The sequence below is a fragment of the Conexibacter arvalis genome (genome assembly GCF_014199525.1).
Classification (GTDB): Bacteria; Actinomycetota; Thermoleophilia; order Solirubrobacterales; family Solirubrobacteraceae; genus Conexibacter; species Conexibacter arvalis.
Map to the genome: position 1 here is coordinate 1742092 of NZ_JACHNU010000001.1, position 95756 is coordinate 1837847.

Sequence of the window (95756 nt, forward strand, 5' to 3'; positions counted from 1 at the left end):
GCGCTGACGATCAGGTCGCCGCCGGGCGTCTCGTCGATCGAGTTGATGTGGAAGTAGTCGTGCGGCTTGTTCTCCTTGGGACCGGTCATCCCCTCGGTGACCGGCAGGTGGTCGGCGCTTCTCCACTCCCACAGCAGCCTCCCGGTCGCGACGTCGACCTCCTGGATCCGCGACTCGACGATCGTGCCGTCGCGGCCCTGGCCGACGCCGCGCAGGTCGGCTCTTCTCTCGACGTAGACCGGCATCAGCGCGGTGCCGCGCGGCGTCAGCTGGAACTCGTGGTGGTCGGGCAGCTTCGTGCCGACCGAGCGCACGCGCGCGATCTCGCGGTAGCGCGCGTCCATCACGACGTACTCGCCGTGGCCGTGGCCGAGGTGGGTGTTGCCCTCCCACCAGATCAGCACCGGTCTGCCTCTGTAGCGCTGGACCTGCACGGCCGTCGCGGTCTTGTCGCCGCCGACCGGGTGGAACCAGACCGGCTGCCCGCGGTCGTCGACGATCATCGGCCCGTCCTGGCCGGGACCGCGCTTGACGGCGAGGAAGACGTAGCCGGGGGCGACGCCGCGCGCCGGCGTCATCACCGTCAGCGCGTCGGGATCGAGGTCCTGCCGCGAGTGGAACGACTTCACCTGCGGCGGCTCGGGATCGTGCGGCGGCGTCAGCAGCTCCCACGCGGCGAGCCCGCCGGCGACGAGCGCGACGGCGATCCCGAGCGCGGGCGCCGCCGCGCGGCGGCGCGGTCGCCGGGGCGCCGGCGGGCGCGGCGGCTGCGGCTGCAGGGTCGGAGGTCCGCTCGTGCTCATCGGCGGGGAGGAGTCTCCACCACGCACTTAAGGCGCGGATGAGAGTGGCGGCGCCGCCGGCGCCGGGCGCGAGGCCACGGCGCGGACGCTGCTAATGTCATCAGCCGATGTCTTCGGTTGATGACAAAGCGCGGCGGAGGATGGTCGCCGCGCTCGTCTTCGCCGGGCTGACCGTCTCGGTGATGTCGACGCTCGGCACGCCGCTGATCCCGACGATCGCCGAGGAGCAGGGCGTCTCGCTCGACACGGCGCAGTGGATGCTGACCGTCACGCTGCTCGTCGGCGCGGTCGCGACGCCGGTCCTCGGCCGGCTCGGCGACGGGCCGCAGCGGCGCACCGTGCTGCTGGTCACGCTCGCCTCGACGCTGGTCGGCTCGGTCGTCGCCGCGACCTCGCAGACGTTCCCGCAGCTGCTGCTCGGCCGCGCGCTGCAGGGCGTCGGCTACGGCACGGTGCCGCTCGCGATCGCGCTCGTGCGCGAGCACGCGACCGGCGAGCGGCAGCGCTCGGGGATCGCGACGCTGTCGATCACCGTCGCCGTCGGCGCCGGTCTCGGCTTCCCCGTCACCGGCCTGATCGCGCAGACGCTCGACTTCCACGCCGCCTTCTGGTTCGGCGCGCTGTTCGCGGCCGGCTCGACGCTCTCTGTCTGGCTCGCGGTCCCGCGCACGACCGGGCGCGCGAAGCCGGTCTCGCTCGACGTCCCCGGCGCGCTGCTGCTCGCCGGCGGCCTCACCGCGCTGCTGCTCGGGATCAGCCAGGGGGAGTCGCTCGGCTGGGGCTCGCCGGCCGTGCTGCTGCTGTTCGCCGCCGCCGCGGCGCTGCTCGGCGGCTGGGTGCGGGTCGAGCTGCGCAGCGGCGAGCCGCTCGTCGACCTGCGGCTCGTCTCGCAGCGCTCGATCGTCGGCGCCAACATCGCCGCGCTGCTGCTCGCGCTCGGCATGTACATCGCGCTGTCGCTCGTCAACCGCCTGATGCAGACGCCCGAGTCGGTCGGCTACGGCTTCGGCGCGACGCTCGTCACGACCGGCCTGATGCTGCTGCCGCTGTCGCTCGGCAGCCTGATCTCGCAGCCGATCACGCGCCGCGTGATCGCCCGCTACGGGATCCGCGTCGTCCTGCCGGTCGGGGCGCTGGTCGTCGGCGCGACGCTGGCGTGGCTGGCGGTCGCCCACGACAGGCTCTTCGACGTCGCGATCGCGACGGCGCTGCTCGGCGTCGGCGTCGGCTGCTCGTTCGCCGCGATGCCGGCGCTGATCGTCGCCAGCGTGCCGCAGGAGCGGACCGGCTCGGCGACCAGCCTCAACCAGGTGCTGCGCTCGGTCGGCGGCTCGCTCGGCAGCGCCGTCGGCATCGCCTTCCTCACCGCTCACCATCCCGCGGGGCTGCCGTTCCCGGAGGAGAGCGGCTACACGATCGCGTTCCTCGTCGGCGCGCTCGTCTGCTTCGCGACCGCCGGCCTTGCGATCCTGTTGGCGCCGCGCGCCGCCGCGCGCCCCGCGGTCGCGCCGCTGCCGCCGCGGGAGGTCGAGCTGCTGGAGGAGGAGGCCGCGATGGGAGCCGGGGTCGGGCCGAGCGTCTTCGGCGGGGAGCGGACGCGGTGAGCGCCGAATCCGCCCCGCGACCGGGCGCGCGCGGGCACGGCGCCGAGCCGGCGTCCGGCGCGGCCCCGCGCCGCGGGCGCAGACGGGACGCCGAGGCGACCCGGCGGGCGCTGCTGGAGGCGGCCGGCGCGCTCTTCGACGAGCGCGGCTTCGACCGCGCGACGATCCGCGACATCGGCGAGCGGGCCGGCGTCGACCCGGCGCTGATCGCGCGCTACTTCGGCGGCAAGGAGCAGCTCTACATCGCTGCGCTCGCCGACGAGGGGCGGATCGCGAGACGGCAGCCGCAGGTCGCCGACCTGCACGCGATCGCCGAGCGCCTGCTGGCGCGCTGGGATCGCGGCGGCACCTCGCCGGTGCGGCGGGCGCTGTCGGACCCGGCGCCGGCCGATCCCGACCAGCGGGCGCTGCTGCGGCGGATCATGAGACCGGGCGTGATCGACCCGGCGAAGGAGGCCGTCGGGGGCGAGGAGGCGGCCTTGCGCGCCGAGCTCTTCCTCGCGCTGCTGCTGGGCGTCTCCGCCGCCCGCTCCAACGGGACGCTCAGCGCCGTCGCCAACGCCTCGCGCGCCGAGCTGCTGCGCCAGCTGGGGCCGCTGCTCGACGCGCTGGCCGACGCGCCGCCGCGCGCCGACGCGCCCGACGCGCCGCCCGCCGACGCGCCTGACGTCCCGCCGCCCGCGGACGCGGGCGGCTGACGCTCACCCGTCCCGCTCGCCCGGCCGCGCGCGCAGGCCGTCGAGCACGATCGCGACGTAACGGCGCCAGTTGACGACGCCGGCCTGCACGATCGACGCGAGCGCGGCGTAGAACGGCGGCATGTCGGTCGCCTTCAGGTCGGCGCGCACGACGCCGGCGGCGTGGGCTCTGGCGAGCAGCTGCTCGGTCAGGTCGAGCATCTCCTCGACCTGGTCGCCGGCCGGGCCGACCGGGCCGCCGCCGACCAGCGGCCCGCTGCCCGCGACCGAGGCGACGAGCTCGGCGTAGCCGCGGTCGCGCTCCTGCATCGAGCCGCAGAACTCGAACGAGCGCTCGAGCGCGCGCCACGGGTCGGGGTCGACCAGCAGCTCGTCGCGGATGAACGCGAGGATCTGCTCGAAGCGCTGCTGGACCATCGCCTGCGCCAGCGACTCCTTCGTCGGGAAGTGGCGGTAGACGGTCCCGACGCCGACCCCGGCGCGCCTGGCGATGTCGTCCATCTGCGCGTCGCGGCCGTCCTGGGCGAAGGCGGCGCGCGCGGCGTCGAGCACCTTCAAGCGGTTGCGGGCGGCGTCGGCGCGCAGCGGCCTCGCCGCCGGGCAGGGGCCGGGCGGCGCCGTCGCGTCGGCTTGGGGGTCGTGCAGCGCGTCGGGCGTGGTCGCGTCGGGCGCCGTCGCGCCGGCTTCCGGTTCGGGGATCGCGGGTGGGGTTGACAAGCGGAACCGTGCCTCCGTATCGTGCCTGAAAGGAACCGGAGTTCCGGTTCCATATGCACATCTTACCCTTGGAGAAGCCCTGATGTCCGACACCGTCCCGGCCCAGGACGGGCTCGATCCCAAGCGCTGGGCCGCGCTCGTCGTGCTCGCGATAGCGCAGTTCATGGTCGTGCTCGACGCCTCGATCGTGAACGTCGCGCTCCCGTCGATCCAGTCCGATCTCGACTTCACCGACTCCTCGCTGCAGTGGGTCGTCAACGCCTACACGCTCGCGTTCGGCGGCTTCCTGCTGCTCGGCGGCCGCGCCGCCGACCTGTTCGGCCGCCGGCGCGTCTTCATCGCGGGCCTCGGCCTCTTCTCCGTCGCCTCGCTCGCGGGCGGCTTCTCGACCACCTCCGAGCAGCTGATCGTCGCCCGCGGCGTGCAGGGGCTCGGTGCGGCGATCGTCTCGCCGGCGGCGCTGTCGATCGTCACCACGACCTTCACCGAGGGCGCCGAACGCAACAAGGCGCTCGGGATCTGGGGCGCGCTCGCCGGCGCCGGCGGCGCGGTCGGCGTGCTGCTCGGCGGGATGCTGACCGAGTGGGCCGGCTGGGAGTGGGTCCTGTTCGTCAACGTCCCGATCGGCCTCGCCGCCGCGATCGCCGCGCCGCGCTGGGTGCGCGAGAGCCACGGCCACGAGAGAACGAGCATGGACATCGCGGGCGCCGCGCTCGTGACCGGCGGCTTGATCGTGCTTGTCTACGCGCTCGTCGACGCCGAGAGCGCCGGCTGGGCGTCGTTCCAGACGATCGGCCTGCTGGCGCTGTCGCTGGCGATGCTCGCCGCCTTCGCGTTCGTCGAGCTGAAGGTCGTCAGGTACCCGGTGATGCCGTTGAAGATCTTCCGCAATCGCAACGTCGCGAGCGCCGACGCGGTCGCGCTGCTGGTCGGCGCGTCGCTCTTCTCGATGTTCTTCTTCATCTCGCTCTACCTGCAGCAGGTGCTCGGCTACTCGGCGCTGAAGGCCGGCCTCTCCTACCTGCCGCTGGCGCTGACGATCATCGTCTCGGCCGGCATGGCCTCGCAGCTGGTGACGAGAGTTGGGACGAAGCCGATCCTCGTGCTCGGGCTGGCGCTGACGGCCGTCGGGCTGCTGCTGTTCTCGTTCGTCTCGGTCGACGGCACCTACCTCGGCGACGTGCTCGTCCCGTCGCTGATCGTCGCGGCCGGGCTCGGCTTCTCGTTCGTGCCGCTGACGATCACGGCGGTCGCCGGCGTGACCCACCACGAGGCGGGCCTCGCCTCCGGCCTCATCAACACCGCGCAGCAGGTCGGCGGCGCGCTCGGGCTCGCGATCCTCTCGTCGATCGCCAACTCGCGGCTGAACGACGTCGCCGGCGTGCCGCCGAATCCGGAGCTGCTGCCGAAGGGGCTGACGGAGGGATTCCAGCTCGCCTTCCTCGTCGGCGCCGGCTTCGCCGCCGTCGGCATCCTGATCGCCCTGATCGCCGTGCCGCGCGTCGGCCGCGAGGAGCTGCCGCAGGAGGGGGCCGCCGCGGCGGCGTGAGTCCCATCTGTGCGCTGTAGACGGGCGATTCGCGGTGGGAGTACAGTCGCGTCGTACCGCGTGTCGGTGCCCCGGGCGGGCGTCGGGGCCGACTCCCGCCCGAGGCTGTGTTGGGTTGTGTGGGCGCTACCTGCGGCTCATCCGGTCGATGACCAGGATGGCATGCAGGAGCGCCCACGCCAGGACAAGCACTGCTATGTCCATTCCACCTCCTCTCTCCGCGTGGGGAGCCGCCGGTCGGCCCCGTGCGGGCGGTCCCGAGAGGGGAGGTCCAACACCAACGCCCGCCATTCTCCGAAAGGTCGTGTGGCGTCTCCACAACCTGTTTGCCGCAGCACTGCGGAGGAGCGGCGGAGACGAACGCAACGCACGTGGAACGCCTGCCCGGTGGGCAGCGCCGCGATGCGAGACGGGGGCGGCGCGGTACGCTCGGAGGCGTGGAGCAGCCGCCGCTTCGTGCCAGTGACGCCGACCGCGACCGCGTGATCGCGCTGTTGCGCGAGGCGTCGGTCGACGGGCGGCTGACCGTCGAGGAGCTGGCCGAGCGGGCGGAGCAGGCCGAGGACGCGAGAACGGTCGCGCAGCTGCAGTCGATCGTCGCCGACCTGCTGCCGGCCGGCGCGTCGATCCCGGTCGCGCCGCTCGGCGGCGGGCTCGCCGAGGTGACGACCGTCGAGCGCCACCGGGCCGTGCTCGCCAGCCTTCAGCGCCGCGGCCGCTGGCAGCTCGCGCCGCGCAGCCGCTTCGTCGCGACGCTCGGCTCGATCGAGCTCGACCTGCGGCAGGCGATCATGCCCGGGCCCGAGGTCGAGATCGAGCTGAAGGCCGTGCTCGGCTCCTGCCACCTGCTCGTCCCCGAGGGGACCGACGTGCGCGTCAGCGGCGGCAACGCGCTCGGCTCCTGCGAGCTGCACCTCGGCAGCGAGGCGCCGCCGCCCGGCGCGCCGATCGTCCACGTGATCGTCGCCGGCGCGCTCGGCTCGGTCGAGGTGCGCAGCCAGAACCGCTTCGCCGACCGCATCAAGCAGGAGGCGAAGCGCTTCGCGCAGCGGCTGATGGAGTCGCCGCGCGTGCCGCGGCCGCCGACGCCGCGCGCCCCGCGAGCGCCCCGCCCGCCGCGCTGAGCCGCCGCGCGCCCGCCAGGTCGCTGGCCGTCACGGCGCGAACCATGACAAAACGCATGGCGGGGCGGTGGGGCAGCCGCATCGTGCGAGCGGGCTGGCGCCGATACGTTCGGCGGCATGCTGGCCGAGGACCCACCGCAGCCGCAGCCGCAGCCGCAGCCGGCTGCCGCGCTCCGGCGCGAGCGCGGTGCGCTGGCGGCGGCGGGGCTCACCGGCGGGCCGGCCGAGCTGATCGACTTCCTGCTGCCGCTGTGGGCCGGGATCGCGCTCGGCGCCAGCGCGACGGAGGTCGGGCTGCTGGTCGCGCTCGAGATGGCCGTCTCGCTCGTCGCCCGGCCGATCGCGGGCGTCCTCGCCGACACGCGCGAGCGGCGCACCGTCGCGAGCGCCGGCGCGCTCCTCTACGCGCTCTCGTGCGCCGGCTACGCAACCGCCGGCTCGATCGGTCACGCGTACGCGGCGGCGGCGCTCGGCGGCGTCGGCGGCGCGTTCCTGTGGGTGGCGCTGCGGGCGATCGTGAGCGAGCGGCTGCAGGAGGACACGGCCGTCTACCCGCGCCTCATGTCGGCGACCGAGACCGGCACGTGGGTCGCCTTCGTCTGCGGCTTCACGCTGCTCGACCTGATCGACTTCGAGGGCCTCTTCGCCGGCTGCGCGCTCGCCTGCCTCGTCGCCGCCGTCTGGCTGCTGGCGAGCCCGCCGCGCGAGCTCGCGCTCGCCGGCGCGGGCGCCGGCGCGGCCGGCGTGGGCGTGGCCGGCGTGGGCGTGGCCGGCGCCGGCGCGGCCGGCGTGGGCGCGGCGGATCGGGGCGCGGCTGGCGCCGACGCGGCCGGCGCCGATGCCGCCGGCGTCGCGACGGCGGGCGGGCACGGGGGCGCGCTCGGCGCGGTCGGGCGGCGGCTGCGTCCGATGCTGCTCGCCGTCGCGTTCACGATGGCCGCCGAGGCCGCGGTCGGGCTGCTGCTCCTGCTCCACCTCCAACGCGGCTTCGAGCTGGAGGTCGTCGAGATCGCGTTCGTCTTCCTCCCGGGTGCGATCGCGATGTCGCTGCTGCCCGAGCGGATCCACCGGCTGGTCCTGCGCTTCGGCCGGGCGCGCGTGCTGGCGGCCGGGTCGATCGCCAGCGGCTGCTTCGCGCTGACGCTCGCGTGGGCGCCGAACCCGGTTGCGATCGCCGGGCTGTGGGTCCTGAGCGGCCTCGCGTGGGCGGCGGTGATGCCGATCCAGCAGGCCGTGATCGCCGAGGCCTCCGGCGAGCGGGTTGGCCGCGGCATGGGCCTCTACGAGTCGGCGGCGCTGGCCGGCGGCTTCGTCGGCTCGCTCGGCGCCGGCCTGCTCTACGACGCCGCCTCGTGGCAGGCCGCATGCGTCGTCGCGGCCGCGGTGATCGCCTCCGGGGCGGTGATCGTCCCCCGCTCGGTCCGGATGCTCGGGGTCGCCGACGTCCCGGTCGAGCGTGGCGCCGACGTCGGGGAGGAATGCCGTTCTGGGGGTGATATCCACCCCCAGAACGCCACTCCTCCCGCCGACGCGCGGGACGGGCAGGCGCCGGGGGGATCGCCTGCGGCCGAGCCGGCGCCGCCGCGTCCGCCCGCGACGACCGGCTCGCGGCTGCGCGACCTCCGCTCGCACGCGCTGCTGTACCTCGTCGCCCAGGTCTCGCTCGTGCTGGTCGGCTCCTCGTGGCTGTTCGATCTCGCAAGCGGCGACGGGTCGCTGCTGAACGGCGGCGGCGGGGAGGGGCTCGACGGGGTGCTGACCGGCGTCGGGCGCGTCTGGACGGTCGTGCTGGCCTGCGACGCCCTCTGGACGCTTGCGGTGGTCGCGCGCGCTCGCGCTCGCGCCCGCGCCCGCGCCCGGCGCGAACGCTAGGAGCCGGGCTCCTCTCCCGCGCCACGCGACGCGGCGGCGCCGGCCCCGCTCAGCGGCTCTGCCGCTCGCCGCGGCGCGCCAGCCGCCGCGCGCGCAGCGGCTCGCCGGCCTCGTCGCGGTTCGGCGCGCCGCCGATCAGGTCGAGCAGGCGGTCGCGGTGGACGGCGAACGGGCGCTCCGGGGAGAAGCGCTTGCGGGCGCGCTCGAGCTTCGCCCCGCGGTAGCGCCAGCGCGCCCACGGCGAGTCGGGCGTCGCCAGCCGGCAGGCGGTGTAGAGCCCGATGAACGGCAGGTGCAGGGCGACGATTCCGAGCACGAAGCGACCCTTCATGAAGGTGATCCCGGAGAGCAGGACGAGCAGCAGAACGGCGCCGATCGAGGCGAAGACGCCGCCCGCGTCGCCGAGGCCGACCGGGCGCACGCCCATCGCGACGATCGTCGCGAAGACGGTCGCGAGCACGACGGCGTCGAGCGAGCTGCGTCCCTCCTTCGCCCAGTAGACGTCCTCGAGGTGGAGCCACAGCGCGAACTCGTCGAGCGTCAGCCCGGCGCCGATCCCGAAGCCGATCGCCGTGATCTGCATCCACGGCTCCTTGAACTCGGTCGCGAAGCCGACGAAGCCGGAGATCAGCAGCAGCGAGATCCCCCACACCAGGTGGTGGATGTGGAGGCCGGCGCCGGTTCTGACGCTGCCGGGCCACCAGCTGACCCGCTCGCTGCGCATCAGGCGCGCGCTCGTGCGGATGAAGCCGAACGACAGCAGGAACGAGATCAGCACGAGCAGTGCCGGCCCGCGCGGCGAGTCGGGCGAGAGGTCGAGGTCGAACGTGATGCCGGCGAAGAGCGGGAACATCTGCGCCGAGAAGGGTAGGGCGTCGGGCGACGGGCGCCCGACGCCCCGACGCTACGGCTTCGGCGCCTGGCGCGGCTCGAGCTGCAGCTCGCGTGCCGCCTCGGGCTGGCCCGACTCCAGCTCCCGCTGCCGCTCCAGCTCGGCGTCGAGCTCGACGCCGAACAGCAGCGCGAGGTTGGCGATCCACAGCCACACGAGGAAGACGATCACGCCGCCGAGCGCTCCGTACGTCGCGTTGTAGCTGCCGAAGTTGGCGACGTAGAAGGCGAAGCCGGCGGAGGCGAGGATCAGCGCGAGCAGGCCGAGCGCCGAGCCCGGCGTGATCCAGCGGAACGTCGGGTGCTTGACGTTCGGCCCGACGTAGGTCAGCAGCGCGATCATGACCGTCGCGATCAGCAGCATCACCGGCCACTTCGCGATGCTCCAGACGTCGACGGCGGTGCCGCCGAGGCCGATCGTGTCGCCGAGCGAGCGCGCGATCGAGCCGCTCACGACGAAGCCGATCGCCAGCGCGGCTATCAGCACGACCATCACGGCGGTGACGGCGAGCTGGAGCGGGCGCAGCTTCCAGAACGGACGTCCCTCCTCGACGTCGTAGACGGCGTTGGAGGCGCGCATGAACGCGCCGATGTAGCCGGAGGCCGTCCACAGCGCCGTCAGGAGGCCGACGCCGAGCAGCGCTCCCGCGCCGCCCTTGTTTCTGACGACGCCGGTGATCGATCTCTCGAGCGTGTCGGCGCTCGAGCCCGGCGCGACGTCGCGGATGATGTCGAGCATCGCGTTGACGGTGCGCGGATACTCGCCGAACAGGCCGATCAGCGCGACGAAGACGAGCAGCAGCGGGAACAGCGACAGCACGCTGTAGTAGGTCAGCGCCGCGGCCCAATCCTGCAGGCCGTCGTCCTTGAACTCCTTGCCGGTCCGCTTCAGCGTCGCCAGCCAGCCGCGCGGCTCGATGTCGGTCGGCGACTCCGGCGGCGTCTCGCCGCGCTCGGCGGCGGCGCGCGCCCGCTCGCGGTCGCTGTCGAGCACGTCGGCCGATTCGCCGGGCCGGCGCTCGACCTCGGGCGCGGTGCCGGGCGCGGTCCCGCCGCGCAGGCGGCCGACGAGACCGCCGGTGCGGTGTCGGGTGCGTGCCATCCGTCCGTCCTCCTAGCGTCCCGTCATGCGGCCGAGCAGGAAGCCCGCGGCGGCCGCGCCGAGCGCGATCAGCGGCAGCGGGTGTGCTCTCGCCTGCTCCGCGGCGGCGTGGGATGCCTGCGTAGCGCGGTCGCTCGCGGCGGGGCCGGCGGCTTCGGCGCGGTGCATCAGCGCCGCCCTCCGCTCCATGGCCCGCCGCCTGGCCACCGCGATCCGCTCGCGTGCCTGCTGCTTGACGTCGGTCTTCGCCGCCAGCGCGGCGACGGTGTCGCCCAGCTCGACGCGCGTCGCCTCGATCTGCTGGCGGATGCGGACAGGATCGCCTTCGGCGATGATCAGTGTTGGCGTGCCGTCCGTGCGCGGGTCGTCGCCCATTGCACGTCCTCCTTCACGGTCTCGACGGTCTGCTCGGGAAGCGGCGGCGTCGCTCTCCTCACCTGGCGCCTGCCGGCCAGCGCCGCGACGCCCGCGACGAGGAACAGCACGGCGGCGACGATCAGCGCCGCGAGCCAGCTCGCGACGGCGAGGCTGAGCGCGAGGATCGCCGCCGCGACGAGCGCGCCGACGCCGTACAGCGCGCACACGGCGGCGCCGCCGAACATCCCGGCACCCCTGCTCGCGCGTCTGCCCTTCTCGGCCAGCTCGGCCTTGGCGAGCGCGACCTCCTCCCGCATCAGCAGCGAGGTCTGGTCCGAGAGGCGCCGCAGCAGCTGCGCCATCGGAAGCTGCGAGAGCTCCGCCTCTGTCGTGCGCGGCCCTGCTCCGTTCGTGCCGATGCCGCTCATCTACGGTCACCTCCGGGGGTTTGCCGACGGCCCTCGTGTACCCGCCCTGCGGCCGGCGACACGCACGTCCGGGCGCACTGACACGCGACGCTCGACGGCGCCTCCGCTGTCGCCGGAGGCCGCGCTACGCTGGAGGACGTCCGCGCGGAAACGCCGCCCCGCGCCGCCGTCCCGTCTTTCGATGCCGGAGCGCCCCCTGCGCGGACGATCGTCATGCGCAGGTCGCCAACCGTCATCACGCTGCTCGTCGCGCTCGCGCTGATCGCCCTGCCGGTCGCCGCCCACGCCTTCGCGCGGACCTCCGCGCCGGCGGCCGAGCGGGGGCCGGGGGAGCCGGGCCGCGCGTCCGCACCGACCGCCGCTGCCGTCGGCGGCGCGCCGGCCGCCTCCCGCGCACGGGCGGCGGCGAGCGAATCGAGCCCCCTGGCCGGCCCGCCGGCGCCCGAGCACGGCGCCGAGATCCTGCTCGCGCCGCAGGTCGCGCCGCCGTTCGCGAACGCCCGCGCGGTGCGCAGAGCGGCGCGCGCGGCGGCGCTCGCCGCGGCCGCCGCCGAGGAGGCCGACGTGCTCGTCGACAAACGGCGGGGCCTCGGCGCCCGCTACCGCCCCCGCGACCTCGTCGTCCCGCGGGTCGCCTTCCTCGCCGGCACCTCGCGGGAGGGCCGCCACCTGCGCCGTCCCGCCGCCCGCGCGCTGGAGCGGATGTTCGCCGCCGCCCGCCGCGACGGCGTGCGGCTGGCGGGCGTCTCGGGCTTCCGCAGCTTCGCCTCGCAGCGCGACCTGTTCGCCGGCTACGCGCGCGAGCGCGGCGTCGAGAACGCCGCGCACGTCAGCGCCCGCGCCGGCCACAGCGAGCACCAGACCGGGCTCGCGGTCGACATATCTGGCGCGAGCGGCCGCTGCGCCGCGACCGCCTGCTTCGCCGGCACGCGGCCCGCGCGCTGGCTCGCCGGCCATGCCCACGAGCACGGCTTCGTCGTCCGCTACCCGCGCGGGCGCGAGCACGTCACCGGGTACGACTACGAGCCGTGGCACCTCCGCTACGTCGGCGCCGCGCTCGCCCGCGAGGTCCGCGACAGCGGCCGCACGCTCGACGAGCTGCTGCCCCGCTGAGCGCAGCCGCCTCGTCCGGGTGACCCCGGAATCGCCGCCACGGCGGTCGATCCCGCGGTCATCGCTCACCCTCGACCTGAGGGTGAGGTCCGTCGCTATCTGACGTGCACGCCCGAGATCGCGCGCGCGATCACGAGCCGCTGGATCTCCGAGGTGCCCTCGAAGATCGTGTAGATCTTCGCGTCGCGGTGCCAGCGCTCGACCGGGTACTCGCGCGTGTAGCCGTTGCCGCCAAGGATGTGGATCGCGCGCTCGGTCGCCCACACCGCGACCTCGCCGGCCTTCAGCTTCGACATCGACCCCTCGGCGTTTCTGAACGGGATCTGGTTGCGGCCCATCCAGGAGGCGCGCCAGACGAGCAGGCGGGCGGCGTCGATCTCGAGCTTCATGTCGGCGAGCGCGAACGCGATCGCCTGGTTCTCGATGATCGGCCGGCCGAACTGGACGCGCTCTCTCGCGTAGTCGAGCGCGTACTCGTAGGCGGCGCGCGCGATCCCGAGCGCCTGCGCCCCGACCGTCGGGCGCGACGCCTCGAAGGTCGCCATCGCCGCCTGGCCGCGTGACTTTCTCCCCTCGCGGGCGCGCGCGAGCCGCTCGTCGAGCTTCTCCTTGCCGCCGAGCAGGCAGGAGCCGGGGATGCGGCAGTCGTCGAGGAAGACGTCGGAGGTGTGCGAGGCGCGCAGGCCGTGCTTTCTCAGCTTCGTGCCCATCACGAGGCCGGGGGTGTTCGGCGGGATCACGAACGACGCCTGTCCGCGCGCGCCGAGCTCGGGCTCGACCGAGGCGACGACGACGTGGACGTTGGCGATGCCGCCGTTGGTCGCCCACGCCTTCTGGCCGTTGAGCACCCATGTGTCGGTCGCCGCGTCGTACTTCGCGCGCGTGCGCAGCGCCGAGACGTCGGAGCCGGCGTCGGGCTCGGAGACGCAGAAGCAGGCGACCTGCGGGTCCTCGGGCGTGCCGAAGCACTGCGGGATCCACTCGCCGATCTGCTCTCCGGTGCCGTTGGCGAGGATGCCGGCGGCGGCGAGTCCGGAGCCCATGATCGCCATGCCGATGCCGGCATCGCCCCAGAACAGCTCCTCGTTGACGATCGGCAGCGTCAGGCCGCTCGGGTCGGCGAAGAACTGCGCGAGGCCCTCGAAGCCGTAGAGGCCGATCTTGGCGGCCTCCTGGATGATCGGCCACGGCGTCTCCTCGCGCTCGTCCCACTCCGAGGCGGCGGGGCGGACGACGTTCGCGGCGAAGCCGTGCACCCAGTCGCGCACGTCCTTCTGGTCCTGCGTCAGCTCCAGCGAGAACGGGACGCCGTCGGCGTCGGGGGTCTCGGGCAGCTGCGTGATCGCTTCCATGGCGGCGAATCCTCTTCCGAACGGGGGCGTTTCGACGTCGTGTCAGGCGGCAGGGTAGCGCCGCCGGCTGGCCGGCGAGCCAGTCTGCGGTCGGGGCGCGAGGGCGTGATCGGGCGCGGCGCTGTCGGTCGCGGCCGATGTCGTGACGATGACCTTGGCTGGCTCGGGCACCGCGTGCCCGGTAGGTTGGCGCCCGGCTCTTCAATCCAGAAGAAGGGGTAACGACATGCCGGGGACCGGGGCGGTAGGCCGGCGTGGGAGCGAGCGGCTCCTGCGCCTGTGGTGGGCTGCGCTCGCGCTCGCGCTGTGCGCGCTGACGTGGGCCGGCGCGGAGTCCGCGCGGGCGGCGACGCTGAGCGGCACGGTGTCGGCCGGCAGAAACGCCGACCGCACACCGCTGGAGGGGGCGACGGTGACGTCACCGACTGGATCACCAGATCGCCGGTCGCGACCGTCAGAACCGACGCCGACGGCGACTACGGCATCTTCGTCCCCGACGGCGTCTACGACCTCGACGTCGTGCCGGCCGATCCGGCGATGCGGACGCAGCGCGTCACCGGGATGGTCCTGAGCGGCGCGGTCAGACACGACGTGACGCTGACGTGGGAGGGCTGGGTCCACATCGCCTTGCAGCTCGAGGCGCCGACCGTCTCGGTGGCGGGAGCGGCCGTCGAGGTCGGCGGGCAGACGACGACGACCGGCCCGGACGGCCGCTTCGACCTGTGGCTGCCGCAGGGGACCTACCCCTTCTCGATCGTCGCGAGCGACGGCCGGTGGCAGTACGGCGGCCGGGGGCTGGTCGCCACAGCGGACATCGACGCGTCGGCGACGTTGCCGCCGGAGACGACGCTGACCGTCGGCGTCACCGACGCGCGGGACGGGAGAGCGATCGAGGGCGCCGCCGTGTCGCTGCCGCGCGTGTCGCTCTCGCTGACGGCCGGCGAATTCACCGGCGGCCTCGGCACGCCGCCGCAGAGCGGTGAGACCGACGCCGACGGCGAGGTCGTCTTCACCGCCTTCCTCCGCTCCCACGGGAATGGGTTCGACGAATACGGGGAGGCGAGCGCCGGCCCGCGCTTCGTCACCCAGTTGTTCGACCCCGGCTTCCCCGTCGCGGACGGGCGCGTCGATATCGCGCTCGCCTGGCGGCCGCTCGTGACCGGGACGGTCACCGACGCGAGCGGACAGCCGGTCGAAGGGCTCGAGATCGGCGACGGCGGCGCCGTCACGACCGGCCCCGACGGCACCTTCAGCACCTACGTCGACCCGCGCACCACCCAGGGCATGCTCGTCAGCAAGGTCCGGCCCGACGGGAGAGGCGTCTGGTACATGCGCGTCCCGGTCGACCTGACGAGAGACTCGGTCCGCGACGTCAGACTGCCGCCGGAGGAGACCGACGTGATGGTGCGCGTCGTCGACCCCGACGGCAGACCGATCGAGGGGGCGGTCGTCGCCCCGACGAGCGCGGGCGAGGTGACGCTCGGCGACGGGACGGTCGTCAGAGCGGGCTACGAGCGCACGGGGCTGGTCCCGACCGGCGCCGACGGCCTCGCCTCGTTCCGGCTGTTCGACGAGCTGTCGGCGGACGGCCGCTTCGCCGCGGCTCCACGTCCTGACCTGTCGCCGCGCGGCTTCCTCCAGCGCGGCCCGATCACGACGATCACGCTGCTCGACGACCAGACGTGGGTGACGCTCGCCGGCGTGCTCGCGCCCGAGGGCGAGCCGCTCGCGGGCGCGACGGTGACGCTCGGCGGCGAGACGGTCACGACCGACGCCGACGGCTGGTTCATGTTCACCGTGCAGCCGGGCGAGCACGCCTTCGGCGGCGAGTGGAGAGCGGCCGACGGTGCGGTCTTCCGCTTCGCCGATCCGACGCTCGACGTCGGCGCCGACCAGCTGCGGACGCTCAGCTGGAGCCCGCGCACGCCGCGCACGGTCGCCGTCGTCGACCAGGCCGGCAGACCGGCGGCCGGCGCCGTCGTGACGCTCCCCGACTACGCCGACGCGAGCGCGCCGGGCGAGGTCCCCGCCGGCACGGTGCTGACCACGAGACTGCCGTCGGTCGTGACCGACGCCGACGGGGAGGCCGTCTTCCAGATCCCCGCCGACGCCGAACCGAGCGCGCCGAACGGCACCGTCGACCCGCCGTCCGGCTCGCCGGTCCCGCCGGTCTCCTTCCCGGCGTTCACGCCGGAGGGCGCCGACCACGTGCTGGTGAGACTGCTCGACCCGGGCCCGTCGATCGCCCTCGACGTGGTGCCGCCGCCGTCGGCCGGCGACTGGTGGACGGTCGCGAGCGTCGCCGTGCAGGTGACGGCGACCGATGCCGCCGGCGTCAGATCGCTGTCGTGCGCCGTCGACGGCAGCGTCCGCAGATTCGCGCAGACCGGCGATGCGACGACGCGCAGCGGCAGCTTCGACGTCAGAGGCGAAGGCCGCCACGTCGTGACGTGCGCCGCGACCGACGCGCTCGGCAACGAGAGCGACGGCTCGCGGCCGATCGGGATCGACCGCGGGAACCCGTTCGCGCCGACGCTGTCCGCCGACCGCCCGGCCGACTCGGCCAACGGCTGGTTCCGCGACACCGTCACCGTCTCGACCGCCGACGACGGCGATCGGATGCTGGCCGACGGGACCGCGGGCAGCGGCGTCGATCCGGACAGCGTCCCGGCGCCGCAGACGTTCGCCACCAGCGGCAGGCACATCGCGTCGGGCGCGGTCAGGGACCGTGCCGGGCGCGTCTCCCCGACGCGGTGGCTGACGGTGAAGGTCGACGCCGACGCCCCGTCGAACACGCTGCACTGCCCGGCCGGGGCGGTCACCGTCGGCACGAGAGCGAAGGCGACGTGGGCGGCCGCCGACGCCCAGTCGGGCCTGCAGGGCCCGAGAACCGGCAGCGTCGCGCTCGACACCTCCTCAGCCGGCTCGTTCGAGGTCGCGCACACGGCCGTCGACCGGGTCGGCCACAGAACGACCTCCTCGTGCACCTACGAGGTCGTCTGACGCGACGGGTGAGGCGGCGGCGTCGCGCCGCCGCCCCGCCGGTCGGCCCTACAGCCAGCCGCGCTCCTCGGCGACGCGGATCGCCTCGATCCGGCTGCCCGCGCCGAGCTTGCCCATGATCGTCGACAGGTGATTGCGGACAGTGCCGTGGGAGAGGTGCAGGGTGCCGGCCAGCTCGGCGATCGTGCCCTTGGTGCGGGCGGCCGCGAGCACCTCGCGCTCGCGCGCCGTCAGCGGGTTCTCGCCGGCGCTGAGCGCGGCGGCGGCGAGGCCGGGGTCGACGATCCGCTCGCCGGCGACGGCGCGGCGGATCGCGGCGGCCAGCTCGCTCGCCGGCGCGTCCTTGAGCATGAAGCCGGCGGCGCCGTCCTCCATCGCCCGCCGCAGGTAGCCGGGACGGCCGAAGGTGGTGAGGATCACGACCTTGCAGGCGGGCATCGCCGCGTGCAGCGCGGCGGCGGCGTCGAGCCCCGTCATCCCCGGCATCTCGATGTCGAGCAGCGCGACGTCGGGCCGGGTGGTCGCGGCGGCGGCGACGACCTCGTCGCCGCGGCCGACCTCGGCGACGACGACGATGTCGCGCTCGAGCCCGAGCAGGCTCGCGAGCGCGCCGCGGACCATCGCCTGGTCCTCGGCCAGCAGGACGCGGATCACGGCCCGCTCCTCGCCGGCGATCACGCCGCCGCTCCGGCCGCGAGCGGCACCGTCACGCGCAGGCGGAAGCCGCCGTCGGGCGCGGCGCCGGCCTCGACCGTCCCGGCCAGCAGCGACGCCCGCTCCCGCAGCCCGTCGAGCCCGTTGCCGGCGCTGCCGCGGCTGGGTGCGCCGCCGTCGGAGCCGCGGCCGTCGTCGTGGATCTCGGCGCTGGCGGCGCCGGCCGCCGGATCGGGGACGATCGCGATCTCGCAGCGGCGGGCGCCGCTGTGGCGGATCACGTTCGTCGTCCCCTCGCGCACCGTCCACGCGAGCAGCGCCTCGACCTCGGCCGGCAGCTCGCCGTCGCGCTCGCGCTCGCGCACGCGCATCTCGATCCCGGCGGCGTCGAGCGCGACGCGCGCGCCGGCCAGCTCGCCGGCGAGCGTCGGGCGGCGGTAGCCGCTGACAGTCTCGCGCACCTCGCCGAGCGCGTCGCGCGCGACGCGCTCCAGCTCGCCGACGTGGCGCCGCGCCTCCTTGGGGCGATCGGGCAGCAGGCGGCCGCTCAGCTCGGCCTTCAACGTGATGACCGAGAGGCTGTGCCCCAGCAGGTCGTGGAGATCGCGCGCGAACCGCTCCCGCTCGGCCTCGACGGCGAGCTGCTCGATCCGCTCGTGCGCCGCCTGCAGCTGCATGTTGGCGTGGATCAGCCGCCCGAGCGCGAGCATCAGCGCCCCGACGCCGAGCGCGGTGACGCCCCACGAGACGGCGTTCGCGACGCCCTCGTGCAGGTTGAGCACGGTCGCGAGCGCGACGAAGGCGAACAGCAGCGGCGCGCCCTGCCGCGGCTCCAGGTGGATGCCGGAGATCACCGAGCCGTAGGTGAAGAGGATCGCCCACGAGGGCGAGACGACGAGCGTCAGCACGATCCCGGCGAGCGTGATCGTCGCGAGCGCGGCGTGGACGCGCCGGTCGGCGTGGGGAGGTCGTCTGCCGCCGATCCCGTCCAGGTAGGCGAGCAGCGCGGCGCCGAACAGGACGACGCAGAGGGCCACTCTCCACGCCGTCTGCGACGAGGTCGCCGTGTTGATGATCGGGATCGCCAGCCAGCCCATCCCGAGCACGACGCCGAGCACCTGGCTCGCGCGGCTCCCCTCGTCGAACGGGAAGGGGTCCCGGGGCTCGAACGGGTGACAACGCTGCTCCATCGCGTCTGCCAGCGTACGACGGCGCCCAGCGACACGGAAGTGGCGCCCGTCCCGATCTCCCCATGACATCCGTCAGGGGCGGCGACCTCCAGGGGCCCCGCGGCCCGATGCGATACTCAGGGCATGTCGATCGAAACGCCAGAGGACCTCGCCGGGCTGAAGGCGGCCGGCGCCGTCGTCGCCGCCACCATCAGAGCCTGCCGGCAGGCCGTCCGGCCCGGCGTCACCACCGCCGACCTCGACGCCGTCGCCGCGAAGACCTTCGCCCGCCACGGCGCCCGCTCCGGCCCGTGGCTGACCTACCGCTTCCCCGGCACGATCTGCATCTCGGTCAACGACGAGGTCGTCCACGGGATCCCCGGCTCGCGCCGCCTGCGCGACGGCGACCTCGTCAAGCTCGACGTCACCGCCGAGCTGAACGGCTACTACGCCGACGCCTGCGTCTCGGTCCCGGTCGGCAAGCCGAAGCCGGCGAGCGCCCGCCTCGCCGCCGCCTCGCAGGCGGCGCTGCGGAGAGGGATCGACGTCGCCCGCGCCGGCGCCCCGCGCAGCGCGATCGGCGCCGCGGTCGAGGCGGAGGTCGAGAAGCGCGGCTTCCGCGTCATCCGCGAGCTGACCGGCCACGGCATCGGCAAGAGACTGCACGAGCGCCCCGACGTGAAGAACTGGCCCGACCCGGCCGACGACGACCCGCTGACCGAGGGGCTCGTGATCACGATCGAGCCGATGATCGCGGCCGGCTCGCCGGAGATCGCCGAGCTCGACGACGGCTGGACGATCGTCACGCTCGACGGCGCCCGCTCGGCCCATTTCGAGCACACGATCGCGATCCGCAGGGACCAGCCGGCGCTCGTGCTGACCGCCTGACGCTGCGGCGTGCGCGCGGGATTCCGGGCTGCCCGCGCGGCGCTCGACCCGGCGTCGCTCCGGCTCCGCCGCGCCCGTAGGATGTGATGCATGGGCGAGCAGCAGCAGGCCGACGGCGAGCTGACGATCGACGAGCTCGCGCGCGTCACCGGGATGACCGTGCGCAACATCCGCGCCCACCAGTCGCGCGGGCTGCTGCCGCCGCCCGAGGTGCGCGCCCGCACCGGCTACTACGGCCCCGAGCACGTCGCGCGCCTCGCGCTGATCCAGGACATGCAGGCCGAGGGCTTCAACCTGAAGGCGATCGAGCGGCTGATCACCGCCTCGGGCGGGGGCGACCAGCTGCTCGACTTCGGCCGCGCCGTGCTGACCGCCTTCGCCGACGAGGAGCCGGAGCTGATCACGCGCGAGGAGCTGGAGGCGCGGATAGGCGGACCCGACCCGAAGGCCCAGAAGAAGGCCGAGCGGCTCGGCGTGATCCGCCAGATCGCCGGCGACACCTACGAGGTCCCCAGCCCGACGCTGCTGCGGGCCGGCGCCGAGCTGATCAGGATGGGCGTGCCGGCGATGCACGCGCTGGCGGTCGCCGACCAGATCCAGCGCAACACGAAGGCGATCGCCGAGGCGTTCGCGAGACTGTTCATCGTCGATCTCGCCGGCGGCAACATCGACCCGGAGAGACGGACGCCGGAGGAGTGGGAGCAGCTCGGCGAGGCGCTCGCCAAGCTGCGCCCGCTGGCGACCGAGGCGGTCGCCGCGGGCTTCCAGCAGGAGATGACCGGCGTGATCGAGAAGCAGCTGCAGAAGGTGCTCAAGCACCCGGAGGTGCTCAAGCGCCCCGAGGTGCTGAAGCGGCTGGCCGGCTGACGCCGCCGCCGTTCCCGCCGCCTCCGCCCTCGCCGCGCCCGAGCGCCGCGAACCCCTCGCGCCACGAGCGCCACCGCGGCGTCCAGCCGAGCTCCTGCCGCGCCTTCGCGTTCGAGGAGCCGCGGATCTCGCAGGTCAGCGCGACGAGGTGGGCGCCGAGCAACCGCCCGACCCAGCGCGGCACGTGCCGCGGCGGCGGCGCGCCGATCGTGCGCGCGAGGTACGGCAGCCAGTCGCGCAGCGGCGCCGGGTCGTCGTCGCAGATGTTGTAGACCTCGCCCGGCGTCCAGCGGGCGAGCGCCGCGACGGTCGCCGCGGCGGCGTCGTCGATCTGCGCGAACGACCAGATCCCGCCGCCGTCGCCGACGAGCGGGAACTTCCGCCTCATCACCAGCTCCCACTGGTCGCCGCCGGGCGCCATGCCGGTGCCGGGGCCGTAGAAGCCGCCGTAGCGCAGCGCGACGCCGCCGGCGGCGGTCACGTCGGTTTCGAGCCGGCGGATCGCGTCGAGCGTCGTGCGCATCTGCGCCGGCGGGTCGGGGTCGAGCGGGTCGTCCTCGTGCTTGACCGGGCCGCCGCTGCGGGCGTACGGCCAGCCGGTGTAGCTCTGCGCGACGACCTTCTCGACGCCGTTGCGCCGGGCGGCCTCGAGCAGATGGGCGAGCCCTTCGGTGCGCAGGCGGTTGGTCTGCTCGAAGGCGCGCGCGAAGCGGCGCAGGTCGGTCAGGCCCGAGAGCGCCGTCATCTCGTGGACGATCGCGTCGGGGCGGGCGGCGGCGACGGCGGCGAGGACGGCGTCGCGGTCGAGGCCGTCGACCACGACCGGCTCGGCGCCGAGATCGCGCAGCAGCGACGCCTTCGCCGGGCTGCGGGTGGTGCCGACGACCCCGTGGCCGGCGGCGGTCAGCTGGGGGACGAGCGACCGGCCGAGCGCGCCGGTGGCTCCTGCGAGAAAGATCTTCATGCCCCTTCGACGAGACGAGCTGGCAGGCTGTGACGGGTGGAGACGAACGAGCGACTGCGGCGCCTGGCCTTCGACGTCGGCTACCGGATGCTGGGCAGCGTCGCCGAGGCCGAGGACGTCGCACAGGAGACGCTGCTGCGGCTGCACGGCGCCGAGGGCGTCGCCAACGCGGAGGGCTTCGCGACGACGGTCGCGACGCGCCTGTCGATCGACGTGCTGCGCTCGGCGCGGGTCCGCCGCGAGACCTACGTCGGCTCGTGGCTGCCGGAGCCGCTGCTGGCGGCGGGCGCCGACGCGCCGGCGCGGGTCGAGCAGGAGGAGACGGTCTCGCTCGCCTTCCTGGCGCTGCTGGAGCGGCTGACGCCGGAGGAGCGGGCGGTGCTCGTGCTGCGCGAGGCGTTCGACTACGGCTACGGCGAGATCGCCGCCGTGCTCGACCGCAGCGAGGCGAGCTGCCGCCAGCTGCTGAGCCGCGGCCGCCGCCGGATCGACGCCGACCGGCCGCGCTTCGACGCCGACCCCGAGCGCCGCGACGAGCTCGCCGCCCGCTTCCTCGACGCCGCGCGCGACGGCGACCTCGAAGGCCTCGTCGCGCTGCTGGCGGACGACGCGGTGCTGGTCGGCGACGGCGGCGGCAAGGCGCGCGCGATCGCCGCGCCGCTGGTCGGCGGCCGCGCCGTCGCCCGCGCGCTGGCCGCCTTCACGCGCCTGGGCGCCGGGTGGGGCGTCGCGCTCGAGCCGGCCGTCGTCAACGGACAGCCGGGCCTGCGCGCGCTCGACCGCGACGGCCGGATCGTCAGCGTCGTCGGCCTCGACATCGCCGACGGCCGCGTCGTCCGCCTCAACTCGATCGTCAACCCCGACAAGCTCGCCCACCTTGGCCCCGTCTCCGACGTCGCCCTGCGCCCGTCGGGGAGGCACGCGCGGTAGCGCGACGCCCGAACGTACGCCGTGCTCCGCGAAAAACTGCACATATGAGTGTAATAATGCGCTTATGTGCGATACGGTGCACACATCGACCTCTCCCGTCCTTACAGCGCTGTGTCACCGGGGCTGGCCGGCGACGTGCTCGCCGTGCTCGCCGGCACGACCCGCCCGCTGACCGGGCGCGAGGTGGCGCGGCTCGCCCGCCGCGGTTCGCCGCGCGGGGTGCTCACGGCGCTCGACCGCCTGGTCGAGCAAGGACTCGTCGCCCGGGCGGAGGCGGGGCGCGCGATGCTCTACACGCTGAACCGCGACCACGTCGCCGCGCCGGCGGCCGTCGCGCTCGCGCAGCTGCGGTCGGAGGTGGTCGAGCGGGCGCGCCGCGAAGTCGCCGCGTGGCAGATCGCCGCGCAGCACGCCTCGGTCTTCGGCTCGTTCGCGCGCGGCGACGGCGACGTCGGCAGCGACATCGACCTCTTCGTCGTCCGGCCGGCCGGCGTCTCGGCCGACGACGCCGACTGGCGCGAGCAGCTCGATCGCCTCGCCGAGCGCGTCCGTGCCTGGACCGGTAACCACGCGAGCATCGCCGAGGTGGCGAGCGACGACCTCGCGCGCCTGCGGGAGGATCGCCCTCTGATCGTCGACGAGCTGTCCGCCGACGCGATCGCGCTCGCAGGTCCCGAGGCGCTCCAGCTCTTTGAGAGGGATGCGCGATGAGCCGCCGCGGCGGGCGCACCCAGGTCTGCTCCGCGGCCGACGCGCGCTCGTCTCACGCACGCGAGCAAGTTCCTCGAAGTTGCGGAGCTCGTCGCGATGGAGGAGCCCGACAACCCCGAGTCCGCGAACGTCGCCGCGTCGCTCGCGGTCCTCGCCGGGATCGCCGCATCCGACGCGGCATGCTGTGCGGCGCTCGGCCGGCGCTCGCGCGGGCAGGATCACCGCGACGCGGAGGCGCTGCTCGGCGAGGTGGTGCCGGGCGGTGATGTGGCAGCGAAGCGGCTGCGGCGCCTGCTCAACCTCAAGGACGCCGCGCAGTATGGGTTCATCCACGTCTCGGGAGCCGAGCTGCGCGCCGTGCTTCGTCAGGCCGAAGCGCTGGTCGACTTCGCGCGGCGCGTGCTGCTGCGGTGACGACGGCGGCGCGCGGAGATGGCGCCGCGCCGGAGCGGCGCGCTACTTGAACTTCGGCAGCGGCCCTCTCGCGTCTCTGACGAGCATGCCGCGGTACATCTTGCGCACCTGGGCGGGGTTGCTGGCGGCGAGGTTGCGGACCTCGCGCCGGTCGCGGCGGAGGTTGTAGAGCTCCGGTCTGCCGCCCTGGGAGTCGGCGACGTACGACCAGTTGCGGTCGCGCGCGAAGACGATCGAGCTGTAGGAGCCGGTGACGTAGTCGCGTCTCTTCTTCGGCTTCTTGCCCTCCAGCAGCGGCATCAGGTTGATGCCGTCCATCCACCGCGGCCGCTTGACGCCGGCGGCGGCCAGCAGGGTCGTCGCGACGTCCTCGGTCTGCGAGTAGAAGTCGGTCTTCTTGCGCGCGCCCCTGCCGCCCGGGTGGCGCAGCATCATCGGCACCTGGATCAGCTCCGGGTGCAGCTCCCAGGCGAACTTCGCGACGTAGCCGCGCTCGCCGAGCAGGAAGCCGTGGTCGCTGAGGAACATGATGACCGTGTCTCTCTCGAGGTCGAGCTCGTGGAGACGCTGCATGAAGTTGCCGAACCAGCGGTCGGCCATCGTCAGCTCGGCGTAGTAGAGCGCCTTCATCGCCTTGATGTCGGCGGAGCTGAGGCCGTTGGCCTTCGCGGTGCCGTTGAGGACCGTGCCCGGCTGCCAGGCGCGGCTGTAGCTGCCGCCGTGCAGCTCGAGGTATCTCTTCGGCGGGTCCCACGGCTCGTGCGGGTCGAAGCAGTCGATCGCGATCGCGAACGGCTTTCTCGACTTCGCGCCCTCCTCCAGCAGCCGCATGCCGGCGGTGAAGACGCGCGCCGGGAGGTAGTCGTCCTCTCTTCTGACCGGCAGCTGGTTGGCCAGGTACTGGCGCATCTTCTGGCCCGAGGAGGAGGTGAGGATCTTCGGCGCGACCCACTTCGCCAGCTCGGCGTCGCTGATCTGCGAGGCGTCGGCGGTGACGGTGCCGGTCTGGCCCTTGATCGGGACGTATCTGTCCCAGTCGCGCTGGAACGGCTTCTGCGAGTCGACCATCACCCACGGCGTGTCGACGGCGTAGCCGGTCCAGTAGCCGGCCCGTCTCAGCGTCGAGATCAGGTTCTCGTCGGGCACCGGCTGCCAGCCCGGCGTGCCCGGCATGTCGGCCGGCTTCTTCCAGTTGCGGAACGGGAAGAGGCGGGTGCCGCCGAAGATCGTCGCGCGCGCCGGACCGGTCGGGAACGACTCGGGGTAGCACTGCGTGAAGCGCAGCGACTCGCGCGCGAGCGCGTCGAGGTTCGGCGTGTGGGCGTTGCGGCGGCCGTAGGAGCCGAGCGCGTCGGCGCGGACCGAGTCGATGATGACGAGCAGCAGGTTCGGGACGTCGCCCTTCTTGACCTTTCTCGCGAACCGCTGCGGCGTGCGCGGCTTCGCCGCGACGGTCGCGGCGACGTTCGACGCGCTGACGGTCGCGGAGCCGCCGCCGCCGTCGCCGCTGCCGCAGCCGGCGATCCCGAGGACGCCGACGCCGGCGGCGCCGACGCCCGCGCGGCGCAGCAGTTCTCGTCGATCGATCTCGTTGGGCATCAGGCCTCCGGCGGCTCGGGTGCGTCGTGGGGGCGATCCGGGCCGGGTCGGCCGGTCCTGGATTTCAACCCATCGGGGCCGCGAAGGATGCGGCGACGCCCCATGTTAGGAAACGCGCCCGCCGGACCCCGCCGCACGGAGCGGCGAGGTCCGTCGCCGGACGAGGGCGGCGGCCGACCTCCTCCGCCGCCCGGGGGCGGGGCCGCGCGTCGCGGTCAGCTCGCGGACCGGGCGGCGCGCGGGTTCGGGAGCGGGGTCAGCGCCGGCTCGATCTGCGCCCGCAGCGGCTCCAGCCGCGGCGGCAGCACGAGCGACTCGCCGAGGCGCTCCAGCGGCTCGTCGCTGGTGAAGCCCGGCCCCAGCGTCGCCAGCTCGAACAGCACGCCGCTCGGCTCGCGGAAGTAGACGCTTCTGAACCAGAAGCGGTCGACGAGGCCGGAGGTGTGGCGGCCGGCCTTCGTCACCCGCTCCTCCCACGCCTCGATGTCGTCGTCGTAGCTGGCGAAGGCGACGTGGTGGACGGTGCCGGCCCCCTGCAGCCCGCGCTCGGCCGGCGCCGGATCGTAGGCGTAGAAGCCGCCGCGCCGCTCGCCGCGCGCCTCCCAGTGGAGCTGGTCGTCGTGGTCGGAGATGAAGCCGAGCACGTCGCGCAGCAGCGGGGCCGAGCGCTCGGGCGCGGCGCTGTAGGCCCGCACGCCGGCGAAGCCGCGGATCGCGTGCTCGGCCGGGATGTCGGGGCTGACCGCGGTCAGCGGCTCGTCGCCGCTCTCGTCGACGACCAGCTCGTAGCCGAGTCCTTCCGGGTCGGCGAAGCGCAGCGACCCCGGTCCCTCGCCGACCCGCTCGCTGTCGATCTGCTCGTCGGCGAGCCGCAGCCGCCAGAAGTCGAGCGACGCCTCCGAGCCGACGCGCAGCACGATCGTGTGGATCATCCCCGCGCCGGCGCGCCCGCGGCGGGCGCCGGGGTACTCGAAGAAGGTCAGGTCGGCGCCGGGGCTGCCCTGCTCGTCGGCGTAGAAGAGGTGGTAGACGGTCGGATCGTCCTGGTTGACGGTCTTCTTGACCATCCGCAGCCCGAGCACGCGCACGTAGAAGTCGACGTTGCGCGGGGCGTCCCCGGTGATCGAGCTGATGTGGTGAATGCCTTCCAGCTGCACGTCGCCCTCCATTGAGTTGATTGCGCAAGCAACTATAGCGCTGCGAGGGGACCACTGTCGTCCTGGGCACGGCATGCGTGCCCAGATCAGCAGCGATCCGGGCGGACACCGGGTACGTACCCGATGCATGCGCGTCCTGTTGACCGGAGCGAGCGGGTACGTCGGCGGGCGGCTGGCACCGCGGCTCGCCGCCGCCGACGACGCCGGCCCCGCCGGCGAGCTGCGGCTGCTGGCGCGCAGACCCGGGCGGGTCGAGCCGCCGGCCGGCGCGCGCGTGCTCCAGGGCGACGTCGTCTCGGGCGAGGGCTTGGAGGCGGCGCTCGACGGGGTCGAGGTCGCCTACTACCTGGTCCACTCGATGGGTCGAGGCGGCGACGACGACTTCGCCGCGCGCGACCGCGGCGCGGCGGAGACCTTCGCCCGCGCCGCTCGCACGGCCGGGGTGCGCCGGGTGATCTACCTCGGCGGCCTCTCCGGCGGCGCGGCGGACGCCTCCTCGGCGCACCTGCGCAGCCGCGAGGAGGTCGCCGAGCTGCTCGGCGAGCACGGGCCGCCGCTCGTCCACGCGCGCGCGGCGATGGTGATCGGGGCCGGCAGCGCCTCCTTCCAGATGCTCGTCGCGCTCGTGCGGCGGCTGCCGGCGATGGTCTGCCCGCGCTGGGTGGAGACGCGCACCCAGCCGATCGCGATCGACGACGTCACGGGCGCGCTCGCGGCGCTGCGCGACCTCCCCGACGCGCCCGGCGAGGTCCAGCTCGGCGGCCCCGACGCCCTCAGCTACCGCGAGATGATGGAGCGGACGGCCGACGCGATCGGCCGGCGGCGGCCGCTGATCGTGCAGGTGCCGGTGCTGACGCCGCGGCTGTCGTCGCTGTGGGTGCAGCTCGTCACGCCCGTCGAGGGCGGGCTCGTGCGGCCGCTCGTCGACGGGCTGCGGGAGGAGATGCTCGTGCGCGTGCCGCCGCCGGCCGGCGTCAACGACGACCCGCGCGACCTCGGCGCGGCAGTCCGCGCCGCGCTCGACGGCCGCTGATAGGCTCGCCCGATCGGCCCGCGAGGGGCGGCGAGAGGGGGCTCCAGGATGGGAATCAAGGCCGCGGTGCTCGGCCCCGGGAACATCGGCACCGACCTGCTGGTGAAGCTGCGGCGCAGCGATCTGGTCGACGTGGCGCTGATGGCCGGCATCTACGACGACTCGCCCGGGCTCGCCCGCGCGCGCGAGCTGGGCGTCGAGGCGAGCGCGCGCGGACTCGACGCGGTGCTGGAGCGCGACGACGTCGCGCTCGTCTTCGACGCGACCGGGGCGCGCGCCCACCGCGAGAGCGCGCCGCGGTTCGAGGCGGCCGGCAAGGTCTGCGTCGACCTGACCCCCGCGGCGCTCGGCCCCTACGTCGTGCCGCCGGTCAACCTCGACGAGCACCTCGACGCGCCCGACCTCAACATGGTCACGTGCGGCGGGCAGGCGACGATCCCGATGGTCCACGCGATCGACCGCGTCGCCGACGTCGCCTACGCCGAGATCGTCGCGACGATCTCCTCGCGCAGCGCCGGGCCGGGGACGCGCCAGAACATCGACGAGTTCACCGAGACGACGGCGCGCGGGCTGGAGCTGGTCGGCGGCGCCGACGTCGGCAAGGCGATCATCATCCTCAACCCGGCCGAGCCGCCGATCCTGATGCGCGACACCGTCTTCGCCCAGGTGCGCGAGCCCGACGCGCCGGCGATCGAGCAGTCGGTGCTGGAGATGCTGGAGCGGATGAGGTCCTACGTCCCGGGCGTCAGGCTGCGCCTCTGCGATGTCGACGGCGGCCTCGTCACCGTGCTGCTGGAGATCGAGGGCGCCGGCGACTTCCTGCCGCCGTACGCCGGCAACCTCGACGTGATGACGGCGGCCGCCGCGGAGGTCGGCGAGCGGCTCGCCGAGCGGATGCTGGCCCGCGAGGCGGCGGCATGATCACGCTCGTCGACTCCTCGCTGCGGGACGGGATGCACTCCGTCCGCCACCAGTTCTCGCCCGAGCACGTCGCGGCCGTCGCCGCCGGCCTCGACCGCGCCGGCGTCGACGTGATCGAGGTCTCGCACGGCGACGGCGTCGGCGGCTCCTCGATCCAGTACGGCCGCGCCGCCTTCTCCGACGCCGAGCTGATCGAGGCGGCGGCCGGGGGTGTCGCGCGGGCGCGGATCGCCGCGCTGCTGCTGCCGGGCATCGGCACGCTGAGACGGCTGACCGAGGCGCAGCGGCTCGGCGCGACCGTCGCGCGCGTCGCGACCCACTGCACCGAGGCCGACATCGCCGAGCAGCACATCGCCTGGGCGGCCGAACACGGCATGACCGCCGTCGGCTTCCTGATGATGAGCCACATGATCGACGCCTCCCAGCTCGCCGACCAGGCGCGGCTGATGGAGTCCTACGGCGCGTCGGTCGTCTACATCGTCGACTCGGCCGGCGCGCTCGTCCCGCGGACGGCCGCCGAGCGGGTCGCGGCGCTGCGCGACGCGCTGCTGGCCGAGACCGCGGTCGGCTTCCACGCCCACAACAACCTTGGCTGCGGCGTCGGCAACGCGCTCGCCGCCGCCGACGCCGGCGCGACCTGGCTCGACGGCTCGCTGCGCGGCCTCGGCGCCGGCGCCGGCAACGCCCAGCTGGAGGTGCTGGCGGCGGCGCTGGAGCGCTCCGGCCACGCGACCGGCGCCGAGCTGTTCCCGCTGATGGACGTCGCCGAGGAGGTCGTCGCGCCGCTCATGCCGCGGCCGCAGATCGTCGACCGCACGGCGCTGTCGCTCGGCTACGCCGGCGTCTACAGCTCCTTCCTGCTGCACGCCGAGCGCGCGGCCGCCAAGTTCGACGTCGAGCCGCGCGCGGTGCTGATGGAGCTGGGGCGCCGCCGGATCGTCGGCGGCCAGGAGGACATGATCATCGACGCCGCGGCCGAGCTGGCCGACCGGACGGCGCCCGCTCAGACCGGATCCTCACCCGGCGCTTAGGTTCGCGCGGGAGACTGCCGCGCATGCCGATCACGCGCGATTTCTTCCTGTGGGTGGCGACGACGCTGCGCTGGGTCCTCGGACCGGGCGCCCCGCCGCCGCCCGCGCCGGTCTCCGTCGCCGGCGCGTCGGCTTAGGGCCCTTCGCTCGGCCGGCCGCCGACCGAGCGCCACAGCGTGACGTGGACCGCCGGGCGGGCGCGTGCCGACGCCGTCCCGACGCGCCCGGCCGACATCGCCTGCATCGCCTCCGCGGTCGTGGCGAAGCGCTGGAGCGCGAGCGCGGCCGGCGGCGCGCGGTCGAGCCCGAGCGTGCTCGCGTGCCACAGCTCGACGAGCGGCGTCCCGCGCACGTCGAGCGCGACCAGCGAGCGGCGGCGCAGCTCGTCGTGGACCGAGTGGCTGAGCGTCAGCGCGATCCCCTCGCCGGCGCCGGCCGCGGCGAGCGCCGCCGCGTGGCTGGAGTAGGCGCCGACGTCGCGCGGCGCGACGCCGGTGCGCGCGAACCAGAGGCCGGCGCCGGTGGTCGGGTCGATCGGCGGCGGGCCGACCAGCCAGCGCTCGCGCTCCAGCGCGGCCGGCGGGATCGACCGCCGCCGCGCCAGCGGATGGGCCGGGGAGGCGACGATCACGCGCCGGCAGCGCAGGAACGGGACCGTCGCGATCGTCGCGAGGCGGTCGAGCGCCGGGCGCGGCCCGAAGGTGATGTCGGCGCGGCGCTGGTCGAGCAGGTCGGCGAAGGCCGCCCCGGGCGCAGGCTCGACCGCCAGCTCGACGGCCGCCTCGCGCGTCGTGAAGGCGTCGAGCAGCGGGCCGAGGTGCTCGGCGACGACGCCGGTCGCGGCGATCTCGATCCGCGCCTGGCCGCCGGCGGCGGCGACCGAGCGGCGCGCCTGCTCGGCGAGGCCGAGGATCTCGGCGCCGAGCGCGGCGAGGCGGCGGCCGCCGGGCGTCAGCGCGATCCCTCGGCCCGCGCGGACGAACAGCTCGTCGCCGAGCTCCCTGCGCAGCGCCCCGACGGCGACCGAGACCGCCGGCTCGGTCACCTCCAGCTCCGCCGCGGCCGCCTTCACCGAGCCCAACCGCGCCACCAGGACGAACGACTGCAACTGCGCGAGCGTCATCCGGAACCGCCGCCTCATAAGGGATCGCTTAACCCGGCTTGACGAGACAACCATAACCGGAGCAACGTGCTCTGGAGGAGACCGGTCCGGCTCTCGGGCGCGGCTCCGCGCCAGGAGGAGAGCAGCCCGTGCAGGTACCGCCGCAGTTCGAGTACGAACGCGCCACCAGCATCGAGCAGGCGCTGGAGCTGCTGGCGCGCCTGGGCCCCGAGGCCCGCCTGCTGGCCGGCGGCCACTCGCTGCTGCCGATGATGAAGCTGCGGCTGGCGGCGCCCGAGCACCTGATCGACATCGACCCGCTCGCCGACGAGCTCGGCTACGTGCGCGAGCAGGACGGCGAGCTCCGGATCGGCGCGATGACGCGCCATCGCGAGCTGCTCGACTCCGAGCTGCTGCGCCGCCGCGCCGCGATCTTCGCCGACGCCGAGCGGGTGATCGCCGACCCCGTCGTGCGCAACCGCGGCACGATCGGCGGCGCGCTCTGCCAGGCCGACCCGGCCGAGGACCTGTCGGCGGTCTGCGCCGCGGTCGGCGCGCGCGTCGTGATCCGCGGCCGCGACGGCGAGCGCGTCGTCGTGATGCCAGAGTTCCACCGCGGTCCGTACGAGACCGCGGTCGGCGAGGCCGAGATGGTGACCGAGGTGCGGATCCCGCTGTCGCCCGGCTTCGGCAGCGCCTACGAGAAGGTCGAGCGGCGCGTCGGCGACTGGGCGGTCGCGGCGGCCGGCGCGTCGGTGCGGATGGACGACGGCGAGATCGCGCGGGCCGGGATCGCGCTCGCCGCCGTCGGCGCCGGCGTCACCTCCGCGGAGGCGGAGGCGGCGCTCGCCGGCAGGCGGCCGTCGGAGGAGGCGTTCGCCGAGGCCGCGCGGCTCGCCGTCGAGCACTGCTCGCCGGTCGACGACCAGCGCGGCTCGGCCGAGTACAAGCGGCACGTCGCCGGGGAGCTGACGCGGCGGGCGCTGCGCCGGGCGACCGCGCGGGCGCTGCGAGAGGAGGGGTGATGCAGGTCACGGTGTCGGTCAACGGCGAGGAGCGGGCGCGCGAGATCGAGCCGCGGCTGCTGCTCGTCCACTTCCTGCGCGACGTGCTCGGGCTCACCGGCACGCACTGGGGCTGCGACACGTCCAACTGCGGCACGTGCGTCGTGCTGATGGACGGGCGGCCGGTGAAGTCGTGCACGGTGCTGGCCGCCTCGGCGGCCGGCCACGAGATCACGACCGTCGAGGGGCTGGAGCGCGACGGCGTGCTCGACCCGGTCCAGCAGGGCTTCCACGAGGAGCACGGGCTCCAGTGCGGCTTCTGCACGCCCGGAATGATGCTGACCGCCCGCGCGCTGCTCGACGAGAACCCGAACCCGAGCGAGGCCGAGATCCGCGAGGCGATCTCCGGCCAGATCTGCCGCTGCACCGGCTACGCGACGATCGTGCGCTCGATCCGCTGGGCCGCGGAGCATCCGGCGGCCGCCGGCGCCGCCGCGGAGACGGCCGGGGAGGCGGCGCCATGAGCACGACCGAGGAGCGGCCGATCGGCTTCGGCCGCCTGAAGCGCAAGGAGGACGCCCGCTTCATCCGCGGCCAGGGCCGCTACGTCGACGACGTCCAGCTGCCCGGGATGCTCCACGGCGCGGTCCTGCGCAGTCCGTACGCGCACGCGCGGATCGTCTCGATCGACGTCTCCGCCGCGCAGCAGCACCCGAAGGTCCACGCGGTCCTGACCGGCAGAGACCTCGACGGGCTCGGCCTCGCGTGGATGCCGACGCTGTCGATGGACACGCAGGCGGTGCTGGCGACCGACAAGGTCCGCTTCCAGGGCCAGGAGGTCGCGTTCGTGATCGCCGACGACCGCTACGCCGCGCGCGACGCGCTGGAGCTGATCGACGTCGACTACGAGCCGCTGCCGGTCGTCGTCAACGCCCGCAGAGCGCTCGACGCCGACGCGCCGGTGATCCGCGACGACCTGGAGGGGAAGGCCGACAACCGCATCTTCGACTGGGAGGCCGGCGACCGCGCGGCGACCGACGCAGTCTTCGCGCGGGCCGACGTCGTCGTCTCGGAGGAGATGCTCTACCCGCGCGTCCACCCGGCGCCGATGGAGACCTGCGGCGCGGTCGCCGACTACGACGCCGTCGAGGGCAGCCTGACGCTGTGGTCGACGACGCAGGCGCCGCACGCCCACCGCACGCTGTTCGCGCTGGTCGCGAGACTGCCGGAGCAGAAGATCCGCGTGATCGCGCCCGACATCGGCGGCGGCTTCGGCAACAAGGTCGGGATCTACCCCGGGTACGTCTGCGCCGTCGTCGGCTCGATCGTCACCGGCAGACCGGTGAAGTGGATGGAGGACCGCTCCGAGAACCTGATGGCGACCTCGTTCGCGCGCGACTACGTGATGCGCGGGTCGATCGCGGCGACGCGCGACGGGCGGATCCTCGCCGTCAGAGTCGACGTGATCGCCGATCACGGCGCCTTCAACGCGACCGCCCAGCCGACGAAGTACCCGGCCGGGTTCTTCCACGTCTTCACCGGCTCCTACGAGCTCGAGGCGGCACACTGCGCGGTCACCGGCGTCTACACCAACAAGGCGCCGGGCGGGGTCGCGTACGCCTGCTCCTTCCGCGTCACCGAGGCCGTCTACCTCGTCGAGCGGATGGTCGACCTGCTCGCGCGCGAGCTCGACGCCGACCCGGCGCAGCTGCGGCTGGCGAACCTGATCAGACCGGACCGCTTCCCGTACGAGGCGAAGACCGGCTGGGTCTACGACTCCGGCGACTACGAGACGGCGCTGCGCAAGGCGCTGGAGATGGCCGGCTACGAGCAGCTGCGCGCCGAGCAGGCGGAGCGGCGCGAGCGCGGCGAGCTGATGGGGATCGGGCTCGGCTTCTTCACCGAGGCGGTCGGCGCCGGTCCGCGCAAGCACATGGACATCCTTGGCCTCGGCATGGCCGACGCCGCCGAGCTGCGCGTCCACCCGACCGGCAAGGCCCAGCTCGGGATCAGCGTGCAGACGCAGGGCCAGGGCCACGAGACGACGTTCGCGCAGATCGTCGCGCAGGAGCTGGGGATCCCGCCGGAGGACGTCGAGGTCGTCCACGGCGACACCGATCGCACGCCGTTCGGCCTCGGCACCTACGGCTCGCGCTCGACGCCGGTCAGCGGCGCGGCGGCGGCGGTCGTCGCGCGCAAGGTGCGCGACAAGGCGCGCGTCGTCGCCTCGGCGATGCTGGAGGTCTCGGCCGACGACCTCGAGTGGGAGCGCGGCCGCTGGTTCGTCAGAGGCGACCCCGACCAGGGCGCGACGATCCAGGAGATCGCGATGGCCGCGCACGGGACGGTCGAGCTGCCCAAGGGCGTCGAGGCCGGACTCGACTCCGAGACCGTCTACGACCCGCCGAACCTGACCTTCCCGTTCGGCGCCTACCTCTGCGTCGTCGACGTCGACCCCGGCACCGGCAAGGTGACGGTGCGGCGGTTCGTCGCCGTCGACGACTGCGGGACGCGCATCAACCCGATCATCATCGAGGGGCAGGTCCACGGCGGCCTGGCCGACGGCGTCGGGATGGCGCTGATGGAGCTGATCGCCTTCGACGAGGACGGCAACTGCCTCGGCGGCTCGCTGATGGACTACCTGATCCCGACGGCGCTGGAGGTGCCCGACTGGGAGACCGGCTTCACCGTCACCCCCTCGCCGCACCATCCGATCGGCGCGAAGGGGATCGGCGAGTCGGCGACCGTCGGCTCGCCGCCGGCGATCGTCAACGCCGTCGTCGACGCGCTGCGGCCCTACGGCGTCCGCCACGTCGACATGCCCTGCACGCCGTCGCGCGTGTGGGAGGCGATGCAGGGGAGAGGAGCGCCGCCGCAATGAGCGCAGCCGAGCCGATCGCGCGCCGGGCCGAGCTGCTGCGCGCCGACGGGATGCCGTACGTCGAGGCGACGATCGTCCGCGTCGAGCACCCGGCGAGCGTGCGGCCCGGCGACGCCGCGCTGGTCGAGGCCGACGGGACGATCGACGGCTTCCTCGGCGGCCACTGCGCGCAGGCGTCGGTGCGGCTGCACGCCGCGCGCGTGCTGGAGACCGGCGAGCCGCTGCTGCTGCGGATCGTCCCCGAGCCGGCGCCCGGCGGCGCCGCCGCGCCCGACGACGGCACCGCCGTCGAGCACAACCCCTGCCTCTCCGGCGGCGCCTTCGACGTCTTCCTGCAGCCGCGCCTGCCGGCGCCGCGGATGGTCGTCGTCGGCGACGCGCCGATCGCCCGCGCGCTCGGCGAGCTGGCGCGCGCCGCCGGCTACGAGGTCGCCGCCGTCGCGGCCGAGGAGGCCGAGCGGGCGCGGCCGGCGGCCGGCGACGCGGCCTGCGTCGTCGCCGCCCACGGCGTCGGCGACGAGGCCGGCGCGCTGGCCGCGGCGCTGCGCGAGGGCGTCCCGTACGTCGCGCTGGTCGCCTCGGCCAGACGGGGCGCAGCGGTGCTCGACGCGCTGGAGGCGCCCGACGAGCTGCGCGACCGCGTCCACGTCCCGGCCGGCCTCGACATCGGCGCGCAGACGCCGGTCGAGGTCGCGCTCTCGATCCTCGCCGAGCTCGTCGCCGAGCGGCGCGCGGCGCCGGTCCTGACGGGGCGCGATGGCCGGCCGTGACGCGCCGGTCGCCGGCCTCGTGCTGGCCGCGGGCGGATCGCGCCGGCTCGGCCGGCCCAAGCAGCTGCTGCCGTACGGGGGCGCGACGCTGCTCGACCACACGCTCGCGACGGCGCGCGCCTGCCGCTTCGACCAGCTGATCTGCGCGCTCGGCGGCGCCGCCGACGAGATCGCGGCGACGGTCGACCTGAGCGGCGCCGAGATCGTCGTCAACCGCGCCTTCGGCGCGGGCTGCTCGTCGTCGATCGCCGCCGCGCTCGCCGCCGTCGAGGAGCGCTGCGAGCTGCTCGTGCTCCTGCTCGGCGACCAGCCCGGCGTCACGCCGGCAACCGTCGCGACGCTGCTCGCCGGCCGCGGCGAGGCGCCGCTGGCCGCCTGCCGCTACGACGACGGCCGCGGCCACCCGCTCGCGTTCGCGCGCCCGGTCTTCGGCGAGCTGGCGGCGCTGCACGGCGACAAGGGGGTCTGGCGGCTGCTCGACGCGCGCGCCGGCGAGGTCGCCGACGTCCCGGTCGCCGGGCCGGTGCCGCGCGACGTCGACACGTGGGAGGACTACGACGCCGTGCTGGCGCAGGCGGGCGCGCGGTGAGCCCGGCGGCGCACAGCGGCGCCGAGGCGGCGGTGCGGGCGCTCGTGCCCGACGTCGAGACGCTCGCGCGGCGGCTGGCGGAGGTCGACTACCTCGCCGACGAGGGGCTCGCGACCGCGCTCTTCTTCGCGCTGCGGCTGCCGCAGCCGCTGCTGCTGGAGGGGGAGGCCGGCGTCGGCAAGACCGAGGCGGCGAAGGCGCTCGCCGCACTGCTCGGCACCCCGCTGATCCGCCTCCAGTGCTACGAGGGGATCGACGCCGCCGAGGCGCTGTACGAGTGGAACTACCCGCGGCAGCTGCTCGCGATCCGGCTCGCCGAGCACGGCGGCGAGCCGGTCGACGAGCGGCGCCTCTTCTCCGGCGACTACCTGATCCGCCGGCCGCTGCTGGCGGCGATCGAGCACCCGGGGCCGCTCCCGGCCGTGCTGCTGATCGACGAGCTCGACCGCGCCGACGACGACTTCGAGGCGTTCCTGCTGGAGCTGCTCGCCGACGCGGCGATCACGATCCCCGAGCTCGGCACCGTCCGCGCGACCCATCCGCCGCTGGCGATCCTCACCTCCAACCGCACGCGCGACCTCCACGACGCGCTCAAGCGCCGCTGCCTCTACCACTGGATCGACTACCCCTCGGCCGAGCGCGAGGCGGCGATCGTCCGCCTGCGCGTCCCCGACGCCGCGCGGGAGCTGGCGGTCGACGTGGCCGGCGCGGTGCGGCGGCTGCGCGACGGCGAGCTGCAGAAGCCGCCGGGGATCGCGGAGGCGATCGACTGGGTCGCGGCGCTGCGCCTGCTCGGCGTGCGGCGGCTCGACGCCGCGGCCGCCGACCGCACGCTCGACGCCGTCCTGAAGTACCGCGAGGACCAGCAGCTGATGCGCGAGCGCGGCCTGCAGCGGCTCGCGGCGGGAGCGGGCGATGGCTGAGGCGATCGACCTGCCCGCCTTCGCGGCCGCCTTCGGCCGCGCGGTCCACGCGGCCGGGATCCCGGTCGCGCCGGAGCGCTCGGCGCGGTTCGCGCGGGCGCTGGCGCTCGCGCCGCCGGCCCGCCGCGACCGCCTCTACTGGACGGCGCGCGCCGTCTTCGTCTCCTCGCGCGAGCAGGTCGACGCCTTCGACCGCGTCTTCGGGCGGGTCGTCGACGGCCTCGCCGACCCGGCCGAGGGCCGCGGCGACCCGAACGCGCCGCCGCCGCCCGGGACGCGGGCCGGCCCGCGCGCGGCGCCGCCGCATGCCGCGCCGCTCGACGCGGCGGGGGAGGGCGGTGCGCCGTCGCCGTCGGGCCTGCGCGAGCCGCGCCCCGACGGGGAGGAGGCCGCGCGGGAGCGGGCGCTGCCGGTCGCCGCCGCGAGCGCGCTGGAGCGGCTCGCGACACGCGACTTCGGCCAGCTCTCGCCCGAGGAGCTGCGTGCGCTGCGCCGGCTGATGCGCGAGCTGTCGCTGGCGCCGCCGCCGCGGCTGGCGCGCCGCTCGCGCCGCGACCGGCGTGGCCGCCGCGTCGACCTGCGGGCGACGCTGCGCGCCGGCCGCCGGACCGGCGGCGACCCGGCGCGGCTCGTGCTGCGCAGACGGCTCGAGCGGCCGCGCCGGCTGGTCGTGCTGTGCGACGTCTCCGGCTCGATGGAGCCGTACTCGCGCGCCTTCCTGCAGTTCCTCCACGCGGCGGTCGGCGGCGCCGACGCGGAGGCGTTCGTCTTCGCGACGCGTCTGACGCGGCTGACGCGGGCGCTGCGCGGCGGCCAGCCCGACCTCGCGATCGAGCGGGCGTCGGCGGCGGTCCGCGACTGGTCGGGCGGGACCCGGATCGGCGCGTCGCTGCGGCGCTTCGTCGACGACCACGGCCGGCGCGGGATGGCGCGCGGCGCCGTCGTCGTGATCGTCTCCGACGGCTGGGAGCGCGGCGACCCGGCGCTCGTCGGCGAGCAGATGGCGCGGCTGCGCCGGCTCGCCCACCGCGTCGTCTGGGTCAACCCGCGCAAGGCGGCGCGCGGCTTCCAGCCGGCGACCGGAGGGATGGCGGCGGCGCTGCCGTGGTGCGACGCCTTCGTCGCCGGCCACGACCTGAACGCGCTCTCGGCGGTGGCCGAGGCGATCGCGACACCGAGGAGCGGACGATGAGATTCGAGAACGGGTTCGCCGTCGACGCGCCGGCCGAGGAGGTGTGGGCGGCGCTGCTCGACGTCGAGCGCGTCGCGCCGTGCATGCCCGGCGCGGAGGTGCTGGAGCGCACGGGCGAGGACGCCTACAAGGTCGGCATCAGAGTGAAGGTCGGCCCGATCACGATGAGATACCGCGGCAACGTGAAGATCGCCGAGCGCGACGAGGACGCGCACGTCGCGACGATGCGGGCGAAGGCGCGCGAGGCGCGCGGCCAGGGCGCCGCCGACGCGACCGTGCGGATGGCGCTCGCGCAGGAGGACGGTCACACGCGCGCGACGCTCGCCACCGACCTCCAGCTCAGCGGCAGAGCTGCGGGGATGGGGCGCGGCGTGATCGCCGACGTCGCCGCGCGCCTCATCGAGCGGTTCGCGGACAACCTCGCGGAGATGCTCGAAGGCGAGCCGGCGGAGCTGGCCGCCGCGCCCGAGCCGCCGGCCCCGCCGCCGGGGGCCGCGCCGCCGGGGGCGGGGCCGCCGGGAGTCGCGCCGCCGCACGCCGCGCCGCCGGAGGCCGCGCCGCCCCTCGGCGCCGCGCCCCCGCCGCACGCCGCGCCGCCGAGACCTGCGGCGGCGCAGGAGAGCCTGCCGGCCGGCGAGCTGGCCGCCGGCGTGATCGCGGGACGGCTCGGGAGGCCGGCGACGCTGCTGGCGGCGACGGCGGGCGTCGCGGCCGTCGGCGCCGGGATCGGATACCTGCTCGGGAGGCGGCGGGCGTGAGCTTCGCGCACATCGGCGGCGTCCCGGTCGAGGAGGCGCTGCTCGGCCTCGCACCGGCGGTCGCCGTCGGCCTCGCGGTGTCGCTGCGGGCGCTCGTCGTGCGGCAGGCCGAGCGGATCGCCACCGCTCGAGGCTTCGTCGGTCGCCGGCGTCGAAGCGGTGGGACGCAGCGGATGATCGACGCGCGGAGCGAGCAGCTCGACGCGTTCGAGGAGCATGAGGAGTGAGCGGTGCGGGCAGCAGCGCGGCGGGCGTCGGGAGCGCCTCGCGCGCCGGCGGCGCCGCGGGCGCGGGATCGGGCGACGGCGCCGCGCTCGGCGCCGCGATGGCGGCCGAGATCGCGCAGACGCCGGCCGTCGTCGCCGCCCAGCTGGAGGGCGCCGCGGCGTGGGAGGGAGCGCTGCGTGCGGCGCTCCCGGCGCCGCTGCGCGGCGTCGCGCTGACGGCGCGCGGCTCCTCCGACCATGCCGCCGCGTACGGCCGCTATCTGCTCGAGCCGGCGCTCGGCGTGCCGGCGTGGTCGACCGCGCCGTCGCTGGCGACCCGCTACGACGCCGGCGCCGCGCTCGACGGCGTGCTCGCGATCGCGGTCTCTCAGTCGGGCGCGACGCCGGAGATCGTGACGGCGCTGGAGCGGCAGGCCGCCGGCGGCGCGACGACGGTCGCGATCGTCAACGACCGGTCGAGCCCGCTCGCGCAGGCGGCCGACGTGGTGATTCCGCTCGGCGCCGGCGTCGAGCGGGCGGTGCCGGCGACGAAGACGTTCACCGCGACGCTGCTGGCCTTCGCGCTCGCGGCGGCGGCGGTCGACCGATCCGGCCGCGTGCCGCTCGACGCGGCCGCGGTGCGCGCGGCCGTCGCCGACTGCGTCGCGGACGACGCGGCCGTCGAGTCGATCGTGCCGGCCTTCGCGGCGGCCGACGTCGCGCTCCACCTCGGCCGCGGCCCGCTGCTGTCGGTCGCGTACGAGGCGGCGCTGAAGCTGATCGAGACGACCGGGACCGCGCAGCTGGCGTGGTCGACGGTCGACGTCCGCCACGGCCCGATGGCGCTTGCGACGCCGCAGCGCCCGGTCCTGCTCCAGCACGCCGCCGGCCCGGTCTCCGCCGACGCCGCCGAGATCGCCGCGATCCTCGCCGAGCGCGGCGTGCCGGTCCACGTGGTGGGCGACGCCCTGCCCCTGCTGTCGGGCCGCGCCCGCTCGGCCGGAGATGGTCCAGGCGCGTCCGACGCCGCGCCGCCGGTCGCCTCGCGGACCCCGGTCCCCGGCGACCTGCCCGAGCACCTGCGCCCGCTCGTCCACGCCGTCCGCCTCCAGCAGCTGTCGCTCGCCGTCGCCCGCGCCCGCGGCATCGACCCCGACCAGCCGGTCGGGCTGTCGAAGGTCACGCCGACGAGCTGACGCGAACGCCGCACGCCTGCGGGCCTCACGGACCAGCGGAGATGCGGCTGTCGGCATCGATGCCGCCCCAGTCACGTGGCCCCGCACTCCAGGAACCGGCGCGTTCCCTGGAGTGCCTTCGCGAAGATCCCTGCGGGCCGCCGGGGCTCGGCGGCGAGAGCGACAACGGGGCGGAGGGTTTGCGATGGGCGCACGAGGGCTCGCAGCGGCGGGCGCGGTGACGATGGCGGCGGCGCTGGCGGCGCTCGCGCCGGCCGCCCAGGGGCGGACGCTCGGCGATGCGGAGCGCCCGCTCGGCGCCACCACCGTCAGATGCCGTCCCGTCGTGGCGGACGTCGTGGGGCATCAGGTCGATGAGGGGAGCGCAAGCTGGACCGTCCCCAACCGGAGCATGCTCGCGTCGTGGTCGACGAACGTGACCGCCTCCGGCCCGGGCGAGAGCGTCTCGCTCGTCGTCCTGCGAAGAGACGGGTCGGAGCTGCGAATCGCGGCGGTCGACACGGCGACGTTGCCGGCGACCCCGCCGGCCGGCGGCATCGCGACGTTCGGACCGACCGGCTCGATCGTGCTCGAGCCCGGCGACAGACTCGGGATCGCCGGCTCGGACGGCGCGAACTGCGGCTGGGAGAAGGGCGCGATCGAAGCCGGTCGGCAAGCTGCCGTCTGGAAGGCGGAGCCGGCGATAGCGCTCGGCGCGACCGTCGCTCCCTACGTCGGCCCGTGGTCCCCATCCCAGCTCAATCTCGCCGCCGTGGTCGCGGAGAGCGACGTGCACGTCGCCGCGACGGCCGGTCCCGCGAACGTCATCGCCGGCGGCCTGGCGCAGCTGTCGGCGACCGTCTCCAACACCGGCGCGGTGGCGACGCCGGTCACGGTGCGCGACTCCGTGCCGGCCGGGCTGACGGTCGAGACGGCCGTCGCCGGCGGCGGGAGCTGCGCTGTCGCAGGGCAGCAGGTGACGTGCGAGATCGCGTCGCTTGCGCCTGGCGGCAGCGTGCCGGTCGTCGTGCTGGTGACGCCGGCCGCGCCCGGCTCCTATGGCAACACGGTCACCGCGCGGCCTACCCTCGATCGTGAGCCGTCGGTGAGCAGCGCGAGCGCGACGCTGACGGTCGTCCCGCAGCCGAGCGGCGGCGGTGACGACGGAAGAGGCGGCGACGACAGAAGCCGCGGTGGCGACAGAACCGGCGAGAACCCGCCGCCGGCGCCAAGACGATGCGTCGTCCCGGCGCTGGCGCGCACGCCGCTGAACGTCGCGCGCGGGCTGCTGCGCCAGCTCGATTGCAGACCCGGCAAGGTCACGAAGCAGCGCTCGAAGAAGATCCGCAAGGGCGCGGTGATCTCGACGAAGCCGGGGCGCGGCCAGTACAGAGCCGGCAGCGCCGTCCGCATCGTCGTCAGCTCCGGCAAGCCGCCGCGCAAGCCGCTCAGAAGAGCTCGCGCTAGGCGCTGAGCAGAGGCGGCGCGCCGCGGGGCGCGCCGGCCCGGCCGGCGGACCGGTGAGGACGGCGGCGCAAGGCTGAGGAGGGCGTCGGCGGGTCGCCGCCGACCCCGCCCGCCGCTCACACGAGCGGGTCGAGCACGGCGACGTCGTAGGCGCGGACCCGCTCGTCCGCACTGACGAGCGTGTAGCCGTCGCGCTGCGCCTGTGCGATCAGCAGGCGATCGAACGGGTCGCGGTGGTGCAGCGGCAGTCGCGCGACGGCGAGGCCGTGCTCTACGCCGAGGCCGAGCACGCGCAGGCCGGCGGCCGTCACATGCGCGTCGATGTCGTCGGGCACGACCAGCTTCCCGATCGCCGCCTTGAGGCCGATCTCCGCGAACGAGACGACGCTGAAGGCAAGCTCGGCGGCGCCGCCGATCGCCGCGGTCGCCGCTCTGCCGAGTGGCCGCGTCCCGGACAGCTGCCACAGCACGACGCGCGTGTCGAGCAGGTATCTCACGCGTCGTCGCCGAGCAGCGCGTCGATCTCGGCGTCGGACAGCTCGAAGTCGTCGGCGATCTCGATCGCTCCGCTCAAGCTCCCGCCCGCCGCGAGGAAGCGCGACCCGGGCGTCGGCGGCGCGACGCGCACGAGCCTCGCCACCGGCACGCCGTCGCGCGCGATCTCGACCTCATCGCCGGCCTCGACGCGCGCGAGCAGCTTCGAGAGCTCGGTCTTCGCCTGTCCGACGTTCACGCGCATGCACCGACCGTAGCACCGTGGCCAAGGTTGGCCAAGCGTCCACAGGGACGTCGCGACCGCGGCCGCCGCCGCCGCGGAGCGCCGTCCTCGTCGTCAGCCGGTTCCTCGGCTGGATGAGGCCGGCGCCCGCGGGTTGGGCGCGAATCAGCCGGTCGTGCCGCGGAGCGCGACGAAGCTGATGCGGGCGTTGCCGCCGTAGCCGCCGTTCGGAGCGGAGACGAACCGCACCGGGATCGAGGAGGCGGTGCGGCGCAGCTTCGTCAGGCCGCGTCGGCCGAGGTTGATGCGGTAGCGCGAGCTGTTGCCCGAGCGGACCGTGCGGGCGCCGCCGCGCGCGATCACCTGGCCGCTCGTCGCCGTCATTCTCGGGATGACGCAGTCGGTCGGGCCGAAGCAGGCGACCTTGACGGTGACGGCGCCGGTGCGCGAGACGAGCGCGGTCGTGGAGAGGATCACGAGCCGCGCCGGGCCGCCGACCATCGCGGTCGTCGCCGTGACCGACTCGCCGCCGATCGTCGCGGTGACGGCGCACTGGATCGACTGGCCGGCGTCGGCGCGCACGAGCGTGTAGGCCTCTCTCGTCTGGCCGGCGATCGCTCTGCCGTTGCGCAGCCAGACGTAGGCGAAGGTCGGCGTGCCGACCCAGGTGCCGGTCTCGCAGGTCAGTCTCTCGCCGATCGCGGAGGTGCCTCTGATCGTCGGCGCGGTCGCGTTGATCGGACCGGTGCCGAGCGGGACCGTGATCGCCGGCGATCTCGCGATCGTCGTGCCGGCGGAGTTGGTCGCTGTCACCTGGCAGGCGATCTGCTTGCCGGCGTCCTCGGCGACGAGCGTGTGGGTCGCGTTGCCCGCGCCGGCGATCGGCGCGCCGTCGCGCAGCCACGCGACGGCGAGCGACGGCGAGCCGCTCCACGTGCCGAGCTCGCAGGTGAGCGCTCTGCCGACCTGCGCGACGCCGGAGAGCGTCGGCTGCGTGATCGCCGCGGGCACGTCGAGCGGCTCGTAGCTGATGACCGCGACGCCGTCGCCATGCTGCGCGGCGGTCGAGATCGAGCTGTTCGTCGCGCTGGCCGTCACGAAGCTCTGGCCGCCCGCGCCGCCGCCGCCTCCGGCCCCGATGGCGGGCGGACCGTCGTCGGAGCCGCCGGCGCCGCCACCGCCGCCGCCGACGACGCCGCCGCCACCGCCGCCGCCGTTGCCGCCGGCGCTCGCGACGGTGAGCGTCGCGCCGGCGCCGCCGGTCGCGGTCGTCGCCGTCTCGCCGGGCTCGCCGGCGATGTCACCGGCACCGGCCGCCCCGCCCGCGCCGTCCGGCTGCCCGCCGCCGCCGGCGGTGAGGACCCCCGACGCCGTGCCGGCCGCGCCGGCCGCGCCGCCGGCCCCGCCGTCGCCGCCCGCGCCAGCCGACGGCCCGCCTGCACCGTTGGCGCCGCCCCCGCCGCCGCCGGCCGCGACGAGCAGGTTCGCGCCGCTGCTGCTGAGGATCGTCGTGGCGCCGCCGCCCGCGCCGGCCGCCGGCCCGATGCCGCCGGTGCCGGCGTCGCCGCCGCCGTTGAAGCCGGGCGCGAGCAGCGTCGGCTGACCGCCGACGATGATCGTCAGCCTCTCGCCCGGCGTGACCGCGAGCGTCGCGCGGACCGCCGCGCCGACGCCTCCGGCGCCGCCCGTGGCCGCCGCCCCGCCGGCGCCGCCCTGGAGCGTGAAGGTCGCCTCCGTGACGCCTTCCGGGACCGTCCAGTGCTGGGGGCCGCCGGAGAGGGTGAAGGGAACCTGGACGGGCGCGGCGACCGCCGGCGCGGCTGCCAGCGCGCTGCCGGCTGCGATCGCCGCGAGCGCGGCGACGGAACTGCGGATACGAGGCATGACTCTCCCGCTGCAGAAGTACGTGTCCCGTTCGCCTTCTACGGCAGGCGGCGAGTTCCTACCGACTCTTCGGCGGGCGGTCCGCCGCCGATCCCCCGCGTTCCGGCGCGACGGGAGCCGCCCGGCCCGCGCTGCCGCTCGCCCTTCGTGACACGCGCGCGCGAGGGCGGGTTCGGTCGAGCGTTCCGGCGCGACAGGTTATGCTTGACGGAACGGCTGTAGCAGCGGTAAAGTTCCTGAAGTCAACATCAAAGTGCTCAACTGTGGCGAAAAGAACTCAAGGAACGGCGCCTGCGGGCGCTGACGGCAGGACCGGCCCGAACGTCGGCGAGCGGCTGCGGTCGACGCGGCTGCGGCGGCGGATGACGTTGAAGGTCGTCGCCGACGGGGCGGGGCTGAGCGAGAGCTTCCTGAGCCAACTGGAGCGCGGGAGAGTGAATCCCAGCATCGGCTCGCTGCAGAGAATCGCCGAGGTGCTCGGGACGACGCTGGCCGATCTCTTCGACCCCTCCGAGGGGGCCGAGGTGCGGGTCGTGCGCAGGGACGAGCGCCCGAGCCTCGTCTACGGCATCCTTGGCAAGAAGTACCTGCTGACGCCGGCGCCGCTGGAGCACCTGGAGGTCTTCATCGGCAGGTTCGAGAAGGGCGGGTCGACCGGCGAGGACTCCTACGTCCACGGCGACTCCGACGAGCTCTTCATCGTCATGGAGGGGCAGTTCGAATTGCGCGTGGGGGACGAGACGTTCGTCCTCTCGGAGGGTGACTGCGTGAATTACCGCAGCTCGATGCCCCATCGCGCGGTCTACCTCGGCGACACCGTCGGCGAGGTGATGTGGGTGATCAGCCCGCCGAGCATGTGATCCGGCGGTAGCACATCGCCATCGCGCGCGTCTGCGGACGCGCCCCGTCGTACCGCGGCGCCGTCCTCGGGCGCGCGTCGGCGCGCGCTCGTTCAGGCGCTCAATTCAACAGACGAGACAAAGGACATGCGATGTCTGAACGTCCCCTGCCCGCCGCCGAGGTCCTTGGGGCGGTCCCGCGCCGGCTGCACGTCGGCGGGCTCTGGCGCGATGCCGAGGGCTGCCGCACCTTCGCGGTCACCGATCCCGCGACCGGGTCGGCGCTGGTCGAGGTCGCCGACGCCGCCCCGGGCGACGCGCGCGCGGCGCTCGACGCGGCCCGCGCGGCGCAGCGCGCCTGGGGCGGCAGCGCGCCGGCCGAGCGCGCCGCGCTCCTGCGCGCCGCCGACGCGGCGCTGCGCGCCGAGCGGCTGCGCTTCGCGACGCTGATCGTGCTGGAGACCGGCAAGCCGTGGAGCGAGGCGCTGGGCGAGGTCGACTACGCCGCCGACTACCTGCGCTGGTACGCCGAGGAGGCCGTCCGCCTCCCCGGGCGCTACGGGCAGGCGCCGACCGGCTCCGGGCGGATGATCGTCACGCGCGCCCCGGTCGGTCCGTGCCTGCTGATCGCGCCGTGGAACTTCCCGCTCGCGATGGTCGCGCGCAAGGTCGCGCCGGCGCTCGCGGCCGGCTGCACGGTCGTCGTCAAGCCGGCCGAGCAGGCGCCGCTCGCCGCGCTGGCGCTCGTCGGCCTGCTCGCTGGCCTCGACCTGCCTGCCGGCGTCGTCAACATCGTCACGACGACCGCGCCGGCGCAGGTGGTCGAGCCGCTGCTGCGCGAGCCGGCGCTGCGCAAGGTCTCGTTCACCGGCTCCACCGCCGTCGGCCGCCGCCTGCTCGCGGTCGCGGCCGACGGCGTGCTGCGGACCTCGATGGAGCTGGGCGGCAACGCGCCGTTCGTCGTCTTCGCCGACGCCGACCTCGACCACGCCGTCGAGCAGGCGCTCTACGCCAAGCTGCGCAACGGCGGCGAGGCGTGCACCGCCGCCAACCGGATGCTCGTCGAGCGCCCGGTCGCGCGCGAGTTCGCCGAGCGCCTCGCGGCCCGGATGGCGCAGCGGCGGGTCGGGCCGGGCAGCGACCTCGCCTGCGACCTCGGCCCGCTGATCGACGAGCGGGCGGTCGCGAAGGTCGACGGGCTGGTCGCCGACGCGGTCGCGAGCGGCGCGGAGGTGCTGACCGGCGGCGGGCGCATCGACGGGCCGGGGCACTTCTACGCGCCGACGGTGCTGGCCGACGTCCCGCGCGCGGCGCGGATCGTCCACGAGGAGATCTTCGGCCCGGTCGCGGCGATCGTCGCCTTCGACGACGAGCAGGAGGCGGTCGAGCTCGCGAACGCGAGCGAGTACGGCCTCGTCGCCTACGTCTTCACGCGCGACCTCGGGCGCGCGCTGCGCGTCGGCGAGGCGGTCGAGGCGGGCATGGTCGGGCTCAACAAGGCGGCGATCGCCAGCGCGGCCGCGCCATTCGGCGGCGTGAAGGCGTCGGGCCTCGGGCGCGAGGGCGGCCCGGAGGGGATCGAGGAGTACCTCGAGACGCGCTATCTCGCCTTCGACGTCTGAGGGCGCCGGGATGCCGCGTACCGCGTGCCGACGGCCTGTCGGTGCGCGGTACCCGCAGCCCAGGTGAAGGGGCCCCCTCAGACGCACAGCACAGGTGAATCACTCTTCACCATTTGGGGTCCATTTGCTGTCTTGACACAGGATTTTCTTTCGCGCTAAAGTCTCTGTACTGAGAGCGTGCATGTGTTCAGTGGGGTCGCGGGAGACCCCACTGCCACTGCTGGATGGGAGGAACTGATGACCCGACGGGTCCCTATCGGGCTGCTCTGCGCTGCCCTGGTCGCACCGTTCGCCGCTGGCTGCGGATCCTCGGAGGACTCCGGACCGGCGCAGCCGCAGGCCGCCGCCCAGGTGCCGCAGGTCCTCAAGGAGCCGATCCCGATCCTGCGCCCCGACCCTGATGACGTCGACGTCGTCAGAGAGGACGAGTGGACGCTGCTGAGCGAGGCGAGAGAGCGCTGGAACCTCTGCGCCAGCTTCCCGACGATGAAGGATCCGTACTGGACCGCCGCCGACTACGGCGCGGTCAGCCAGGCCAAGCGGCTCGGCATCAAGCTGACGGTGCTCGACGCCGGCGGCTACGACAACCTCAGCAAGCAGGTCTCCGACCTCGAGGACTGCGTCGCCTCCGGCGCCGACGCGGTGCTGGTCGCGGCGATCAGCGGCGACGGCCTGAGAGCGAAGATCGACCAGCTCGTCGCCGACGGCACGCCCGTGATCGAGACGATCAACCGCGTCGAGTCGCCGAACGTCACGGCCCGCGCGAACATCGACTTCCGCCGCCTCGGCCTCGCCGCGGGCGAGCACCTCAAGAGAGAGGCCGGCGACAGAAGACTGCGGGTCGCCTGGTTCCCCGGCCCGGAGGGCGCCGGCTTCGCCGTCCGCCAGGACCAGGGCTTCAAGGACGCGCTGAGAGGCACCAACGTCGAGGTCGTCGCGACGAAGTGGGGCGACACCGGCCGCGACGTGCAGCTCGGCCTGATCGAGGACACGCTGCAGGCCGATCCCGACATCGACTGGATCGTCGGCGTCGCGCCGGCCGCGGAGGCCGCCTACGGCGCCGTGAGAGAGGCCGGCCGCGTCGGCAAGACGAAGATCGCCTCGACCTACCAGACCGACGCCGTCGCGCAGGAGATCGAGGCGGGCCGAGTCGACTACAGCGGCAACGACAACGTCGTCTGGATGGCGGCGATGGCGGTCGACCTCGCGGTCCGCGCGCTCCAGGACGAGGACGTCAGAGGCGATGAGATCTGGCCGCGCCCGCAGGCGTTCGTCAGAGGCGAGAGAATCGACTTCAGAGACAGCTCCGCCTTCGCGCCGCCGAGCTTCAAGCCGCAGTTCAGCGTCGGCTGATCGGAGCGCCGGCATGGGAGATCAACGCATTGCGTCCGCGGGCGGCCAGCCGCCCGCGGAGGTCGCGCTGCGCCTCGACGGCGTCACGAAGCGGTTCCCGGGCGTGGTCGCGCTCAGGGACGTCTCGTTCGACGTCCGGCGCGGAGAGGTCCACATCCTCTTCGGGGAGAACGGCGCCGGCAAGTCGACGCTCGTCAACCTGATCGCGGGCACCTACGAGCCGAGCGAGGGGTCGATCGAGCTCGACGGCGCGCAGCTGCGCCTGACGACGCCCAACGAGGCGCGCCAGCACGGCATCAACGCCGTCTTCCAGGAGTTCAGCCTCGTCCCGACGCTGTCGGTCGCGGCGAACATCTTCCTCGGGCGCGAGCAGCTGCGCGGCCGCCAGCTCGACAACAAGGGGATGGAGCGCCAGGCGCACGACATCCTCCAGGACCTCGGCTTCGAGGTCGACCCGCGGGCGCGCGTCGATCGCCTCTCCCGGTCCGAGCAGCAGATGGTCGAGATCGCCAAGGCGCTGCAGGGCGAGCCGAAGATCCTGATCCTCGACGAGCCGACCGCGTCGCTGACCGAGCGCGAGGCCGACGTGCTGTTCGCGCTCGTCGACCGGCTCAAGGGCGAGGGCGTCGGGATCGTCTACATCACCCACCGGATGCAGGAGATCCATCGCATCGGCGACCGGATCACCGTCCTGCGCGACGGCACCTACATCGCGACGGTGCAGGCCGCCGACGCCGACGAGGACAGCCTCGTCGGGCTGATGACCGGCCGCGAGGTCACCTCGCTCTACCCGCAGATCCGCACGAGCCCGGGCGAGGAGCTGCTCGCGCTCGACGGCGTGACGCTCGCGAGATCGCCGATCGCCGGGGTCTCGATCAACGTCCGCGCCGGAGAGGTCGTCGGCGTCGCCGGGCTCGTCGGCTCGGGCAAGGGCGACCTCGCCGAGGCCTGCTTCGGCATGCGCTCGCTGAAGGCGGGCGAGCTGCGCGTCCGCGGCCGCGCCGTCTCGAAGGCGTCGCCGAAGACGATGCTCGACCACGGCGTCTACTACCTGCCGGCCGACCGTCGCGTCGAGGGCCTCGTGCTGCCGCGCTCGCTGCGCGAGAACATCTCGCTCGCGTCGCTGACCGAGCCGATCTTCCAGCGCCGCGGCGTGATGAGCCGCACGAGGGAGAACGCCGTCGTCAGACGGGTCGTCGACCAGCTGCAGATCCGGCCGCCGACGCTCGACCGCCCGATCCGCAACTACTCGGGCGGCAACCAGCAGAAGGCGATGTTCGCGCGCGGCATGCTGCGCGACCCGGCGGTGGTCGTGCTCAACGAGCCGACGACCGGCGTCGACGTCGGCGCCCGCGGCGACGTCTACGCGCTGATCCAGGAGATGTGCGAGCGGGGCGCCGGCGTGCTCGTGGTCTCCTCGGACCTGCCCGAGATCCTCAACCTCTGCCATCGCGCGTACGTCGTGCACCGCGGCGTGGTCCGCGCCGAGCTGGCCGGGGACGGGCTCACCGAGGACGCGGTCCTCGCCAACTTCTTCGACGACTGAGACGGGAGAGACGCTGTGCCTGACCACTCCAGAACCGCGGCGGCCGCCGCGGCCACGCTGGCCGATGCCGAGGCCGAGCGGGGAATGGCTCGGAGAGCCCTGCAGATGCTCGTCACGATCGGCGTGCTGCCGATCCTGCTCGTCACGATGATCGTCGTCTTCGGACTGATCGAGCCGCGCTTCCTCGCCCAGGACAACATCCTCAACATCCTGCGCCAGTCGACCTTCCTCGGGATCGTCGCGATCGGCCAGATGCTCGTGCTGATCACCGCCGGCTTCGACCTCTCGATCGGCGCGATCGTCGCGCTCACCAGCGTCGTCGCGGCGACGGTGATGTCGTCGGTGCTCGGCGACGACGGCTCCGGCTCGGCGCTGACGGCGATCGTGCTCGGCGTCGGCGCCGGCCTGCTCGCCGGCATCGTCGCCGGCGCCGTCAACGGCTTCGGCGTCGCGGTGCTCGGGGTCTCGCCGTTCATCGTCACGCTCGGCACCTCGTCGATCATCACCGGCGCGGCGCTGCTGGAGACCGGCGGCGCGCCGATCACCGGCCTGCCGACCGACTTCGTCAAGGTGCTCGGCACCGACAAGCTGCTCGGCGTCCCGGTCGTCGTCTACATCACCGCGGTGATCGTGCTCGTGATGTACGCGGTCCTCAACCGCTCGCGCTTCGGCCGCTACCTCTACGCGATCGGCGGCAACGAGATCGCCTCGCGCCTGTCGGGCATCCGCGTCGGCCGCAACCTGATGGTCGTCTACATCCTCAGCGGCACCTTCGCGGCGATCGCCGGCCTGCTGCTGACCGCCCGCGTCGGCGCCGGCGAGCCGAACCTCGGCGCCTCCTTCGCGCTGCAGTCGATCACCGCGGCGGTGCTCGGCGGCGTCTCGCTGCGCGGCGGCGAGGGCAAGCTCGGCGGCGTCGTCTTCGGCGCGCTCTTCATCGCGATGCTGAGCAACGGCATGAACCTGATCCGGGTCTCCTCGTACTGGCAGTCGATCGCGCTCGGCGCCCTGCTGGTCCTCGCCGTCGTCGTCGACCGCGCCCGCCAGCGCGTGCGGCACACCGTCTGAGCGCCGGCCCGACCTCTCGTTCCAGGAGCAACACGTGAGATACACGCTCGCCGCCGACACCGGCGGCACGTTCACCGACGTCGCGCTGTCCGTCGACCGCGCCGACCCCGTGATCGGCAAGTCGCTGACGACGCACGGCCGTGTCTTCGGCGGCATCGAGGGCGCGATCGCCAACGCCGCGGAGGCCGTCGGCGCGACCAGCCGCGACGTGCTGGCCGGCGCGGAGATCTTCGTCTACGGCACGACGCACGCGACCAACGCGATCGTCACCGGCAGAACGGCGCGGACGGCGCTGCTCTGCACCGAGGGCTTCGCCGACGTGCTCGTGCTGCGCGAGGGCGGCAAGCGCAGCCCGTTCGACTTCGCGACCGACTATCCCGACCCGTACGTCCCGCGCTCGCTGACCTACGAGATCGCCGAGCGCACCACCTCGACCGGCGAGGTCCGCACGCCGCTCGACGACGACCAGGTCCGCGCCGTGCTGGAGCAGGCGGGGCGAGACGGCGTCGAGGCGATCGCGGTCTGCCTGCTGTGGTCGATCGCGCAGCCCGAGCACGAGCTGCGGATCGGCGCGCTGATCGAGGAGTGCCTGCCGGGCGTCCCGTACACGCTCTCGCACGCGCTCAACCCGATCCTGCGCGAGTACCGTCGCACCTCCTCGGCGGTGATCGACGCCTCGCTCAAGCCGCTGATGCAGCGCCACTTCGGCCAGCTCCAGCGCGACCTCGCCGACGCCGGCTTCGACGGCGCGCTGCTGGCGGTCACCTCGATGGGCGGTGCGATGCACGTCGAGGACCTGATCGAGCAGCCGATCTACACCGTCCGCTCCGGCCCCGCGATGGCGCCGGTCGGCGCGCTCGCCTACGCCGGCGCGGAGCGGCCCGGCCGCGACCTGATCGTCTGCGACACCGGCGGCACGACCTTCGACGTCTCGCTGACGCGCGACGGCCGCATCAAGGAGACGCGCGAGACGTGGCTCGGCGGCAGATTCGTCGGCCACATCACCGGCATGTCGTCGGTCGACGTCGAGAGCATCGGCTCCGGCGGCGGCTCGATCGCCTGGGTCGACCCGGGCGGCCTGCTGCGCGTCGGGCCGCAGAGCGCAGGCTCCGAGCCCGGCCCCGCCTGCTACGGGCGCGGCGGCACCGAGGCGACCGTCACCGACGCGGCGCTCGTGCTGGGTCTGCTCGACCCCGACCACTTCCTCGGCGGCCGCATGCGGCTCGACCTCGCCGCCGCGGAGGCGGCCGTCGACCGGATCGCGGAGCGGCTGGAGATCGGCCGCGAGCAGGCCGCGCACGGGATCTACGTGATCGCGAGCGACCACATGGTGCAGGCGATCGGCGAGCTGACCGTCCAGGAGGGCGTCGACCCGCGCGACAGCCTGATCGTCGCCGGCGGCGGCGCCGCCGGCATGAACATCGCGCTGATCGCGACCGAGCTCGGCGTCGACGAGCTGCTCGTGCCGCGCACCGCCGGCGCGCTGAGCGCCTGCGGCGGCCTCTTCTCCGACCTCGTCGAGGAGGCGAGCGCGACGCAGTACGCGACGACGCGCGACTTCCCGTTCGACGTCGTCAACGGTGCGCTCGACCGCCTCGACGCCTCGCTGGAGGAGGCGGCCGAGCGGCTGCGCGCGCGCGGCGTGCGCGAGACGCGCGTCGAGTACGGCACCGAGGCCCGCTACCCGTCGCAGACGTGGGAGCTGGAGGTGCCGCTGCCGACGAGCCGCTTCCAGTCGCCCGACGACGTCGCGGCGCTCGCCGACGCCTTCCACGACGTCCACGAGCGCGTCTTCGCGGTCAAGGAGCCGGGCCAGTCGATCGAGTGCCTCTACTGGCGCGCCCGCCTGACCGCCAAGCTCGACGGGCCGACCGTCGAGCGGCGCGAGGACCCGCCGGCGCCGGCGCCCGCGCCGCGGCTGGTGAAGCAGGCGTGGTTCGGCGACCGCGGCTGGGAGACGCCGCGCTACCACGGCGCCGAGCTGTCGGCCGGCGTCTCGCTCGAGGGCCCGCTGATCGTCGACGAGGCGACCACGACCGTCGTCGTCCCGCCGGGCTGCCGGCTCCAGACCACCCACTACGGCTACATCGTCTCGATCGGCGAGACGAGCGCCGCGTCCAGACCGGAGGCCGATCGGTGACCGCCACCACGAGAGAGACCAGCGCGGGGCCGGCGGCCGAGCGCTTCGACCCGCTGCTGCTCGCCGTCCTCGCCAACCGCTTCGACAGCGTCTGCCGGGAGATGACGAACACGCTGCTGCGCGCCGGCCGCTCGACGGTGCTGAGCGTCGCGCGCGACTTCTCCTGCTCGATCGTCACCGCCGACGACCGCCTGCTGTCGGCGCCCGAGGGCCTGCCGGTCCACGTCTTCGGCTCGCACCTGGCGACCGAGGCGATGAGGGAGCTGCACGGCGACCGGATCGCCGACGGCGACGCGTTCCTCCACAACGACCCGTACATGGGGAACACGCACGCCGCCGACCACACGATCCTCGTGCCGGTGATCGTCGACGGCGAGCACCTCTTCACCGCCGTCGCGAAGGCCCACCAGGCCGACTGCGGCAACTCGCTGCCGACGACCTACATGCCCGACGCGCGCGATGTCTACGAGGAGGGCGCGCTGATCTTCCCGTGCGTGCGGGTGCAGCGCGACCGCGAGGACGTCGACGACGTGATCCGCATGTGCCGCCGGCGGATCCGCCATCCCGAGCAGTGGTACGGCGACTACCTCGCCTCGCTCGGCGCCGCGCGGATCGGCGAGCGGCGGCTGAAGGAGATCGTCGCCAAGTACGGCGTCGAGACGGTGCGCGCCTTCGTCGAGGAGTGGTTCGACTACTCCGAGCGGCGCGTCGCCGACGCGCTCGCGAGGCTGCCGTCGGGCACGATCGTCGGCAGCGGCGCGCACGACCCGACGCCGAAGCTGCCGGACGGGATCCCGCTGAGGGTCGAGGTCCGGATCGACGCCGAGGCGGGCCGCGCCGAGGTCGACCTGCGCGACAACGTCGACTGCGTGCCGGCCGGCCTGAACCTGTCGACGGCCTGCTCGATCAACAACGCGCTGACCGGCCTGCTGAACTCGCTCGGCACCGAGATCCCGTGCAACGCCGGCTCGTTCCGCCGCCTCTCCGTGCTGCTGCGCGAGAACTGCGTCGTCGGCACGCCGCGCTTCCCGACCTCGACCTCCTCGGCGACGACCAACGTCGCCGACCGCCTCGTCAACGCGACGCAGGCGGCGATCGCCGAGTCCGGCGACGGGCTCGGTCTCGCCGAGGGCGGCATGAGCATGGGGCCGGGAATCTCGGTCGTCTCCGGCAGGGACCGCCGCCACGGCGAGGAGAACGTCTACGTCAACGAGCTGGTGCTCCAGTCCAACGGCGGCCCGGCCTCGCCGCGCGCCGACGGCTGGCTGAACTTCGGCACGCCGGTGATCGCGGGGATGATGTACCGCGACAGCGTCGAGATCGACGAGCAGAAGTACCCGCTGCTCGTGCGCTCGCTGCGCGTGCTGCCCGACACCGGCGGCGCCGGCGAGCATCGCGGCGGCCCCGCGCAGGAGGTCGTCTACGGGCCGCTGGAGGACCCGATGACGGTGATCTACACCGTCGACGGCAAGGTCAACCCGCCGCGCGGCGTGCGCGGCGGCGGCGACGGCTCCCCGGCCTCCGCCGAGCGGATCGGCGCCGACGGCGTCCGCAGCGAGCTGCCGGCCGTCTCGGTCGAGGTGATCGAGCCGGGCGACTGGATCGTCGGCACGACCTGCGGCGGCGGCGGCTACGGCGACCCGTTCGCGCGCGACCCCGAGCGGGTCGCCCGCGACGTCCGCGAGGGTTGGGTCTCCGAGCGGGCGGCGCGGGAGCAGTACGGCGTCGTGCTGGAGCGCGCCGGCCGCGAGCTGACGGTCGACCTCGAGGCGACCCGCGCGCTGCGCGGCGCGCGCGGCGAGGGCAGCTGAGATGAGCGGAGCGGAGGAGACGGGGGCGGCCGCGGGCGTCGCGCCGCCCGCCCTGATCGACGCGGTCGGCGAGCAGCGCGAGTGGATGGTCGCGCTGCTCCGGCGGCTGCTGGCGGCGCCGAGCGAGCTGGGCAGGGAGGAGCTGGCGCAGGCGATCGTCGAGGAGACGCTGCGCGAGCTCGGGCTGGAGATCTCCTCGCACGTCCTCGACGCCGACACGCTGCGCGCCCACCCGCGCGCGGCGCCGTTCGACTGGGAGCTGGGCGGCAAGCGCAACGTCGTCGGGCACTGGCGCCCGGGCGCGTCCGGCTCGCCCGGCGGCGGGCGGTCGCTGACGTTGAGCGGCCACGTCGACGTGCCGGCGCCGCAGTCGCCGGAGCTGTGGACGCGGCCGCCGTACGAGCCGTGGGTCGACGACGGCCGCGTCGTCGGCTGGGGGATCCTCAAGTCGGGCCTGGTCGCGATGCTCGGCGCGCTGCGGGCGATGCGCGCCGCCGGCCTGGAGCCGGGCGCGACGGTGCGGCTGCAGAGCGTCGTCGAGGAGGAGACGAGCGGCAACGGCGCGCTCGCCGCGGCGCTGGCGCTGGAGCCGCTCGACGGCGCGCTCGTCGCCGGCTGCCTCGGCGAGTCGGTGCCGTTCGCCCAGCTCGGCGTCTTCTGGTTCACGGTCCGCGTCGCGCTGCCGCCGGCCCACGCCGGCGACGGCGTCGCGACGAGCGCGATCGACAGCGCGCTCGCGCTCGTGCCGGCGCTGCGCGAGCACGCGCTGCGCGCGAACGCGATCCCGCCGGCCGCCTACCGCGACGCCGACGAGCCGATCAAGCTCAACGTCGGCGCGATCCGCGGCGGCACGCTGCCGTCGATCGGGCCGGGCGAGTGCGAGATCTCCTGCCGGATCGCGATGTTCCCGGGCGAGCGGCTGGCGGACAAGCGGCGCGAGATCGAGCAGGTCGTCGCCGCGGCCGCCGAGCGGATCCCGGCGTTCGCCGCCCACCCGCCGCAGGTCCGCTTCACCGGCTTCTCGTGCGAGGGCTACGAGCTGCCGCGCGACGCGCCGATCGTCCAGGCGCTGGAGCGCGCGCACGCGGCCGGCGGCGGGAGACCGCGGCTGGCGGCGCTGACGACGGCGCTCGACGCGCGCACCTTCCACCATCTCGGCATCCCGGCGACGAGCGCCGGGCCGCCGGTGGAGCAGCTGCACGCGATCGACGAGGCGGTGGCGATCGACGAGCTGGTGCGCTCGACCGGGACGATCGCGCGGTTCGTCTGCGACTGGTGCGGCGTGCGCCGCGCGAGCGATGGCTGACGCGCGCGAGCGGGCGGTCGTCGCGCGCCTCGCCGAGCTGCGCGACGAGCTGGCCGAGCTGACCGCCGCGCTCGTGCGGGTCCCGAGCGTCACCGGCGAGGAGGGGGCGGTCGCGCAGACGGTCGCCGGCTGGATGGAGGACAACGGCCTGCGGCCGGAGGTCAAGCACGTCTCCGAGCAGGTGCGCGGGCGCGTCGCGAGCTTCGCCGACGAGCGCGACCTCGACCGGCGCCCGAACGTCTTCGGCTGGCTGCGCGGGCGCGCGCCGGGCGGCGCGCCGCCGGTCGTCCTCAACGGCCACCTCGACGTCGTGCCGCCCGGCGACCCGGCGCGGTGGTCGCGCGACCCGTTCGGCGGCGAGCGCGCCGACGGGATGGTCTGGGGTCGCGGCGCGGCCGACATGAAGGGGCCGATCGCGGCGGCGCTGATCGCGCTGCGGACGCTGCGCGACTGCGGCGTCGAGCTCGCCTTCGACGTGCAGATGCAGTGCGTGATCGCCGAGGAGTCGAGCAGCATCGGGACGGTCAGCGCGCTCGACAGCGAGCCGCGGCCGGCGGCGGCGATCGTGCTGGAGCCGAGCCGCAACGTCGTCGCGCCGGCCGGCGGCGGCTCGCTGCAGTTCACCGTCGAGACGCGCGGCACGGCGGCCCATGCGGCGGTGCCGTGGACCGGCCGCAGCGCGCTCGACGGGCTGGTCGCCGCCTACGACGCGCTGCGCGCCTTCGCCCGCGAGCGCAACGCGCGCGCCGCCCATCCGCTGTTCGACGGGCTGCCGGAGGCGGTGCCGTTCGGCGTCGGCACCTTCCACGCCGGCGAGTGGCGGGCGATGCTGCCCGAGGACGGCATGCTGTCGGGCCGGATCGGGCTGCTGCCGGGCGAGCGGATCGAGGACCTGCGCGCGGAGCTGCTGGCGGCGGTCGCGATCGCGGCGAGCGTCGACCCCCGCCTGGAGGGCTGCGCGCCGGTCGTGAGCTGGCCCAACGAGGGCTTCCCGGCGTGGGAGACGGCGCGGGAGGCGCCGGTCGTGCGCGCGCTGGAGGATGCGTGCGAGGCGGTCGCCGGCGAGCGCCGCGTCGGCGCCGTCACCTTCGGCGCCGACGCCGGCCACTTCGCCGCCGCGGGCATCCCGGTCGCGCTGTTCGGGCCGGGGAACATCGAGCACGCGCACATGGCCGACGAGCGGGTCGCGGAGGCAGAGCTGGTCGAGGCGGCGCAGGTGCTGGCGGTCGCGCTGATGCGGCTCGACGCGGCCGCGGCCGGGGAGGCCGCTCCGTGACGGCGACGAGCGAGCCGGTCGGCGTCGGCGAACGCCTGCGGACGATCCGGACGCGCCGGCGGCTGACGCTGCGCGACGTCGCCGAGCGCTCGGGGCTGAGCGAGAGCTTCGTCAGCCAGCTCGAGCGCGGCAGGGCGAACGCGAGCATCGCCTCGCTGCAGAAGCTGACCGACGCGCTCGGCACGACGCTCGCGGACCTGTTCATGCCGGGCAGGGGGCCGGGGACGCGGGTGCTGCGCGAGCACGAGCGCCCGCACCTTGGCTACGGGATCCTTGGGCGCAAGTACCTGCTGACGCCGACGCCGCTGGAGCACCTCGAGGTCTTCATCGGCCGCTTCGACGAGGGCGGCTCGACCGGCGAGCCGGTCGCCCACGGCGACAGCGACGAGCTCTTCCTCGTGATGAGAGGCCGCTTTCGGCTGGAGGTCGGCAGCGAGGTCTTCGTGCTGGAGACCGGCGACTCGGTCAACTACCGCAGCTCGTCGCCCCACCGGGCCGAGAACATCGGCCAGGGGCGGGGCGACGTGATGTGGGTGATCAGCCCGCCGAGCTTGTAGCGGCGTCGCGCCTCCGCCACCCGGATCGGGTGAAGAGACTTAAGGAGTTGACAAGTAACTTTGTTAAAACTACGGTCTCTTCACCCGAGAGAGGTGGAGGACGATGGTGGAGATCGACCGTAGGACGTTCCTTGCCGGCGGCGCCCGGACGGCTGGCGTGCTCAGCCTGTTCCTGGCGCCCGGCGTGCTGACGGCGTGCGGAGGCGGAGGGGCGGCGAGATCGGCGAGCGTGCTGACGATCGCCCAGCCCGACACGCCGCCGCTGCTCGACGGCGACCAGGCCTTCTCGCTGCTCGCCGAGGAGGTGATGGCCAACTGCTACGGCGGCGACATCGTCCGCTACGAGCTGGTCGACGACCCCGACGCGGGGATCGCGACCGCCGGGCTGCACGTCGACGGCCGCAGAGGGATCGCGGACGGGCTCGCCGCCTCCTTCGAGGTCTCCGACGACCTGCGCGAGTTCACCTTCAGGCTGCGCGACGACGTCAAGAGCTACTACGGCAACCCGATCACGGCCGAGGCGGTCAAGTGGTCGTGGGAGCGGCGCAGAGCGCTGCAGGGCGTCGGCGGCTTCTTCGCCAGCGTCATGCAGCTCGACGACGACGCCGAGATCGAGGTGCTCGACGAGCGCACGATCCGCTTCCGCACCGCCAAGCCGAGCACGCTCTTCCTGAAGGTCGACGCGATGGCCTACTACGGCGGCGTCGTCGACCTGACCGAGGCGAGAAAGCACATCACCGCCGAGGACGAGTGGGCGAAGGAGTTCCTCGGCCGCCAGACCGCCGGCTTCGGGCCCTACCACGTCGAGGGATACCGCAAGGGCCAGCAGCTGACGCTGGTCGCCAACCCCAACCACCCGGGCGAGAGACCGCGCTACGAGAAGGTCGTCTGGCGGGTCGTCTCCGGCTCCAGCGACCGCCTCGCGCAGCTGTCGCGCGGCGACGTCGGCGTCGCGACCAACCTCACCCCGCGCGAGCTCAAGCAGCTGGAGAGAAACCCGGACGTCGAGGTCGTCAGCTACCCCGGCAACCTCGTCAAGTCGCTGCGGCTCAACAACACCAAGGCGCCGTTCGACGACCCGCGCGTGCGGCGGGCGCTCGCGTACGCGACGCCGTACCAGCAGATCCTCGAGGACGTCTACTTCGGCCTCGCCTCGCCGCTGCGCAGCCCGCTGCCGGAGATCATCCCCGGCGCCACCGACGAGTTCTGGGAGTACGACACCGACGTCGAGCAGGCCCGCGCGCTGCTGCGGCAGGCCGGCCACGGCGACGGCTTCGCGATCGAGATCACCTACGACGTCTCGGTCCCCGAGGACGAGCTGATCGGCACGATCCTGCGGACCGCCTTCGGCGACCTCGGCGTGCGGGTCCAGCTCAACGGCGTGCCGAGCGCCGTCTACGCCGACCGCAGCAACGGCAACAGAGGCGACGCCTTCATCGGCCTCAACTACCCGTTCGTGCCCGACGCCGCCTACCACCTGTCGCTCTACTGGCGGACCGACGAGGCGCTCAACACCGTCGGCTACTCCAACCCCGCCTACGACCGCGCGATCGACGGGCTGCTCGTCGCGACCGACGAGGCGAGACGGCGCAGGCTGGCCCGCGAGGCGCAGCGGATCTGGCTGCAGGACATGCCGTGGCTGCTGCTCGGCAACCCCGGCTTCCACCTCGCGCACCGCCCGGACCTGACGGGCGTCTCCTGGTACGGCGACAACCAGCTGCGCTACGCGCCGCTGGCGTCGGCGGCGTGAGCGCCGCCGCAGAGGGCGCGCGCAAGCGGACGGGAGCGCCGAGCTGGCTCGGCCCGGTCGCGGCGCGCGCCGGGACGCTGGTGCTGCAGGTGCTCGGCGTCGTGACGATCGTCTTCGTGCTCGTGCGCGTCTTCCTCGACAACCCGGCGCGCGCGCTCGCGGGCCAGAACCAGTCGCCGGAGGCGATCGCCGCGATCACCGAGCGGCTCGGCCTCGACGGGTCGCTGCCGCAGCAGTTCTGGAGCTACCTGACCAGCCTCTTCCAGGGCGATCTCGGCGACGCCTTCTCGACCGGCAACCCGGTCCTCACCGACCTGCGCGAGCGGGTGCCGGCGACGCTGCTGCTGATCACGGTCGCGCTCGCGATCGCCGCGGTGATCGCGCTGCTGCTGGCGGCCGCGGTGACGGCGCGGCCGCGCGGGCTGCTCGCGCGCGGGGTCTCCGGCTACGGCTTCGTCGCCGGCGCGCTGCCCGACTTCTGGATCGGGCTGGCGCTCGTCTTCGTCTTCTACTTCCAGCTCGGGGTCGTGCCGGCGCCGGCCGGTCAGCTCGACCCGGCCTACTCGGTCGAGATCGTCACCGGCGCCGCCGTGATCGACGCGCTGATCGCCGGCAACATGGCGGCCTTCTCGGACGCGCTCGCGCACATGGCGCTGCCGGTCGCGACGCTCGTGCTCGTCTACACCGGCCCGATCCTGCGCCTGACGATGACGGCCTCGCGCAGCGGCCTGGGGATGGACTTCGTCCGCTTCGGACGCGCGCTCGGGCTCAGACAGCGGCGGATCACCTGGTACGCGGTGCGCAACGCGCTGCCGACCTTCGTGACGATCCTCGGCACGACCTACGGCTTCCTGCTCGGGGGCGCCGTGCTGGTCGAGACCGTCTTCTCCTGGGGCGGGGCAGGCCAGTACGCCGTCGCGGCCGTGCAGCAGTCGGACTTCGCGGCGCTGCAGGGCTTCGTGCTCGTCGCCGGCATCTTCAGCGCGCTGGTCTACCTCGCGGTCGACCTCCTCTACTACGTCGTCGACCCGCGCGCCCGCGCCTGAGCGATGAGCCTCCGAGAGCTGCTCACCGTCCTGCGCGGCGACCGCGCGCTCGCCGCCGGCGTCGTGATCGTCGCGATCTCGCTGCTGCTGGCCGCGATCGGTCCGTGGATCGTCCCGTTCGACCCCGAGCGGGCGACCGGCGAGGTGCTGCTGGCGCCGTCGCTCGAGCACCCGTTCGGCACCGACGCCTCCGGGATCGACGTCTTCTCCCGCGTCGTCGCCGGCTTCCGCGCCGACGTGACGATCGCGATCGTCGCCGTCGCGCTGTCGCTCGCGGGCGGCGTCGTGCTCGGCGCGCTCGCCGGCTTCGACTTCCGCTCGCCGTGGGCGGGGCGCGGACGGTGGACGATCCTGCGCCTCGCCGACATGGTGCAGGCGCTGCCCGTCTTCATCCTCGCGCTCGCGCTCGTCGGCATGACCGGCCCGAGCGTGCGCAACGTGATCGTCGCGATCGCCTTCGTCAACCTGCCGATCTTCCTGCGGCTGACGCGCGGCGCCGTGCTGGTCACCCAGCGCGAGGCGTACGTCGACGCCGCGCGCGTGATGGGGCTCCCGTCGCGCGTGACGCTGCGGCGGCACGTGCTGCCGAACTCGATGGAGCCGGTGATCGCGAACGCGTCGATCACCGTCGGCTTCGCGGTGCTGCTGACCGCCGGCCTGTCGTTCCTCGGCGCCGGCGTGCGCCCGCCGACGCCGGAGTGGGGCGCGACGATCGCCTCCGGCTCCAGAAACCTCGTGACCGGGGAGTGGTGGATCAGCGTCCTGCCCGGTCTCGTGCTGTCCGTCGTCGTGCTCGGCTTCGCGCTGCTCGGCGAGGGGCTGCGGCGGCGGTGGAGCCCCGCCGACCGCACCGCCGGCGACCCCCGACTGCAGGCAGGGCCGAGATGAACCCCATCCTCTCCATCGACGGGCTCGAGGTCGAGTTCCCCGGCGCGGCCGGCCATCGTGCCGTGCGCGGCGTCTCGATCGACGTGGCGGAGGGCGAGCTGGTCGGGATCGTCGGCGAGTCCGGCAGCGGCAAGAGCATGACGCTCTCCGCCTGCCTTGGGCTGGTGCCGCCGCCCGGCCGCGTCGCCGGCGGCTCGATCAGGCTGCAGGGCGAGGAGCTGGTCGGCCGCTCCGAGCAGGAGCTGCGCCGCATCCGCGGCAGCCGCATCAGCATGGTGCTGCAGGATCCGATGACGTCGCTGCACCCGTCGATCCCGGTCGGCAAGCAGCTCGTCAACGTCGTGCGCGACCACGCCGAGGTCGATCGCGACGCGGCCGCCGCGCGGGTCGTGGAGGCGCTCGAGATGGTCGGCGTGCCGAGGGCGGCGGAGCGCCTGTCGGCCTATCCCCACCAGCTCTCGGGCGGCCTGCGCCAGCGCGTGATGATCGCCGCGGCGATCGTCAACCGCCCGCGGGTCCTGCTCGCCGACGAGCCGACGACGGCGCTCGACGTGACCGTGCAGGCGCAGATCCTGCGCCTGCTGCGCGAGCTCAACCGCGACGCCGGCATCACGGTCGTGCTCGTCACGCACAACTTCGGCGTCGTCGCCGGCCTCTGCGACCGGACCGTCGTGATGCGCGGCGGCACGGTGCTCGAGGACGGGCCGACCGAGCGCGTCTTCCGCGCGCCGGAGCACGCGTACACGCAGGCGCTGCTCGACGCCGTGCCGCGGATCGACGTCGTCCCGGAGCGGGCGACGCGGCCGCCGGCGCCGGTCGGGGAACCGATCCTGGAGGCGAGCGGGCTGACGCGCTCGTTCCGCTCGACCCAGCTGTTCGGCGCCCGCACGACCGTCGACGCGATGCGCGACGTCTCGCTCGACGTGCGGCGCGGCGAGACGCTCGGCCTCGTCGGCGAGTCCGGCGCCGGCAAGACGACGCTCGCGCGCACGCTCGTGCGGCTGCAGGAGCCGACCTCCGGCACGCTGCTGTTCGACGGGCGGGACGTGACGCACGCCTCCGACAAGGCGCTGCGCGACTTCCGCCGCCGGGTCCAGATGATCTTCCAGGACCCGTACTCGTCGCTGGACCCGCGTTGGACCGTCGAGCGGATCGTCGCCGAGCCGCTGCTGTTCCACGGCCTGCGCGACCGCGGCGCCGCGCCGGGCCGCGTCGCCGAGCTGCTCGAGCTGGTGGGGCTGTCGCCGAGGCTGCGCGACCGGCTTCCCCGCCAGCTCTCCGGCGGCGAGCGCCAGCGCGTCGCGATCGCCCGTGCGCTCGCGGTCGAGCCCGACGTCGTCGTCGCCGACGAGCCGGTCTCGGCGCTCGACGTCTCGATCCAGGCGCAGATCGTGACGCTGTTCGACGAGCTGCAGCGCTCGCTGAACCTGACGCTCGTGCTCGTCGCGCACGACCTTGGGCTCGTGCGCGCGATGTGCGACCGCGTCGCGGTGATGCGCGCCGGCGAGCTGGTCGAGCTGTCGGCGACCGAGGCGCTGTTCGCCGCCCCTGCCCACCCCTACACGCGCACGCTGCTCGACTCGGTCCCGGTGCCCGATCCGCAGCTGGCGCGAACCGTCCACGCAACGCCGCAAGGAAGCGAGGAGCGCGCATGAGCGTCCGCATCGCCGTCGACACCGGCGGCACGTTCACCGACGTCGTCGTCACCGACGAATCCGGCGAGGTCTGGGCGGCGAAGGCCTCCACGACCCCGGACGACGTCTTCGACGGCGTCGGCGCCGCGATCGAGCGGGCCGCCGCCCAGGCGGGCCTCGGGCTCGACGAGCTGCTCGCCCGCTGCGGGGTGCTGAGCTACGCGACGACGCACGCGACCAACGCGATCCTGCTGCGCCGCACGGCGCGCACGGCGTTCGTCACGACGTGGGGCCACCCGGACGTGCTCGTGCTGAAGGAGGGCGGCAAGTTCGGGCCGTTCGACTTCTCGCGCGACCACCCCGAGCCGTACGTGCCGCGGGCGCTGACCTTCGAGGTGAGGGAGCGGATCGGGGCGGGCGGCGAGGTCGTCGAGCCGCTCGACGAGCGGGACGCCGTGCGCGTGATCGGCGAGCTGGAGCGGGCGGGGGTCGAGGCGGTCGGCGTCTGCTTCCTGTGGGCGCACGTTCACCCCGCGCACGAGCGCCGCTTCGCCGAGCTGCTCGCGGAGCGGCTGCCGGATGTGGCGGTCAGCGTCTCGCATGCGGTGGTGCCGACGATCCGCGAGTACCGCCGCGCGAGCGCGACCTGCATCGACGCGTCGCTCAAGCCGCTGATGACGCGCCATTTCGAGAGCGTCGAGCGGCGGCTGCTGGAGCGCGGCTTCGGCGGCGATTTCCTCGTCGTGACGTCGACCGGCGGCGTCGTGCCGGCGGCGGAGGTGATCCGCCGGCCGCTGCTGGTCGTCAGCTCGGGGCCGTCGATCGCGCCGGTCGGCGCCGAGGCGGCTGCGCGGGAGGCGGGGGTCGACGACGCCGACCTCGTCGTCGGCGACATGGGCGGGACGACCTTCGACATCTCGCTCGTGCGCGACGGCGAGGCGCAGTTCGCGCGCGAGACGTGGCTCGGCGACCAGTTCACCGGCGACATCACGGGACTGGCGTCGGTCGCGGTCGAGAGCATCGGCTACGGCGGCGGCAGCATCGCGTGGATCGACGACGGCGGGATGCTGCGGGTCGGCCCGGCGAGCGCGGGCGCGGCGCCCGGACCGGCCTGCTACGGGCGCGGCGGGAGCGACCCGACCTTCACCGACGCCGCGGTCGTCTGCGGCCTGCTCGACCCGGACGCCTTCCTCGGCGGTCAGATGCGGCTCGACGCCGGTGCGGCGCATGCGGCGGTCGCGCGCGGCGTCGCCGAGCCGCTGGGCCTGACCGCGGAGGAGGCGGCGGCCGCGATCGTCGAGGTCGCGGTCGACGGGATGGCCGAGCGGATCCGCGAGCTGACGGCGCGCGACGGGCTCGACCTCGCCGACGCGGTCTTCGTCGCCGGCGGCGGCGCGAGCGCGCTGTGCGCCGGGGCGATCGGCCAGCGGCTCGGCTGCAGGTCGGTGCTCGTGCCGCGGCTGGCGCCGGTGCTGAGCGCGGCCGGCGGGCTCTGCTCCGACGTGCTGATGGAGTTCGCGGCGAGCCATCCGACGGCGACCGACGCCTTCGACTTCGACGGCGTCACCGGCGTGCTCGACGGGCTCGACGGCGAGATGGAGCGGTTCCTGCGACGGCTCGGCGCCGACGACGAGCGCGGCAGCCGGCAGTTCATCGCCGAGGCGCGCTACCGCCACCAGGTGTGGGAGCTGGAGCTGGCGCTCGCCGGCGGCGGGCCGCGCGCGGCGGAGGACCTGCCGGAGCTGGAGGAGTCGTTCCATCGCGTCCACGAGCGCGCGTTCGGCGTGCGCGACCCCGGACAGGTGGTGGAGGTGCTGTATTGGCGCGGCCGCGCCCGCGCGGCGCTCGACCGCCCGGCGCCGTCGCCGCTGGCCGCGCGGGAGACGGCCGCCGGCACGCCATCGTCGGCGTGGTTCGCCGACGCGGGGCTGGTCGAGACGACGCGCTTCGACGGCGAGCGGCTGGCCGCCGACGCCGTGATCGACGGCGCCGCGGTCGTCGACCTGCCGCACACGACGCTGGTCGTGCCGCCCGGGCTGCGCGCCCGCCGGACGGCGCTCGGCCACTTCGTGCTCACGTCCATGCAGCAGGAGGAGGCTCGATGACGAGCATGCCGGAGACGGCCGCGCGCCCGCAGGCGCTGCGGCTGGCGGTGCTGAGCAACCGCCTCGACGCGATCTGCCGCGAGATGACGAACACCCTGCAGAAGTCCGGGCGCTCGGCGGTGCTCAGCATGGGGCGCGACTTCTCGGTCGCGATCGTCACGGCCGGCCACGAGCTGCTGGCGGCGGCGGAGAGCCTGCCGGTCCACGTGCTGGGGATCGAGCTGCAGGCGCGGGCGATGGGGGAGCTCCATCCCGACCTGGCGTCCGGCGACGCCTTCCTGCACAACGATCCCTACCTCGGCAACTCCCACCACGCCGACCACACGATCCTCGTGCCGGTCTTCTGGGAGGGGCGCCACGTCTTCACCGTCTGCGCGAAGGCCCATCAGGCGGACGCGGGCAACGCGGTGCCGACGACCTACTTCCCGCAGGCGCGCGACGTCTACGAGGAGGGGGCGCTGAGCTTCCCGTGCGTGCGGATCCAGCGGGAGCGCCGCGACGTCGACGACATCGTGCGGATGTGCCGGCGGCGGATCCGCGTGCCGGAGCAGTGGTACGGCGACTACCTCGCGACGCTCGGGGCGGCGCGGATCGGCGAGCGGCGGCTGCTGGAGCTGCTCGAGCGCTTCGGCGGCGAGGAGGTGACGGGCTTCGCCGAGCAGTGGTTCGACTACAGCGAGGCGCGGATGCGCAACGCGGTCGCGCGGCTGCCGCGCCGCTCGCTGTCGGCGACGACGCGCCTGGATCCGTATCCGGGCCTGCCCGACGGCATCGAGCTGTCGGCCGCGATCGCGATCGAGCCGGAGGAGGGGACGGTGACGGTCGACCTGCGCGACAACCCCGACTGCGTCCCGGCCGGCCTGAACCTGACCGAGGCGACGAGCATCGCCGCGGCGGCGGCCGGCGTCTACAACTCGCTCGACCCCGACATCCCGCACAACTCGGGCTCGGCCCGCCGCATCAGGGTGCTGCTGCGGCGCGGCGCGGTCGTCGGGATCCCCGAGCACCCGACGAGCTGCTCGATGGCGACGACCCACGTCGCCGATCGGCTGGTGAACATGATCCAGTCGTCGCTGTCGCGGCTGGGGGAGGGGCACGGCCTGGCGCAGGGCGGGCTGGGGATGCCGCCGAGCATCGGCGTGATCTCCGGCCGCGACGGCCGCGGCGGCGGGGCGCCGTACGTCAACCAGGTGATGCTCGGCGCGACCGGGGGGCCGGCCGGCCCGCAGGCCGACGGCTGGGTGAACTACGTGCTGCCGGTCGTCGCCGGGCTCCAGTACCGCGACAGCGTCGAGATCGACGAGCAGAAGTACCCGCTGCGCGTCGACGAGCAGCGGCTGCTGGCCGACTCCGAGGGGGCAGGCCGCCGCCGCGGCGCGCCGGGCGCGCGGCTCGTCTACGGCCCGGTCGCCGACCCGATGACGGTCGTCTACTCGCTCGACGGACGCGTGAACCGGCCGGAGGGCGTGCGCGGCGGAGGCCCGGGAGGGGCGTCCGCGGTGGAGGTGCGCCGCGCGGGCGGCGGCCCCGAGCCGATCGAGCCGGTCGGGCGCGTGACGCTCGACCCCGGCGACCGCATCGTGGCGATCTCGTGCGGTGGCGGCGGCTACGGCGACCCGCGCGAGCGCGAGCCGGCGCGCGTGCTGCACGACGTGCGCGAGGGCTGGGTGACGCCCGCCCGAGCGCGCGCCGTCTACGGCGTCGCCGTCGCCGAGCGCGACGGCGAGCTGGTGCTGGACGCGCGCGAGACCGAGCTGCTGCGGCAGGGCCCGCCCGGGGCCGAGGCCGCGAACACCGACGAAAGGAAGCGGAGATGAGCATCCATCGCATGGAGTCCGAGGGCGTCGAGCTGAGGCTGGTCGGCAGAAAGCCGACGACGATCGCCGGCGACCCGGTCGAGTCGCTCGCCGAGCTCTACGACGACGGCCGGGTCAGCGTCGGCGTGTGGCAGTGCACCCCCGGCTCGTTCACGTCGTTCTGGGACGGCCGCTGCGAGTCGATCGTCATCCTCGCCGGCGACGGCACCCTGACCGAGGAGGACGGCACCGCCCACGAGCTCACGCCTGGCGCGATGTTCGTCATGCCCGCGGGCACGAGAGCGACCTGGGCGATCCGCGAGACGCTCGTGAAGTCCTACACGGTCACGCAGGTCGCGGCGAGCTGAGGCGCGCGGCGGTCGGCCGTGCCGGCGACGCCGGCACGGCCGGCCGTGGGCCGGGGCGGGCCGGCGTCAGGACATCACGAGCCCGCCGCAGACGTTGACGGTCTGCCCGGTGATGTAGGAGGCGTCGTCGCTGGCGAGGAAGGCGACGAGGCCGGCGACGTCCTCGGGCGTCCCGGCCCGTCTCATCGGGATGCCGTCGACCCACTCGGCCATCAGCTCGCCTCTGGCGTAGTCGCCGAGCAGGTCGCCCCACGCTCTGTCGGCGTACTCCCACATGTCGGAGCCGATGATGCCGGGGCAGAAGGCGTTGACGGTGATGCCGTCGGTGGCGAGCTCCTTCGCGAGGCTCTGCGTCATGCCCATCACGCCGAACTTGCTCGCGGCGTAGTGCGGCGTGTAGACGAAGCCGTCGCGGGCCTGTGCGGAGGCGCTGTTGACGATCCGCCCGCCGCCGCCCTGGCGCCGCATCAGCGCGGCCGCCTGCTGGCAGCAGAGGAACATGCCCTTCACGTTGACGTCGAGCGTCGCGTCCCACTCGTCCTCGCTCAGCCGCTCCAACGGCGAGATCCGCAGGATCCCCGCGTTCTGCACCGAGACGTCGAGGCGCCCGAAGCGCTCCTCGACGCGTGCGTAGAGCGCCTCGACCTGCGCCTTGTCGGTGACGTCGACGGCGACCCCGAGCGTCTCCCCGCCGAGCTCGGCCAGCTCGGCGGCGGTCTCCTCGACGCTCTCCAGGCGGTCGGCGACCGCGACGGAGCCGCCCTCGGCGGCGAACCGCCGCGCGATGCCGCGGCCGATGCCGCGGGCTCCGCCCGTGACGAGGACGATCTTGCCTTCGAACCGACGTGACTCCATCTTCACTGCACTCCGGGGGTCGTGATGAGCGAGGGGGCGGGGACGGGCAGGGGCTGCGAGCGCGAGAGCGAGACGGCATGGGCCCAGCGGGCGAGCTGCTCGGCGCGGCCGTCGGCGTCCAGCCGCGGCGGGATGTCGAGGACCGTCCGGTCGAGCGCCGCCAGCTCGTCGAGCGAGTCCCAGACGCCGACGGCGAGCCCGGCGAGGTACGCGGCGCCGAGCGCCGACAGGTGGGCCGCCGGCGGGCGGCGGATCACGAGGCCGCTGATGTCGGCCAGCAGCTGCATCAGCTCGACGTTGGCGCTGGCGCCGCCGTCGACGTAGCAGGTGTGCAGCGGGGCGCCGCCGCGCGCGAGCGCGGTCAGGACGTCGTTGACCTGGAAGGCGGTCGAGTCGACCGCCGCGCGCGCCAGCTCCCGTGGCCCGGTGCGGCGGCTGACGCCATGGATCACCGGCTGCGCGTCGGCGTCCCAGTACGGCGCGGTCAGCCCGCCGAACGCCGGCACGAGCGTCGTCGCGTCGCCGGGGTCGGCCTCGCGCGCGAGCTCCGCCACCCGCTCCGGGGCGTCGTCGAGCCCGAGCAGGGTGCGCACCCAGTCGACCGCCGAGCCGGTCGACAGCACGATCCCCTCGTGGCCGTAGGTCGGCGGCGCGTCCGCCAGCTGCCACGCGATCGTCGTCATCAGGCCGTCGGGCGCGGGGGAGAGCTCGCGCACCGTCGCCAGCACCGAGGTCCCGGTGCCCATCGTCGTCTTGACGGTCCCGGGCTCGAAGCCGCGGTGCCCGAACAGCGCGCCGTGCGAGTCGCCGATCGCCGCCGCGACCGGGATGCCGTCGGCGAGGCCGGCGACGCCGAGCGTCTCCCCGAGGCGCCCGCTCGACGGGCGCACGCGCGGAAGCGCCGCGCGCGGGATGCCGAAGCGCGCCAGCGCCTGCTCGTCCCAGTCGGCCAGCCGCAGGTTGAGCAGCTGGGTGCGGGAGGCGTTGCTGGCGTCGGTCGCGAACGTGCGCCCGCCCGTCAGCTTCCAGATCAGCCAGGCGTCGACCGTGCCGAGGCACAGCTCCCCGGCCGCGGCCCGCTCGCGGCCGTCGGGGATCGCGTCGAGCAGCCACGAGGCCTTGGAGGCCGAGAAGAGCGGCGAGACGGTCAGGCCGGTCCGCTCGCGCAGCCACCCCTCGGCGCCCTCGGCGACCAGCTCGCGGCAGAGCTCCGCGCCGCGGCGGCACTGCCAGCTGACGACCGGGCCCGCGGGGGCGCCCGTGCGGGCCTCCCAGACGGCGATCGACTCGCGCTGGTTGGTGATGCCGATCCCGGCCAGGCGGGCCGGCGCCAGCAGCTCGGCGGGCAGCTGCGCGATCACGTCGAGCACGCTGGCCCAGATCGCGTCGGCGTCCTGCTCGACCCATCCCGGCTGCGGAAAGCGGTCCGGGACCGGGCTGGAGGCCGACGCCACGACCTCGCCGGAGCGCTCGACGAGGATCGCCTTCGTGTTGCTGCTGCCCTGGTCGATCGCGAGGACCAGCGGACCGCGCTCAGGCATCGGCCGTCTCCTTCACGGCGGCGAGCGCCATCACGCGCTCGGGCGTCGCCTGCTCGCGCTCGAGCGTCCCGGTGCAGCGGCCGCGCGACATGACGAGCACCCGGTTCGCGAGGCCGAGCACCTCCTCCAGCTCCGACGAGACGACGATCACGCCGGCTCCCTCCTCCGTCAGTCTTCGGATGGCAGCGTAGATGGAAGGGCGCGCGCCCACGTCGACGCCGCGGGTCGGCTCGTCGAAGACCATCACCCGCGGCGCGCACGGCAGCCACTTCGCGATCACGGCCTTCTGCTGGTTGCCGCCCGACAGCGAGCCGACCGGCTGCCGCGGCTCCGCCTTGATCTGGAGCCGCTCGATCAGCTCGCGCGCGTTGTCGCGCAGCCGCCCCGACCGCAGGGCGCCGTGCCGGGTCAGGCGGTCGAGCGAGGGCAGCGCGACGTTGTCCTCCAGCGGCAGGTCGAGCAGCGCGCCCTGCGCCTTGCGATCCTCGGGGACGAGCACGACGCCGCGCTTGACGGCGGCGCGCGGGCTTCGCAGCGTCACCGGCCCGTCGGCCAGCTCGATCGTCCCCGCGTCGAGCCGGTCGGCGCCGCAGATCGCGCGCACGAGCTCCGTCCGGCCGGCCCCGACGAGACCGGCGATGCCGAGCACCTCGCCGGCCCGCAGCTCCAGCGAGACGTCCTCGAACGCACCGGAGCGCGTGAGCCCGCGCGCCCGCAGGACGATCTCCTCGCGCGGCGGCGCCGGCGCGGGGAAGCGGTTGCCGACCTCGCGGCCGACCATCGCGCGGATGACCTCGTCCACCGGCACGTCGCCGCGATCCCAGGCGGCGACGCGCCGGCCGTCGCGCAGCACGACGATGCGGTCGGCGACGCGCGCGATCTCCTCGAGCCGGTGGCTGATGTAGAGCATCCCGACGCCCTCGCGGCGCAGGCGGTCCATCTGCGCGAACAGCTGCGCGGTCTCCTCCTCGCCGAGCGGGGCGGTCGGCTCGTCGAGGATCAGGAAGCGCGAGTCGCGGTGCAGGGCCTTGGCGATCTCGACCTGCTGCTGCGCCGCGACCGACAGCTCGCGCACCGGCCGGTCGGGGTCGGTCGCGAGGCCGACCCGCTCCAGCTGGGCCGCCGCCTCGCGCCGCATGCGGGTGCGGTCGACACGGCCGCCGCGCATCGGCAGGTCGCCGACGAAGACGTTCTCGGCGATCGACAGCTCCGGCACCAGCCGCAGCTCCTGGTGGATCATCGCGACGCCGGCGCTCAGCGCATCGGCGGGTCGAGCGGGCACGTAGGGCTCCCCGCCGATGCGCATCGCGCCGGCATCCGGCGAGACGACGCCGGTGAGCACCTTCGAGAGCGTGCTCTTGCCGGCGCCGTTCTCGCCCAGCAGCGCCACGACCTCCCCCGGCGCGAGCGCGAGATCGACGCCCTCCAGCGCGCGGGCGCCGCCGTAGCTCTTGGTGATGCCGCGGCAGTCGAGCACGCCGTCCGCCGCCGCACCCGCGGGCGCGGCGGCGGACGGAGCGGTGGTCGTGGGCGCGCCGCTCATGGCTTCTGCGGCCCGTACGGCTGCTCGGCGATGTATCTGTCGACGTTCTCGCTGGTCGCGAGGAACGCCTCCTGCAGCTGCTCGGCGGGGATGCCGTCGGCTCTGCCCTCGATCGCGGCGATCGCGTTCTCGGCCGCGAGCCGGCCCATTCTGTAGGCCTGCTGGACCATCGTCGCGTCGAGGTCGCCGTTCTTGACTCCCTGCAGGCCCGCCGGCAGCCCGTCGAAGCCGACGATCACGAGTCTGTCGCGGACGCCCGCCTGCGAGGCGGCCTCGGCGGCGCCGAGCGCCATCGCGTCGCTGCGGCCGAAGAAGCCGCGCAGGTTCGGGTGCGCCTGCAGGATCGTCTGCGCCGCGCGGTGGCCTTGCTCCTGGTTCCAGTTGGCCGCCTGCTGGGCGACGACTCTGATGTCGGTGCCGGCGATGCCCGCGTCGAACCCTCTCTTGCGGTCGATCTCCGGCGTCGTGCCGACCTGGCCCTGGAGCACCGCGAGGTCGCCTCTGCCGTCGGTCGCTCTCGCGTACCACTCGCCGAGCGTTCTGGCCGCCGCGACGCTGTCGGACGCGATGAACGTCAGCACCTCGCCGCCGTCGGGCTTGCGGTCGACCGCGATCACCGGGATGTCGGCGTCGTTGGCCGCCTCGACGGGCACCGACGCGGCGGCCGCGCCGGCCGGCACGTAGACGATCGCGCCGACCTGCTTGGTGATGAAGCCCTGCACCTGGTCGACCTGGCGCTGGGCGTCGCCCTGCGCGTCCTCGACGCTGACGTCGTACCCGCGCTCTCTGCCGACCGCCTCGGCGCCGAGCCGGATCGCGTTGAAGAACGGCGCGCCGAGGTCGGCGACGGCGACGCCGATGCTTCTGTCGCCTCCGCCCGAGGCGCCGTCGTCGCCCGACGAGCCGCAGCCCGCGACCGTGAGCGCGCCGGCGACGGCGACCGCCGCCAGGAACGTCGACTTGATCCTCATCTGCTCCTCCTGTTTCGACGCGGCGCAAACCGTCGCCGCGCCATCTCTCCGTTGAACGACCGTGTGCGGGGGCGCGCCGCTCAGGCGCGGCGGCGCCCCAGCGTGTCCGACATGACCGCGACGGCGATCACCACGCCGATCACGACCTGCTGCAGGAAGGCGGTGACGTCGAGCAGCGTGAGCCCGTTGCGCAGCACGCCGATGATCAGGACGCCGATGAACGTCCCCAGCAGCGAGCCCCGCCCGCCGCTGAGGCTCGCCCCGCCGATCACGACCGCCGCGATCACGTCGAGCTCGAAGCCCTGCGCCGCGATCGGGGAGGCCGAGTTGAGCCGCGCCGTCAGCAGCACGCCCGCGACCGCCGCGAGCAGGCCCGCGAGCGTGTACACGCGCAGGCGTGCGGCGGTGATGTTGACGCCCGACAGGCGCGCGACCTCCTCGTTGCCGCCGATCGCGTACAGCGCGCGGCCGCCGGGCCGGAAGCGCAGGTACGCGGCGCCCGCGAGCAGCGTGCCGAGCAGCAGCAGGTGCGAGGCCGAGAATGGCCCGATCAGCTCGTCGGTCACCAGCCCCCGGAACCAGTCGGGGAAGTCGGCGATCGTCTCGCCGTTGGTCACGAGCAGCGCCAGGCCGCGCGCGACCGACAGCATCGCGAGCGTCGCGACGAACGCGGGCAGCCGCCCGAGCGTGATCAGCAGGCCGTTGACGAGGCCGGCCAGCGCGCCGGTGCCGAGCGCGGCGACGATCGCCAGCTCCATCGGCAGCCCCGAGCGCGCGAACAGGTAGCCGCAGACCATGCTCGCGAGCGCGAGGACGGAGCCGACCGACAGGTCGATGCCGCCGATCACGATCACGAGCGTCGCGCCGACGGCGACGATCCCCAGGCCGCTGACCTGGTCGAGCACCGCCGTCAGGTTGCGCTCGGTCATGAAGACCGGCGAGAGGAACGACAGCGCGACGATCAGCACGATCAGCGCGATCAGCGGGCCGCCGGCCGCGCCGACGCGCAGCGGCAGGCGTCTCAGCGCGTCGAGCGCGCCCGAGCGCGGCGTGGTGGTCGGATGCGCGGCCACGTCACGCCTCTTCGATGATCGCGACCGGCGTGCGCACCTCGACCGTCTCGCCGGCCTGCACGAGGATCTCGACGAGCGTCCCGCTCGCCGGCGACTCGAGCTGCTCCTGGTTCTTGGCCGACTCGACCTCCGCGAGCGGCTCGTCCTCGACGACGGTGTCGCCGACCTGCTTGAGCCACTCGAGGATCGTGCCCTCGTTCATGCCCATGCCCCACTGCGGGAGCAGCACCTCGACCTTCACGCCATCGCCTCCTCGCGCGACCGCCCGCAGACGCCGCGCACCGCGTCCGCGATCGTCTCGCGGGTCGGGTACAGCTGGCGCTCGAGGGCGGGGCTGAACGGAATCTGCATGTCGGGCGTCGTCACGCGCGCGATCGGCGCGCGCAGCGCGTCGAACGCCAGCTCGGCGACGAGCGCCGAGACCTCGGCCGCGGCGCCGCACGTGCGGTGGGCGGGGTCGGCGACGACGAGGCGGCCGGTGCGCCGCACGGAGCGCAGGATCGCCTCCGTGTCGAGCGGCACGAGCGTGCGGGGGTCGATCACCTCGACGGAGATCCCCTCGTCTCCCAGCGCCTCGGCCGCCGCCAGCGCCTCCGGTACTGCGCCGGAGATCGCCACGACGGTCACGTCCTCGCCCTCGCGCGCGGTCCGCGCGACGCCGAGCGGGATCCGGTACTCGCCGTCGTCGACCTCCTCCTTGGAGCCCCACAGCGGGACCGCCTCGAACGAGAGGACCGGGTCGTCGCTGTCGATCGCCGCCCGCAGCAGGCCCTTCGCGTCGCTCGGCGTCGCCGGGGCGATGATCTTCAGCCCCGGGACGTTCATGAACATCGGGTACGGGCGATCGGAGTGGTGGGCGCCCGTGCTGAGCCCGTAGAACATCGCCGAGCGGAAGACGACCGGCAGCGACGCCTGACCGCCGAACATGTAGCGGTTCTTGGCGACCTGGTTGACGAACTGATCCATCGCCAGGTACAGGAAGCTCGAGTAGGAGAGGTCGACGATCGGCCGCAGGCCCGTCATCGCCGCGCCGGCGGCGGCGCCGACCATCACCTCCTCGGAGATCGGCGTGTTGCGGATGCGGTCGCGGCCGAACAGCTGCAGGAAGTCGCCCTCGGCCTGGCGGCTCTTGCCGGCGCCGGTCGTGCCGTAGACGTTGGCCTCGACGTCCTCGCCGAAGATGATCACCCGCTCGTCGGCCTGCATCGCCTCGAGCTGGGCGGCGCCGATCGCGCCGAGGTAGGTCATCTGGCTCATGCCGCGACCTCCGCCGCGCTCGGATCGGTGTAGAGGTCGGCGAACGCGACCTCCGGCTCGGGCAGCGGGCTCTCCAGCGCGAAGCGCGCCGCCGCCTCGACCTCGTCGGCGACCTCGGCCTCGAGCGCGTCGAGCGCCTCGGCGGCTGCGACGCCGTCGGCGAGCAGCCGCTCGCGGAAGAGCGTGATCGGATCTCTCGCCAGCCAGGCGTCCCGCTCGGCGGCGTCGCGGTAGTCGGTGCTGAGCCGCAGGCCCTCGCTGTGCTCGTGGAAGCGGTAGGTCATCACCTCGACGAGGCTCGGCCCCTCCCCGCGGCGGGCGCGGTCGGCCGCCTCGCGCACCGCGTCGTGCACGGCGAGCACGTCCTGGCCGTCGTCGACGCGCACGCCCGGGATGTCGAAGCCGTGCGCGCGGTCCGCGATGCGGCCGGACGTGACCGTCGCGGCCGGCGTCGAGAGCGCGTACTGGTTGTTCTCGCACAGGAAGACGACCGGCAGCCGCCAGATCCCGGCGAGGTTCATCGCCTCGTAGAGGCCGCCCTGGTTGGCGGCGCCGTCGCCGAAGAAGGCGAGCGCGACGCGGTCCTGCGCCAGCAGCTTGGACGACAGCGCGGCGCCGGCGGCGATCGGGATCGACGAGCCGACGATGCCGGACTCGCCGAGGCTGCCGACCGCGAAGTCGGCGAGATGCAGCGAACCGCCCTTGCCCTGGCAGATGCCCGTCGCCTTGCCGAGCAGCTCGGCCATCAGCGGCCCGAGCGCCGATCCCTTGCCGATCGGGTGCCCGTGGCTGCGGTGGTTGCCGGTCATGTAGTCGTCGGCGCGCACCGCCATGCAGGCGCCGACGACCTGCGCCTCCTGCCCGACGCTCGTGTGGACGGTGCCGGGGATCTGGCCGCGCTTGACCATCTTCGACGCCCGCTCGTCGAAGAGCCGGATGCGCAGCATCCGCCGCTGCATCTCGAGCAGTTCCTCGTTGGTCAGCTTCACCCGCTTCGTCTCCTCCGTCGAATGCGCGCCGAGCAGCGCGGCGCCGGCCCGCCCGCGGTCGCTCCTCGACCGCTGCGGCGCTTCCCGCTCCCTCGGTGCGCATATTCATTCACGCAACGAATTCTCATTCTAAGCAGATCGCGCAGGCGGACGCAACCAGACCGCGACCGGGAACCTCCGCGATCTCCGCGGCGAGTAGGCGTTTCGGCTCGCTGGGCGCGGGCAGGGGTCGGCCGGGCGCCTCGGGCGCCCGGCGCTTCAGCGCTGTCCGGCCGCGGGGCCGCTAGGTCGCGCGCTGCGCGAGCACGTGCTCGGCGGTCGCCACGTCGGTGACGAGCACGTCGATCCAGCGCCCCAGCAGCAGGGCGTGGATCGCCTCGTGCTTGGCGCGGCCGCCGGCGATCGCGACCGTCCGGCCGGCGTTGCGCAGCTGCTCGAGCGTCACGCCGATGACGAGCTCGTCGAGCCCCGAGTCGAGCGGCCGCCCGCCGGCGTCGACGAAGCGGAAGTTGAGGTTGGCGACCGCGCCGTCGGCCTGGACGCGGGCCAGCTGCTCGCGGTCGAACGGGATGCCCGCCCGCAGCAGCTGCTCGTCGAGGCGGCCGTGCCCGACGCCGGCGAAGGCGACGTCGAGGCGGTCGAGCCGCCCCATCGCCTCGCGCGAGTACGGATCCTGCGCCAGGATCGCATCGCGGACCGCGGGCGCGGCGACGACGCCGGGCGTGCGCAGGAAGACGGCTCTTGCGCCCATGCGGTCGGCGAACCGCTGCGTGGCGCGCGCCGCGACGTGCTGGGTCGAGGGATCTCCCAGGTCGCCGAGCATCTCGACGATCTCGCCGACCGCCTGCCGTGAGACCGGCTCCAGCGCCTCGACCATCGCGGTCAGCGAGCGGCTCCAGGAGGTGAAGCCGACCACGTCGGCGTCTTGCAGCGTCGGCTGGAGGAAGGATGCCGCCGCGACGCCGAGGTCGCGATGCAGGGCGTCCTCGTCCTCGACGTCGGAGTCGACCACGTGCGCGTCGACGAGGCCGAAGCGCTCCTCCAGCTGGTCCTCGAGATCGGCGTGGATCTGGGGCGGGACGACCACGACCGTCTTCACGATCCCCGCGTCCTCGGCCGCCCGCAGCAGCCGCGAGACGCGCGACTGGGACAGTCGCAGGCGCTCGCCGATCTCGCGCTGGCGCAGCCCCTGGGTGTGGTAGAGCCGCGCCACCTTCGTCACGAGGCGGAGGTGGTCGATCTCATCCCGGGCGGCAGGGCTCACAGCGCTCGGTCCTTTCCCTGGTGGCTCGCACTGTGGCGGAATCGTAGTGACGGCAGCCCGGCGCCTTTCCGCACAGTTGTTGAATGTCCATTCATGCTCTGAATGGCTATTCTGCCAGGCGATCGAGGAAAGGGAGCAGGTGAAGGAGAACCGCTACTACAGCCCGTCCGTGCACGGGCCGTACGAGGTCGCCGAGCTCGGCGAGCTGCCGCTCGCGGCCGGGGGCGCGCTGTCGGACTGCCGCGTCGCGTACGCCACCGCCGGCAGGTTGAACGAGGCCGGCGACAACGCCGTCCTGTTCCCGACCTGGTTCGGCGGTACCCATCTGCCGATCCTCAACGCCTACGTCGGCCCGGGCCGCGCGCTCGACCCCGAGCGCCATTTCGTGATCGTCGTCAACCAGCTCGGCAACGGCCTTTCCAGCTCGCCGCACGACACCGCCGGCGAGCTGGCCGGAGCGGCCTTCCCGGCGCTGCGGATCGCGGACGACGTGCGCGCCCAGGAGCGACTGCTCGACCGGCTCGGCGTCGGCGAGCTGCAGCTCGTCGTCGGAGCGTCGATGGGCGCCCAGCAGGCGTACGCGTGGGCGGCGCACGCGCCGCAGCGCGTCCGCCGCCTCGCCGTGATCGCGGGCACCGCGGTCACCTCGCCGCAGCTGGCGCTGCTGGCGGAGGCGCTCGCCGACGCGATCGTCTCCGACCCCGGCTACGACGACGGCCGCTACGACGCGCCGGCGGCCGTGCGCGACGGCCTCCTGCGCCACGCGCGCCTGTGGGCGGCGATCGGCCACTCGAGCGCCTTCTGGTCGCGCGAGCACTGGCGGACGCTCGGCTTCGGCTCGGCCGCGAAGTTCCGCACGGGATTCCTCGACGCCCACTTCACGCGCATGGACCCGCTCGCGCTCCTGCGCATGCTCGACAAGCTGCGCCACGCCGACGTCCGCAGCGGCGACGCCGACCTCGCCGAGACGCTCGGCGCGATCGCGGCGCCGGCGCTCGTGCTGGCGATCGACCACGACCAGCTCTTCCCGCCCGCCGACTGCGCCGCTGACGCCAGCCTGCTGCCGGCCGCCGAGCTGCGCGTGCTCGAGAGCGTCACGGGACACCAGGCGATCTTCGGCGCGGAGGCCTCCTACCGCGAGCAGGTCGACCGCCACCTGCGCGAGCTGCTCGCGCGCGAGATCCCATGAGCGTCCCCGCGCTCTCCGGCCTCGCGGGCGGCAGCGGGCCCGTCTAGGTGGCGGGCGGCAGGATCGCGTCGAGCTCGGCGTGCTGGCGGCGCAGGCCGCCGCAGACGAGGTCGCAGAGGTCGAAGACGCCGGGGTCGGCGATCGCGTAGCGGGAGTACGTCCCCTCCTTGGCGCGGCTGACGAGGCCGGCGGAGAGGAGGACGCCGAGGTGCTTGGAGACGTTCTGCTGCGAGACCTCGAGTCCGTCGTGCAGCTCCTGCACGGTCGCCGGGCCTTCTCGCAGGCGGTCGAGCAGCTTGATCCGCGTCGGGTCGCCGAGCACGCGAAAGCGGCCGGCGACCAGCTCGGCGAGCTGGTCGGGCAGGGGGTGCGGCGTGGCGGAGGTCGAGGCTCGTGCCATGTCACCACGGTAGCACGCACAACTTCACAACCGCACAGTGGTACAGTGGTGCAATGTCGCCCACACGCCCATCACGCAGCTGGCCGCTGGAGCGTGCGCTGTTCGCGCTCGCGGGAACGGTCACGCTCGCCTCGGCGGCGCTCGCCGCCTTCGTCTCGCCCTGGTTCCTGCTGCTGACGGCGTTCGTCGGCGTCAACCAGTGGCTGTACGTCCTCGCCGGAGACTGCGCCGCGTCGCTCGCGCTGCGCCGCCTGTTCGGCCTGAAGCCCGGCCCGGCCGGAAGGAGCTGATCGCATGGACCGTCTCGGACCGCTCGGCCGGCTCGGCCGCTGGACGGCGACGCACGTGCGCGCCGTCGTGATCGGATGGATCATCGTCGCGATCGGCCTCGGGCTGCTCGCCCCGAAGGTCGAGCATGCCCTCTCGGGCGCTGGCTGGGAGGCGACCGGCTCGGAGTCGGTCGCCGCACGCGCGCAGCTCGACGAGAGCTTCGGCGGGCTCTCGTCGAGCGGGCTGATGGTCGTCCTGCACGCGCAGGACGGCACCGTCGCCGACCCCGCCTTCAGACGCGCCGTCGCCGCCGTCGAGCGGACGCTGCGCGCCGATCCGCGCGTCGCCGAGGTGGTGTCGCCGCAGCAGGGCAGCTCGATCTCGCGCGACGGCCGCACCGCGGTCGTGCAGGCCGGCGCGGACGCGGCGCCGGACGAGATGGTGCGCGCCGCGAGCGACCTCAGAGCGCCGCTGCGGGCCGCCGGCGAGGGCGCCGGGATCGAGGTCTCGCTGACTGGCGCGAGCGGCATGTGGGCCGACTTCAACCACGCCAACAGAAGCGCGATGCTGAAGTCGGAGCTGCTGTCGTGGCCGGTGACGCTCGCGATCCTCGTGCTCGCGTTCGGGTCGCTGGTCGCCGCCGGGCTGCCGCTGATGCTGACGATCGTCGGGCTGGTCGCCTCGGCCGGCTCGCTGTTCCTCGTCGCGCAGCTGTTCGACGTCTCGATCTGGGCGCTGAACTTCGCGCTGATGTTCGCGCTGGCGCTCGGGATCGACTACGCGCTGTTCGTCGTGATGCGCTTCCGCGGTGCGCTGGCGAGCGCCGGGGGAGACCCGGTCCGCGCCGTCGCCGAGGCGATGGACACGGCCGGCAAGGCGGTGATGTTCAGCGGCGTGACGGTGCTGATCTCGCTGAGCGCGGTGCTGCTGGTGCCGAGCCCCGCGTTCCGGTCGATGGCGCTCGGGATCATGCTGTCGGTCGTCTTCATCCTCGCCGCGACGCTGACGCTGCTGCCGGCGGTGCTGGCGAAGCTGGGGCGGCGGATCGACCGGCTGGCGCTGCCGTGGGCGCGTGCCGGCGAGCACCGCTCGGAGCGCTTCAGAGCGTGGGGCGAGCGCCTGTGGCGCCGTCCGTGGGGCTGGGGTGCAGCCGCGCTGGCGATCCTGCTCGTGCTCGCGGCGCCGATCGGCGAGCTGCGGACCGGGATGCCGTCGATCAAGGTTGTTCCCCAGGAGGACGGCGCGCGGGTCGGCTACGAGCGCGTGCAGCAGGCGTTCGGCGACGGCGCGCCGGGCGCGCTGCAGATCGTCGCGCCGCGGGCCGACGCGGCGCGGGTCGTGGCAGTCGCGCGCGCCGACGCGGGCGTCGCGGCGGTGATGCCGCCGCTCGACGGCGCCGACGGCCGCGCGCTGGTGCAGGTGACGCCGTCGGCCGACCCGTCCAGCCCGGCGGTCGGGGAGACGGTCGATCGGCTGCGGGCCGACCTGCCGGCGAGCGCGCTGGTCGGCGGCGCGCCGGCGGAGAACCACGACCTCGAGCAGGTGCTGGAGGCGAAGACGCCGGTCGTGATCGGCGTCGTGCTCGTGCTCGGCTTCCTGCTGCTGCTCGTCGCGCTGCGCGCGCCGGTGATCGCCGCCGTCGGCGTGCTCACCAACCTGCTCGCGACCGCGGCGGCGTTCGGCGTCGCGAAGCTGATCTTCCAGGACGGGCACCTCGCTTCCCTGATCGGCTTCGACCCGCAGGGCTTCCTCGACGCGTGGGCGCCGGTCTTCTTCTTCGCGATGGTGTTCGCGATCGCGATGGACTACACCGTCTTCCTCCTGTCCTCGGCGAAGGAGCACTGGGATCGCAGCGGCGACCCGCGCGAGGCGATGGTCGGCGCGCTGGCCCACAGCGGCCGGATCGTGTTCGCCGCCGCGGCGGTGATGGTCGCCGTCTTCTTCACCTTCGCGCTGTCAGGCCCGCTGCCCCCGCGCGAGATGGGGATCATCCTCGGCGTCGCCGTCCTGCTCGACGCCGCGCTCGTGCGGCTCGTGCTGCTGCCGGTCCTGCTGCGCCTCCTCGGCCGCTGGGCGTGGTGGCTTCCACGCCCGCTCGACCGGCTCTTGCCGGCGGTGCGGTTCGGGCACGGCGCTGCTCACCACGCAAGCGAAGCCGGACTTCTGAATCGATCGTGATTCAAGCGCACCGAAGTTGACCCTCGCCTGGCGCTCGCGGAGATGTTGACGACCGGCGCGCTGGCGCCGATGAGCTCGGTGCCGGCGGCGGTCAGGCGCAGAACGTCCGGCGGGTGACGGCGGCGCGGGGGCGGGAACCGCAGCTGGCTACGGCTCGGCGCCGCATGGCGTCGTCGATCGCAGGCTCGCCGGAGTCGAAGCCGCGGCGGTTGTGGCGCGCGCGGTCGAGCGGCTCGGGGCGGCGGAGGTCAGTCGACCCAGCGGAAGCCGCGCGGACGATCCAGCGCCGCGGCGAGTCGCTCGTTGACCCGCGCCGGCTGCGCAAGCACTTCGCTGAACACCTGGGCGGCCTGCGGCGAGAGTTGGATCACCGTACGCTCGGCGAGCACATCCTCGGCGTGCTGGGCGGCAGCTTGGAGCAGGAACGCGGAGAGGTTCTGATGCGTGGCGTCGGCCGCGGCTCGAGCGGATGCTTGCGCTGCGGATCGATGCGGATCTGAAGGCGCTCGCCTTTGACCGTGGCCATGTACTCACAATGGCAGTACGTCGTCGGGGGGCAACAGCGGATATGTGGAAGCACGAACCGCCGCGCTCGCAGTGACCATCGCCAGGTAGCTCGACCGATCGTCAGGGCTAACGATCGCCCTCGACCGAGAAGGTGTTCCCGTCGGGATCCTTGAACCAGGCGACTTTGCCGCCCCCCGCACGGGGTGAGATCCCCTTCTCGTCGGTCCCGTAATCGAAGCCGCTCTCGAGCACACCTTCGAACTGCTCGAAGGTCACGCCGTTCGAGGTGAGCTGGTCGACCACCTGTTCGACATCCTCGACGTACCAGGTCACCAGGGTCGCGGTCGACCGGCCAGCGTGGTCCGGAGACGGATAGACAACCAACGACTCGACGCCTCCGGACGCATAGACCTTGCTTCCGTCAGCGTCGGTCCGTACCGCCGAGAGACCGAGCTTCCCCTCGTAGAACTCCTCGGCCTGCGTCATGTCCGTCACTGCGATGAAGGCGTTCAGTCTGTACCTGCTCAAACTCATTGATCCTCCTCGAACCGGTACTCGCCCCATTCCCAGTCCGTACGGCTCGCTATCGGGTTCGACAGGCTCGCAGAATCCCGCTCCGTCCCGGCGGTCGTGAGCACAGCCAGAGCGGCGCCGGCCGCGTCTGAGCGACGGGAGTCGAAGCCGCGACCGCCTGGACGACCAGCACCGCTCAATGCTCAGAACTTCGTCGCTTTCAGCGCGCAGGGGACCCGATCACCCGAAATCATGTCTCTCAAGCTTTGCGTCAGGCACGCGCGCAGCCGAGACGCGACTGAGAGCACCGTCTCGGTTCAGACGCTCCGCGCGGCGGGCAACATTCGCATTCCTCGAGCAAACTCGCGGAATCGCGAGCGCCGCCGCGGCGCCCAACAGCGCCTGAATCGGTTCTGCGGCGTTGAGGTGGACCGGGCGGGGCTTCGGGCTTTGAGGCGCCGGCGGCGGCCCGTGGCGGGGGGGGGTCGGCGATGTGGCCGTACTTCCGCGCGAGGGTCAGCACCGCCTGGAGCACGTCGATCGTCTTGTTGACCGTCGCGGGGGAGAGCGGGCGCAGGACCGGGCCGGCCCCGGCCGGGCCTGAGCGGAGCGGGCGGCCGGCCTGGATCGCTTGGCGGCGGCGGTCGGATTCGGCGACCTTGGCGCGGCGGCAGGCATCGACGGCGGCGATGTCGATCGCGGTCAGGGGCGTGTGGGTCGGGTCGCGCCCGTTGCACCTGCTAGCGTTGGCGCCCATGTTGCACGAGTTCCTCTAGCAGCCCGCCGACGCGTCCCAGCCCGCGGCCCAGCCGCGGTCGCCCGTCGATCCCGCAGACCCAGGAGGAGCTTCCACCATGCAGACCCCGTCCGGCACGCGCCGCCCCGGCGCGTCCGTCCTCGACCGCGCCCAGCACCGGTCAGCCCATCTCGTCGCCCGCGACGTGCGCAAGAGCTACGGCGAAGGCCGCGTGATCGACGGCGTGTCGCTCGCCGTCGGCGCCGGCGATCGGCTCGCGATCATCGGCGACAACGGCGTCGGCAAGAGCACGCTGCTGCGGCTGCTCGCCGGCACGCTGGAGCCGGACGCCGGCACCGTCGCGTGCACGACCGGCCGCACGCTGGTCGAGCAGGAGCTGGCCGTGCCGCCGGAGACGACCGTCGCGTCGTTGATCGACGACGCCCTGCACCGCTCGCGCGCGGCGCTCGCCGAGCTCGAGCATGCCGGTGCGGCGCTCGCCGAGCAGCTGCCCGACGGCGCCGAGCGCTACGCCGCCGCGCTCGCCGCCGCCGAGGAGCTCGACGCGTGGGACGCCCGCCGGCGGCTGCTCGACGGGCTCGACGCCTTCGACGCCGCCTTCCCGGAGCAGACGCCGCTGCGGCACCTCTCTCCCGGTCAGCGCTACCGGCTGCGGCTCGCCTGCGCGCTGCACGATCCCGAGGGCGCGGTCCTGCTGGACGAACCGAGCAACCATCTCGACGACCGCGCGCTCGACCGGCTCGCCGAGCGCCTGCTCGAGCATGCCGGCATCACCGTGCTCGTGACGCACGACCGCTGGCTGCTCGACGCCGTCGCGACCGCGATGCTCGATCTCGACCCGACGGCCGAGGGCGCCGGTGCGCTGTTCAGCGGCAGCTTCCAGGAGTTCCGCCGCGAGCGCGCGCGGCGGATGCAGCGCTGGCGCGAGCGCCATCAGGCCAGCCTCGAAGCCGAGGAGAGGCTGGAGTGGCAGCTCGTCGCCGCCCGCGCCGCCGCGCCGGGCACCTGGCGGCCCGGCAAGGGCGCCGCCAAGCACGGCCGCGCCAGCCGCGCCAGCAGCACGGTGGCCGCGCTGCAGCGGCGGCTGGACCAGCTGCGACTCGAGCGCCCGCCGGCGCCGCCCCAGCCGCTGCGCTTCGCGCTCCACGACGTCGCCGACGAGCTCGACGACGAGGCGCCGCAGCCGCTGCTGGTCGCGCAGGGCCTGCGCCGTGCCGGCCGCGTCGAGCTCAGGCCGCAGGAGCGGATCGAGCTGCCGCCCGGCGGCCGGCTGGTCCTGCGCGGCCCCAACGGCGCCGGCAAGTCGACGCTGCTGGAGCTGCTCGCCGGCACGCTCGAGCTCGACGGCGGCGTACGCACCGTGCGCGACGGCGCCGCGATCGGCTTGCTCGCCCAGGAGGACCGGCTCGATCCGGCGCGCACGCCGCTGGAGGCGCTGCAGGCGTCCTGCCCCGCGGTCGCGACCCTCGACGACAGGGAGCTGCGCGAGGCCGTCCAGGCGACCGGCCTGCTCGTCGACCGCGACCTCGACCGCCCGATCGGGCGCCTGTCGGTCGGCCAGCGCCGGCGCGTCGACCTCGCGCGCCTGGTGCTCGGCGAGCCGTCCCTGCTGCTGCTCGACGAGCCGACCAACCACCTCTCGGTCACGCTCGTCGACGACCTCACCGCCGCGCTCCTGCAGACCCCCGCCGCCGTCGTGCTCGTCACCCACGACCGGACGCTGCTGGAGGCGGTCGACGACTGGCCGACGCTGCGGATCGGCGACGGGTGAGGCGAGCGGCGCCGGGGGCAGGCTCAGGCGCACAGGATCAGTGCGCCGACACGTGGCGCCCCGTCGGCCGCGCGAAATCGCGCGCGAGCGCCACGCCCGCCGCCGTCCCGTCTCCGGGAAGCGATCGTTCAGCTGGCATGGCGCGAGCGGTCCGCGAGGCGTGCCTCCGGCCTTTCAACGGTCTCGAACGGGCTCGGGCTCGGCGTGCGACGCGCTCGCGCCAGCGAGGGGACTCGAACCCCCGACCGCTGGACTACAACCATGCGCGGACGCGGGCTTGGGCCGCTGTGAGGAGGTCGCCGATCGTCATGTGCGGCAGGTGATTCCGCGGCGCCGAGGCGCTGGCGCCGCGGCGCGGTTTCGGGCCGAGCTCGTCGGAACGGCCCATCTCGGCCCAGGACTCGCGGCCGCCTTGCGCAGGTGTCGACATGAGTTGACGAACCGCGCTGGCCAGGACGCTGCCTGAGGTGATCGCGGTCGCGGCCGATCGGGGCGCCGCGCGGTGGCGATAGCCGGCGACAAGGGCGCCTGCGCTCTCCGAGCGGCTGCGATTCGCGTCTGACAGTGTCCGCTCTATTGCTCGGTGCGTTCGAGCTGGCCGATCAAGCCGGGTGCATTGCCACCCGCGGATCGGTCGTGTCACAAGGGGCGTCGGGTCGATGCGGCGAGGCGTTCGAGGGGGACGACGAGGCGTGCGATCTGTTCACGATCGCATTGGCTCCAGCGTGCGTCCGGCGAGGGCGTGCAACGCGCAGGCGAGCCGGCCCCCTCCCGGGCCGGCTCGCCGAGCTGCGGAGCGTGCGCTGCTCAGCGCGCGATCACTTCTTGGCGGCGCCTCTCTTTGCGTGGGCCTTGCCCTTCTTGCCTCTCGCCTCCGCCTTCACGCCACGGCAGCCGAAGATCCTGATCTTCTGCGACCGCGAGATCGCTCGGCCGCTCTGCCCGAGGATCGCGAGCTTGGCGTTCATCCCTCTTCTGACGCTCTTGGCGCAGAGGTTGCCGATCGTCCCGATCGGCCCGTTTCTGCCGGCCACGAGGTTGAGCGTGAACTTCGTGATCGGCACGTCCGGGACGGTGTCGAAGGTCGTCGCGAGCGTCAGGTTGCGCGGAATCGAGACCTTGCCGACGAGGTCGAAGTCGACCTCGCCCCGCAGCGCCACGACCAGGTCCGGGATTCTCCGCGCCGGGTTTCTGACGAAGTACACCTTCCCGCGCAGCGGGTCTCTCAGCACCGGCGTCACCGCCGTCGCGCTTCCGACCGCCAGCCGCTCCGGGCACTTCCCGGCCTCGTAGTCGGGCAGCGGGCAGGCGTTGTTGTTGATCACCGGCAGCCGTGCGTTGATGTTCCGCGGCAGGTTGACTCTCACCGATCTGAGATTGGCCTGCCCCGGCGTCATCTGCACGACCGTCTTGAACGGCACCGTGATCCGCGGCCGGGTCCGTCCCTTCTTCCCGACCCGCAGCCCCACCCGCGGCGTGAACGGGAGCGCGGCGCAGTCGCCGACCTGGAAGCGGTTACGGAGGTTGGCGACGACGTCGGCCACCGACCGCACCTGCACGTCGATGCTCTTCGCCTCGCACGACGTCGGGTTGAACATGAAGCCCGGGCGATCGAGGATCAGCCGCACCTCGCGGATGTTCAGCGGGGTCCCCCCGAGGATCGTCGGCAGGTCGTCCGTCTCCGCCGTGATCGCCGCGGTGTGACGGTCGATGTGGAGCGCAGACCGCAGCACCACCGTGCCGAGGTCGAACGGGCCGGCCTGCGCCGGCACCACGATCGACATGCCGTAGGGGGCACCGCCGTGCGGGCCGGTCAGGTAGACGCCGGTTGGCGCCTTCCCGGGCTCCGGCACCCAGATCGGCGAGCCGCCGGCACCGGTGGCGATCTGGACGTGTCCGATTCTCGAGGACTCCGGGCACGTGCCGGCGGCGGCTTGCGCCTCGCCGCACAGCGGCACGGACGACACCTTGCCGAGCAGCCCCTCGGGCAGTCGAACCGACTTGATCGCCTTCAGCTGCTGCTCCCCATCCTGGCGAGCGACCGTCAGCGCGAACGGCGAGAACTCCCCCGCCGCCGGGTTGAGGGTGCCGGCGGCCAGCAGCGGGCCAAAGCCCGCAGGCGCGCAGCCCTGGTCGATCGCGAACGTCGACGAGGACGACGGCGACGAGCCGGCCCACCCGGTCGCCGCCAGCGTCGCTTCCTTGACCCCGCAGGTCGAGGGGTTCACGAGCGCGGCACGGTCACCGCCGTCCAAGCGGAGCGAGAGCCGCGAGAACGGCAGCTCCGGGTTGTCGGCGAACGTCGTCGCCAGCTGTCCGGTCGCCGGGTCGGCCTTGATGTGCCCTCGCAGCTTGATCCGCACGCCGGAGCTCGGATCGTGCGCGACCATGAACATCCGGTACATCTCGCCCGACGCCGGGTCCTGCGACCGTTGCTGGCCCATGTAGACCACGCCGGTCAGCGGATCGGGCAGAAGCGGCGAGTCGATCCGCACCTCGCCGATCCGGCTTGCGGGCGGACAGGCTTCCGCCTCGGCCCTGCCCTCGCCGAGCTGCTCGTCGGTGCAGACGTCGAGCCCGCGCGCCCGGCCCGGCGAGATCGCAACGCCTTCGGGCAGCGTCACCGTCGCGTCCTTCAGCTGCGAGGCGATCAGCTCGTCCGGCCCCTCGCGCTGCCCCAGCCCGAGGTCGATCGCGTACCCCGACGGCTGCCCCGCCACCGAGTTGTCCGGCCGCACATCCAAGGTCGGCGCGAACGGCAGCTGGTCACAGCCGGTGAGCCCGTCGGTGATCCGGGCAGCGGTCGACACGGTGCGCTCCGGCTGCTGCCACGAGCGAATGGCGATCTTCGCGTCGAGCGGGACGCCGCAGCGCGTCGGCGCCCACATGAACGGCTTGCGCGCACCGGAGCCGCGACCGCCGTACGAACGACCCGAGCCGCTCGTCAGCGGTCCCGGACCGTTGTGGTCGGCCGGCACGCCCCACAAGGTGAGCTGCTGGCCGTAGACCGCCGCCGCGGTCGAGATGCCCTTGACGTTCGACACCAGCCGGTAGCCGCCGTCGGGGGTGACGCGAACGTCGATGACGACCGAGATGTTGATGAGCCAGAAACCGAGCCGCGCGGCGACTCCCTTCGGCGCCGGCAGACGGTGCACCAGCACCGGGAGCGGCACGACGCCCGACGGCGGCACCGGCGTCAGCGCCAGCCGCAGGACCGCCTCGCCGACCGCGGTCTCCATCGGGCAGGTGGGCGTGTCCCGCGCCGTGCCGTTGCACACGGGGACGGCGTTGAGGTTGCCGAGGATGCCCGGTGGCAGCCAGGTGTCGACGTCCTTCAACGACTCGGTCGGCACGACGTTGCCCGCCCCGTCGGGCTCCCGGGTGGTCAGGTCGAAGGCGACCCGCAGGTTGGGGTGGGCTCCGGCCTGCTGCTGCGGATTGCCGTCGCTATCCAGCAGTTGCACCGTTGCCGATCCGGGAGCGAAGTCGAACGCCGGCGCCGCGGATGCCGCCGGCGCGAAGGCCGCGATGGCGCCGGCCGCCGCCAGCGCCCCGACCAGCCAGCGGCGAGCGGAGGAGCGCCTGGTGTCGGTGGTGGGCATCGTCCTCCTGCTCTTCCGGTCACGGGTTGTCGTAGACGCGAGGGCGTCACCGTCCATGAGCTCCTCCGTTCTGGTGGCTCTCCCAGCCATGTCGACCGACATCAGCGGCCGCCCTTCTCGGCCTCGGCTCGCTTTGCCTTGGCCTCGGCGCGCTTGGCCTTCGTCTTGGGTCGCTTGGCCTTCGGCTGCTTGAACGTGACCGTGATCGCCTTCGAGGCCGACTGGCCGCTCTTTGCCTTGTAGGAGACGCGGACGTTGACCTTCAGCTTCCGTCTCTTCTTCAGCGCCTTCTTGGCCTTCGCGCTCAGCGCGACCTTGACCGCGTAGGTCCCGCCCTTCGGCGCCGGCTTGCTGGCCCGCCGGAGCTGAGCGCCGCCGACCGAGATGCGCCCGGCATCCGGCACCCGCACCTTCAACTTGGCAGCCCAGCCGGTCACCGCCTTCAGCTTCGAAACGCCGACCGACGCACGCGTCGGCTCCGGAACCAACGGCAGATTCCCGTGACCGGTGAAGCTCAGCGAGCCGATCACGATCGGAGCGGGCGCGGGGGCACCGGGCCCCTGACAGTCGCCGGCCCCGCACGGTGGCGCCTCCGGTTGCGGCGCTGGGAACCCGCCGCCCCGCCGGAGGCTGTACAGGTCGGGCACGGGCGCGTCTTCGTCCTGCGGCAGCAGCGACTGCCGCGTGATCACGAAGACGTCGGTGCCCTGAGACGTGACGCCGGCGAAGCGCGCGTCGCTCTGCTCGGACCCGGCGGCCAGCAGCCGGACCCGCCCGTCGTGGAACTCGTAGACGCTTCCGGGACCCTCCGGCGCTTCCGGCGTCAGCGCCGCGGTGCTCATGAAGAAGAAGCTCGAGCCGTCGGCGGTGAAGCTCTCGGTCAGCGCGTTGCGGACGTCCGCCGGTGCGTTTACGTCCCGCGTGCCGAACGAGGCCGTCCCGCCGGAGGCCGCGCCCGGCCGGCAGGAGACGCAGGTCAGCGTGCCTTCGGCCCCCTCCGTGGCGTCGTAGACGTACATCTGCCGGCCGGCGTAGCCGCCGTCGATCCCGGTGGTGCTGAGGAACGCCAGCCGCTCGCCGTTGCGCGACACCGCGACGACCGGGTTTCCGCCAGTGCCGGCGCTCGGGTGGATCTCGCGGAAGACGCCGTCGTCGAGCAGCGCCAACGACCCGCTCACATACAGGTAGAGCCGGCGCAGGTCGCGGTCACCGCCGAGCACGATAGGTCTGGCGTTCGGCGCGGGCCCGCGGTAGCGCACCGCGTCGGCGCCGTCGGCGTATTCGTACTCGTAGACGCCCCAGCCGCTGGCGGGCGCGTCGTCGGTCAGCGGCCGCGAGCAGCGGAACAGGATCCGCCGGCCGTCGGCCGACATCCCAAAGAAGTCCGGGTTCACACAAGTGGTGTCGGCCGGGTCGCCGGAGCGCTCCGAGCGGCCGACGACCGACGTCGTCGCATCGGGTCGCAGCGCGTCGTGCCGGACGTAGAGCGCGGACCCGGCGGTGAACGCCACGGTCTGCCCGTCGTCGCTGATCCCCGGCGCCCGGACGTGGCCGACGGGGCGGGCATCGGGCAGCGCGGCGCCGTCCGATCCGATGCCCACGTCGACCACGCGGTCGCCGTCGTGCACGTAGCTCCGCGCCTGGTTGCCGGACGACGACCGGATCTGGAGGAACACCTGCCGCGCGTCGCGCGAGACGCCGACGGCTTCGGCTCGGCCCAGCGTGCCGTCGGGCGCGAGCGCGTTCGACAACCACCTGAACGCGCCGAACGCGCCGACGCGGTAGATGTTCGTCCCGTTGCCCGGGCGGATCGCTTCCGGCAGGTACGGGTAGGCCGTCTCCTGGATCAGCGTGTCGAGCCTCCCGTCCGCCGCCACGAACACGGGGGCGTGCGAGCTGGTCGGGATCGTCTCGACCGGACGCGGCTGCATTCCGACCGTCTCCCAGCCGGTGGCGCCGCGCCGGGCGCGGTAGAACGTCGGCCCATTGTTGTTCTGCACGTCGCCGAACGCACCGAGCGACTGCATCAGCACGCCGCCGCTCTCGCCGTCGTCGTCGGCAGCCTGCAGCACGTGGTCGATCGGCTGGCCGGCCTTGTCGACCGGTGAGACCAGCTCCAGCGCGCGATCGGTCGGCGGCGGCGCCGGCGCCGGCCGCGGCGCGATCGGCACCGCCGCCGACGCTGGACCGGCCGCCGCCGCACCGACGGCAAGCGCCATCGATGTGAGTGGCACGGTCAGGATCGCGCCTCGAGCTCCGGCCCTCGCAATCGCTCGGTGCACGGACGAACGCATGCTCATCGGTCTCCCTCTCCTCTCCCATTGGCGATCGTGAGCGCGGCGCCCGCGCCCGCGCGCAGTCCGAGCGGCCCGGCGGACGCGCGCGTGCGCGCCGACGTTCCGCCGCGGATCGGCGAGTTCGGCATCAGACTCTCCTTGGTGCTTGGGGTATGTCGCCGCCCTCAGCGACCCGACGCGCGAGCGACCCCCCCGCACAGTAGACATCTGTGTTTATTCCTGTCAAGGGCCCACCGTCTGGCGCAGCGCCGCTCGACGCCCGTCGCGGGGGCCTGGCACGGCAGGAGCGATCTGACGCCCGCGCCGCCGGTGCTGAACCACGCGACGGGTTCAAGCAGCCGGGTTCGCGCGGGCGTGGGCTGCGATCAACTCGGCCAGCCGGCCGGGCTGCTGGAGGACGGCGAGTGGGAGGCCGGCTCCGCCGGCGGCCCTTCCGCCGAGACGTGGGTCGCGCCAGCGACGCCCGTCCGACTCGTCACGGCACGCTCGTCGCAACGCTGATCGGCGCGCCCCTGAACGGGTGAGACGGTCGGCATCTGGCCCGCGGCGCGCATCGTGAGCATCCGGGCGAACACGACCGGCACCGACGAGTTCACGATCGCCTCCTGATACCAGGCGATGCGCCAGTGCGTCGGCGTCGCCGGCTTCTACAACCTCCGCGTGCTGCAGCTCGGGCTCGGGTCGGAAGCACCGCCGACCGATGAGCAGACCGCCGCATTCGACGACATCGTCACGATCGCGGATTGAGGGCATGAATGTCGTGGCCACCGCGGGCAGCAACGCTGCTGAGCACCTGATTTCGACGACCGCAATCGCTCGGCCCGGTGGCCCGCGGATCAACGTCGCGAGCGCGTTCCGCGCGGCAGGTCTGGGCGCGGTCGTAGACAGCGCCCCGCCGGTCGGTGCTCCGCCGCCTCAGCCGCCGCCACCCGATGACGATCGTCGTGATCTCGCGCCGCCGCATGCGCGGCTGTTTGCGGGGCCTCTACTTAGGGTGAGCAGGGGGACTTGAACCCGCGACCGCCTGGACCACAAGCAGCAGCGCTGGTGGCGGGGTGGTGTGACGGAAGGTGGCGGTTTGCAGGTATTTTGCGGCTGAGCACCGCGCCCGCCAGGCTCTGGAACGACGGCGATAGACGCGGATTGCTGCCGATTCGGCGGGATTCAGGCACTCGCGCGGCTGGAGTGCCTGAACGTGCGGCCGAAACGCCCGCCGCTGTTGAGCGGCGTCGCTCTCCCTGGTGACGGCTCTCAGAGGAGGTCTTGGGCCGTGACTTCCTCGGGTGGAGAGGCCATGAGTCTTCGTCCCAGAGGAAGTGTCTTCACCAAACGGTCCTGCGTCGCCAAGCCGGTTGCGAACCGTGTGTTCATCTCCGGGATGAGCCAGAGCGTTCTTGCCGCAGTTTCGATGTCCGCACGCGGCATGCGGCCGTTCGCCAGGTGGAACGCGGCCCCCAGCGCGATAACCTCAAATGAGGTGTTGAGGAACTGGCCACGAAACCGGTTGCGGCTTTTATCCCATTTCCGGAAGATGTCCTCGCCGCCGTGGTCTGCAAGGAAGGAGAACGTACGATCGAATGTGTCGTCAAGTTGCGCCCACGACGATGGATCGGCCGCAAGCTCGACTGACCAGTCGTCCAGGCGAGAGGAGAAGTCGCTCAGACCGGCCCGCGCGACGTGACGATTGTGCAACATGAGAAATCGGAGCACGAGTTCAATGTCGTACTGTTCCGCAATGAGCCGCTCGCTCAAGTTGACACAATTAGTGAAGCTCTCCTGTCTCGCAAGCTTCACAAGCCATGACAGGCAGTCAGCATTGGCTCCCGAGATAAATGCCGAGCGGATCTCCTGCGACGTCAGAGCGGAGCCAAAGCTATTCAAGCGTTGGAAAAGGTCGAATCTGGCCTTGGGGTCGGATCCCCGTTTGATCACCCGCAAGTCGAGGCGGGCCAGGCGGATGTCGAGTTTCTGCGCGGCGCTCAGCTCGACGGCCGGATCTGTCGAACTCCAGGTTCGCCCCTCGAGATTCGGCAGAAACTTCGTTCCGGACAGTGTGAGCGATGGTCGGATCGATCCGTCGGCGTTCATGAGCAGACCCTGCAATTCGAGCAATGTACTTACGCGCTGCAAACCATCGACGAGTTCCCAGCCGCCTGATTCAGCTTGGGCCACAAAGAACGATGGGAGAGGGATTCCCAAGAGGATGCTCTCGACGAGACGGCTCTTTTGTGCGTGATCCCAGCGAAAGAGACGCTGGAACTCGGGACGAATCTCCAGCGTGCCTTCTCGGTAGAGATTCGAAAGTTCGCTCACCGACATGCTGATCGTGTCGGCGGAGATCTCGACACGCGCAGCGGCGATTTCTGCTTCCAACTGGTCCATAACTAATTCATCTCCGCCTCTGCGATGTCTTGCCCGACCCCTGCCAAGTCTGGAAACACAGCAGAGCGCGTGATGCCGAGCAGTTTCAGGCCGTTGAGGATGTTCTGTTGGGAGTCGTCTATACAGATCTTCTCAAGAACATCTGAGTGGGTCACTACTGCCGGCGAGTCTTCCATTGCTGTGTCATTCTTGCCGGCAACAGTGAACGTACCCTGCTGCGCCACGATGCGAGCGCTGTTGTGCGTGCCGAAGAGAGCGACTGGCCAGGGGGCAAACCGTGCATCCTCGATTCCAGGTGCCCATGAATCGATCGCTGCGTCGGACGTAGCAAGAATTCTGATCGCTTCGCCGTATCCGTCGAGTCGCGGATTGAGGCGGTTGAGACGAACTGGGTCGAGCACCCACAAGGTAGGTCTACAACTACCTGTGCCGCATTCGCACTGCGTCGGCTGATGTGAGGCCGCGAAGTAAGCGCCCACAAGGGCGTTCTCGCTCCAGTCGAGCAACCGCGTGGGAACCCCGAAATGCTGCATTGCAAACAACTGCTCCCAGTCTCGCTGGGGATACCCTTCGGGCCACAGGGGAAGGCTGCGCTGGCGAAAGCGCGTGATGAGACGAAGTTCCGTCTCGAGGAGTCTCGCCGAATCAAATGGTGCGAGCTTGCGTACAAGCGACGGCTGCAGCCTCCGCGATGCGCAGCCCTGCCCTCGGAACCAGCGCGCCACGCCCGTAGGAAGGGACAAGAGGTGGCTCAGGAGTTCAGTGAGGTCGCTTACAGACGTCTCTTTGAGTGGCACGGCCGGCGAGCGTACCAGGGGCTACGTGCTGCGGGCGCGATTCAGACCTGCGCCCAGCTAGTCGCCGCTGGCGGAGTCAGCCCGAACTGGACTCGCGCACGGACAGACCTTGCCGTGTTTTGGAGCAAAGCTAGGTCGGACCGCGTGCTTGGACGAGCGCCTGCATTTGCCCGCTACGTCGGTCCGTGACGTGGACGTACGTGCGGAGGGTGAAGTGGGGGTCGGTGTGGCCGAGCTGGGCCATGACGGTGGCGGGGTCGGTGCCGCAGGCGACGAGGATTGAGGCGTAGGTGTGGCGGAGCTTGTGGGGCGTCAGGCCCGCAGGGAGCGGTGCGTGGCCGCGCTCGGCGAGGAGGTGGTCGGCGATGGGATCGTGGGTTGGAGGACGCGGTTGCGGAGGTTGTCCTTGTCGCGCTGGGTGCCTGATTCGGTTGGGAAGACGAGGTCGTCGGGGCCGGCGGCGGGGCTGCGGTCGCGGTGAGCGGTCAGGACGGCTCTGAGGATTGGAAGGAGGTCGATGGTGCGGCGGCCGGCGTCGGTTTTGGAGCGGGTGACGTGGAGGCGGGCGCCTGGGAGGTCGATGTCGCGCCAGCGGAGCTGGCACAGCTCGTGGGCGCGCAGGCCGGCGAACAGGAGCGTGGCGATGATTGCGTGGCGGTTGCGCATGCGGTGGCGGGGGTCGGCATCCAGTTGCGCGGCGGCTTCCAGCAGCGCCTGAATCGGTTCTGCGGCGTCCAGATGGACCGGGCGGGGCTTTGGGGCCTTCAGGCGCCGGCGGCGGCCTGTGGCGGGGTTGTCGGCAATGTGGCCGTACTCCCGCGCGAGGGCCAGCACGGCTTGGAGCACGTCGATCGTCTTGTTGACGGTGGCCGGGGAGAGCGGGCGCAGCACTGGGCCGGTGCCGTCAGGGCCTGAGCGGAGCGGGCGGCCGGCCTCGATCGCTTGGCGGCGGCGGTCGGATTCGGCGACCTTGGTGCGGCGGTAGGCGTCGACGGCTGCGATGTCGATCGCGGTCAGGGGCGTGTGGGCGAAGTGCGGGAGCAGGTGGTGGGTGAGCGCCCAGCGCTCGTACTCGACGGTCCGGGGCGCGACCTCGCCTTCGCGGCGGGCGAGCCAGTCGGTGGCGAACTCGTGGAACGTCGGGACCGCCGCGCTTGTGCGTTCACCTGGGTGGCCGTGGCCGTCGTCGGCGGAGTTCCGCGCGGGGCCAGCGGCCGGTGCGGCTGCGGCGCCGTTCGCCGCGCGTGGGCGGCTGCCGCGCTCTGGCGGGATCCAGATGCCGCGGCGGACGTCGGCCATGACGTCGAGCAGCTCCTCTTCGGCTCTCGCGCGGTCCCAGCCGTCGCGCTCCAGGCCGAGGGTCACGTATTGGCGTCTGCCGTTGGCGAGGAAGCGCAGCGCGTAGCCGCGGCCGGACTTCCACTGGCGCTCGACTACCTGGCCGCTGCGGGAGCGGGTCATCGCGACCACCCCCGGACCGGCGCCACGGCGGCGGCGCCGAGGTGTCGAGGCGGTGTGAGCGGAGTTGGAGAGTGTGTTGCTCCTATAGGAGATGTCGCCGGACGGGCGATGCGCCGGACTGCCGATGCGGCGGGCGATCTCGGGCGCTCGCTCCGGAATCGTGAGCGAACCGGTCTGCGAACCGATCCACGAACCAGTCTGCGAACCGGTGTGCGAACCAGTCCGCGAACCGCGCGATCGGCTCGGATTCGGGGTGTGAGCGGCATGCGATCACCGGCCTCGGCGGGCGAGGAACTGTTCGATCCGGTCCAGCCGGGCGGCGTGCTGCGAGAGCACGTCGCTGACCTGTTCGCGGAGCAGGCGGTCGTTGGTCTCGATGCCGATGACGTAGGCGAAGGTGGCGTCGCGGATCAGCGCCGCCTTGGCGATGCCGAGGCGTTCGGCGTGGAGCGTCACGCGGGCCATGAGGTCGCGGTCGAGGCGGACTGTGGTCGTCAGCATCGGTCGGCCTCCCATTCGGCCCAGCGCTGCTCGAACAGCGCGATCAGTTCGGACAGCGGGAGCTGCAAGCCGGTCGCGAGCTTGCGGAGGATGCGGAACGTAGGGTTGATCTCGCCGCGCTCGATCGCGCCGACGTAGTTGCGGTGCAAGCCGGCCTCGGTGCCGAGGCCGGCTTGGGTCAGGAAGCGGCGGGCGCGCAGCTCGCGGACGGCGCGGCCGAGGACGACGTGCTCGCGGCCGAGCGGCGAGCGCACGGGCCGGCGAGCCGCAGTGGGGCGCTTGGCCTCGGCGCCGGGCGCGGCGTCGGTGGCCGGCGGGGCGTCTGCGACCGGCGGGGCGGTCGCGCGCGGACGGGCGGCGCTGGGCGGCGGATCAGCGGCGCGGTTGGGGCGGCGGGGCATGTCGGCCTCCTGCGTGGTCGACGGCACCGAGAGCGGCGCGGACCAACGGCGACGCGCAGGCGAATAGACGCGCGCGGCGGCGGCCGTGCGCGAGAATCGCTGACGCATCGAAGGCCTGCGCCTTCGGTGCCAGGCCCCGGGGCGTTGCAGCGCCGCCGGGGCCACCTCATGGGCAAACGGCCCGACGACCGTAGCTCTGGCCGCCGACGTCAGCCAGTCGAATCGGGCGCAACCCAAGCCAATCGGACCCAATCGGCCGGAATAAAGGCACTCGCGCCTGAAATTGCCCGCAGCGCCCGCCCGGCGCAAAGCACTCGACCAACGAAAAAGCCCCGCAACCGAGGCTGTCGCGCAAAGTGCGCGGCGGCCTCGGGCGGGGCTTTCTATTTGTGAGGTTCTCGTGGTCGGCGGCGGGGCCAGCGGGCCAGGACAAGTTCGGGCGGGCAGGCCTGGGGTCAGGCGGTGGCGGTGGTCGCGCGCCAGAGCTTGAGGAGGTTGTGGGTGGCGGCGAT

At 73.7% G+C, this 95756-nt stretch carries 84 protein-coding genes (1 of these 84 running past the window's edge); 48 read left to right on the plus strand and 36 right to left on the minus strand.

Annotation, left to right across the window (positions count from 1 at the left end; translation table 11 throughout):
* On the minus strand, nt 1-803 hold the 5' portion of the coding sequence (locus tag BDZ31_RS08130; protein WP_183340735.1) for an arylsulfotransferase family protein. 721 nt of this gene lie to the left of the window's left edge; only the first 803 of its 1524 coding nucleotides appear in the window; its start codon is at nt 801-803; the stop codon falls past the left edge of the window.
* Between the two features lie 140 nt (nt 804-943).
* Between BDZ31_RS08130 and BDZ31_RS08135 the strand changes: the two genes are divergently transcribed.
* Together BDZ31_RS08135 and BDZ31_RS08140 are read left to right on the plus strand one after the other, a co-directional pair.
* A complete protein-coding gene (locus BDZ31_RS08135) occupies nt 944-2407 on the plus strand; it encodes an MFS transporter (RefSeq protein ID WP_183340737.1) in 1464 nt (487 codons plus the stop codon).
* Complete coding sequence (locus tag BDZ31_RS08140) at nt 2404-3105, plus strand: TetR/AcrR family transcriptional regulator (RefSeq protein WP_183340739.1); 702 nt, start codon at nt 2404-2406, stop codon at nt 3103-3105. Before BDZ31_RS08135 ends, BDZ31_RS08140 begins: the two co-directional genes overlap by 4 nt.
* A gap of 3 nt (nt 3106-3108) precedes the next feature.
* Here the strand turns inward: BDZ31_RS08140 and BDZ31_RS08145 are convergent, their stop codons facing one another.
* Nucleotides 3109-3822, minus strand: coding sequence for a TetR/AcrR family transcriptional regulator (locus tag BDZ31_RS08145; protein WP_183340741.1), 714 nt, complete (start codon nt 3820-3822; stop codon nt 3109-3111).
* Nucleotides 3823-3904: 82 nt separating this feature from the next.
* On the opposite strand from BDZ31_RS08145, the gene BDZ31_RS08150 reads away from it, so the two are divergent.
* From BDZ31_RS08150 to BDZ31_RS08160, 3 genes are all read left to right on the plus strand, one after another.
* Entirely contained in the window at nt 3905-5371 is a 1467-nt protein-coding gene (locus BDZ31_RS08150) for an MFS transporter (RefSeq protein WP_183340743.1), read from the plus strand.
* A 437-nt stretch (nt 5372-5808) separates the two neighbouring features.
* Nucleotides 5809-6495 carry a DUF1707 domain-containing protein gene (locus tag BDZ31_RS08155; RefSeq protein ID WP_183340745.1) on the plus strand — a complete coding sequence of 229 codons (687 nt, stop codon included), beginning with the start codon at nt 5809-5811 and terminating at the stop codon, nt 6493-6495.
* Between the two features lie 117 nt (nt 6496-6612).
* The gene (locus BDZ31_RS08160; protein WP_183340747.1) at nt 6613-8367 is read left to right on the plus strand and encodes an MFS transporter; all 1755 of its coding nucleotides are present in this window, start codon (nt 6613-6615) and stop codon (nt 8365-8367) included.
* Nucleotides 8368-8416: 49 nt separating this feature from the next.
* Here the strand turns inward: BDZ31_RS08160 and BDZ31_RS08165 are convergent, their stop codons facing one another.
* The 4 genes from BDZ31_RS08165 to BDZ31_RS08180 are packed head-to-tail and all read right to left on the minus strand — an operon-like array spanning nt 8417 to nt 11145.
* Nucleotides 8417-9220 carry a hypothetical protein gene (locus tag BDZ31_RS08165; RefSeq protein WP_183340749.1) on the minus strand — a complete coding sequence of 268 codons (804 nt, stop codon included), beginning with the start codon at nt 9218-9220 and terminating at the stop codon, nt 8417-8419.
* 51 nt (nt 9221-9271) lie between these two features.
* Entirely contained in the window at nt 9272-10360 is a 1089-nt protein-coding gene (locus BDZ31_RS08170; protein ID WP_183340751.1) for a YihY/virulence factor BrkB family protein, read from the minus strand.
* A gap of 12 nt (nt 10361-10372) precedes the next feature.
* On the minus strand, nt 10373-10735 hold the full coding sequence (locus tag BDZ31_RS08175; RefSeq protein WP_183340752.1) for a DUF3618 domain-containing protein: 363 nt from the start codon (nt 10733-10735) through the stop codon (nt 10373-10375).
* Nucleotides 10696-11145 (minus strand): phage holin family protein, encoded by a 450-nt coding sequence (locus BDZ31_RS08180; RefSeq protein ID WP_183340754.1) that lies wholly within the window; start codon nt 11143-11145, stop codon nt 10696-10698. The genes BDZ31_RS08175 and BDZ31_RS08180 overlap by 40 nt, the downstream gene beginning before the upstream one ends.
* A gap of 213 nt (nt 11146-11358) precedes the next feature.
* On the opposite strand from BDZ31_RS08180, the gene BDZ31_RS08185 reads away from it, so the two are divergent.
* Complete coding sequence (locus tag BDZ31_RS08185) at nt 11359-12258, plus strand: M15 family metallopeptidase (RefSeq protein ID WP_246344465.1); 900 nt, start codon at nt 11359-11361, stop codon at nt 12256-12258.
* A gap of 95 nt (nt 12259-12353) precedes the next feature.
* Here BDZ31_RS08185 and BDZ31_RS08190 read toward each other — a convergent pair whose 3' ends face one another.
* A complete protein-coding gene (locus BDZ31_RS08190; RefSeq protein ID WP_183340756.1) occupies nt 12354-13610 on the minus strand; it encodes an acyl-CoA dehydrogenase family protein in 1257 nt (418 codons plus the stop codon).
* Between the two features lie 318 nt (nt 13611-13928).
* On the opposite strand from BDZ31_RS08190, the gene BDZ31_RS08195 reads away from it, so the two are divergent.
* Nucleotides 13929-16613, plus strand: a complete 2685-nt coding sequence (locus BDZ31_RS08195; protein WP_221242849.1) for a carboxypeptidase-like regulatory domain-containing protein — start codon at nt 13929-13931, stop codon at nt 16611-16613.
* A 48-nt stretch (nt 16614-16661) separates the two neighbouring features.
* Here the strand turns inward: BDZ31_RS08195 and BDZ31_RS08200 are convergent, their stop codons facing one another.
* Both BDZ31_RS08200 and BDZ31_RS08205 read right to left on the minus strand, forming a co-directional pair.
* Nucleotides 16662-17267 carry a response regulator gene (locus BDZ31_RS08200; RefSeq protein ID WP_183341081.1) on the minus strand — a complete coding sequence of 202 codons (606 nt, stop codon included), beginning with the start codon at nt 17265-17267 and terminating at the stop codon, nt 16662-16664.
* A gap of 20 nt (nt 17268-17287) precedes the next feature.
* On the minus strand, nt 17288-18457 hold the full coding sequence (locus BDZ31_RS08205) for a sensor histidine kinase (RefSeq protein WP_183340760.1): 1170 nt from the start codon (nt 18455-18457) through the stop codon (nt 17288-17290).
* A 123-nt stretch (nt 18458-18580) separates the two neighbouring features.
* On the opposite strand from BDZ31_RS08205, the gene map reads away from it, so the two are divergent.
* The gene (gene map / locus BDZ31_RS08210; RefSeq protein ID WP_183340762.1) at nt 18581-19324 is read left to right on the plus strand and encodes a type I methionyl aminopeptidase; all 744 of its coding nucleotides are present in this window, start codon (nt 18581-18583) and stop codon (nt 19322-19324) included.
* A 90-nt stretch (nt 19325-19414) separates the two neighbouring features.
* Nucleotides 19415-20191: a MerR family transcriptional regulator gene (locus BDZ31_RS08215; protein WP_183340763.1), complete on the plus strand. Its 777-nt coding sequence runs from the start codon at nt 19415-19417 to the stop codon at nt 20189-20191.
* Here the strand turns inward: BDZ31_RS08215 and BDZ31_RS08220 are convergent.
* Complete coding sequence (locus tag BDZ31_RS08220; protein WP_183340765.1) at nt 20154-21155, minus strand: NAD-dependent epimerase/dehydratase family protein; 1002 nt, start codon at nt 21153-21155, stop codon at nt 20154-20156. The genes BDZ31_RS08215 and BDZ31_RS08220 overlap by 38 nt on opposite strands.
* A gap of 36 nt (nt 21156-21191) precedes the next feature.
* Between BDZ31_RS08220 and sigJ the strand changes: the two genes are divergently transcribed.
* From sigJ to BDZ31_RS08235, 3 genes are all read left to right on the plus strand, one after another.
* Entirely contained in the window at nt 21192-22085 is an 894-nt protein-coding gene (sigJ, locus tag BDZ31_RS08225; protein ID WP_183340767.1) for an RNA polymerase sigma factor SigJ, read from the plus strand.
* 66 nt (nt 22086-22151) lie between these two features.
* Nucleotides 22152-22796 (plus strand): nucleotidyltransferase domain-containing protein, encoded by a 645-nt coding sequence (locus BDZ31_RS08230; RefSeq protein WP_183340769.1) that lies wholly within the window; start codon nt 22152-22154, stop codon nt 22794-22796.
* Nucleotides 22797-22892: 96 nt separating this feature from the next.
* A complete protein-coding gene (locus BDZ31_RS08235; RefSeq protein WP_183340771.1) occupies nt 22893-23210 on the plus strand; it encodes a hypothetical protein in 318 nt (105 codons plus the stop codon).
* A 42-nt stretch (nt 23211-23252) separates the two neighbouring features.
* On the opposite strand, the gene BDZ31_RS08240 is transcribed toward BDZ31_RS08235, so the two are convergent.
* Together BDZ31_RS08240 and BDZ31_RS08245 are read right to left on the minus strand one after the other, a co-directional pair.
* Nucleotides 23253-24809, minus strand: coding sequence for a sulfatase family protein (locus tag BDZ31_RS08240; protein WP_183340773.1), 1557 nt, complete (start codon nt 24807-24809; stop codon nt 23253-23255).
* Between the two features lie 215 nt (nt 24810-25024).
* Complete coding sequence (locus BDZ31_RS08245) at nt 25025-25966, minus strand: ring-cleaving dioxygenase (RefSeq protein ID WP_343075537.1); 942 nt, start codon at nt 25964-25966, stop codon at nt 25025-25027.
* Between the two features lie 127 nt (nt 25967-26093).
* Between BDZ31_RS08245 and BDZ31_RS08250 the strand changes: the two genes are divergently transcribed.
* The 3 genes from BDZ31_RS08250 to dmpG are packed head-to-tail and all read left to right on the plus strand — an operon-like array spanning nt 26094 to nt 28951.
* Nucleotides 26094-26999 (plus strand): NAD(P)H-binding protein, encoded by a 906-nt coding sequence (locus BDZ31_RS08250; RefSeq protein ID WP_183340776.1) that lies wholly within the window; start codon nt 26094-26096, stop codon nt 26997-26999.
* Nucleotides 27000-27047: 48 nt separating this feature from the next.
* Complete coding sequence (locus BDZ31_RS08255; protein ID WP_183340778.1) at nt 27048-27920, plus strand: acetaldehyde dehydrogenase (acetylating); 873 nt, start codon at nt 27048-27050, stop codon at nt 27918-27920.
* The gene (gene dmpG / locus BDZ31_RS08260; protein ID WP_183340780.1) at nt 27917-28951 is read left to right on the plus strand and encodes a 4-hydroxy-2-oxovalerate aldolase; all 1035 of its coding nucleotides are present in this window, start codon (nt 27917-27919) and stop codon (nt 28949-28951) included. Before BDZ31_RS08255 ends, dmpG begins: the two co-directional genes overlap by 4 nt.
* 133 nt (nt 28952-29084) lie before the next feature.
* On the opposite strand, the gene BDZ31_RS08265 is transcribed toward dmpG, so the two are convergent.
* Nucleotides 29085-30074 (minus strand): LysR family transcriptional regulator, encoded by a 990-nt coding sequence (locus BDZ31_RS08265; protein WP_183340782.1) that lies wholly within the window; start codon nt 30072-30074, stop codon nt 29085-29087.
* A 128-nt stretch (nt 30075-30202) separates the two neighbouring features.
* Here BDZ31_RS08265 and BDZ31_RS08270 point away from each other — a divergent pair, with 128 nt between their 5' ends.
* The 11 genes from BDZ31_RS08270 to BDZ31_RS08320 all read left to right on the plus strand — a co-directional run bounded on the left by BDZ31_RS08270 (nt 30203) and on the right by BDZ31_RS08320 (nt 41025).
* A complete protein-coding gene (locus BDZ31_RS08270; protein WP_183340784.1) occupies nt 30203-31078 on the plus strand; it encodes an FAD binding domain-containing protein in 876 nt (291 codons plus the stop codon).
* Complete coding sequence (locus BDZ31_RS08275) at nt 31078-31581, plus strand: (2Fe-2S)-binding protein (RefSeq protein WP_183340786.1); 504 nt, start codon at nt 31078-31080, stop codon at nt 31579-31581. Before BDZ31_RS08270 ends, BDZ31_RS08275 begins: the two co-directional genes overlap by 1 nt.
* Nucleotides 31578-33938: an aerobic carbon-monoxide dehydrogenase large subunit gene (locus BDZ31_RS08280; protein ID WP_183340788.1), complete on the plus strand. Its 2361-nt coding sequence runs from the start codon at nt 31578-31580 to the stop codon at nt 33936-33938. Before BDZ31_RS08275 ends, BDZ31_RS08280 begins: the two co-directional genes overlap by 4 nt.
* The gene (locus BDZ31_RS08285) at nt 33935-34708 is read left to right on the plus strand and encodes an XdhC family protein (RefSeq protein WP_183340790.1); all 774 of its coding nucleotides are present in this window, start codon (nt 33935-33937) and stop codon (nt 34706-34708) included. The genes BDZ31_RS08280 and BDZ31_RS08285 overlap by 4 nt, the downstream gene beginning before the upstream one ends.
* Complete coding sequence (locus BDZ31_RS08290) at nt 34695-35297, plus strand: nucleotidyltransferase family protein (protein ID WP_183340792.1); 603 nt, start codon at nt 34695-34697, stop codon at nt 35295-35297. Before BDZ31_RS08285 ends, BDZ31_RS08290 begins: the two co-directional genes overlap by 14 nt.
* Nucleotides 35294-36220 (plus strand): AAA family ATPase, encoded by a 927-nt coding sequence (locus tag BDZ31_RS08295; RefSeq protein ID WP_183340793.1) that lies wholly within the window; start codon nt 35294-35296, stop codon nt 36218-36220. Before BDZ31_RS08290 ends, BDZ31_RS08295 begins: the two co-directional genes overlap by 4 nt.
* Nucleotides 36213-37412, plus strand: a complete 1200-nt coding sequence (locus BDZ31_RS08300) for a vWA domain-containing protein (RefSeq protein ID WP_183340795.1) — start codon at nt 36213-36215, stop codon at nt 37410-37412. Before BDZ31_RS08295 ends, BDZ31_RS08300 begins: the two co-directional genes overlap by 8 nt.
* The gene (locus tag BDZ31_RS08305; RefSeq protein ID WP_183340797.1) at nt 37409-38170 is read left to right on the plus strand and encodes an SRPBCC family protein; all 762 of its coding nucleotides are present in this window, start codon (nt 37409-37411) and stop codon (nt 38168-38170) included. The genes BDZ31_RS08300 and BDZ31_RS08305 overlap by 4 nt, the downstream gene beginning before the upstream one ends.
* A complete protein-coding gene (locus BDZ31_RS08310) occupies nt 38167-38397 on the plus strand; it encodes a hypothetical protein (protein WP_183340799.1) in 231 nt (76 codons plus the stop codon). The genes BDZ31_RS08305 and BDZ31_RS08310 overlap by 4 nt, the downstream gene beginning before the upstream one ends.
* Nucleotides 38394-39572: an SIS domain-containing protein gene (locus BDZ31_RS08315; protein ID WP_343075538.1), complete on the plus strand. Its 1179-nt coding sequence runs from the start codon at nt 38394-38396 to the stop codon at nt 39570-39572. The genes BDZ31_RS08310 and BDZ31_RS08315 overlap by 4 nt, the downstream gene beginning before the upstream one ends.
* A 184-nt stretch (nt 39573-39756) precedes the next feature.
* Complete coding sequence (locus BDZ31_RS08320; protein ID WP_183340801.1) at nt 39757-41025, plus strand: DUF11 domain-containing protein; 1269 nt, start codon at nt 39757-39759, stop codon at nt 41023-41025.
* Nucleotides 41026-41134: 109 nt separating this feature from the next.
* Here the strand turns inward: BDZ31_RS08320 and BDZ31_RS08325 are convergent, their stop codons facing one another.
* The 3 genes from BDZ31_RS08325 to BDZ31_RS08335 form a co-directional block, all read right to left on the minus strand.
* A complete protein-coding gene (locus BDZ31_RS08325) occupies nt 41135-41515 on the minus strand; it encodes a PIN domain-containing protein (protein ID WP_183340803.1) in 381 nt (126 codons plus the stop codon).
* Nucleotides 41512-41757 carry a type II toxin-antitoxin system Phd/YefM family antitoxin gene (locus BDZ31_RS08330; protein WP_183340805.1) on the minus strand — a complete coding sequence of 82 codons (246 nt, stop codon included), beginning with the start codon at nt 41755-41757 and terminating at the stop codon, nt 41512-41514. Before BDZ31_RS08330 ends, BDZ31_RS08325 begins: the two co-directional genes overlap by 4 nt.
* 144 nt (nt 41758-41901) lie before the next feature.
* The gene (locus BDZ31_RS08335) at nt 41902-43620 is read right to left on the minus strand and encodes a hypothetical protein (protein WP_183340807.1); all 1719 of its coding nucleotides are present in this window, start codon (nt 43618-43620) and stop codon (nt 41902-41904) included.
* A gap of 263 nt (nt 43621-43883) precedes the next feature.
* Here BDZ31_RS08335 and BDZ31_RS08340 point away from each other — a divergent pair, with 263 nt between their 5' ends.
* The 17 genes from BDZ31_RS08340 to BDZ31_RS08420 all read left to right on the plus strand — a co-directional run bounded on the left by BDZ31_RS08340 (nt 43884) and on the right by BDZ31_RS08420 (nt 66725).
* Nucleotides 43884-44480, plus strand: coding sequence for a cupin domain-containing protein (locus BDZ31_RS08340; RefSeq protein WP_183340809.1), 597 nt, complete (start codon nt 43884-43886; stop codon nt 44478-44480).
* 131 nt (nt 44481-44611) lie between these two features.
* The gene (locus tag BDZ31_RS08345; RefSeq protein WP_183340811.1) at nt 44612-46081 is read left to right on the plus strand and encodes an NAD-dependent succinate-semialdehyde dehydrogenase; all 1470 of its coding nucleotides are present in this window, start codon (nt 44612-44614) and stop codon (nt 46079-46081) included.
* A gap of 237 nt (nt 46082-46318) precedes the next feature.
* A complete protein-coding gene (torT, locus tag BDZ31_RS08350) occupies nt 46319-47434 on the plus strand; it encodes a TMAO reductase system periplasmic protein TorT (protein WP_183340813.1) in 1116 nt (371 codons plus the stop codon).
* A 13-nt stretch (nt 47435-47447) separates the two neighbouring features.
* On the plus strand, nt 47448-48980 hold the full coding sequence (locus tag BDZ31_RS08355) for a sugar ABC transporter ATP-binding protein (protein WP_183340814.1): 1533 nt from the start codon (nt 47448-47450) through the stop codon (nt 48978-48980).
* Nucleotides 48981-48995: 15 nt separating this feature from the next.
* Nucleotides 48996-50048, plus strand: a complete 1053-nt coding sequence (locus BDZ31_RS08360; protein WP_221242850.1) for an ABC transporter permease — start codon at nt 48996-48998, stop codon at nt 50046-50048.
* A 34-nt stretch (nt 50049-50082) separates the two neighbouring features.
* Entirely contained in the window at nt 50083-52188 is a 2106-nt protein-coding gene (locus BDZ31_RS08365) for a hydantoinase/oxoprolinase family protein (RefSeq protein WP_183340816.1), read from the plus strand.
* Entirely contained in the window at nt 52185-53999 is a 1815-nt protein-coding gene (locus tag BDZ31_RS08370; protein ID WP_183340818.1) for a hydantoinase B/oxoprolinase family protein, read from the plus strand. Before BDZ31_RS08365 ends, BDZ31_RS08370 begins: the two co-directional genes overlap by 4 nt.
* A gap of 1 nt (nt 54000) precedes the next feature.
* Complete coding sequence (locus tag BDZ31_RS08375; RefSeq protein WP_183340820.1) at nt 54001-55305, plus strand: M20/M25/M40 family metallo-hydrolase; 1305 nt, start codon at nt 54001-54003, stop codon at nt 55303-55305.
* Entirely contained in the window at nt 55298-56581 is a 1284-nt protein-coding gene (locus BDZ31_RS08380) for a M20 family metallopeptidase (RefSeq protein ID WP_183340822.1), read from the plus strand. The genes BDZ31_RS08375 and BDZ31_RS08380 overlap by 8 nt, the downstream gene beginning before the upstream one ends.
* Nucleotides 56578-57138: a helix-turn-helix domain-containing protein gene (locus BDZ31_RS08385; protein WP_183340824.1), complete on the plus strand. Its 561-nt coding sequence runs from the start codon at nt 56578-56580 to the stop codon at nt 57136-57138. Before BDZ31_RS08380 ends, BDZ31_RS08385 begins: the two co-directional genes overlap by 4 nt.
* Before the next feature lie 103 nt (nt 57139-57241).
* Nucleotides 57242-58888 (plus strand): ABC transporter substrate-binding protein, encoded by a 1647-nt coding sequence (locus BDZ31_RS08390; RefSeq protein ID WP_183340826.1) that lies wholly within the window; start codon nt 57242-57244, stop codon nt 58886-58888.
* Nucleotides 58885-59934, plus strand: coding sequence for an ABC transporter permease subunit (locus BDZ31_RS08395; RefSeq protein ID WP_183340828.1), 1050 nt, complete (start codon nt 58885-58887; stop codon nt 59932-59934). The genes BDZ31_RS08390 and BDZ31_RS08395 overlap by 4 nt, the downstream gene beginning before the upstream one ends.
* Before the next feature lie 3 nt (nt 59935-59937).
* Nucleotides 59938-60822: an ABC transporter permease gene (locus tag BDZ31_RS08400; RefSeq protein WP_183340830.1), complete on the plus strand. Its 885-nt coding sequence runs from the start codon at nt 59938-59940 to the stop codon at nt 60820-60822.
* The gene (locus BDZ31_RS08405; RefSeq protein WP_183340832.1) at nt 60819-62477 is read left to right on the plus strand and encodes a dipeptide ABC transporter ATP-binding protein; all 1659 of its coding nucleotides are present in this window, start codon (nt 60819-60821) and stop codon (nt 62475-62477) included. The genes BDZ31_RS08400 and BDZ31_RS08405 overlap by 4 nt, the downstream gene beginning before the upstream one ends.
* Entirely contained in the window at nt 62474-64561 is a 2088-nt protein-coding gene (locus BDZ31_RS08410) for a hydantoinase/oxoprolinase family protein (protein WP_183340835.1), read from the plus strand. Before BDZ31_RS08405 ends, BDZ31_RS08410 begins: the two co-directional genes overlap by 4 nt.
* Complete coding sequence (locus BDZ31_RS08415) at nt 64558-66378, plus strand: hydantoinase B/oxoprolinase family protein (RefSeq protein ID WP_246344466.1); 1821 nt, start codon at nt 64558-64560, stop codon at nt 66376-66378. The genes BDZ31_RS08410 and BDZ31_RS08415 overlap by 4 nt, the downstream gene beginning before the upstream one ends.
* Nucleotides 66375-66725: a cupin domain-containing protein gene (locus BDZ31_RS08420; RefSeq protein ID WP_183340836.1), complete on the plus strand. Its 351-nt coding sequence runs from the start codon at nt 66375-66377 to the stop codon at nt 66723-66725. The genes BDZ31_RS08415 and BDZ31_RS08420 overlap by 4 nt, the downstream gene beginning before the upstream one ends.
* Before the next feature lie 66 nt (nt 66726-66791).
* Here the strand turns inward: BDZ31_RS08420 and BDZ31_RS08425 are convergent, their stop codons facing one another.
* The 9 genes from BDZ31_RS08425 to BDZ31_RS08465 form a co-directional block, all read right to left on the minus strand.
* Nucleotides 66792-67580, minus strand: coding sequence for a glucose 1-dehydrogenase (locus BDZ31_RS08425; protein WP_183340838.1), 789 nt, complete (start codon nt 67578-67580; stop codon nt 66792-66794).
* A gap of 2 nt (nt 67581-67582) precedes the next feature.
* Nucleotides 67583-69121: an FGGY-family carbohydrate kinase gene (locus BDZ31_RS08430; protein ID WP_183340840.1), complete on the minus strand. Its 1539-nt coding sequence runs from the start codon at nt 69119-69121 to the stop codon at nt 67583-67585.
* Nucleotides 69114-70664: a sugar ABC transporter ATP-binding protein gene (locus BDZ31_RS08435; RefSeq protein WP_183340842.1), complete on the minus strand. Its 1551-nt coding sequence runs from the start codon at nt 70662-70664 to the stop codon at nt 69114-69116. Before BDZ31_RS08435 ends, BDZ31_RS08430 begins: the two co-directional genes overlap by 8 nt.
* Entirely contained in the window at nt 70661-71635 is a 975-nt protein-coding gene (locus BDZ31_RS08440) for a substrate-binding domain-containing protein (RefSeq protein ID WP_183340844.1), read from the minus strand. The genes BDZ31_RS08435 and BDZ31_RS08440 overlap by 4 nt, the downstream gene beginning before the upstream one ends.
* 80 nt (nt 71636-71715) lie before the next feature.
* Nucleotides 71716-72708, minus strand: coding sequence for an ABC transporter permease subunit (locus tag BDZ31_RS08445; RefSeq protein WP_183340846.1), 993 nt, complete (start codon nt 72706-72708; stop codon nt 71716-71718).
* A gap of 1 nt (nt 72709) precedes the next feature.
* A complete protein-coding gene (locus BDZ31_RS08450; RefSeq protein WP_183340848.1) occupies nt 72710-72949 on the minus strand; it encodes a biotin/lipoyl-containing protein in 240 nt (79 codons plus the stop codon).
* Nucleotides 72946-73965 carry an alpha-ketoacid dehydrogenase subunit beta gene (locus BDZ31_RS08455; RefSeq protein ID WP_183340850.1) on the minus strand — a complete coding sequence of 340 codons (1020 nt, stop codon included), beginning with the start codon at nt 73963-73965 and terminating at the stop codon, nt 72946-72948. Before BDZ31_RS08455 ends, BDZ31_RS08450 begins: the two co-directional genes overlap by 4 nt.
* Nucleotides 73962-74912: a thiamine pyrophosphate-dependent enzyme gene (locus BDZ31_RS08460; protein ID WP_183341088.1), complete on the minus strand. Its 951-nt coding sequence runs from the start codon at nt 74910-74912 to the stop codon at nt 73962-73964. Before BDZ31_RS08460 ends, BDZ31_RS08455 begins: the two co-directional genes overlap by 4 nt.
* A gap of 325 nt (nt 74913-75237) precedes the next feature.
* On the minus strand, nt 75238-76218 hold the full coding sequence (locus BDZ31_RS08465) for a sugar-binding domain-containing protein (RefSeq protein WP_183340852.1): 981 nt from the start codon (nt 76216-76218) through the stop codon (nt 75238-75240).
* Between the two features lie 139 nt (nt 76219-76357).
* Between BDZ31_RS08465 and BDZ31_RS08470 the strand changes: the two genes are divergently transcribed.
* On the plus strand, nt 76358-77407 hold the full coding sequence (locus BDZ31_RS08470; RefSeq protein WP_183340854.1) for an alpha/beta fold hydrolase: 1050 nt from the start codon (nt 76358-76360) through the stop codon (nt 77405-77407).
* Nucleotides 77408-77450: 43 nt separating this feature from the next.
* On the opposite strand, the gene BDZ31_RS08475 is transcribed toward BDZ31_RS08470, so the two are convergent.
* Nucleotides 77451-77807, minus strand: coding sequence for an ArsR/SmtB family transcription factor (locus BDZ31_RS08475; RefSeq protein ID WP_183340856.1), 357 nt, complete (start codon nt 77805-77807; stop codon nt 77451-77453).
* A 53-nt stretch (nt 77808-77860) separates the two neighbouring features.
* Between BDZ31_RS08475 and BDZ31_RS08480 the strand changes: the two genes are divergently transcribed.
* Together BDZ31_RS08480 and BDZ31_RS08485 are read left to right on the plus strand one after the other, a co-directional pair.
* The gene (locus BDZ31_RS08480) at nt 77861-78097 is read left to right on the plus strand and encodes a DUF2892 domain-containing protein (protein WP_183340858.1); all 237 of its coding nucleotides are present in this window, start codon (nt 77861-77863) and stop codon (nt 78095-78097) included.
* Between the two features lie 4 nt (nt 78098-78101).
* Complete coding sequence (locus BDZ31_RS08485) at nt 78102-80255, plus strand: MMPL family transporter (protein WP_183340860.1); 2154 nt, start codon at nt 78102-78104, stop codon at nt 80253-80255.
* Nucleotides 80256-80503: 248 nt separating this feature from the next.
* On the opposite strand, the gene BDZ31_RS24850 is transcribed toward BDZ31_RS08485, so the two are convergent.
* Together BDZ31_RS24850 and BDZ31_RS08495 are read right to left on the minus strand one after the other, a co-directional pair.
* Nucleotides 80504-80677, minus strand: coding sequence for a type II toxin-antitoxin system TacA family antitoxin (locus tag BDZ31_RS24850; RefSeq protein WP_246344868.1), 174 nt, complete (start codon nt 80675-80677; stop codon nt 80504-80506).
* Nucleotides 80678-80888: 211 nt separating this feature from the next.
* Complete coding sequence (locus tag BDZ31_RS08495) at nt 80889-81296, minus strand: VOC family protein (RefSeq protein WP_183340862.1); 408 nt, start codon at nt 81294-81296, stop codon at nt 80889-80891.
* 833 nt (nt 81297-82129) lie between these two features.
* Between BDZ31_RS08495 and BDZ31_RS08500 the strand changes: the two genes are divergently transcribed.
* Complete coding sequence (locus BDZ31_RS08500; RefSeq protein WP_183340864.1) at nt 82130-83803, plus strand: ATP-binding cassette domain-containing protein; 1674 nt, start codon at nt 82130-82132, stop codon at nt 83801-83803.
* Between the two features lie 818 nt (nt 83804-84621).
* Here the strand turns inward: BDZ31_RS08500 and BDZ31_RS08505 are convergent.
* Together BDZ31_RS08505 and BDZ31_RS08510 are read right to left on the minus strand one after the other, a co-directional pair.
* Nucleotides 84622-87405, minus strand: coding sequence for a hypothetical protein (locus BDZ31_RS08505; protein ID WP_183340866.1), 2784 nt, complete (start codon nt 87403-87405; stop codon nt 84622-84624).
* Nucleotides 87406-87506: 101 nt separating this feature from the next.
* On the minus strand, nt 87507-89624 hold the full coding sequence (locus BDZ31_RS08510) for a hypothetical protein (protein ID WP_221242852.1): 2118 nt from the start codon (nt 89622-89624) through the stop codon (nt 87507-87509).
* A gap of 696 nt (nt 89625-90320) precedes the next feature.
* Here BDZ31_RS08510 and BDZ31_RS25485 point away from each other — a divergent pair.
* Nucleotides 90321-90449 (plus strand): hypothetical protein, encoded by a 129-nt coding sequence (locus tag BDZ31_RS25485; RefSeq protein WP_281381499.1) that lies wholly within the window; start codon nt 90321-90323, stop codon nt 90447-90449.
* 504 nt (nt 90450-90953) lie between these two features.
* Here the strand turns inward: BDZ31_RS25485 and BDZ31_RS08515 are convergent.
* The 6 genes from BDZ31_RS08515 to BDZ31_RS25925 form a co-directional block, all read right to left on the minus strand.
* The gene (locus BDZ31_RS08515; protein WP_183340870.1) at nt 90954-92084 is read right to left on the minus strand and encodes a DUF262 domain-containing protein; all 1131 of its coding nucleotides are present in this window, start codon (nt 92082-92084) and stop codon (nt 90954-90956) included.
* Between the two features lie 2 nt (nt 92085-92086).
* On the minus strand, nt 92087-92881 hold the full coding sequence (locus tag BDZ31_RS08520) for an FRG domain-containing protein (RefSeq protein ID WP_183340872.1): 795 nt from the start codon (nt 92879-92881) through the stop codon (nt 92087-92089).
* A gap of 130 nt (nt 92882-93011) precedes the next feature.
* The gene (locus tag BDZ31_RS25920; RefSeq protein WP_343075552.1) at nt 93012-93308 is read right to left on the minus strand and encodes a tyrosine-type recombinase/integrase; all 297 of its coding nucleotides are present in this window, start codon (nt 93306-93308) and stop codon (nt 93012-93014) included.
* Complete coding sequence (locus tag BDZ31_RS25495; RefSeq protein ID WP_281381500.1) at nt 93194-94342, minus strand: tyrosine-type recombinase/integrase; 1149 nt, start codon at nt 94340-94342, stop codon at nt 93194-93196. Before BDZ31_RS25495 ends, BDZ31_RS25920 begins: the two co-directional genes overlap by 115 nt.
* A 270-nt stretch (nt 94343-94612) precedes the next feature.
* Entirely contained in the window at nt 94613-94843 is a 231-nt protein-coding gene (locus BDZ31_RS08530) for a ribbon-helix-helix protein, CopG family (RefSeq protein ID WP_183340873.1), read from the minus strand.
* Nucleotides 94837-95496: a helix-turn-helix transcriptional regulator gene (locus BDZ31_RS25925; RefSeq protein ID WP_343075540.1), complete on the minus strand. Its 660-nt coding sequence runs from the start codon at nt 95494-95496 to the stop codon at nt 94837-94839. The genes BDZ31_RS08530 and BDZ31_RS25925 overlap by 7 nt, the downstream gene beginning before the upstream one ends.
* Nucleotides 95497-95756: the final 260 nt, after the last annotated feature.

Excerpts from the sequence above, each read along its gene's own strand:
- BDZ31_RS08135 (WP_183340737.1), top strand. The coding sequence starts at position 944 with ATGGTCGCCGCGCTCGTCTTCGCCGGGCTGACCGTCTCGGTGATGTCG.
- BDZ31_RS08150 (WP_183340743.1), top strand. The coding sequence starts at position 3,905 with ATGTCCGACACCGTCCCGGCCCAGGACGGGCTCGATCCCAAGCGCTGG.
- BDZ31_RS08160 (WP_183340747.1), top strand. The coding sequence starts at position 6,613 with ATGCTGGCCGAGGACCCACCGCAGCCGCAGCCGCAGCCGCAGCCGGCT.
- BDZ31_RS08165 (WP_183340749.1), bottom strand. The coding sequence starts at position 9,220 with ATGTTCCCGCTCTTCGCCGGCATCACGTTCGACCTCGACCTCTCGCCC.
- BDZ31_RS08170 (WP_183340751.1), bottom strand. The coding sequence starts at position 10,360 with ATGGCACGCACCCGACACCGCACCGGCGGTCTCGTCGGCCGCCTGCGC.
- BDZ31_RS08175 (WP_183340752.1), bottom strand. The coding sequence starts at position 10,735 with ATGGGCGACGACCCGCGCACGGACGGCACGCCAACACTGATCATCGCC.
- BDZ31_RS08180 (WP_183340754.1), bottom strand. The coding sequence starts at position 11,145 with ATGAGCGGCATCGGCACGAACGGAGCAGGGCCGCGCACGACAGAGGCG.
- BDZ31_RS08185 (WP_246344465.1), top strand. The coding sequence starts at position 11,359 with ATGCGCAGGTCGCCAACCGTCATCACGCTGCTCGTCGCGCTCGCGCTG.
- BDZ31_RS08190 (WP_183340756.1), bottom strand. The coding sequence starts at position 13,610 with ATGGAAGCGATCACGCAGCTGCCCGAGACCCCCGACGCCGACGGCGTC.
- BDZ31_RS08205 (WP_183340760.1), bottom strand. The coding sequence starts at position 18,457 with ATGGAGCAGCGTTGTCACCCGTTCGAGCCCCGGGACCCCTTCCCGTTC.
- map (WP_183340762.1), top strand. The coding sequence starts at position 18,581 with ATGTCGATCGAAACGCCAGAGGACCTCGCCGGGCTGAAGGCGGCCGGC.
- BDZ31_RS08215 (WP_183340763.1), top strand. The coding sequence starts at position 19,415 with ATGGGCGAGCAGCAGCAGGCCGACGGCGAGCTGACGATCGACGAGCTC.
- BDZ31_RS08220 (WP_183340765.1), bottom strand. The coding sequence starts at position 21,155 with ATGAAGATCTTTCTCGCAGGAGCCACCGGCGCGCTCGGCCGGTCGCTC.
- BDZ31_RS08235 (WP_183340771.1), top strand. The coding sequence starts at position 22,893 with ATGGAGGAGCCCGACAACCCCGAGTCCGCGAACGTCGCCGCGTCGCTC.
- BDZ31_RS08240 (WP_183340773.1), bottom strand. The coding sequence starts at position 24,809 with ATGCCCAACGAGATCGATCGACGAGAACTGCTGCGCCGCGCGGGCGTC.
- BDZ31_RS08250 (WP_183340776.1), top strand. The coding sequence starts at position 26,094 with ATGCGCGTCCTGTTGACCGGAGCGAGCGGGTACGTCGGCGGGCGGCTG.
- BDZ31_RS08255 (WP_183340778.1), top strand. The coding sequence starts at position 27,048 with ATGGGAATCAAGGCCGCGGTGCTCGGCCCCGGGAACATCGGCACCGAC.
- dmpG (WP_183340780.1), top strand. The coding sequence starts at position 27,917 with ATGATCACGCTCGTCGACTCCTCGCTGCGGGACGGGATGCACTCCGTC.
- BDZ31_RS08265 (WP_183340782.1), bottom strand. The coding sequence starts at position 30,074 with ATGACGCTCGCGCAGTTGCAGTCGTTCGTCCTGGTGGCGCGGTTGGGC.
- BDZ31_RS08275 (WP_183340786.1), top strand. The coding sequence starts at position 31,078 with ATGCAGGTCACGGTGTCGGTCAACGGCGAGGAGCGGGCGCGCGAGATC.
- BDZ31_RS08280 (WP_183340788.1), top strand. The coding sequence starts at position 31,578 with ATGAGCACGACCGAGGAGCGGCCGATCGGCTTCGGCCGCCTGAAGCGC.
- BDZ31_RS08285 (WP_183340790.1), top strand. The coding sequence starts at position 33,935 with ATGAGCGCAGCCGAGCCGATCGCGCGCCGGGCCGAGCTGCTGCGCGCC.
- BDZ31_RS08290 (WP_183340792.1), top strand. The coding sequence starts at position 34,695 with ATGGCCGGCCGTGACGCGCCGGTCGCCGGCCTCGTGCTGGCCGCGGGC.
- BDZ31_RS08300 (WP_183340795.1), top strand. The coding sequence starts at position 36,213 with ATGGCTGAGGCGATCGACCTGCCCGCCTTCGCGGCCGCCTTCGGCCGC.
- BDZ31_RS08305 (WP_183340797.1), top strand. The coding sequence starts at position 37,409 with ATGAGATTCGAGAACGGGTTCGCCGTCGACGCGCCGGCCGAGGAGGTG.
- BDZ31_RS08320 (WP_183340801.1), top strand. The coding sequence starts at position 39,757 with ATGGGCGCACGAGGGCTCGCAGCGGCGGGCGCGGTGACGATGGCGGCG.
- BDZ31_RS08330 (WP_183340805.1), bottom strand. The coding sequence starts at position 41,757 with ATGCGCGTGAACGTCGGACAGGCGAAGACCGAGCTCTCGAAGCTGCTC.
- BDZ31_RS08335 (WP_183340807.1), bottom strand. The coding sequence starts at position 43,620 with ATGCCTCGTATCCGCAGTTCCGTCGCCGCGCTCGCGGCGATCGCAGCC.
- BDZ31_RS08345 (WP_183340811.1), top strand. The coding sequence starts at position 44,612 with ATGTCTGAACGTCCCCTGCCCGCCGCCGAGGTCCTTGGGGCGGTCCCG.
- torT (WP_183340813.1), top strand. The coding sequence starts at position 46,319 with ATGACCCGACGGGTCCCTATCGGGCTGCTCTGCGCTGCCCTGGTCGCA.
- BDZ31_RS08355 (WP_183340814.1), top strand. The coding sequence starts at position 47,448 with ATGGGAGATCAACGCATTGCGTCCGCGGGCGGCCAGCCGCCCGCGGAG.
- BDZ31_RS08375 (WP_183340820.1), top strand. The coding sequence starts at position 54,001 with ATGAGCGGAGCGGAGGAGACGGGGGCGGCCGCGGGCGTCGCGCCGCCC.
- BDZ31_RS08380 (WP_183340822.1), top strand. The coding sequence starts at position 55,298 with ATGGCTGACGCGCGCGAGCGGGCGGTCGTCGCGCGCCTCGCCGAGCTG.
- BDZ31_RS08390 (WP_183340826.1), top strand. The coding sequence starts at position 57,242 with ATGGTGGAGATCGACCGTAGGACGTTCCTTGCCGGCGGCGCCCGGACG.
- BDZ31_RS08400 (WP_183340830.1), top strand. The coding sequence starts at position 59,938 with ATGAGCCTCCGAGAGCTGCTCACCGTCCTGCGCGGCGACCGCGCGCTC.
- BDZ31_RS08405 (WP_183340832.1), top strand. The coding sequence starts at position 60,819 with ATGAACCCCATCCTCTCCATCGACGGGCTCGAGGTCGAGTTCCCCGGC.
- BDZ31_RS08410 (WP_183340835.1), top strand. The coding sequence starts at position 62,474 with ATGAGCGTCCGCATCGCCGTCGACACCGGCGGCACGTTCACCGACGTC.
- BDZ31_RS08415 (WP_246344466.1), top strand. The coding sequence starts at position 64,558 with ATGACGAGCATGCCGGAGACGGCCGCGCGCCCGCAGGCGCTGCGGCTG.
- BDZ31_RS08420 (WP_183340836.1), top strand. The coding sequence starts at position 66,375 with ATGAGCATCCATCGCATGGAGTCCGAGGGCGTCGAGCTGAGGCTGGTC.
- BDZ31_RS08425 (WP_183340838.1), bottom strand. The coding sequence starts at position 67,580 with ATGGAGTCACGTCGGTTCGAAGGCAAGATCGTCCTCGTCACGGGCGGA.
- BDZ31_RS08430 (WP_183340840.1), bottom strand. The coding sequence starts at position 69,121 with ATGCCTGAGCGCGGTCCGCTGGTCCTCGCGATCGACCAGGGCAGCAGC.
- BDZ31_RS08435 (WP_183340842.1), bottom strand. The coding sequence starts at position 70,664 with ATGAGCGGCGCGCCCACGACCACCGCTCCGTCCGCCGCCGCGCCCGCG.
- BDZ31_RS08440 (WP_183340844.1), bottom strand. The coding sequence starts at position 71,635 with ATGAGGATCAAGTCGACGTTCCTGGCGGCGGTCGCCGTCGCCGGCGCG.
- BDZ31_RS08455 (WP_183340850.1), bottom strand. The coding sequence starts at position 73,965 with ATGAGCCAGATGACCTACCTCGGCGCGATCGGCGCCGCCCAGCTCGAG.
- BDZ31_RS08460 (WP_183341088.1), bottom strand. The coding sequence starts at position 74,912 with ATGCTGCGCATCCGGCTCTTCGACGAGCGGGCGTCGAAGATGGTCAAG.
- BDZ31_RS08475 (WP_183340856.1), bottom strand. The coding sequence starts at position 77,807 with ATGGCACGAGCCTCGACCTCCGCCACGCCGCACCCCCTGCCCGACCAG.
- BDZ31_RS08480 (WP_183340858.1), top strand. The coding sequence starts at position 77,861 with ATGTCGCCCACACGCCCATCACGCAGCTGGCCGCTGGAGCGTGCGCTG.
- BDZ31_RS08485 (WP_183340860.1), top strand. The coding sequence starts at position 78,102 with ATGGACCGTCTCGGACCGCTCGGCCGGCTCGGCCGCTGGACGGCGACG.
- BDZ31_RS08495 (WP_183340862.1), bottom strand. The coding sequence starts at position 81,296 with ATGAGTTTGAGCAGGTACAGACTGAACGCCTTCATCGCAGTGACGGAC.
- BDZ31_RS08500 (WP_183340864.1), top strand. The coding sequence starts at position 82,130 with ATGCAGACCCCGTCCGGCACGCGCCGCCCCGGCGCGTCCGTCCTCGAC.
- BDZ31_RS08505 (WP_183340866.1), bottom strand. The coding sequence starts at position 87,405 with ATGCCCACCACCGACACCAGGCGCTCCTCCGCTCGCCGCTGGCTGGTC.
- BDZ31_RS08510 (WP_221242852.1), bottom strand. The coding sequence starts at position 89,624 with ATGGCGCTTGCCGTCGGTGCGGCGGCGGCCGGTCCAGCGTCGGCGGCG.
- BDZ31_RS25485 (WP_281381499.1), top strand. The coding sequence starts at position 90,321 with ATGCGCCAGTGCGTCGGCGTCGCCGGCTTCTACAACCTCCGCGTGCTG.
- BDZ31_RS08515 (WP_183340870.1), bottom strand. The coding sequence starts at position 92,084 with ATGGACCAGTTGGAAGCAGAAATCGCCGCTGCGCGTGTCGAGATCTCC.
- BDZ31_RS25495 (WP_281381500.1), bottom strand. The coding sequence starts at position 94,342 with ATGACCCGCTCCCGCAGCGGCCAGGTAGTCGAGCGCCAGTGGAAGTCC.
- BDZ31_RS08530 (WP_183340873.1), bottom strand. The coding sequence starts at position 94,843 with ATGCTGACGACCACAGTCCGCCTCGACCGCGACCTCATGGCCCGCGTG.